The organism is Cupriavidus sp. GW823-FHT07B10, from assembly GCF_058794355.1.
On sequence record NZ_JBXAGS010000001.1, the window covers coordinates 329,204 to 439,409 of the forward strand.

Here is a 110,206-nt window from a genome sequence, read left to right on the forward strand (position 1 = left end):
CGATAGCCCGCGTGTTTCGGAACCGAACACGAACCAGTCCCCGGGGCGGAACGCCACCTCGCCGAACGGTGTCGAGCCGCGCGTGGTCAGCGCGAACATGCGCGCCGGGTCGGGCTGCTCGCTGGCCATCAGCGCGTCCCAGCTTTCATGCACGCGCATGGTGGCGTACTCGTGGTAATCCAGTCCCGCGCGGCGCATGCGCGCGTCTTCCAGCGGAAAACCCAGGGGTTTGACCAGATGCAGCTGCGCACCGGTGTTGGCGCACAGGCGGATCACATTGCCGGTATTGGGCGGGATTTCCGGTTCGACCAGGACGACGTTGAACATGATGCGGGGGATGGCGGGCGCACTGCGCCCTTCGTCAGAACGGTGCGCAGCTTACCGCGCGCACCGGCCACTGTCATCCAAAGCTACGGCGTGCGCAGCGCGACGATCACGCTGACGCGGGCCGCGCCATGCGCCTTGAGCACGCCGGCGGCCTCGTGCAGGGTGGCGCCGGAGGTCATCACATCGTCTACCAGCGCCACGTGCATGCCGTCCAGCCGCGCGGCGCGCGCCAGCCTGAAGGCGCCGCGCAGGTTCACCTGACGGGCGGCCAGGTCCAGCGCACGCTGGCTGCCGGTGTCGCGCTGGCGCTGCAGCAGCACCGGGTCGGCGCGCAGGCCCAGGTGGCGCGCCAGCGGCCGCGCGATTTCCCAGGCCTGGTTGAAGCCGCGCGCGGCCAGCCGCTGCGGCGACAGCGGGATCGGCGCCAGCAGGTCGGGCGCGGGCTGTCGGGCCCAGGCCCCCTGCAGTCCCGCGGCCAGCCTGGCCGCGAGCCAGCCCGCCAGCGGCAGGGCGTGGCCGAACTTGAGCGCCAGCACCAGCTGGTCCTGCGGCGAAGCGTAGTCGCCCAGCGTGTGGGCTTGGTCGTAGGCCGGGGGCGATGCCGCGCAGGCCGGGCAGTGGAAGTGGCGCCCCTGCGCCAGCGCGCAGGCGGGGCAGCGCCGCACCGGGCGCAGCAAGTCGGCGGCACAGGGCGCGCAGACCACCTGCCGCTGCACCGCGCCGCACAGCGCGCAGGCGCTTGGCAGCAGCAGTTCGCCGGCGCCGGCCAGCGCCTTGCCGGCGGCGCCGGCAGCCAGCGCGGCGCGCGCGTATACTTGCCGTCCGGCCGCGGCCCATCGGGCGCGGCGGCCGCATTCATCCGGCGCTCGGGCCTGATCCTGTATCTGTCCCCGCGCCGGTTCCTGGTTTTCTTGCTGCCCTGTCTGCCCGTGTCCCTGCATGCCGCTGATTCCCCCGATGCCTTCCTGCCGCCCGCGCGCCTGACCCGGCTCGCCTTCGACCGGCGCAGCCGGGGCTTCGGCCAGCTGGACTTCCTGCTGGGCGAGATCGGCCGCCGCATGCAGGAGCGCATGGAAGTGATCCGCCTGGCGCCGCAGCGCGCGCTGGATATCGGCTGCGGCCACGGCCAGGGCCTGGCCGGGCTGCGCGCGCGCTTCCCGGATGCGCAGATTGCCGGACTGGACATCTCCGGCGCGATGCTGGCCGAGGCCGGCCAGCGCGACCCGCAGCGCCGGCCCGGCTGGATCGGCCGCATGCTGGGCAAGCGGCCGCTCTTTGACCTGGTCCAGGGCGATCTTGCCACACTGCCTTTTGCGCCCGCGAGCTTCGACCTGCTGTGGTCCAACCTGGCGCTGCACTGGCATCCGGAGCCGCACCGCGTGTTCCCGGAGTGGCACCGCGTGGCGCGCGACGAAGGGCTGGTGCTGTTCTCGCTGTTCGGCCCGGACACCCTGAAGGAGCTGCGCGCGGCGTTTGCCGAAGTCGACCAGGCACCCCATACGTTGCGCTTTGTCGACATGCACGATATCGGCGACATGCTGGTGCACAGCGGCTGGTCCACCCCGGTGATGGACATGGAGACGCTGACCGTGACCTACGAGTCCCCCGCCACGCTGCTGCGCGAGGTGCAGGCCTTCGGCGGCCTGCGCGGGCCGGTCGGGTCGCTGCCGCAGGGCCTGCGCGGCCGCGCCTGGTACCAGGCGCTGGCGCAGGCGCTGGAGCGGCGGCGCAACGCCGACGGCGTGATCCCGCTGACCTTCGAGATCGTCTACGGCCACGCCTGGAAGCTGGCCCCGCGTGGCGGCCAGGCGCTCGACGACCAGGGCCGCGCGGTGGTGCCGCTGGACCAGATCGGCCGTGCAAGGCCGCGTCGGACAAGTTAAAACAGAGTTAACTTGCGCCGGTGCTGGATTGCCGCAAACATAGCGCCGGCGCGGCGGGCAGGGCGATGGCGGGGCCCTTCCCTATGCACAGAATCAAGCAGCGCGCAAGCCGTCCGGTCAAGGCGCGCCCTTGTCCGTGTATGGGAAGCGCCCTATAATGCGCCAGTTTGTCGCAGTGGTCCCCTGGCACAAGAACGTCCTGGTTTTGCACTTGCACTGTGCGGCCCGGACGCCATCGTCCCGGGTGTGCATCCGATGCAGAGTGGTTGGCGATGCAAGACTTGGGTATCGCATTCCAGACGGCAGGTGGTGACTCCGGCGGAAATCTCGACGGACCTCCCCCCGCGCCCCACGACTGGCTGATGAAGCGGAATTGCTCGCTGAGTCCACGCCAGGTCGGCTGGTTTTACCTCTCGATCCTCACGGTTTCGCTTGCCATCGCGTTGTTTTTTGCGTGGCAAGGGTCCTGGCTCGTACTGCCGTTTGCGAGCATCGAGCTGATCGGGCTGGGCATCGCACTGCTGGTGTATGCGCGCCATGCGACAGACTATGAGCGCGTCAGCATCACCGACGGCACGCTGGTCGTGGAGACAGCCAGCGCCGGACGGGTGACGCGTCAGGAATTCAATCCGCGCTGGGTGCGGATCGAACTGGGTGAATCGTTCCGCGCGCTGGTGACGCTGCGCTCGGGCGGGCGTGAGGTACAGGTGGGGTGTCACGTGGACCCGTACCGGCGACGCAAGTTCGCGCAGGAGCTCGCAGCGGCCTTGCGCCGCCTCTGAGAGGCGGCGGTGGCGGCGGCGGGGACAGATTTGAATCTGTAAATTGGGTAGATAACAAATGAAAATGTGGAAGAAGGCATCCGCAGTTTGTCTGGCCGGCGCGTCCCTGCTTGCCAGCCAGGCGGCGTCCGCGGTCAGCGACATGCCGGGCGGCCCCGCCGTGCGCCAGCTCAACCTGACCGAGCCGGTTACCAAGATCGCCGAACAGATTCACTGGCTGAACTGGATGATGTTGATCATGTGCACGGTGATCTTCGTCGCGGTATTCAGCGTGATGTTTTATTCCGTCTTCAAGCACCGCAAGGCCAAGGGTGCCAAGCCGGCTGCCTTCCACGAGAGCATCACGGTCGAAGTGATCTGGACCATCGTCCCGTTCATCATCGTGATTGCGATGGCCCTGCCGGCCACCAAGACCGTGGTGGCGATGAAGGACACCACCAACTCCGACATCACCATCAAGGCCACCGGCTACCAGTGGAAGTGGGGCTATGACTACCTGAAGGGCGAAGGCGAAGGCATCTCCTTCGTGTCGACCCTGACCACCCCGCGCGAGCAGATCAACAACGAGCAGCCCAAGTCGAATACCTACCTGATGGAGGTGGACAACGAGCTGGTCGTGCCGGTCAACAAGAAGATCCGCATCGTCACCACCGCCAACGACGTGATCCACGCCTGGATGATCCCGGCCTTCGGCGTCAAGCAGGATGCGATCCCCGGCTTCGTGCGCGACACCTGGTTCAAGGCCGAGAAGATCGGCGTGTACCGCGGCCAGTGCGCCGAGCTGTGCGGCAAGGAGCACGCCTTCATGCCGATCGTGGTGCGCGTGGTCTCGGACGCCGACTACACCAAGTGGGTCGACGGCAAGAAGAAGGAGCTGGCGGCCAAGGCCGACGATCCCAACAAGACCTGGACGCTGGACGAGTCGAAGGTGCGTGGCGAGAAGGTCTACGCCGCCAACTGCGCGGTCTGCCACCAGCCCAACGGCAAGGGCGGCGGCGCCTTCCCGGCGCTGGACGGCTCCAAGCTGGTCAATGGCCCCAAGGCCGGCCAGATGCACATCATGCTGGAAGGCAAGGCTGCCATGCCGTCGTGGAAGCAGCTCTCGGACACCGAGCTGGCCGCGGTCATGACCTATACGCGCAACGCCTGGAGCAACAAGACGGGTGAAGTGGTCCAGCCGAGCGACTTCGTGGGCGCCCGTGCGGGCAAGTTCCCCGAGGGCGGCGGCGCGGCAGGCGGCGCAGCGCCGAAGGCCGAAGCCAAGCCGGCCGACAAGGCTGACAAGCAGGCCAGCCTCGCGGGCAACCGCGTCGCGGGCTGACCCGCTGAAGACAGAACAGGATTAGAGGAGCATTTGCGATGAGTACTGCTACCCCGGACGCGCTCGCCCATCCGCACGATCATGCGCATGACGACCACGCGCACGACCACCCGCATGGCTGGCGCCGCTGGCTGTTCGCGACCAACCACAAGGACATCGGTACGCTGTACCTGCTGTTCTCGTTCATCATGCTGCTGTCGGGCGGCTTGCTGGCACTGCTGATCCGCCTGGAGCTGTTCGAGCCGGGCCTGCAGTTCTTCCGCCCCGAGCTGTTCAACCAGTTCACCACCATGCACGGTCTGGTGATGGTGTTCGGCGCGATCATGCCGGCCTTCGTCGGCTTCGCCAACTGGATGATCCCGCTGCAGATCGGCGCGTCCGACATGGCGTTCGCGCGCATGAACAACTTCAGCTTCTGGCTGATGCCGCCGGCCGCGCTGCTGCTGGCCGGCTCGTTCCTGGTCCCGGGCGGCGCCACCGCCGCCGGCTGGACCCTGTACGCGCCGCTGTCGGTGCAGATGGGCCCGGGCATGGACATGGCCATCTTCGCGATGCACATCATGGGTGCGTCGTCGATCATGGGCTCGATCAACATCATCGTGACCATCCTCAACATGCGCGCCCCGGGCATGACGCTGATGAAGATGCCGATGTTCTGCTGGACCTGGCTGATCACCGCCTACCTGCTGATCGCCGTGATGCCCGTGCTGGCCGGCGCCATCACCATGGTGCTGACCGACCGCCATTTCGGCACGAGCTTCTTCTCGGCCGCCGGTGGTGGTGACCCGGTGATGTACCAGCACATCTTCTGGTTCTTCGGCCACCCCGAGGTGTACATCATGATCCTGCCGGCGTTCGGGATCGTCTCGCAGGTGGTGCCGGCGTTTGCCCGCAAGCGCCTGTTCGGCTACAGCTCGATGGTGTACGCCACCGCCTCGATCGCCATCCTGTCGTTCATCGTGTGGGCCCACCACATGTTCACGACCGGCATGCCGGTGACCGGCCAGCTGTTCTTCATGTACGCGACCATGCTGATCGCGGTGCCCACCGCCGTGAAGATCTTCAACTGGATCGCCACCATGTGGCGCGGCTCGATGACCTTCGAGACCCCGATGCTGTTCTCGATCGGCTTCATCTTCGTGTTCACCATCGGCGGCTTCACCGGCCTGATGCCGGCCGTGGCCCCGATCGACATCCAGCTGCAGGACACCTACTTCATTGTGGCGCACTTCCACTATGTGCTGGTGGCCGGCTCGCTGTTCGCGCTGTTCGCGGGCTTCTACTACTGGGGTCCGAAGTGGAGCGGTTTCATGTACAACGAAACCCGCGGCCAGATCCACTTCTGGGGGTCGATCATCTTCTTCAACGTGACCTTCTTCCCGATGCACTTCCTGGGCCTGGCCGGCATGCCGCGTCGCTATGCCGACTACCCGACCCAGTTCGCTGACTTCAATGCGATCGCGTCGATCGGTGCGCTGGGCTTCGGCCTGATGCAGGTGTACTTCTTCTTCTTCGTGGTGCTGCCGTCGTACCGCGGTGGCGAGAAGGCCGCCGACAAGCCCTGGGATGGCGCAGAGGGCCTGGAGTGGACCGTGCCGTCGCCGGCGCCGTTCCACACCTTTGAAGTTCCCCCGCAGGTCCGCTAAGGCGCGGCCAGCGTAATCAGGCAGCGGGAGGCGGCAGCGTCGCCTCCCGCGCCGGCAAGCAACAGAAGCAGCTATGCAGTCTCCAGACAAAAGCCCATCACGCCCGGACCAGAAGGCCGCCAACCGGCGCCTTGGCCTGATCCTGCTGTCGATCGTGGTGGTTTTCTTTCTGGGGTTCTTCGCCAAGATGATGTTTCTTGGCTGAGGCGGCAGGGTAGCGAGATGAGCATCGACCAGCAGGCTGGCAGGGAAGCGGACAAGCGGTTCAACCGCGGCATGATGCTGCGCCTGGTCGTGATCGTGGCCGTGATGTTCGGCTTCGGCTATGCGCTGGTGCCGCTGTACAAGAAGATCTGCGAGATCACCGGCATCAACGTGATCACCACGCGCGAGCTGCACGGCGCGGTGAAGAACACGCAGGTCGACAAGAGCCGCACCATCACGGTGGAGTTCGACTCCAACGCGCGCGGGCCCTTCGCCTTCCGGCCGGTGAAGAACAGCATGGAAGTGCATCCGGGCGAGATGGCGACGATCGTCTACGAGGTGGCCAACGGACAGCCGCGCGATATTTCGGCGCAGGCCATCCCGAGCTACGCGCCCAAGCAGGCGACCCAGTATTTCATGAAGCTGGAGTGCTTCTGCTTCAAGCAGCAGACGCTCAAGGCGAAAGAGGCGCGCGAGATGCCGGTGGTGTTCGTGATCGATCCCGCGCTGCCCAAGGATGTGAAGAATATTACGCTGTCGTACACCTTCTTCGAGGTGGGTGCGCCGGTGGCGCAGGCGCCCGAGGGCCAGCTGGCGCCGCAGCCGGCAACGGCCGGCAAGGGCATCTGAGGCGGCCGCGGTGCATGCCGGGGCGGAGGAGGACGGGCAATGGATGAGATGAAGGACGCGGTCAAGCGCAAGATGTCGTTCGGGCAGACCATGCGCGCGGTGCTGTGGTCGTTCATCGGCCTGCGCAAAGGCGCCGAGCACGAGCGCGACATGGCCCGGCTGAACCCGGTGCATGTGGTGATCGCCGGAGTGATCGCGGCGGCCATCTTCATCGCGGTGCTGGTGCTCATCGTGCGCACCGTGGTGGGGCAGGCAGCGGGATAGCAGGGCAGGAAGGGTAGACAACAAAAGCAGTCGCAGAACAAAGCAACCGCGGCGGCGGGGCTGGCCCGGAGGAGGGGACGGCCCGCAGTGCCAAAGCGCGGATCACGAATACTGAATCAAAGACTCTGAGCTGGAGATAAAAGAATGAGTGCGAATCGCGCAAACGCTCCGTACTACTTCGTACCGGGCCCGTCGCGCCACCCGATCACGGCAAGCTTCGGCCTGCTGATGACGGGCGCGGGTGCCGCCGGTTGGGTAAACGGGCAGCCCTGGGCGCCGTACCTGTGCGGCCTCGGCCTGCTGTGGTTCCTGTTCGTGCTCAAGAGCTGGTTTGGCGACGCCATCAGCGAGTCCGAAGGCGGCATGTACGGCAAGAACATCGACCTGTCGTTCCGCTGGTCGATGGGCTGGTTCATCTTCTCGGAGGTGATGTTCTTCGCGGCCTTCTTCGGCGCGCTGTTCTATGCCCGCACCATCGCCATGCCGTGGCTGGGCGACCTGAACAACAAGATCCTGTGGCCCGACTTTGCCGCGGTATGGCCCAACACCGGCCCGGCCGGCGTGGTGGAAAGCTTCCAGACCATGGGTCCGTGGCCAATCCCGACCATCAACACCGCGCTGCTGCTGATGTCCGGCCTGACGCTGACCTGGGCGCACCACGCGCTGCTGGCCGGCAAGCGCAGCCAGCTGATTCAGGGCCTGTCGCTGACCATCCTGCTGGGCGCGGTCTTCATGTGCTTCCAGGTGTACGAGTACATGCACGCCTACTCGGAACTGAACCTGAAGCTGACCTCGGGCATCTACGGCTCGACCTTCTTCCTGCTGACCGGCTTCCACGGCTTCCACGTGACCATGGGCGCGATCATGCTGGCCGTGGTGCTGGTCCGCGTGCTGAAGGGCCACTTCACGCCTGACCACCACTTTGCATTCGAAGGCGCCGCCTGGTACTGGCACTTCGTTGACGTGGTGTGGCTGTTCCTCTACGTCGTGGTGTACTGGCTGTAAATCCGGCTGCCGTACCCGCCGGCGCGCCCCCCGGGGGCCGCCGGCGCCAACGCAAAAGAGAAACGCCGCAGGAGGTTGTCCAGCCTGCGGCGTTTGTCTTTTGCGGGCCTGGTGCCCGCGTCCTGGCGTTCAGGGTGCCATGCGGATGCCCGTGCTGTGGATCCAGCCCATCCAGTTCGAGAACAGGATGAACAGGAACAGCGCCATCGAGAACCCGACGCGCAGCATCAGCGAGCGCATCATGTTGGGCGTCGTGCCGCGGTCGCGCATCATGAAGAACAGGGCGGAGGCCAGGCTGGCGATGATCAGGATGAAGGCAACGATGATGACAAAGCGCATGGCGGGGCAGGTCGGGGCCAGGAGCGACGGAAAGACCCATTATCGCACCAGCCCGTTGCCGCTGGCCGCTGCACTGGTGATGATCGCCGTGACCTGCGCGCTGGGCAACTGGCAGCTCAACCGCGCGCACGACAAGGAGGCGCGCGCGGCGCGGCTGCAGGCGCTGTCGGCGCAGCCGCCGGTGGTGCTGGGCACGGCCCCGCTGCCGCAAGTTGTGACCGACCGCACGGTCCGCGTGACCGGGCGCTTTGACACGGCCCGCACCGTCTTGCTGGATAATCGCCCCCACGGCAATGGCAGCAGCCCCGGGGATAGCCGCGCCGGCTTCCTGGTGCTGACGCCGCTGCGGATTTCAGCCGCCTCGCCGGCGCCCGCAGGTGCCGCCGGCGCCATGCAGGCGGTGCTGGTGCTGCGCGGCTGGCTGCCGCGCGATGCCCAGGACCGCACCCGGATTGCGCCGTTCCCCACGCCCGAGGGCGAGGTAACGATCGAAGGCACGGCACTGGCGGCCGTGCCGCGGGTCTATAGCCTGGGCCAGGACGCCGCCGGCAGCAAGATCCGCCAGAACCTGGACCTCGCTGCCTATGCGGCTGAAACCGGCCTGGCGCTGCACCCGCTGGTGCTGGAGCAGCGCAGCGACAGCGGCGATGGCCTGGCGCGCGACTGGGCCCCGGCCGACCTGGGCGCGGACCGGCACTACGGCTATGCCTTCCAGTGGTTCGGGCTGGCCGCGCTGACGGTGGTGCTGGTGGTCGTGCTGGGCTGGCGCCGCGCGCGCCGGGTGGCAGCACCGTAACTCGAATGAACCGGGCGCATGCGCTCGCCGAAGACAAAGGACAGACGTACTCCATGGCACAGCAAGACTCCGCCCCGGCCGCCGCGGCCTCGCCGCCGGATACCCGCATCGATGCGCGCACGCGCCGTGGCCGCCTGCAGATGCTGATGCTGTTGCTGGTGTGCGCGTCGCCGGTGATCGCCTCTTACTTCACCTATTACGTCATCAAGCCGCGTGGCGGCGCCACCAACTACGGCGCGCTGGTCGACCCGCAGCGGCCGATGCCGCCGGTGCGCGTCACCGATGAGCAGGGCCGGGCCGTGCCGCTGGAGCAGTTCCGCGGCAAGTGGCTGCTGGTGACCACCGACCCGTCCGCCTGCGACGAGGCCTGCGCGAAGAAGCTCTTCACCATCCGCCAGATCCGCGCCGGGCAGGGCCAGGACCGCGAACGCATCGTGCCGGTGTGGCTGGTGACCGACGACGGCAAGATCGACGAGCGCCTGAACGCCGCCTACAACGAGCCCTACGCGGGTGTGCGCTTCCTGCGCATCGACCGCCAGGCCGCGCAGCAGTGGCTGCCGGCCGAACCCGGCAAGCGCGCCGAGGACACCCTGTTCCTGGTCGACCCGCTGGGCAACCTGATGATGCGTTTCCCGCAGGATCCGGACCCCAAGAAGATGAGCGGCGACCTGAAGAAGCTGCTCAAGGTCTCGCGCATCGGCTAAAGGGGACGGCATGCTGCTGCAACTGGCCATCATCGGCATCCTGATCGCGCTGTTCCCGCTGTCCTACGTGCTGGTGAAGGGGGACCGCAACAAATACCGCAAGCTCGCCTGGATCACGGCGTTCCTGACGCTGGACCTGATCATGTTCGGCAGCTTCACGCGCCTGACCGACTCCGGCCTGGGCTGCCCCGACTGGCCCGGCTGCTACGGGCACTCCAACCCGCACGCCGCGATGGAGCCGATCCGCGCGGCCGAGACCGCGCTGCCCAGCGGCCCGGTGACGCTGGCCAAGGCGTGGATCGAGATGATCCACCGCTACTTCGCCATGGCGGTCGGGGTGCTGATCATCACGCTGATGGTGCTGGCGTGGGTCAAGCGGCGCGAGCTGAAGCAGTCGCCGTGGTTCGCCACCGGGGTGCTGCTGCTGGTGTGCGTGCAGGGTGCGTTCGGCGCTTTCACCGTGACCCTGAAGCTGCAGCCGATCATTGTGGTCACGCACCTGATGCTGGGCATGGCTCTGCTGGCCGTGCTGATCCAGCTGGGCTCGCGCAACGATCCGCCGCACCCGGTCGCGGCGCGGGCCGCGCGGCTGCGCTGGCCGGTGCGCATCGGCCTGCTGCTGCTGGTGATCCAGATCTTCCTGGGGGGCTGGGTCAGCACCAACTACGCGGTGCTGGCCTGCACCGACTTCCCGCTGTGCAATGGCCAGCTGGTGCCCGAGATGGATTTCCGCCACGGCTTCACCCTGTGGCGCCAGCTGGGCATGACCGCCGATGGCGACTACATCCCGCACGCGGCGCTGGTGGCGATCCACTGGGTGCACCGCGGCTTTGCCTTTGTCGTGCTGGGCTACCTGGCGTGGCTTGGCCTGCGCGCGCGCAGGCTTGAAGGGCTCGCGCGCGCGGCCGGCTGGCTGCTGGCCACGCTGGTGCTGCAACTGGCCACCGGGATGTCCAATATCGTGTTCGACTGGCCGCTGGTGGCCGCGGTTGCGCACAACGGCGGCGCGGCGCTGCTCCTGCTGCTGCTGGTCCGCCTCCACTACAATACAGGGCTCGCAGGGCTCACCATGCGGGCCGCCGGCGCCCCCGCTGCCGTGCCGAACGCCGCCCGCGCCACATGAAAGACAAGACCCCTTCCGTGGTTACCGCTACCCACCCCCATTCGCTGGGCAAGTTGAGCCGGATACGGCACCTTGCCCGACAATATGCCGCCCTGACCAAGCCGCGCGTGACGCAGCTGGCCGTGTTCTGCGCCATCATCGGCATGTTCCTCGCCACGCCCGGCATGGTGCCGTGGCGCGTGCTGATCGGCGGCGCCGCCGGCATCTGGCTGCTGGCCGGTGCGGCCTTTGCCATCAATTGCCTGGTCGAGCAGAAGATCGATGCGCTGATGCGCCGCACCGCGTGGCGCCCGTCGGCCACCGGCGAGATCACCACGCCGCAGACCCTGGTGTTCTCCGCCGTACTGGGCGGCGCCGGCATGTGGCTGCTGCACGTCTACGCCAACGACCTGACGATGTGGCTGACCTTTGCCACCTTCCTCGGCTACGCGGTGGTCTACACCATCCTGCTCAAGCCGGCCACGCCGCAGAACATAGTGATCGGCGGGCTCTCGGGGGCGATGCCGCCGGCGCTGGGCTGGGCCGCGGTGGCGGGCGAGGTACCTGCCGAGGCCTGGTTCCTGGTGCTGATCATCTTCACCTGGACCCCGCCGCACTTCTGGGCCCTGGCGCTGTACCGCCGCGCCGACTACGCCAAGTCCGGCCTGCCGATGCTGCCGGTCACGCACGGCGAGCGCTACACGCTGCTGCATATCCTGCTGTACACGCTGATCATGATCGCCGCGACGCTGCTGCCCTTTGTCTACGGCATGAGCGGCTATATCTACCTGGCGGCCGCGCTGGCGCTGGGCGCGGGTTTCCTGGCCTACGCCTGGAAGATGTACCGTAACTATTCGGACGAGCTGGCGCAGCGCACCTTCCGCTTCTCGATCCTGTACCTGTCGCTGCTGTTCGCCGCGCTGCTGGTCGACCACTACTTCAAGTTCGTGCCGCAGGTCTGACCTGTGGCCGACCGGCTGCGGCATCTTGTCGCGGCCGGCGCAGCGTGGCGGCACGATCGGCGATACTGCGTGATGTCGCCGCCCTCCGGTGCCGCTGTTTCCTCCCACCCCTGACCGGTTTCCGCCGCATGCCCCGCCTAAGCCCCGCCTCCGGCCTGTTCGCCGCCTTCCGCCGCTTTTCCCTGCTGGCCGCGCTTGCGCTGGCCGTGGCTGCCTGCGGGCAGCAGAAGGCCTCGTTCCGCAATGTCGACATCACCGGCGCGGCGGACTTCGGCAAGGACTTCTCGCTGACCGACCATCACGGCAAGGTGCGCACCATCGCCGACTTCAAGGGCAAGGCGGTGGTGATGTTCTTCGGCTACACCCACTGCCCGGACGTGTGCCCGACGACGATGGCCGAACTGAAGGCGGTGATGGAGAAACTGGGCCCGGATGCCGACCGCGTGCAGGTGCTGTTCGTCACGGTCGACCCGGAACGCGACACGCAGGCGCTGCTGGCGCAGTACGTGCCGGCCTTCGATGCGCGCTTCCTGGGGCTGCGCCCGGCCGACGAAGCCGCACTGCAGAAGTTGACCAAGGACTTCAAGGTGTTCTACGCCAAGGTGCCGGGCAGCTCCCCGAACAACTACACGGTGGACCACTCCGCGGGCAGCTATGTGTTCGACCCGGACGGCAAGCTGCGGCTGTTCATCCGCCACGGCCAGGGTCCGGATCCGATCGCGCACGACCTGAAACAGCTGCTGTCGTGACGTGAAAGGGTGGGAAGGGGTGCGGCATAAGGTCGCACTCACCCTCTCGCGGGCAACAAAAAGGCCGGTCCAGTGGACCGGCCTTTTGCATGGCTGGGGGTGCGGATCAGGCGAACGCCTGCAGCGCCCCCTTCATCTTCTTCATGGCCGCGGCCTCGATCTGGCGGATGCGCTCGGCCGAGACGCCGAACTCGTCAGCCAGCTCATGCAGCGTGGAGCCGCCCGAGCCATCGTCTTCGACGTGCAGCCAGCGTGCCTCGATGATGCGGCGGCTGCGTTCGTCCAGCTTGCCCAGCGCTTCTTCCAGGCCCTCGACCTGCATGCGGTCGTGGCGCTTGGCTTCCAGCACGCGGGTGGGCTCGTTGTGGTTGTCCGCCAGGTAGGCGATGGGGGCGAATTCCTCTTCGCCGTCGTCGATCTGGCCTTCCAGCGCCAAGTCGCCGCCCGACAGGCGGGTTTCCATCTCCATCACTTCTTCGGGCTTGACGTTCAGCTCGCGCGCCACGGCCTCGACCTGCTCCGGCGTGAACGTGTGCGCGCCCTGCTTGTGGCTGCGCAGGTTGAAGAACAGCTTGCGCTGGGCCTTGGTGGTGGCCACCTTGACCATGCGCCAGTTCTTCAGCACGTATTCGTGGATCTCGGCCTTGATCCAGTGCATCGCGTACGACACCAGGCGCACGCCCTGGTCGGGGTCGAAGCGCTTGACCGCCTTCATCAGGCCGATATTGCCTTCCTGGATCAGGTCGGCGTGGGGCAGGCCGTAGCCCAGGTACTGGCGGGCGATCGACACCACCAGGCGCAGGTGGGACATCACCATCTGGCGGGCAGCGTCAACGGAATCGTGGTCGCGGAGCTCGCGCGCCAGGCGCTGCTCTTCCTCCGCGGTCAACAGCGGAATCCGGTGGACAGCCTGGATATAGCTGTCGAGGTTGCCAACGGTGGCCGGGAAGGTCAGCGCGAAGCTGCCCGTGCTCCGGGGTGCCGTCGGCAGACGGTTATTCAGGGTTTGGTCGGCAGACAAGACTGCGTTCACTCAATGGCTCCTTTCGCATCCGGCGGTTCGGTTGCCGGGGTGCCGCGCCTGTTGGGGCGGTGGCACTGCAACACATATTAGCACTCAGGCCGGGTGAGTGCTAATTGGAGCCCCGATGGTCGTGATAGTTCCTCTCGATTGCTCTTGCTGCTGGCATAGCTACCTATCAATTCGAGCGGCGGGAACGATACCCACGGTTCGGCGCACTGGATGTTAGAGCGGTGCCGGGCACGGGGGTTCTGCCCGCTGCTGCAATGATTTGTTGCAGCAGCGGCTACACTCGACCAAGCTGCGGCGCGCTGGCATCCTTGCAAGCCTCTCTCATTCCACCGGAGGAGTTATGTCTGCTATCGAACACTTGCTCAAGCCGCATGTGCGCGACCTGGGCGATTTTACCGTGCGCCGGCTGTTGCCCGCCGCCGCCACCCAGACCGTTGGTCCGTTTATCTTCTTCGACCATATGGGGCCGGTGCAACTGCCGCCGGGCGGCGGAGCCGACGTGCGCCCGCATCCACATATCGGACTGGCCACGGTCACTTATCTGTTCGAGGGCGAGATCATCCACCGAGACAGCCTGGGCAGCGACCAGGCGATCCGCCCGGGCGATGTCAACTGGATGACCGCCGGGCACGGCATCGTGCACTCGGAGCGCTCGCCCGAGCATGTGCGCCCCGCCGGGGCCCGCCTGCACGGCATCCAGACCTGGGTGGCACTGCCGCAGGAGCATGAGGGTGCCGAGCCGTCATTTTTCCACCATCCCGCCGCCACGCTGCCACGGATCGAGCGGCCGGGTGTGCGCATGGTGGTGATTGCGGGCGATGCCTTTGGCCAGGTCTCTCCGGTCAAGGTCTTCAGCCGCACCCTGTACGTGGCGATCGAGCTGGATGCGGGCGCGAGCGTGGAGATCCCGGCCGATCATGCCGAGCGGGGCATCTATCCGGTGGACGGGGCGGTGGCGCTCGACGGCGAGCCGCTGCCGGCCGAGCATATGGTGGTGCTCACGCCGGGCCAGCCCGCAACGCTGACGGCCACGACGCCGTCGCGCGTAATGCTGCTGGGCGGCGACCCGACCGACGGGCACCGCTTCATCTACTGGAATTTCGTTGCCAGCAGCAAGGTGGCGATCGAGGCCGCCGCCCAGCGCTGGGAGGACGATCAGTTCCCGCACGTGCCGGGCGAGACCGAGCGCATCCCGCTGCCCCCGCGCAAGCCCTGACAGCGGTCCCGGGGCTGGCTCAGACCGGGCTGGCCCAGGTCACGCGAGTGCCTTGCCGCAGGCATTCGCGGATGGCCTCGACCTGGATCGCGATCGGTGCCGGCACCGGCGCCGCGCCGTCCAGCACGCGCCGGATCCAGGCCACGGTCTGGCCGGCGTCGCTGCCGGGCGGCAGTTCAGGCACTTCGGCCAGCGAACCAACAGCCGGATCGACCAGCGTCTGCTGGTGCCCCTCGTGCAGCCAGTCGATGCGGCTGGTGCGGCGCGCATCGGCCACCACTTCGCCCTCGGTGCCGCGTGCCAGCAGCACGTTGGCGGGTTCATGCGAGAAGTAGTCGGTCAGCGTCTCGCGGTATTCGGGGTGGGTGTAGCTGTACAGGCGCAACCCTTCCGCGGGCGAATGCTCGCCCACCGGCTGCAGCATCTTGGCCACCGTATGCGCCGAATTGCGCAGGCCGATCACGGTGCGCCGCTCCAGCAGCTGCGACAGCCCGGGCGACAGCACATCCACCGGCAGCACCGCCAGCGGCCCGAGGTCGCTGCTCTCGCGCAGCCGTGCCGAGGCGTCGCCGGTAGTCGCGCACAAGGGCACGCCCAGCGCCTCGAACAGCGCCATGCTGGTCACGCGGCCATTGAACAGGCGCGTGCCGTGCACCAGCACGGGGACATCTTCGCGCGCCAGCAGCAGCGCCAGCAGCGGCACCAGGTTGGGTTGCTTGCGCGCACCGTTGTAGCTGGGGATCACCACCACCTGCCGGTCAGGCGGCGCCGGCAGCGGCTGGCAGTGCGCATGGGCGGCTTCCAGCATGCCGGCCAGCTCGTGCGGGGCCTCGCCCTTGATGCGGTAGGCCATCAGGATGGCGCCGAGCTCCAGGTCCGAGACGCGCCCGGCCAGCATGGCGTCGAACAGGGCCTGCGCGTCTTCGCGCGGCAGCGCCCGCGCGCCGTTGACGCCGCGGCCGATCTCCTTGATATAGCGGGCAGCAGGGAAGGACGTGGCTGGCGTGGTCATGGCGGCGTGGGGGTAGTCTGTTCTGGGTTCATGATAGCGGAGCCAGGCCGCCGCGCCCATCGCCGCCTGTGCCACATAGGGCCGCCCACCGGCACGCGGCCGGCGGGCACTACGCGGCTTCCTGCAGCGCCGGGTTGCGCTGCTTGCGGTAGAGGAAGTCCAGCACCGCGGTGCGGCAGGCGTGGTAGGCCTTGTCGTCGGCCAGCGCGACGCGGTCGCGCGGACGCGGAAGCTCCACCTTCAGGATCTCGCCGATGGTCGCGGCCGGACCGTTGGTCATCATGATGATGCGGTCGGCCAGCAGCACGGCCTCGTCGACGTCGTGGGTCACCATCACCACGGTGCTGCGGGTGCGCGCCACGATCTTGATCAGCTCGTCCTGCAGGTGCGCGCGCGTGAGCGCATCGAGCGCGCCGAAGGGCTCGTCCATCAGCAGCACCTTGGGCGCCATCGCCAGCGCGCGGGCAATGCCCACGCGCTGCTTCATGCCGCCGGAGATCTCATGCGGATACTTGTTCTCGGCGTGCGTCAGGCCCACCAGCGCCAGCGTGTCGTGCGTGCGCGCCTTGAGCTGCGGCTTGCTCTCGCTGGCGGCGAAGACGCGCTCCACGCCCAGGTAGACGTTCTCGAAGCACGTCAGCCACGGCAGCAGCGAATGGTTCTGGAACACCACCGCGCGCTCCGGCCCCGGCCCGGCGATCTCGCGCCCGGCGCAGATCAGCGCGCCGGTGGTGGGCGTGGCCAGTCCCGCGACCAGGTTCAGCAGCGTGGACTTGCCGCAGCCTGAATGGCCGATCAGCGTGATGAACTCGCCCTCGGCGATATGCAGGTTGATATCGCGCAGGGCGACGAACGGGCCCTTGCGGGTCTTGAAGGTCTGGCCGACGTTTTCGATGCTGACGAACTTGTCCATGGCGATTCTCCCCGCGTGTCAGTTGGTGCCGTAGCTGAAGCGCCGGGCCAGCGCCAGCAGCGCATGCTCCAGCAGCAGCCCGATGATGCCGATCACGAAGATCGCGATCACGATGTGCTCGACCTTCAGGTTGTTCCATTCGTCCCACAGCCAGAAGCCGATGCCGGTGCCGCCGGTCAGCATCTCGGCCGCGACGATCACCAGCCACGCGGTGCCGATCGACAGCCGCACGCCGGTCAGCATGTAGGGCAGCACCGCGGGGAACAGCACCCGCGTGAACACCTTCCATTCCGACAGGTCCAGCACGCGCGCCACGTTCAGGTAGTCCTGCGGCACGCGCGTGACGCCGACCGCGGTGTTGATCACCATCGGCCAGATCGAGCAGATGAAGATCGCCCAGATCGCGGCCGGGTTGGCGGCCTTGAACAGCAGCAGGCCGATCGGCAGCCACGCCAGCGGCGAGACCGGGCGCAGCAGGCTGATCACCGGCGCGGTCATCGCGTTCAGGAAGGCGAAGCGCCCGATCAGGAAGCCGGCCGGGATGCCGACCAGCGCGGCCAGGCCGAAGCCCGCCGCGACGCGCGCCAGCGATGCCAGCACGTTCCAGCCGATGCCCTGGTCATTGGGCCCGTTGCGGTAGAACGGGTCGGCAAACAGCGGCACCGCGGCGTTCCATGTGGCCTGCGGCGTGGGAATGGCCGGGATCATCGTGGCGATGCCGTGCCAGGCCAGCACGAACAGGGCAAAGCCCAGTACCGGCGGCACGGCCTTGAGCACCAGCGCGGCGACCGCCTCGCGGCGTTGCGCGCGCCGTGCCTGCGCGGCGATTTCCTGCTCGCGCCGGCGCGCCCGCTCCTTGGTGTCGGGGTCGGCGCTGGCGGCTACGGTTGCACCATCGGGCGTGGGGTGGGCTATGGCATTCACGTCTGGCTCCTTTCGTCAGGGGCACTGCGGATCAGTGGGGGAAGGCTTGCGTCAGGCCTTGATCTTGAAACCGTCGGCGTAGGCCTTGGGGTCCTTGCCGTCCCAGACCACGCCGTCGATCAGCTTGGCGCTGCGCATGTCGCTCTTGGGCAGCGGCACCTGCGCGGCGGCGGCGGCCTGCTTGTAGACGTCGATGCGGTTGACCTGCCGGGCCACGGCGAGATAGTCCGGATGTTCCTTCAGCAAGCCCCAGCGCTTGTGCTGGGTCAGGAACCACATGCCGTCGGACAGGTACGGGTAGTTGGCGGCGCCGTCCTGGTAGAACTTCATCGCGTCTGGGTCGTCCCAGGTCTTGCCCAGGCCGTTGGTGTAGCGGCCCAGCATGCGGTCCAGGATGATGTCCATGTCGGTGTTGACGTAGGACTTGGCGGCAATGGTCTCGGCGGTCTTGCGGCGGTTGGAGGCCGACGCATCGATGAACTTCGATGCCTCCAGCACTGCGGCCACCATCGCGCGCGCGGTGTTGGGGTATTTCTGCACGAACTCCGCGGTGGTGCCCAGGGTCTTCTCGGGGTGGCCTTTCCAGATGGCCTGCGTGGTCTCGGCGGTGAAGCCGATCTTGTCGGCGATGGCGCGCGCGCCCCAGGGCTCGCCCACGCAGAAGCCGTCCATATTGCCCACGCGCATATTGGCCACCATCTGCGGCGGCGGCACCGTGATGGCCTTGGCGTCCTGCATCGGGTTGATGCCGTTGGCCGCCAGCCAGTAGTACAGCCACATTGCGTGCGTGCCGGTGGGGAAGGTCTGGGCGAAGGTGTAGTCGCGCTTCTCCTTCATCATCAGCGCCTTCAGGCTGGCGCCGTCCTTGACGCCTTTCTCGGCGAGCTTGGACGACAGCGTGATGGCCTGGCCGTTGTGGTTCAGGTTCATCAGCACGGCCATGTCCTTCTTCGGGCCGCCGATGCCCAGCTGCACGCCGTAGATCAGTCCGTACAGCACGTGCGCCGCGTCCAGCTCGCCGTTGACCAGCTTGTCGCGCACGCCGGCCCATGAGGCTTCCTTGGTCGGCGTGATCTTGATGCCGTATTTCTTGTCCAGCCCGAGCGTCGCGGCCATCACCACCGAGGCGCAGTCGGTCAGCGGGATAAAGCCGATGCGCACGTCGGTCTTCTCGGGCGCGTCCGAGCCCGCTGCCCACGCACCGGCGCGCACCAGCGGATCGACCAGCGTCATCACGCTGGCGCCGGCGATGGTGGCAAGCGCGCGGCGGCGGCCGCTGCTGGCCGGCACGGCGTCGGCAGCCGCGTCGGGAACGTGGACGGCTGCGTGCAGCGGCTTGGCAATCCTGAGGCGAGAGGGCATTGCATGGCTCCAAGAAAAAAGGCGTCCCCTCCGCGACCGGCTTCGCCAGAAGCCCGGTGCGGCGCAGGGACGCCGTTGTCCGTGGCGTGACGCAGCCCGCGTTGGCCGTGTCCGCCGAAATTGTTGGTCGGCCGCCGTTGGCCGATACCTGCATAACGCAAGGCGTGTGCCAGCCTGTGCAGTGCAGCATTCGAGGGCGGATTTGTGACGGATCGGGGGGAAATGATCGGATGTGGTGCGCGCGCGCTGGCCGCCGCCACATTCGGGGGAGCAGGGGAGGGAGGTGACGCAGTGCGGCAGCGCCAGGAGCGTGCATTGCACCAGTCGCGTGCGGCGGCGCACCACGGCTGGCAGGCGGGAGCGGCTCAGCCCATCACGTCGATCACGCGCTGGGCCGCGTCCACCAGCTTCAGGCCGCGCTCCATCGCCATGCTGCGCAGGCGCTTGTAGGCCTCGTCCTCGCTGAGGCCGCGCGCCTGCATCAGCAGTCCCTTGGCGCGCTCGACCACCTTGCGCTCGGCCAGCTTGAGCCGGGTGGCATCGAGCTCGGCGCGCAGCTGCTGATCCAGTTCGAAGCGTGTGTAGGCCACGTCGAGCACGGTCTTGACGCGCTCGGCGCGCAGGCCGTCGACGATATAGGCGGTGATCCCCGCCGTCAGCGCTGCCTTGATGCGCTGGCTGTCGTCGTTGTCGGTGAACAGCACGATCGGGCGCGGCGCATGCTGGGTCGAGACGCAGACATGCTCGATGGTGTCGCGCGCGGCGGATTCAGACGCGATGATCAGCATGTCGGGCTGGGTGGCCGTGATCACATCCGGCAGGCGCAGGTCGGCATCGACGATCTGGATCTCGGTAAAGCCGGCGCTGACCAGCCCGCCGCGGATGGTCTCGACGTTCAGCGGGTCGGCGTCATGCGGGTCGCGCACGAGCAGGATCCGCAACACCCGGCCGCCGGCAGTGGGCGGGGCAGGTGCGGCAGCGGTGGGCGATGGGGGCGGGTGGCGTCGTGTCATGGCTAGGCTCTGTTGCAGTGCGCCATGCAAGATTCGCGCCGGGTAAGTATCCGGCACCTGCGCCAGTTCGGTGCGCTGGCGCTGCGAGGATGCCTGGATTCATTGTATGCGGTCGTACGCAGAGCCAACTCTCGCGGTGTATCCTGTTGCCCTGCTGCGCCGGGCGCGTCTGCTGGCGACGCCGCGCATGGCTGCTTCCTGCAACCCTGCCCACCCGCGCCGCAGCACCGATCAGAACAATCTGGAGAGATGCATGACCGAATTCGTGTTCGCTCCGGCCGCGCCCGTTGGCGTGCCGGTGCGCGGCAGCAATGCTAGTTTCCCGGTACGGCGCGTGTACTGCGTCGGCCGCAACTATGCTGCCCACGCCCGTGAAATGGGCTCGGCCCCCGACCGCGAGCCGCCGTTCTTCTTCTGCAAGCCGTCCGACGCGGTCAGCTACGTCGCCGACGGCACCGAAGGCGCCTTCCCGTACCCGCCGGGCACCAGCAACTGCCACTATGAAGTGGAGCTGGTGGTGGCGATCGGCAAGGGCGGCCGCGACATCCCGGTCGACCAGGCAGCCGGCCACGTGTTCGGCTACGCCGTGGGCCTGGACATGACCCGCCGCGACCTGCAGAACGAATCGAAGAAGACCGGCCGCCCCTGGGAGACCGGCAAGGCCTTCGACCAGTCCGCGCCGATCGGCCCGATCGTGCCGGTCTCGGCCATCGGCCATCCGCAGAAGGGCGCAGTGACGCTGGCGGTCAACGGCGTGGAGAAGCAGCGCGGCGACCTGTCCGACCTGATCTGGTCGGTGCCGGAGATGGTGTCGTACCTGTCGAAGCTGTTCGAGCTGCAGCCGGGCGACCTGATCTTCAGCGGCACGCCCGAAGGCGTGGGCCCGGTGGTCAAGGGCGATGTCATGCAGTGCCACGTCGGCGGCGTGGGCGATCTCACCATCAAGGTAGTCTGATCCGATGCTAAAGCTTTACAGCTATTTCCGCAGTTCGGCCTCATTCCGCGTGCGCATTGCGCTGGAACTCAAGGGGCTGGCCTATGACTATGTGCCGGTGCACCTGCTGAAAGAAGGCGGCCAGCAGCTCAAGCCGGAATTCCGCGCCGTGAATCCCGACGGACTGGTGCCGGCGCTCGCCGACGGCGAGCACGTGCTGCAGCAATCGCTGGCCATCGTCGAATACCTGGACGAGGTCCATCCCGAGCCGAAGCTGCTGCCCGGCACGGCGCTGGACCGCGCCTATGTGCGCGGACTGGCCCAGGAGATCGCGTGCGAGATCCACCCGCTGAACAACCTGCGCGTGCTGAAGTACCTGAAGCACACCGTGGGCGTGACCGACGAGGTCAAGGACGCGTGGTACCACCACTGGATCGAGCTGGGCTTTGCGTCGCTGCAGGCCAACCTGGAGCGCGGCGGCAAGGCCGGGCGCTTCTGCTTTGGCGATACGCCCACGCTGGCCGATATCTGCCTGGTGCCGCAGGTATTCAACGCGCAGCGCTTCAATATCGACCTGGCCCGCTACCCGGCGATCGCCAGGATCTATGAAACCTGCATGGAGCTGCCTGCTTTCCAGAAGGCGGAGCCGAAGGCGCAGCCTGACGCGGAATAAGCGTTCGCAACCGGGCCTTACCCCAGCAGCGCTTCGGCGAACTCATCCGCCTTGAACGGCTGCAGGTCCTCCACCTTCTCGCCCACGCCAATGAAATAAACCGGCACAGGGCGCTGGCGCGCGATAGCCGCCAGGATGCCGCCCTTGGCGGTGCCGTCGAGCTTGGTCACGATCAGGCCGGTCAGGCCCAGCGCGTCGTCGAAGGCGCGGGTTTGCTGCAGGGCGTTCTGGCCGGTGTTGGCGTCGATCACCAGCAGCACCTCGTGCGGCGCGCTCGGCATGGCCTTGCTGATCACGCGCTTGACCTTCTTGAGCTCTTCCATCAGGTGCAGCTGCGTCGGCAGGCGGCCGGCGGTGTCGGCCATGACGATGTCGATGCCGCGCGCCTTGGCCGCATTGACGGCGTCGAAGATCACCGCCGCCGGGTCGCCGCTTTCCTGCGCCACCACGGTGACGTTGTTGCGTTCGCCCCAGATCGTCAGTTGCTCGCGCGCGGCGGCGCGGAAGGTATCGCCGGCGGCCAGCAGCACCTTCTGGTCATAGCGCTGGAAGTGCTTGCACAGCTTGCCGATGCTGGTGGTCTTGCCGGCGCCGTTGACGCCCGCGATCATCATCACCAGCGGCTGCTCGCGGCCCAGCGCCATGGTTTTTTCCAGCGGGCGCAGCAGCTGCGTCAGCAGCTCGCGCAGCGCCGCCTTGACGCCTTCGGCGGTCTCGATGCGCTCGGCCTTGACGCGCTTGCGCAACTCGCCCAGCAGGTACTCGGTGGCTTCCACGCCGGCATCTGCCATCAGCAGCGCGGTTTCCAGTTCTTCGAACAGGGCCTCGTCGACCTTGACGCCGACGAACAGCGTGCCGATGTTGCGGCTGGTCTTGGACAGCCCGGTACGCAGCCGATGCATCCAGCCCAGCTTCGCTTCAGCGGTCTGGGCGGGCGGCGGGACCAGCTCGAGCGCTTCGGCCGGTGCGGGCGCCGGCAGGGGGATCGGGGCCGCCACGGGCGCTGGGGCAGGGGGTGGCACTTGCGCCGGGACCGGTGCCGGTGCGGGCGCAGGGACTGGCGCAGGCGTGGGGGCCGGTGCCGGTACGGGGGCGGGGACCTCGACCGGAGCGGGGGCCGGGGCTGGCGCCTCGGCGGGCGCGGGCTCGGCCTTGCGCTTCTTCCAGAAACTAAACATTGGGGAATGGAGTCAATACCGGGGCCGATACCCTGGCGGCAGCCAAATGCCAGCAGGCAACCGGTTATAAATCAATGGGTTACGCAGGCATCGCGATGGCTGGGGAGAAAGCGTTGTGGTCCCGGCCGGCGATTGCGTATAGTTCGCTACATGGCAGATTCATGCGCGCAGTCTTGCGCACGTGAGTCGATCGGCAAAATTCTAGCAGACGGGGTCGCATGAACCATTGCGCTGTCCTGGCCGCTGCGGGCGCACAAGGCACCAAAGCCTGCGTCGCAACGCGCTTCCAACGCCTTTCACCTTCCTCCAAACCGCTTCCCGCCCGCGCCGCGCGTCTCGCGCGGCGAGTCATTCCCACGCTGCTGCTGGCCTTGCTGCCGTGGTCGATGCCGGCAGGGGCGCAGGGCGTGGTGGCTTCGCCGATGCCCGGCACGCAGACCGCCCCGGCCGGCGCGACCGCGCATGGCACGACCGAATACCGCCTGTCCAACGGGCTGCGGCTGATCGTCAAGGAAGACCACCGCGCGCCCACGGTGGCGCACCAGATCTGGTACCGCGTGGGCGGCATCGACGAGGTCAGCGGCACCACCGGCGTGGCGCACATGCTCGAGCACATGATGTTCAAGGGCACGCCCAAGGTCGGCGTGGGCGAGTTCTCCAAGCAGGTGGCTGCGCTGGGCGGGCGTGAGAACGCCATGACCAACCGCGACTTCACCATGTACTACCAGCAGATCGGCAAGCAGTACCTGCCGAGGATGATGGAGCTGGAGGCCGACCGCATGGCCAACCTCGTCATCACCAAGGACGAGTTCGAACGCGAGATGAAGGTGGTGATGGAAGAACGCCGCCTGCGCACCGATGACTCCGCGCGCGGCACCGTCTATGAGCAGTTGCTGGCCACGGTCTACACCGCCGCCGCGTACCGCCACCCGGTGATCGGCTGGATGGACGACCTGGTCAATATGCGCGTGGACGACGTCAAGGAGTGGTACCGCCACTGGTACGTGCCCAACAACGCCATGGTGATTGTCACCGGCGACGTCAAGGCCGAGGAAGTGCGCGCCCTGGCCGAGCGCTATTACGGCAAGCTCAAGCCGCGTACGCTGCCGCTGCGCAAGGACCAGGAAGAGCCGGCGCAAAAGGGCATCAAGCGCATCTGGGTCAAGGCGCCGGCCGAGAACCAGTACATGGTGATGGCCTACAAGGTGCCGCGCCTGCGCGATATCGAGAAGGACGTCGACCCCTACGCGCTGGAGGTGCTGGCGGCCGTGCTCAACGGCTACGACAACGCACGACTGACGCGCGAACTGGTGCGCGAGCAGCGCCTGGCCGACGACGTCAACGTCGGCTATGACAGCATCAACCGCGGCGAGTCGCTGTTCGTGCTCGACGGCACGCCCGCCACAGGCCACAACACCGACGAGATCGAGCGCGCGCTGCGCGCCGAGGTCCAGCGCATCGCCAAGGAGGGCGTGTCGCCGGAGGAGCTCAAGCGCGTCAAGGCGCAGGTGGTGGCCGGCCAGATCTACAAGCGTGATTCGGTGTTCGGGCAGGGCATGGAAATCGGCGTGTCCGAGATCTCGGATATCTCCTGGCGCCAGATCGACCGCATGCTCGACAAGATCAAGGCCGTCACGCCGGCGCAGGTGCAGGCCGTCGCCGCGAAGTATTTCAACGACGACAACCTGACCGTGGCCACGCTGGTGCCGCAGCCGATCGATCCGAACAAGCCCAAGTCCCAGGCCCCGTCGGGCCTGCGCCACTGAGGAAAGGCGATGACTCAGTCCGTCACCACCCCGCAGCGTGCGCTGCGCAAACTGGCCGGCGCCGCATTGGGCGCCGTGGTCCTGCTGGCTGCGCAACTGGCGCAGGCCGCGATCCCGATCGAGCACTGGACCGCGTCCACCGGCGCCAAGGTGTTCTTCGTGCACAGCCCGTCGATCCCGATGCTCGATGTCAATATCGACTTCGACGCCGGCAGCCGCTATGACCCGCCGGGCAAGGCCGGGCTGGCCACGCTGACCGCCGCGCTGCTGGACAAGGGCGCCGCCGCGCTGGAGGGCCAGCCGGCGCGCGATGAAGCGAAGATCGCCGATGGCTTTGCCGATACCGGTGCGGCCTTTGGCGGTGCTGCCGGCGGCGACCGCGGCGGCATCGGGCTGCGCACGCTGACCGCGCAGCCGGAGCTGGACCAGTCGGTCGCGCTGGCCGCGCAACTGATCAAGGCGCCGACCTACCCGGACGCTGTGGTCGGGCGCGAGAAGCAGCGCCTGATCACCGCCATCCGCGAAGCCGACGCCAAGCCCGGCGTGATCGCCGACAAGGCGCTGGCCAAGGCCATGTACCCTGACCACCCCTATGGCGTGGCCGCGACCCCGGACAGCGTGGCGTCGATCACGCGCGACGACATCGTCAGGTTCTGGCGCGACAACTACGGCGCGAAGCGCGCGGTGGTGACGCTGATCGGCGCGGTCGACCGCAAGCAGGCCGAAGCCATTGCCGAGCAGCTCACGCGCGGGCTGCCGCCCGGCAGCGCGGCGCCGGCCATGCCGCAGGTGCGCCTGAACATCGCCCCGAGCGAGCAGCGCATGCCGCATCCGGCACAGCAGTCCAGCGTGGCCATCGGCCAGCCGGCCATTGCCCGCGGCGACCCCGATTACTTCGCGCTGCTGGTGGGCAACTACGTGCTGGGCGGCGGCGGTTTCAGCTCGCGCCTGACTGACGAGGTGCGCGAGAAGCGCGGCCTGACCTACGGCGTGGACAGCTACTTCGCGCCGTCCAAGCAGCCGGGTCCGTTCGGCATCAGCCTGCAGACCAAGAAGGCGCAGACCGACGAAGCGCTGGCGCTGGTGCGCCAGGTGCTGACGCGCTTTGTCGCCGAGGGCCCGACCGAGAAAGAGCTGCGCGCGGCCAAGGACAACCTCATCAACGGTTTCCCGCTGCGCATCGACAACAACCGCAAGCTGCTGACCAACGTCGCCAATATCGGCTGGTACGGGCTGCCGCTGGATTACCTGGACACCTGGACCGCACAGATTGGCAAGGTCACGCGCGAGCAGGTCAGGGCCGCCTTCCAGCGCCATGTGCGTCCGGACAATATGGCGACGGTGATCGTCGGCGGCCCGGTCGCGGCGCCTGCGACTGCCGCCAGGCAGTGATGCCGGCGCCGCTTGGGCCCGTCATGAGCGCCGGGGCTCCGGTGCGTGCGGCGAACCGGCCCGCAGGCTCTACAATCACGGGATGAATTCGCGTTCCCGATTGCCGTCGCCCGCCACCGGCGGGCGACCCGCCTCTCCTGCCGCTGCCAGCGGCGGGCGTTCCCCCGTTTCCGCGGCGCCACGCCAGGCACCGCGCCAGGAGCCGTCCCAGGTCCGCATCATCGGCGGCCGCTGGAAGCGCACCTTGCTGCCCGTTCCCGATGCTCAGGGCCTGCGCCCCACGCCCGACCGCGTGCGCGAGACGCTCTTCAACTGGCTCGGCCAGGACCTGTCCGGGCTGGAATGCCTGGACCTGTTCGCCGGCTCCGGCGCGCTCGGCTTCGAGGCCGCCTCGCGCGGCGCCGCCGCGGTCACGCTGGTCGAGTCCAATGCGCGCGTGGCCAAGCAGCTGCGCGACAACCAGTACCGGCTCGACGCGGCTCAGGTGCGCGTGATGCAGGGCGATGCCTTTGCCATTGCCGCGCAACTGCCCGATGCCAGCTTCGACGTGGTCTTCCTGGATCCGCCCTTCGCCGAGGACTGGATCGGGCCGGCGCTGGAGCACGCGGCGAGGCTGTCGCGGCCCGGCGGCGCAGTCTATGTCGAGACCGACCATGCGCTGACCGGTGCCGACGCGCCGGTGCCGGCGTCGCTTGAAATCGTGCGCCACGCGCGCGCCGGCGCGGTGCATTTCCACCTGCTGCAGCATCGCGTGCCGGGCAACGGCGCTGCCTGATGCACCAGTCTGGGGCGATGGTCCGGGTAGGCCTGTTCTGCAATGAGGAAGGTCCCCTTCCTCAATGGGAAACGGCTTCATAGCTGCGCTGCGGCAAAACGGTGCGCCGGGCGGCTTCCAAGTGGCGCATTTGGGGTTACACTACGCCGCTGTTACAACGCTCGCGACGCAGCACCCACGCCGGTCCGGCCGGCGCAAGAGGCGGCCCAAGGCCGGCAGCGGGCAGATCAAGGAGGAAGTATGGTCATCGCGGTCTATCCCGGCACGTTCGATCCAATGACCCGGGGACACGAGGATCTGGTCCGCCGTGCGTCGAACATCTTCGACGAACTGGTGGTCGGCGTGGCGCACAGCCCCAACAAGCGCCCGTTCTTTTCGCTCGAAGAGCGCATCGGCATTGCCCGTGAAGTGCTCGGGCATTATCCCAATGTGCGCGTCGAAGGCTTTTCCGGCCTGCTCAAGGACTTTGTGCGCAACAACAATGCGCGCGTGATCGTGCGCGGCCTGCGCGCGGTGTCCGACTTCGAGTACGAATTCCAGATGGCAGGCATGAACCGCTACCTGCTGCCCGACGTGGAAACCATGTTCCTGACGCCGTCGGACCAGTACCAGTTCATCTCCGGCACCTTCGTGCGCGAGATCGCGGTGCTGGGCGGCGATGTCAGCAAGTTCGTGTTCCCGTCGGTGGAACGCTGGCTGCAAGAGAAAATCGGCAAACCGGAATAAAATAGCAGACTCAGATACGTCGAGTCGCGGCCAGTCGGGCGCGGGCGTGTCCGCAGGAAGGAAACACCATGGCGCTGATGATCACTGACGACTGCATCAACTGCGACGTTTGTGAACCCGAGTGCCCGAACGAAGCCATTTCGATGGGGCCCGAGATCTATGAAATCGACCCCAACAAGTGCACCGAGTGTGTCGGGCACTTCGACGAGCCGCAATGCCAGCAGGTCTGCCCGGTCGCCTGTATCCCCAAGGATCCGAACCGCGTCGAAACGCATGAGGTCCTGATGCAGCGCTACCGGCTGCTGACGGCCGCCAAGCACGCGGCCTGACCCGCAGCTTCAGCAAGGCAAAAAAAGCCCCCGGCACCGCAAGGTGACGGGGGTTTAACTTTTCCCCAGTTACTGCTGGTACTACCTTCTATGAGCAGTTGTTTGTCAAGCCCTTCCCACGACCGTGATTAAACCTTTCTACGTGTAGCTATAGTCTGAAGCCGTTTGTGCGCGCGTCAGACGTGACGTCCGACCACCTTCTATCCGCCGGCGCTTGGCCGGCCTCATCCTGCATGCGCATTACGCCGGAATCATCAACCAGGAACATGCCCCATCTACATGAATCGGTTGCATCAGCAACCCAGGGAGTACACGGGCATGCTCACCTCAGACCATTTGTGCTTGCGTAGTTGCCCTGACCGACCGTTACCTCCTTCCTGCAAGCTTCTTGGAGCCTATGCCGACTTGAGCCGTGCGCCTTCGGGAATCTCACCGTCTTTCAGATAGCGCCACAGAGCAATGGCCAGTCGCCGTGCGACGGCAACGATCGCGATGCGCCGAGCCCGCCGGTTTGGTCCCGTGCTCTGGGTGCGCTCGTTGAACCAGCGTGTGAGTGCGCTGTCCGGCTGGTGGCGCAGCCAGCACCACGCCATTTCGACCAATAACGCGCGTACTCGTCGGTTGCCCTGTTTGCTGATTCCCTGGTCGACCTGGCTCTCGCCGCTGTCGTAGGGCTGGGCCACGAGCCCCGTACAGGCACCCACCTGGCGCCGGTTGCTGAACTCCCTCCAGAAGAGTTCGAGCGCGAGGCGCGACGCGCCCACTTCGCCAATTCCTTTCAGGCGCGCCAGGTCATCGCGGCGCTGGCGTGCGGGTGCGGGCAGACTGGCCTGCCGCGTTTTCTCCAGCGCCGCGAGTTGCTGCTGCACCAGCGCCAGCCGTTCGCACTCGCGCAGCAGCCGCTCGCGCATTTCGGGCGGCAACGGCGCGCCGTCGTGACACTTCACCTCGTCACGGGCGAGCCGGAGGGGGAAGTGCCTGTGATCCACCTCATCCCAGCACCCGAGCGTGGTCAGCAATTTGCGCATGCGGTCGAGGTGCTGCAGCAGTTCCTTCTGCAGTTGCCCTCGATCGCGCATCAGGTGCCGCGACGCTTCGTCCTGCGGCGGTGGCACGTGGACCACGTGCATCCGGTCGCGCTCGCCGCGTAGCCATGCGCGCAGGTTGATTACGAGCTTGATGACATCGAGCCGGTCGGTCTTCGCGCGCCGCTTGTGGCGTTCGACCGGAATGCTTGCCGGATCGATGACGTAGCACTCGATGCCGCGCGCCTGAAGCGCGCGACAGATCCAGAATCCGTCTTGCCCGGCCTCGTAGCTTACGACGACGCGCAGACCTGCTGGTAGCGACCACTTATCTTTGTGTTGCTCGATCAGGTCCAACACCGCCTGCAGACGCGCTGAGGCTTGCGGCTGCGCGACCGTATGCACCGCAGGCTGCTCGCGGTGCCCGTCGTGCAACGCGACCTTCCACTTCGCGCCCGCTAGTTCGAGCGAGACTGCCAATACTCGCTCCTCGGTACCCGAGAATGTCTGATCTGTACGACGCATGATGACCTCTCCTGTGAGTCAAGCACGACACGCTGATTCTAAGTCTCAGCATCGGCTTGTCGAGGGCCCTGCTCATAGGATCTACTGCACTGCGCGGTCACGCACCGATCGGCTTGCCGTCGCCACGGCGCACCACGATGGTGGACGAGCGCGGCGGCTTGGCCGCGTCCGGCCACGCGCCGGTGGGGTGCTGGATGTTGATGAAGCAGGTGGTCAGGTCCGGCGTGTAGGCGATGCCGGTGATCTCGCAGCCGGTCGGGCCGACCAGGAAGCGCTTGGACTGACCCGTCGGCGAGATGTAGTACATGCTGTTGTTGCCGAACGTGCTGGTGTAGGTGGCGCTGGTGCTGGAGTCGGTCTGCACCCACAGCCGGCCCTGCGGGTCGACGCGCAGGCCGTCGGGGCTCGAGAACGTGTCGCCGTTGATGTTGCCCTTCAGGTTGTCGGTGGCCAGCGACGGGTCGCCGGCCTGTAGCAGGATGCTCCACGTGAACGTGGTCGCCAGCGGCGAATTACCGGCTTCGTTCCACTTGACGATATGGCCGTGCAGGTTGTTCTTGCGCGGGTTGGCGGCGTCGGTCTGCTGGCGGCCGCTGTTGTTGGTCAGCGTGCAGTACAGGGTCTTGTCAGGTGCGGCCGTGATCCACTCGGGGCGGTCCATCAGCGTGCCACCGGCCACGCGCGCGGCCGACTTGGTGTTGATCAGCACGTCGGCCTGGCTGGCGAAGTCGACCGTGGTCGGCGCCGGCGAGACGGCCGACTGGGTCCAGTTGCCCGGATCCGAAGCGCCCACGGTCAGGCCGTTCTTGCCCTGCGTCAGCTCGATCCACTGGCCGCTGCCGTCGGCGTTGAACCTGGCCACGTAGAGCGTGCCGCTGTCCAGCAGGTTGGCATTGGCGGCGCGGTTGTTCGGATCGAAGGCCTTGCTCGGGATAAATTTGTAGATGCAGCCCGGCGTGCCGTCGTCGCCCATATAGAAGGCGACGTTGTTGCTGGCGTCGGTCAGGAAGGCGACGTTCTCATGGTCGAAGCGGCCCATCGCGGTGCGCTTGGCCGGCGAGCCCAGCGTGCCGTACGGATCGACTTCCACCACCCAGCCGTAGCCGTTCTCAGCCTGGGTCGGGTCGATGTAGTTGTCCGTGCTCTCTTCGCAGGTCAGGTAGGTGCCCCACGGGGTATGGCCGCTCGAGCAGTTGTTGAGCATGCCGACTACGGTCGATCCCACCACCGAAGCAGCCGGGCCGCCCACGCGGTACAGCGTGTTGCCGGTGTAGCGCTTGTTGTAGATCGAGTCGCGCTTGACCTGCCACTTGCCGCTGGCTGCCAGTTCCACTTCGATCACCGAGATGCCGACCGCTGACAGCGCGATGCGCTTCTGCTCGGGACTGGCCGTGGCGGCGTCATAGGTGCCGCCCGCGAACAGGATCTTGTAGTCCGGCAGCTCGTGGTTGATGGCGAGCAGGCCGCCCTTCTGCGGATCGACACCCGGCAGCGCGAAGTAGTGCATGCCGTCGTGGTTGCCGCCGGCCTGGCGCTCGGTTTCGGCCGAGGACTGGAACGCGCCGGCATAGCCGGTGGCACCGGCTTCGACCGGGTCGCCGGCGGAGAACAGCACGTCGACGCTGTAGCCATTGGGCACGACCACGGCATCCGCGGTCGACTTGGCGACCGGCTCGAAGGTGACGTCGTAGCTCGGGGCGGCCGCGGCGGGCGCTGGGGCCGGAGCAGGTGCGGGGGCCGGTGCCGGTGCGGGATCGTCATCGCCGCCACAGGCGGCCAGCAGGCCGCTGCCGAACGCCGAGGCCAGCGACAGGCCCAGGCCGCCGCGCAGCACCCGGCGGCGGGCCGGGTTGGCGGCTACGATGTCTTCGAGCATCTGGCCGGGCACGTCAGCGTCGGGCTTGGCAGCGCGACTGGCGGCCCGCGCTTGATCGGTCAGGTACGACATGGGCTTTCCTCCTGTGGGTTGTCATGCGCATCGGCCACCATGCGATACCGACGCGATTGGAAACCACGGAATGTATGTGCCGCCCATGGCACTTTGATGACATATTGTCTGCAACAGCAGTCTTGGGCCGCCAAACCACGACGGGCCGCAGATGCGGCCCGTTTTCATACTCTTGTCGCAGGAATATGCGTATTTGTCAGCGCGTGGTATGCAGTTGCGCCATGGCGCATTCGGCATCGCCGCGTGCCAGCAGGCCGAGCGGCTCGATGCAGCGGTCGATGGCGGCATCGATGGCTTCCTGCTCCTCGCGCCGCGGCGGCTTGAGCACGAAGTTGACGACGTCCTCGCGGCCCGCGCCGGCGCCGCCGGGCGCGTTGCGCGGATGGCCCACGCCCAGGCGCAGGCGCCAGTAGTCCTGCGTGGACAGGTGGGCCGAGATGTCCTTGAGCCCGTTGTGGCCGCCCGCGCCGCCGCCGCGCTTGAGCTTGGCCGCGCCCGCCGGCAGGTCCATCTCGTCGTGCGCGACCACGATCTCGTCGGGAAGGACCTTGTAGAAGCGCGCGAGCGACACCACGGCCAGGCCGGAGCGGTTCATGAAGGTCGACGGCTTGAGCAGCCAGATGTCCTGGTCCCACAGCCGCGCACGCGCGGCCAGGCCGTGGAAGCGGCCTTCCACGCGCATCGTGGCGCCGCCCATGCGGGCCAGCTGGTCCACCAGCCAGAAGCCGGCGTTGTGTCGGGTGGCCTCGTACTCCGCACCGGGATTGCCGAGGCCGACGATGAGCTTGATCATGCGTTTGACTGGGTCGTTGGCGCGCAAGGCTGCGCCACAAGCGCCAAGGATACCGAAAAACCGGCAGACGGCTGCCGGGCGAAAAAAAACCGCCGCAAGAAGCGGCGGTTTCTTCGTGGCGCGGCCGGCAGGCCGCGACCGCTGCTGCAGCTTAGGCAGCCGGCGTTTCGCCAGCGGCTTCGCCGCCTTCGGCAGCTTCCGACACGGCACCAGCCGGTTGCGAGATGCTGGCGACGGCCGGGTTGTCGTCACCGTGGGTGATCACGGTCACGCCCTTCGGCAGCTTGATGTCCGACAGGTGGACGGTCTGGTTCAGCTCGACGGCGGCCAGGTCCACTTCGATGAACTCGGGCAGGTCGGCCGGCAGGCACGAAACTTCCAGGTCGTTCAGGATGTGGTTGACGATGCCGTGGCCCAGCTTCACGCCAGGAGCGGTTTCCTGGTTCATGAAGTGCAGCGGCACCTTGACGTGGATCTTGTCGTTGGCCGACACGCGCTGGAAATCGACGTGCAGCACCAGCGGCTTGAACGGGTGCATCTGGAATGCGCGCAGCAGGGCCTGTTCCGACTTGCCAGCGACTTCCAGTTCCAGGATCGACGAGTGGAACGCTTCCTTCTTCAGGGCGTGCCACAGCGCGTTGTGATCCAGTTCGATCATCTTCGGCTCGGCGGCGCCGCCGTAGATGATGCCGGGGGTCTTGCCCGAATTGCGCAGGCGGCGGCTCGCACCCGTTCCCTGTACGCTACGCTCGAAAGCGACAACTTTCATGATGACTCCAAAAGTAAGAAGGCCGTCCGCGACCAGACAGCCTCGTTGCGGCGCAAACAGAAAATGATGCGCCGATCAAGTCACGTTGATCGCCGAAAAACGGCGATCAACGCAGTAAAGCCTTAAATTCTATCAGGAACCCGCAAACAGCGACATGATCGAGTCGCCCTTGACGATGCGGGTGAAGGTCTCGGCCAGCAGCGGGGCGGTCGAGAGCTGGCGGATCTTGGTGCACTTGGCGGCTTCTTCGGACAACGGGATGGTGTCGCACACCACCACTTCGTCCAGCGCCGAGTCCGCGATGCGGGCGGCCGCGCCACCCGACAGCACCGGGTGCGTGCAGTAGGCGAAGACCTTCAGCGCGCCGCGCTCCTTCAGCACCTGGGCGGCCTTGCACAGCGTGCCGCCGGTGTCGATCATGTCATCCATGATGACGCAGTTGCGGCCGTCGACTTCACCGATGATGTTCATCACCTCGGCCACGTTGGCCTTGGGACGACGCTTGTCGATGATCGCCAGGTCGCAGTTCAGTTCCTTGGCCAGTGCGCGGGCACGGACCACGCCGCCGACGTCCGGCGACACCACCAGCAGGTCGCCGTAGTTCTTCTCGCGCAGGTCGCCCAGCAGTACCGGCGAAGCGTAGATGTTGTCGACGGGAATATCGAAGAAGCCCTGGATCTGGTCAGCGTGCAGGTCCATCGTCAGCACGCGCTCGACACCGGCGACTTCCAGCATGTTGGCCACGACCTTGGCCGAGATCGCGACGCGCGCCGAACGCGGGCGGCGGTCCTGGCGCGCATAGCCGAAGTAGGGCATGGCGGCGGTGATGCTACGTGCCGAGGCGCGCTTGAGCGCGTCGACCATCACCATCAGCTCCATCAGGTTGTCGTTGGTCGGCGCGCAGGTGGACTGCAGCACGATGACGTGCTTGCCGCGAACGTTTTCCTGGATATCAACTTGAACTTCGCCGTCGGAGAAACGGCCAACCAACGCCTTGCCCAGGGGAATGCCGAGGTGCTGTACGACAGCCTCCGCGAGTTTGGGGTTGGCGTTGCCGGTAAATACCATCAAGCCTTCGCTGCTCATTCGGGGCACCTGTCTTGCTGCTGGGGGAGCTTGGTGTCACCGGCAAAGCCGGTGACTGATACAGAGAGTCCGTAAGGACACTATAGGAATGTAATGGCAGGGGAAGAAGGATTCGAACCTTCGAATGCCGGAATCAAAATCCGGTGCCTTGACCAACTTGGCGACTCCCCTACACAACCGGGCCGTTCTTCGTGGTACCAGACTGCCGTACCGCGCCGAACGAAAACTTGCTACGCGAGCGCTGCGAGCGGATGACGTGCCAGACTGCGCACACACCTGCCGTCCCATTCGGGAGGCAACCTTTCCAAAACCTGCTGCGCTGTTGTTGCGTCGGGAAAACGCGCAAACACGCAGGCTCCGGAACCGGTCATCCTGGCATGCTGATTGTGTTGCTTCAGCCATGCCAGGGCTCGGGCGACTTCGCCGAACTTCGCTGTTGCTATCGGTTCCAGGTCGTTGCGACCGAAATCGAATTTGTTTGTGCGAGCAGCGAAGACCGCAATTATGGAGAGCGGCGTATCCCTTGTCAAGCACTCGTCCGAAAAAATTTCAGCGGTGGGGACATGCTGTTTCGGGTGGATGACCACGAACCAGCTCTCGGGCAGCTCGACTGGCGTCAGGTCCTCGCCGATGCCCTGTGCAAAGGCGTTCTGGCCCAACACGAATACTGGCACGTCGGCGCCCAGCGCCAGCCCGATGCGCATCAGTTCGGCACGCGCAAGGCCCAGTCCCCACAGGTGATTCAGCGCCAGCAGCGTGGTGGCGGCATCGGACGAGCCGCCACCGATGCCGCCGCCCATCGGCAGCACCTTGTCGATGGCTATGTCGGCCCCGAACGTGGCACCGGTGGCCGCCTGTAACGCGCGCGCGGCGCGCACCACCAGGTCGGTCTCGGCCGGCACGCCGGGCACGTCGGTGACGCGTGCGACCACGCCGTCGTCGCGCCGGCGGAAATGCAGCGTGTCGCACCAGTCGACCAGCTGGAACACGGTCTGCAGCGTGTGGTAGCCGTCGGCGCGGCGGCCGGTCACGTGCAGGAACAGGTTGAGCTTGGCCGGCGCGGGGCAGTCGCGCAGTTCGGGCGGGGGCAGGGGCTGGCTGCGATGCATGGCGTGGTTCACGGCGTCCGGGGATCGATCACGAGGCGCACCGACAGCGGATTGCTGCCGGCGTCGCGCGCCAGGTCGATGCGGCGCGGCACCTGGGCGGCTGCGTCCTGCCAGGCGACGTAGCGCACGGTCCAGCCGTTCTGCGCCAGCGTGGCCAGCCGGCCCTGCTCGTCGCGCGTGGTGCGCGCGGGCGCGCCCTGCGTGGCGCGGCCGTGCAGCCAGTCGCGCATGCCGGCCACTGGCAGCGCAAAGCCGAGCGCTTCCTCCATCAGGGTGTCGACCTCTGGCGCGTTGCGCGGCGGCTGGTTGGGCAGGTCGAGCGTGGCGCCGGACGGTGTGGCGGTGACCACGGCCAGGGTCTGGCCGAGCGGGGACACCAGGTCCAGCCGCACGTTGCGGCCCTGCTCTTCCCAGCGGAAGCTTCCCTGCACGCCTTCGTCGCGCCCGTAGCGCACGTAGTTGGCGGAGAAGCGGCCGGTGTATTGCTGGCTGGCGGCGGCCTGGTCGCCATCAAAGCTGCGCGACGGTGCCACGCTGGCACACGCCTGCAGCAGCAGCGGGGCGCCAAGGCAGAAGAGCGCCAGGCGTCGGGATCGGTTCATGGGCTTGGTCGTGAGAACGGCGGCGCGGCGGCGTCCGCCGGCTGACGGAAATCCGGCGCCGCGGACCCGGGCTGCGGGTCGCGGCGGGCGGGGTTACTTGGACACTTGCACGTTGACCTTGTAGCGGCGCAGCGTGTCGACCAGGGTCTCGTTCTCGGGGTCGATGCGGACGGCCTCGGTCCAGGTCTTGCGCGCTTCGTCATGCTCGCCGAGCTGCCACAGCACCTCGCCCAGGTGCGCGCCGATCTCGGCCTCGGGCGCCTTGGAATAGGCATTGCGCAGCAGGTCGGCCGCCGGGCGCAGGTCGCCCATGCGGAATTTGACCCAGGCCAGGCTGTCCATGATGTACGGATCGTCCGGCCCCAGCTCGGAGGCGCGCTCCAGCAGCTTGAGCGCCTCGGGCAGCCGCTCGTTGCGGTCCGCCAGCGAGTAGCCCAGCGCGTTGTAGCCCTGCTTCTGCTGCGGCTGCAGCGCAATCACCTTGCGCAGGCCCTTCTCCATGCTGTCGTAACGCTTCTGGCGCTCGTCGAGCATGGCCAGCTCGTAGATCCAGTCGGCGTTGTCGGGCTCGGCCGTAATGCGGTCGTTGAGCAGCTTGCGGGCGCGGTCATAGGCTTTGCTTTCCATCAGCGTGGCCACCTCGGCCTGGCGGATGGCGGTCATGCGCTGCGCGCGCTGGCCAGGATCGGAGATGTCCTCGGCGTCGGTGAGCATCTCGCCGAAGAGCGCCTGGGCGTCGTCGAGCTTGCCCATGCGCGCCAGCAGCTGTGCGCGCTTGGCGGTCGCCGCGGGCGCCAGCCGGATGTCCTCGATGCGGTCCAGCCACCGGATGGCGCCGGCGTAGTCCTTGCGCTCCTCGGCGATCTGCGCCAGGTACTGGTAGGCAATGTCGGGGTTGGCGGTGGGCTGCTTCTCTACCAGCTGCAGGTATTCCTTCAGGTACTGCTCGGCCTCGCCGTAGCTCTTGGCCTGCAGGCTGGTCAGGCCCAATGCCAGCGGCACGCGCGGGTCGCCCGGGGCTACCTTGCGCAGGGTCTCGAACTCCTGCCGGGCCGACTGCATGTCGTTGCGCAGCAGATACAGCCGCGCCAGCGTGATATGGCCGTTGACCGAATCGGGCGACTTGTCGAGGAAGCGCTTCAGGATCGCGACGGCTTCGTCGGGCTGCTTCTCGGCGCGCAGCTCGGCCGCCATCAGCGCGGCCGCTTCATAGCCCGGGCGCAGCCGCAATGCCTGGTCGAGCGCGGCGAGCGCGCCCGGCTCGTCGCCGGCGACTTCCCTGGCGCGCGCCAGTGCCAGCTGCGTTTCCGGCAGCTTGGCGTCATTCTTGGTCAGGTCCTGCAGCAGTGTGGCCGCGCCGGCCGCATCGCTGGTGCGCGACAGCTGCTGCTGCAGCTGCAGGATGGCCTCGCCTCGCTGGCTGGCCGGCACCGCCGCCAGCTGTTGCTGCAGCAGGGGCCGGGCATCGTCCCAGCGGCCGTTGAGCACCAGCAGCGTCGACAGCACCTGCGCTGCCGCGGGCGAAGTCGGAGAAATCTCCTTCCACAGGCGCGCGGAGTCCAGTGCCTGCTGCGGGATGCGCGCATTGAAGGCGATCTCGGTGGCGCGCTGCGCGAAGCGCGGGTCGCGGGTCTGCCGGGCCAGTTCCATGTAGGTCCGGTAGGCCGGGCCGACCAGGCCGCGCTGCATGGAAATCTCCGCGGCCAGCACCATATAGACGATGTCGTCGGTCAGCTCCAGCGACGGCAGCGCGCTGCGTGCGGACCTGGCGGCGGCGGGGCGCTCGCTTTCGGCCGCGGCCAGCTGCAGTGCCGATGGCAATGGCATGGCGCCCGCAGGCGGCGCGGCGTGGCTGGCGCCGGCGGCCAGGGCCAGCAATGCCGAGGCGGCCAGCGCACGCGCATGGCGGCGGGGCGCCTGGAAAAACCGGGCCAGGGCGCCAGCCGTGCGCGCTGTGCGGGAAACGGCGCCCGGAAAAGCGATCGGGAGGCCGCCCGCGGTGGCTTGCAATGTGGAGTCCGGCATCAGGTCCGGCATGAGGTCCGACATGTAGTGATTGCTCCGGCGCGCGCTGGCGAGGGATGAGAGAAAGCGCATTGATAAAGGGCATTGTAGCCTGCCGCTACAATGCGCTGCTTGGCGCCGCAGGCCGGTGCCCGCAGGCGCCGCTGGAGTTTTGAGCGGTAACCAACGGAGAGGTTCGATGCCAGAATTGCCCGAGGTCGAGGTGACCCGGCGCGGCTTGCTGCCGCATGTAGTGGGACGGCGCATCGCCGCGGTCACGGTGCGCCACCGCGGCCTGCGCTGGCCGGTCGATCCGCAACTGGAAATGCGGCTGGCCCAGCGCGTGGTGCGCCGGATCGAGCGCCGCGGCAAATACCTGCTGCTGGAATGCGTGAGCGAGGCGGCGGGCGAGCCGGCCGGCTGGCTGCTAGTCCACCTGGGCATGACCGGGACGCTGCGGGTGCTGCCCGAGGCGCCGCCGCCTGGCGCGCACGACCACCTTGACCTGGTGCTGGCCCCCGGGCCCGGCGCCGCGCTGGGCACCAAACCGGGAACCATCGTGTTGCGTTTCCGCGATCCGCGCCGCTTCGGCGCCATCCTGTGGAGCACGCTGCCCGAGGCTGAACTGCCGTCGCACCCGCTGCTGCGCACGCTCGGCATCGAGCCCTTCGATCCTGCCTTCGACGGCGCCTGGCTGCACCGCCACACGCGCGGGCGCAGCGCCGCCATCAAGACCGTGCTGCTGGCCGGCGGCATCGTGGTCGGCGTGGGCAATATCTATGCGTCCGAAAGCCTGTTCCGCGCCGGCATCCGTCCGACCACCCCGGCCGGGCGCCTGAGCCGCGCGCGCTGCGACCGCCTGGCGCAGGCGGTGCGCGAGACCCTGGCACAGGCAATCGAGCGCGGGGGCAGCACGCTGCGCGACTTTGTCGGCAGCGACGGCGCCAGCGGCTATTTCCAGCTGGATTGCCTGGTCTACGACCGCGCCGGCCAGCCATGCCGGGTCTGCGCCACGCCGGTGCGCCAGATCGTGCAGGGCCAGCGCTCGACCTTCTACTGCCCGAACTGCCAGCACTGAGCCTTGGCGGCCACCCCGGGCAGGCGCCGTGTGGCGCACAATGCGCGCCGCCGGCGATTGTCGATGGGTCGGCGCAACACTCCTTGTGCAAGCCATTACTGAGGGGCGTGAATTCCACAAAACCGTCGTGGAAACCTGTATCGTGTGCGCAGTCATAAAAAGTTACAAAATGGCCCGCCGCCTGCAGGTAGACCGTGGTCGGGCCGGCATTGTGCGAACACGGGCGCAGCGCGAAAGCGGCGTGCCCCGAGGTAAAACCAAGTCAGCCGAACAGCTCCATGACAACGCTCGCCCACCAATTCGAACAATACGGCGCCTGGAGAACCGGGGTCCTCCAGTCACTGGCCGAATTCCAGTCCTGGCTGCAGCAGCACGACCTGTACGACGCCCAGGCCGATGACCGCGTGCAGCGCATCCAGAGCGTGCTGCGCAGCGACCGGCTCAAGGTCGCGTTCATTGCCGAGTTCTCGCGCGGCAAGAGCGAGCTGATCAACGCCATCTTCTTTGCCGACTACGGGCGCCGCATCCTGCCGTCGTCGGCGGGGCGCACCACGATGTGCCCGACCGAGCTGCGCTACGACGAGGCCGAGCCGCCGTGCATCCGGCTGCTGCCGATCGAGACACGCCTGCAGGAGGCCTCTACCGCCGACTTCCTGGAGGCCGGCACCTCGGCTTCGCACTGGCATTCGGTGCCGCTGGACCCGTCTTCGCCCGAGGGCATGCTGGCTGCGTTCCAGCACGTGGTGCAGACCGTGCGCGTGCCGCCGGCGCAGGCCGAGGCGCTGGGCCTGTACCACGAGAACGATCCCGATGCCGCCTACGCGGTCGATGCCGAGGGCATGGTCGAGATCTCGCGCTGGCGCCACGCCGTCATCAATTTCCCGCATCCGCTACTGCGCCAGGGCCTGGTGATCCTTGACACGCCGGGCCTGAATGCGATCGGCACCGAGCCCGAGCTGACGCTGCGGCTGATCCCCGATGCCCATGTGGTGGTGTTCGTGCTGGCCGCCGATGCGGGCGTCACCAAGAGCGACCTGGAGCTGTGGCGCAGCCATGTCGGCGCCGGCCACCGGCGCGGCTGCCTGGCGGTGCTCAACAAGATCGACGGGCTGTGGGATCCGCTGCGCGAGCCGGGCGAGATCGCGCAGGAGATCGCGCGGCAGGTGTCCACCACCGCGCAGGTGCTGGGCATCGAACAGTCGCGCGTCTATCCGGTATCGGCGCAGAAGGGCCTGGTGGCCAAGGTCACGCACGACGACGAGCTGCTGGCGCGCAGCGGCCTGCCCGAGTTCGAGCACGTGCTGTCCGACCAGCTGATCCCGCGCCGGCGCGAGATCGTCTCGGACCAGGCGCACCGGCTGGTGCAGGACATGGCGCGCGCCGCGCAGCAGCTGCTGCAGAGCCGCCGCCGCGATATCGTCGAGCAGCTGTTCGAGCTGCGCGGCCTGCGCGGCAAGAACCACGCGATGGTCAAGCACATGCTGATGCGGGTGCAGGGCGAGAAGGAAGAGTTCGAGCAGAGCATCAGCAAGTTCCAGGCGCTGCGCCTGGTCTTCGGCCGCCACAGCGCCGACATCATCAAGAGCCTGCAACTGCGCGACGTGCGCCTCACCATGCGCAGCGCGCGCGAGCAGATGAAAGAGCGCTTCTTCTCGCGCGGACTGCGCGAAGACATGGACGCGCTGTTTGCGCAGCTGACCAGGCTGGTGACCGATGCCGACAACAAGATCGGCCAGCTGCACCAGCTGATCGAAAGCATGTACCGGCGCTTCAACGCCGAGCACGGCTTCACGCTGCCCGCGCCGATGCAGTTCACTGCCGAGCGCTACGTGGCCGAGCTTGAGGAAACACTGCGCCTGGTGCATGCGCACTTCGGCACGGTCAGCATGCTGACGCGCTCGCGCCCGCAGCTGGTCCAGAGCGCCTTCAGCACCATGGCCAGCCGCGTGCTGGAGAACTTCCGCGACCTGAACCGCGATATCGAGGTCTGGCTCAAGTCGGTAATGACGCCGCTGGAAGCGCAGGTGCGCGAGCACCAGAAGCAGCTGCGCCGGCGCGTCGATTCGATCGAGCGCATCCACGAGGCCACCGACACGCTGGAAAGCCGCATTGCCGAACTCGAGGAAGTGCTCAACGGCCTGGACGAGCGCAGCGGCCGTATCGAGGGCTACGCGCAGCGGCTGCTGCGGCCGACGGCTGCAGCCGACAGCGCGAGCCTTGCGGTGGCCTGATCCTGAAGCCGGTATATCATGTGGCGCCGCACTTAGCGGCGCCTTTTCCTTTGGTGCGCCGCGCGCCCCGCGCTTCAGAACGTTTCACCCAGATGCCCCGCAAACCAGCCCCTCGCGCTGTTCCCGCCATCCCCGACGATATCTGCGTGCCGCCCGACTTCGGCGCCAGCGTGGTCGACTGGCAGCGCCAGCATGGCCGGCACGACCTGCCGTGGCAGAACACGCGCGACCCGTACCGCATCTGGCTGTCGGAGATCATGCTGCAGCAGACCCAGGTGAGCGCGGTGATCGACTACTTCCAGCGCTTTGTCTCGCAGCTGCCCACGGTGCAGGCGCTGGCGGCGGCGCCTGCCGACCAGGTCATGGCGCTATGGGCGGGGCTGGGCTATTACTCGCGCGCACGCAACCTGCACCGCTGCGCTATGCAGGTGGTGAGCGAGCATGGTGGCCGTTTCCCGACCGATCCCGCGGTGCTGGCCACATTGCCCGGCATCGGCCGCTCCACCGCCGCGGCAATCGCCGCGTTCAGCGCCGGCGTGCGTTCTCCAATCCTGGATGGCAACGTCAAGCGCGTGTTCGCGCGCTGCTTCGGCATCCACGGCCATCCGGGCGAGCGCGTGGTGGAAACGCGCATGTGGCAGCTGGCCGAGCTGGCCTTGCCGGCCGCAGGCCCGCGCCAGGCCGAGGACATGATCGCCTATACGCAAGGGCTGATGGACCTGGGCGCCACGGTGTGCTCGCGCGGCAAGCCGGCCTGCCTGGCCGATGCCGGTGCGTGCCCGCTGTCGGCCGACTGTGTGGCGCGCCGCGACGGGCTCACCGGCGTGCTGCCCACGCCCAAGCCGCGCGCGGCCATCCCCGAGCGCAGCACGGTAATGCTGCTGGTGCGGCGCCAGCGCGAAGTGCTGCTGCGCCTGCGCCCCGGCAGCGGCATCTGGGGCGGCTTGTGGAGCCTGCCGGAGATGCCGGTCGACAGCGTGCCCTTCGACACGGAAGCCGCCGAGGCGGCGGCGCTCGACTATGCCCGCGCCTTCGGCAAGCCCGCGCGCGCCGCACTGACCGGCGAGCTGACCCATGTGTTCACGCACTTCCGCCTGCTGATCCGTGCCATCCGGGTCGATGTGAGCGCGGACGGCGCAAGCCTGATGGCGCAGGACGGCGCCGCGGAAGCCGCGCAGCGCTGGATCTCGCTTGACGATCTCGATGCGGTGGGTACGCCCGCGCCGGTGCGCAGGCTGCTGGAGGACCAGGCCCGCGGCGGGCTGTTCTGAGCGCCTAGAGCATGTGGTTCTGGCGCATGTAGCGGTGCACGATCTCGATGCGCATGCCGGCATCGGGCAACGCCATCAGCATCTGCTTGGCCTTGAGCGGCACCGGCAGCAACTCGCACAGCCGGTTGGCGACCCAGCTCGGGTCGTCCCACAGGTAGGGCTCGTCGAATGGCAGGCGGTCGGGTTGCTCGGCATGGAGCCGCGTGACAATGCGCCGCAGCGCATCCAGGCATTCGCCCAGCAGCTCCAGCTTGCAGTCGATGATGTCGGGAGGAAGCACCTCGGCGCGCGCAACCAGCAGGCCGTCGTCGCGGGTGTCATGGCTGACGATATGGAAGCGCTCGCGGCCGCGCGCACGGATCAAGAGCACGCCCAGCTGTTCCATGTTGCAGTCGACGATCTCCGCCAGGCAGCCGATCAGTTCCGGCACGGTGGGCTGGTCCGGCCGGGCCACTTCCTCGCCGCTTTCGATCAGGCAAACGCCGAAGGGAGTGTTGTCGCGCAGGCAGTTGCGCACCATGTCGACATAGCGCGCCTCGAACACGCGCAATGGCAGCCGTCCACCGGGAAACAGCACGGTGTGCAACGGGAACAGCGGCAGGTTGTCGAGCGTCCGCGGCGGATCTTCTGATGCCGTGGGACGGTAGAGGTCGGTCGAGGACATGCAGTGCCAGCTTGGGTATCGCGCAGCAATGGGCCAGCCGGCCAACGCGGCGCGCAGATGCCAATGATGCCAGTGGGCAGTCCCGCCTGCGTCAGCCCGCCGGTGCGAGCTCTCGGTGTCTCACCAGCACATTACCATGCGCCCGGAAGTAGTTGGCAAGCCTTTCCGCAATATAGACCGAGCGATGCTGGCCGCCGGTGCAGCCGATCGCCACGGTCAGGTAGCTGCGGTTGTCGGCAATGAAACTCGGCAGCCACTTTTCCACGTAGGCGCGGATATCCTCGGCCATCGCCAGCACCATTGGCTGGGCCTGCAGAAAGTCGATCACCGGCGTGTCGCGCCCCGTCAGCGGGCGCAAGGCCAGGTCGTAATAGGGGTTGGGCAGCGAGCGCACGTCGAACACCATGTCCGCATCGCTGGGCACGCCGTGCTTGAAGCCGAACGACTCGAATAGCAGCGTCAGCCGCTGGCTGTCGTCGCGGATCAGCTCCTTGATCCAGCTGCGCAGCGTATTGGTGCGCACATTGCTGGTGTCGATGCGGTGCGCGGCCTCGGCCAGCGGGCTCAGCAGCGCACGCTCCATCTCGATCGCTTCCATCAGCGCGGTGTCGTTGAAGGCGGGTTCACCGCCCGGGCCCGGCACGCCGTCGGTACGGACCGAGAGCGGGTGGCGGCGGCGCGTCTCGGAGTAGCGCTGCACCAGTGCGTCGGTGCTGGCGGTCAGGAACACCACCTCGACCTGGTGCTCAGCGGCCAGCGCGCGCACGGTGTCGGGCAACTGGTCGAGCGACTCGCGGCTGCGGATGTCAGTGGCGACGCCCAGGTGCGTATAGCCCTGGCTGTCGAGATAGCGGGTCAGTTCCGGGATGAACTGAGCCGGCAGGTTGTCCACGCAGTAGTAGCCTGCGTCTTCGAGCACGTTCAGTGCGACGGACTTGCCGGAACCGGATATGCCGGTGATGAGGATGATGCGCATAGCAACTGAAGCATAGCATCACGTGATGAAGGCGTCATGACACCACGCGCAAAAGCAAACATGGCGAACCTCGCGGTTCGCCATGCTTTTGTCGTCAGCTTGCGGCGCTGGTTGCGGCTCAGGCTGCCTTGGACAGGCATTCCTTCATGTAGGCCTTGTATTCGTCGCCCTTCTTGCCCTTGCCCGACTTGCTGCAGGAGGCCATTTTCTCCTGCTGGGTCTTGGACGCGCCCTTGGACAGGCATTCCTTCATGAACGCCTTGCGTTCGTCGCCCTTCTTGCCGGCGGCTTGCGTATTGCAGGCCTTCATCTTGTCCTGCTGGGCGTTGGCTGCGGGCTTGTCCGGGGTAGCCGGGGTGGCGGGCGTGGCAGGCATGGCCGGCGTTGCCGGTGCGGTGGCCGCCGGCTTGGCTGGCGTCGCGGGGGTTGCCGGCGTGGCGGTGGTCTGTGCAAAAGCGCTGGCGGCGATCATCGGGGTGACCAGCGCGCACATCGCGATCAATTTCTTCATGCTTGCTCTCCTGGGTGTGGAAAACTTCATGGCCGCGCGCCATTGCCGGCGTTGCAGCTTCCGTAACGGGCGCGATGCCCATTACAGCACAAAACGGAGCATGCCTGAAGAACGTTGACGTTCTGCGTCAACGCCGTTGTAAGCAAATGAAAACGCCGGCGCTCAGAGCAAGCGGCCCTGGCCGCGCGATACTGCATCGGCCTGCATCGCGGCGCGCTGCCGGTCCATGAAGTCGCGCAGCGTATCGATGCCGCGCAGGCGCAGGATGGTGTTGCGCACCGCGGCCTCGACCAGCACGGCCAGGTTGCGCCCGGCCGCCACCTGGATCTTGACCATGTGGATCGGCAGGCCCAGCACGTCGAGGTATTGCGAATCGAGCGGCAGCCGCTCGAACTCGCCGTCATTGCGACGCACCAACTGCACCACCAGCTTGATCTTCATCTTCCGGCGCACCGCGGTCTCACCGAAGATGGTCTTGATGTCGAGCAGGCCCAGACCGCGTACTTCAAGCAGGTTCTGCAGCAGCGGCGGGCAGCGGCCTTCAATGAAATCCGGCCCCAGGCGCACGAAGTCCACGGCATCATCGGCCACCAGCCCGTGGCCGCGCGAGATCAGTTCCAGGCCCAGTTCGCTCTTGCCCAGGCCCGATTCGCCCATGATCAGCACGCCCATGCCCAGGATGTCGAGGAATACCCCGTGCATGGTCACGCGCGGCGCGGAGATACGCGACAGGTACAGGCGCAGGTGGTCGATCACCGCGGCCGACGACACCGGCGTGGTGAACAGCGGCGTGGACGAGCGCGTGCAGCGCAGTTCCAGGTCGGGCGGCGGCTCCATGCCGTCGGCGATCACCAGGAAGGGCGGCTCCAGCAGGATCAGCTCGCCCATCTGGCGCTTGCGGGTCTCGTCGTCCAACCGCTGGTAATAAGTGATCTCGGGCTTGCCGAGCACCTGGATGCGGTTGGGGTGGATCAGGTTCAGGTGGCCCACCAGGTCGGCGGCGGAGGTGGCTTCGCGGGCGAACTCCACATCGAAGGCGCGATCCGCACCTTCCAGGCCGGCCACCCACGAGAGTTTGATGTCGGCTGCGTTGTCGTCGAAGATGGACTGGGAGGTGACGCCGGTGAGTTCCATGCGGTATGACTGGTGGGGCGGTTTGCGAAGCGCCTTGGCGCCTGCCCGGTCTGGTGCCGGCCCGCTTGAGGGATCAGGGGATCAGGGATGCCATGCGATCAGCAACTGATGGACGGCATCGGGCGTGGGCAGCGTGGCCAGCCCTTCACGCATGTCGCGGTCGGAAAGCAGTTGCGCGATTTCGGACAGGATTTCCAGGTGCTGCTGCGTAGCCTGTTCGGGCACCAGCAGGAAGATCAGCAGCGATACCGGCTTGCCATCGGGCGATTCGAACGGAATTGGTTCGGCCAGGCGCATGAACGCGGCCAGCGGCTGCTTCAGGCCCTTGATGCGGCCGTGCGGGATTGCCACGCCGGCGCCCAGGCCGGTGGATCCAAGCGACTCGCGCGCGAACAGGTTGTCCGTCACGATGGCGCGCGCCACACCATGGTTGTTCTCGAAGAGGAGCCCGGCCTGCTCGAACACACGCTTCTTGCTGGTGACGCTGACGTCGAGGGTGATGTTGCCGGGTGGCAGCAATTTGGCCAAACGATTCATGGGCGATGCGCAGGATTTCAGTTAGCGGGCGGACCGTTCCGCCGGGCAGTGGGCTGGCTCCGGCCTGCCGTTGGCCTGGCCGGAGGCGTCCGGCCCATTATAGAGCAGCGACTACTCCCGCATTGTGCAGCGCAACGGGGCAAGCCGGTGCAGAAAGATACATGGTGATGCAATGGTGCCTCCGCGGCGGGGAGCCGGTGCACCGGTGCGGGGCACGGCCAGGATTCCCTCTCTTTGTATGGCGCAGCATACACCTTGGCGCAGCGCTTGCGAACACCCTTGCTCATTCGGGTGAAAAGCATCGGCTCCGGCGCCACAGCCGGGCCGCGCCGCCAGTGCGGGCGCGGCATGCCGGCGGCAACCGGGAACGCGAGGGCGCAAAAAAGCCGCGCTTCTTGGCGCGGCTTGCCTGTTCAATCCTGATTCAGCAGCCCGCTGCGGGGCTGCCGGGCACGGTCATTGCTGCATTTGCGCTGCGGCCATCTGGTACTTGACCGCTTCGCGGTCGTGGCCTTGCACGCGATCCTTGTAGCGGATCACCTGACGGTCCAGCTTGTCGACGAGTGCGTCGATCGCTGCATACAGGTCTTCGTGATGCGCTTCGACAAAGATGTCCTTGCCCTTGAGATGTAGATTGATTTCCGCGTACTGACGCCGGTCCTTTTCCTTATGGTTGTCGACAGAGAGCAGCACACTAACGCCAATGACTTGATCGAAATGCCTGACGATTCGCTCCAGCTTCGTTTCCACGTACTCACGCAGAGGGGGCGTGATGTCCAGGTGGTGTCCACTGATCTTGAAGTTCATAGCGCTTCTCCTTCTGAAAGAGCCTCACCAGGCAGGCGGTGGGCTCGGCTACAAAGACTTGCGGAGATTGACTGCGGGGATCTTCAGGGCTTCGCGATACTTGGCAACGGTGCGGCGTGCGACAACGAAGCCTTGTTCGCCCAGCAGTTCGGCAATGCGACTGTCGGAAAGGGGATTCCTCGGGTCTTCGGCTCCTATCAGTTGCTTGATCAAGGCGCGGATGGCCGTTGACGAAGCCGCGCCACCGGTTTCGGTGGACACGTGGCTGCCGAAGAAGTACTTCAGTTCGAAAGTACCCATCGGCGTTGCCATATATTTATTGGTCGTCACCCGGGAGATGGTTGACTCGTGTAAACCCAGTGTATCGGCAATCTCCCGCAAAACCAAGGGGCGCATGGCGATTTCGCCGTGGCTGAAAAAGTTCTTTTGACGCTCGACAATGGCCTGCGAGACACGCAGGATTGTGTCGAACCTCTGCTGGATGTTCTTGATCAGCCAGCGCGCCTCCTGCAGCTTCTGCTGCAGCCCGGCGGTGCCGGACTCACCCTTTGCGCCACGCAGGATTTGCGCATACATGTCATTGATGCGCAGCCTCGGCATCACATCCGGATTGAGCTGCGCGATCCAGCCGCCGCCACCCTTGCGCACGAACACGTCCGGCACCACGAAGTCCGCCTCCGGGCGGCTGTATGCATGGCCGGGGTAGGGCGCCAGCGAGCGGATCAGTTCGTGTGCGGACTTCAGCGCCGCTTCATCCACCTGCAGCGCCTTCTTCAGCCGCGTGTAGTCGCGTACTGCGAGCAACTCCAGGTGGTTGGTCACGATGTTCAGGGCCAGTTCGCGCTGCGGGTGCGTCAGGCGCCGCAACTGCAGGGCCAGGCACTCGGCGGCGTTGCGCGCGCCCACGCCGGGCGGGTCGAAGCTCTGCAGCAGCGTGAGGATGGCGTGGACCTCCTCGATCTCGAACTCGAGTTCTTCCGGCAACTCCGTGCAGATCTCCTCAAGCGATGCGCTCAGGTAGCCATCGTCGTCGAGCGATTCGATCAGGAAGATGGCCAGGCCCTTGTCGCGCGCCGAGATCTTCAGCGGCGTGAGCTGTTCCATCAGGTACTCGCGCAGCGTTGGCTCGGCTTCGCGCAGCTGCATCGGCGTTTTTTCGTCCTCGTCGCCCTGGGGGCGGCGGGCAAAGTCGTCCAGGCTCCAGTCGCTGCTGCCATAGTCGTCGCCGTTGCCGCTGTCGCCATAGCTGTCGTCGTCAGCCGCGCCGTCGGCGCGGGCCTCGCCATTGCCCTGCGGCTCTGCCGGCGCGGGCGCCGGTGCGCTCTGCAGGTTGACCGAGCCGTCGGCCGCCACGCGCAGCGGGCTTTCGATCCAGTCGTTCTCGCGTTCGAGCAGAGGGTTTTCCGTCAGTGCCTGTTCGACCTCTTGCTGCAGTTCCAGCGTGGAAAGCTGCAGCAGCCGGATCGACTGCTGCAGTTGCGGGGTCAGGGCCAGATGCTGGGAAAGGCGGAGCTGTAGCGACGGTTTCATGCGACCTATTCTATGCGCATCTTTCCGTTGTTGGAACGGAAATTGCTATCGCTTATGCGGTCTGATCGCTGCTGGCTGTGGCAGGCCCACGTGCGCCCGCGAATAGGCCTGCCGCTCCATGGCAGGCCGCTGCATCACATGCGGAAGTTCTCGCCCAGGTAGACGCGCCGCACTGCGTCATTGGCGATGATTTCCTCGGGCTGGCCCGCGGCCAGCACCGTGCCTTCGCTGATGATGTAGGCGTGGTCGCAGATGCCGAGCGTCTCGCGCACGTTGTGGTCGGTGATCAGCACGCCGATATTGCGTGCCTTGAGGAAGCTGACGATGCGCTGGATCTCGCCCACGGCGATCGGGTCCACGCCGGCGAAGGGTTCGTCCAGCAGGATGAAGCGCGGCGACGACGCCAGCGCGCGCGCGATTTCCACGCGGCGGCGCTCGCCGCCCGACAGCGACAGCGCCGGGTTGTTGCGCAGGTGCGCGATCTGCAGGTCGTCGAGCAGCGAATCCAGGCGGCGCTCGATCTCGGCCTTGGGCAGGGGCTTGCCGTTGCTCACCTGCAGCTCCAGCACCGCGCGGATGTTCTCTTCGACGTTGAGCTTGCGGAATACCGAGGCTTCCTGCGGCAGGTACGACAGCCCCATGCGCGCGCGCTCGTGGATCGGCAGGCCGCTGATGTGGTCGCCGTCGAGCACGATATCCCCTTCGTCCAGCGCCACCAGGCCCACGATCATGTAGAAGGAGGTGGTCTTGCCCGCGCCGTTGGGCCCGAGCAGGCCGACCACCTCGCCGCTCTTCACGTCGAGCGAGACGTCCTTGACCACCGTGCGCGAGCCATAGCGTTTCTTCAGGTGGCGCACGACCAGCGTGCTGCCGCCGGCAAGGACGGTGGAGGCTTCGACGGAAGGCTTGTCGGCGATGGTTGCGGTATCGGTCATTGGCACAGTCTGGCGTTCAGGCGTTTCTGGCGCCGGCCGCATGCGATGCACGCAGCCGGCGCCAGGCGTCAGGGTTTGTTGGCAGGCGCGGGCGCCGGCTTCAGGTCCAGCGGCGAGCCGCCGCTGCCCGTGGCGCCGGCCTTCTGGTCCTGGCGCGGCGACAGCACCGCGCGCACGCGGCCGGACGGATTGGCGGCCGCGGCATCGCCGCTACCGCCGCCGGCAGCCGTGTAGAACTCCTTGCGGCTGTCGTAGGTCAGCACCGCGCCGCGGATCTCGTCGACCTGCTTGGCGCCCTGCAGGCGCGCCATGCGGGCATTGCCGATCAGCTTGGAGTACTCCTGCTTGCCGTCGTACTCGATGCGGTCGCCCCAGCCGTCGATGTATTCGTCGACGCCTTCGCGCTTCTGCCGGATGTAGGCCTGCTTGCCCGGCTTGGCGGTGGCCACCGCGAACTGGTAGCCCTCGGGATCGGTGCGCAGTTCGGCGGCGTCGGACTTCAGGATCATGGTGCCCTTGGTCAGCACCACATTGCCGGTCAGCGTATAGATCTGCTTGACGTCGTCATAGCTGGCGTTGTCCGCCTCCAGCACCATCGGCTTGTCGCGGTCCGCGCGCTCGGCCAGGGCGGGCTGGGCCAGCAGGCCGAAGGCCATGGCCAGGGCGAGCAGGGCCGGGGCGGTGCGTCGACGGGACGATGTCGTCAGGGAAGCAGTCATGTTGGCAGGGTTGCTTGAGGGCGTCTGGGTACGTTGGTGCGGGTTGGTGCGGCCCCCGGGCCGGGGCTCAGGACCCCGGCGCGCGGCCAGGGGTCGGCCCGGTGATGATGGTGCCGCGTACATTGCCGAGCAATTGTACTTCGCGCGTGACGTTGTTGAAGATCAGGCCGTTGGCGGTCATCACCGACGGGCCGCGCGTCAGCTTGACCGGCTTGTCGGTCTTGACGATGTCGTCATTGACCAGCAGCTGGAAATAACTGGATGCGGCGGTCAGCTGCGGGTCCTTGGACACGTCCACGCCCTGCTGGCGCATGACGAAGCCGTTGCCGTACAGGTCGATCACCGAACCCTCGGCGTTCATGCGGCCCATATCGGCGCGGGCGGTGACCGGCGGGCGGTCCGGCTCATACGCGCGCATGGCGGGCCGGGTCACCTCGTAGGTCTGGTCATCCTCGAAATGGACCATGCGCTCGCCGGTAAAGCGGATTTTGGTGCTGCCGTCCGGCGCCAGCTCAGTGGCCGAGAAGCGGTCCATGAAGTAGTCGGGCTCATGCTTCTTGGCGCTTTGCGCGGCCGGGTCTTCCTTGGGGGAGTTGATCTGGACCAGCCAGAACGTGCTGCCCGCCACGAAGGCCATCAGCAGCAGCGGCAGCAGCCGCATGACGATGCCGCTGAGGGAGGCGAGGAGTGCCTGCATGGTGTCCTTGGCGTTGTGCCGGTTGTGCCGGGCCCGCGCCCGCTCAGATGACCTTGGCGCGGGTCAGGTCGTGGATATGCAGCGCGCCGGTCAGGCGGCCGTCGTCATCCACCACCAGCAGCTGGTTGATGCGGTTGGCCTCCATCACCTGCACCGCTTCGACGGCGAGCTGGTTCTCGTTGACCACGTGCGGGTTGCGGTGCATGACGTCGCCGATGGGAACGGTCTTCCAGTCGCGCGGGGTTTCCAGAAGGCGGCGCAGGTCGCCGTCGGTGAAGACGCCGATGGCGTGTCCGTCCGGGTCCACCACGGCGGTCATGGCCATGCCCTTGCGGGTGATTTCCATCAGCGCCTGGGCCAGCGGGGTGTTTTCACGCACCTCGGGCACGGCGTTGCCGGTGCGCATCACGTCGCGCACATGGGTCAGCAGCTTGCGCCCGAGCGCGCCGCCGGGGTGCGAGCGCGCGAAGTCTTCCTCGCCAAAGCCGCGCGCATCGAGAACCGCCACTGCCAGCGCATCGCCCAGCGCCAGCGCCGCGGTGGTGCTGGCCGTCGGCGCCAGGTTCAGCGGGCAGGCTTCTTTCTCGACCGCCGCGTCCAGGTGGACGTCGGCCAGCTTGGCCAGGTTGGAGTCGGGGTTGCCGGTGACCGAGATCAGCCGCGCGCCGATGCGCTTGACGATCGGGATGATCGACAGCAGCTCGCCGGTCTCGCCCGAATTGGAGAAGGCGATCAGCACGTCGTCGCGCGTGACCATGCCCAGGTCGCCGTGGCTGGCTTCGGCCGGGTGCACGAAGAACGCCGGCGTGCCGGTAGAGGCCAGCGTGGCCGCGACCTTGCGCCCGATATGGCCGGACTTGCCGATGCCCGAGACGACCACGCGCCCGGTGCATTGCAGGATCAGCAGCACGGCACGGGCAAAGTCGCCGTTCAGGCGTCCGGAAAGTGCGGAAACCGCATCGGCTTCGGTCTGGAGAGTGTCGCGGGCGAGCCTGAGTGCTCGATCCGCATCGAAATTGGCTATCATGGCGACGAAGTATACCAACGAATGCGATGGCGCCTGGCCCGACCCATGGCGCACGTCGTGCTTGCCGTGCTCGCCGTATTTTGCCGGCAGGGTGCCCGTGCCGGGTCGGACGTGCGCCTGGCCGGTCACCCAGACCGCCTGATGCATTCTCCGCTGGAACTGACCCTGGTGCTGCTGGCCGCCGCCGTCTTCGGCGTGGTCGCATTCCGCATGCTGCAGCTGCCGCCGATGCTCGGCTACCTGGCCGTCGGCATCCTGATCGGCCCCCATGCGCTGGGGCTGGCCAGCGACACCGCGCAGACCAAGTACCTGGCCGAATTCGGCGTGGTCTTCCTGATGTTCTCGATCGGGCTGGAGTTCAACCTGACCAAGCTGCGCTCGATGAAGCGGCTGGTGTTCGGCCTGGGCGGCTCGCAGGTGGTGCTGTCGATGCTGGCGGTGGTGCCGGCCAGCTGGGCTTTCAACTGGCTGTTCCCGCTGTCCTGGCAGGCGTCGGTGGCGCTGGGCGGGGCGCTGGCGATGTCTTCCACCGCGATCGTCTCCAAGATGCTGTCCGAGCGCATGGAGCTTGAGAGCGAGCAGGGCCGCAATATCATCAGCATCCTGCTGTTCCAGGATCTGGCGGTGGTGCCGCTGCTGATCGTGATCCCGGCGCTGTCGCGCGATCCGGGCGACCTGATGGTGGCGCTGGGCCTGGCCACGGTCAAGATCGTGGTGGCCCTGGGCGTCATCTTCTTCCTGGGCCAGCGCCTGATGAGCCGCTGGTTCCACGTGGTGGCGGCGCGCCGCTCGCAGGAACTGTTCATGCTGAACCTGCTGCTGGTGACGCTGGGCATGGCGGCGCTGACCGAGCGGCTGGGCCTGTCGATGGCGCTGGGCGCCTTCATGGCGGGCATGCTGATCTCCGAGACGCCCTACCGCCACCAGGTGGAAGAGGACATCAAGCCGTTCCGCGACGTGCTGCTGGGACTGTTCTTCGTCACCATCGGCATGCTGCTCAATATCCGAGTGGTGCTCGACCACGTATGGCTGGTGCTGGCGCTGCTGGTGGTGCCGGTGCTGTTCAAGCTGGTGCTGATCGCGCTGCTGGCGCGGGTCTTCGGCTCGCGCCAGGGGGTGGCGATCCGCACCGGGCTGGGGCTGGCGCAGGCCGGCGAATTCGGTTTCGTGCTGCTGAACCAGATCGACGGCCTGAACCTGGTCGACCCGGTGCTGATCCAGGTGATCCTGGCATCGATGCTGCTGTCGATGCTGGCCGCGCCCTTCCTGATCCAGTACAGCGACGCCATCGTGCTGCGCTTTGCCGCCAACGAATGGCTGATGCAGTCGCTGAACATGACCCGCATCGCCGCGCAGAGCCTGCAGACCGAGAAGCACGCGATCATCTGCGGCTTCGGCCGCAGCGGGCAGAACCTGGCGCACATGCTCGAGCGCGAGGGCATCAACTACGTGGCGCTGGACCTGGACCCCGATCGCGTGCGCGAGGCCGCCGCGGCCGGCGATACCGTGGTCTACGGCGACGCGGGCCGGCGCGAGGCGCTGATCGCCGCCGGCATCCACCGTGCCGCCGCCCTGATCGTCACCTATGCCAACACCCCATCGGCGCTCAAGGTGCTGCACCACGTGCAGGAACTGGCGCCGGCGCTGCCGGTGATCGTGCGCACGGTGGACGATTCAGAGCTCGACACGCTGCAGAAGGCCGGCGCCACCGAAGTGGTGCCCGAGATCATCGAGGGCAGCCTGATGCTGGCCTCGCACGCGCTGGTGCTGTTGGGCGTGCCGATGCGGCATGTGCTGCGCGGCGTGCAGGAGGCGCGCGACGCGCGCTACAGCCTGCTGCGCGGCTATTTCCACGGCCGCGACGATGATGAGGACATGGTCGAGCGCGATTCGGTACGGCTGCATTCCGTGTCGCTCGGGCCGCAATCCACGGCGGTGGGGCGGCGTCTTGGCGTGCTGGGGCTGGAGCGGATCGGCGTGGAGGTGACCGCGGTGCGCCGGCGCGGCATCCGCGCCTTCGATCCGGAGCCCGAGACCGTGCTGGAGCCGGGCGATATCGTGGTGCTGCGCGGCCCGCCCGAGGCGCTGGAGGCTGCGGAAACGCGCATCCTGAACGGCTGAGCCGGGGCGTCGTGCGCGTCAGTGCGGACGCGCCTCGACCCAGGATTCCGGCAGGTTGTCGAGCACGGCGCGTGCGTCCAGCGAGCGGATCGGCACGCTGGCATCGGCCGGGATGCGGCCTTCGCCCTGCAGCATCAGGTAACGCAGGCAGCACACGCGCAGGAAGGACGAGAAATTGCCGGCCACCGCCTCGCTGCCGCGATGTTCGGTCAGTTCATCGTGCAGGCGCGTGATCAGCTGGTTGACGGTCATGTCGTCGCGCCGCGCCAGTTCTTCCAGCACCTCCCAGAACAGGCTCTCCAGCCGGATGCTGGTGGCCACGCCATGCAGGCGCAGCGAGCGCGACTGGCTTTGGTACGACGCCGGATTGGCGCGGATAAAGATTTCACACATGGATGCTCCCGTGCGGGCGGCGCAGCCTGCGGGCATGTGCACGGCTCGCGGATGGGGCGGGCCGTGCCTTCACGCGTGGGGGCGCCGCGTGCGGAAAGCTCTAATGTACGATCCGCGTGCCCAGCACGGCAAGGAACTGCGCCAGCCAGGCCGGATGCGCGGGCCAGGCCGGGGCCGTGACGAGGTTGCCGTCGGTATGGGCCTGGTCGACGGGAATATCGGCATAGGTGCCGCCGGCCAGCTTCACCTCGGGCGCACAGGCCGGGTAGGCGGAGCAGGTCTTGCCTTCGAGCACGCCTGCCGCGGCCAGCAGCTGGGCGCCGTGGCAGACCGCGGCGATCGGCTTGTCCGCCTGGGCGAAGTGGCGCACGATCTCCAGCACGCGCGCGTTCAGGCGCAGGTATTCCGGCGCGCGGCCGCCGGGGATGACCAGTGCGTCGTAACCGGCGGGGTCGATCTCGGCAAAGCTCGCGTTGAGGGTGAAGTTGTGGCCGCGCTTCTCGGTGTAGGTCTGGTCGCCCTCGAAGTCATGGATAGCGGTGGCGCAGGCGTCGCCCGCCTGCTTGTCCGGGCAGGCCGCATGCACGGTGTGGCCGACCATCTGCAGTGCCTGGAACGGCACCATGGTTTCGTAGTCTTCGGCGTAGTCGCCCACCAGCATCAGAATCTTCTTTGCCATCGCGCTCTCCTGTATGGTTACGGGTGTCCGGCGGGTGCCGGACGCGGCAGCCCGGCCCCTGGCCAGCCAAGCGGGCCGGCAGGGCCATTGTGCTGGCCGCCCCGATGGCGCGGGTGGTAACTGGTTACCGCGCCGGCGGCCATCCTGCCGCGACCCACTGCGACCCCTCTTTCTGATTGGCGCGCCACGCTGCGCGCCTACCGTTTCCAGACCCCTATGGCAGAGTCCATCATCCAGTCCCCCGAGCTCGGCGACGTCACCGGCTACCTGCGCGAGCGCATCCGTACGGTGCCGGACTGGCCCATGCCGGGCGTGATGTTCCGCGACATCACCCCGCTGCTGCAGAACCCCAAGACGCTGCGCGTGCTGATCGATGTCTTCGTGCACCGCTACATGGATGCGCAGCTCGACCTGGTGGCGGGCATCGACGCGCGCGGCTTTATCCTGGGCGCGATCGTCGCGTATGAGCTGAACCTGGGCTTCGTGCCGATCCGCAAGAAGGGCAAGCTGCCGTTCCAGACCGTGGCCGAGGAGTACGAGCTGGAATACGGCAGCGCCACCGTCGAGATCCATGCAGACGCCTGCAAGTCCGGCGACCGCGTGCTGCTGGTCGACGACCTGATCGCCACCGGCGGTACCATGATGGCCGGACGCAAGCTGCTGGAGCGCCTGGGCGCGACGGTGGTGGAGGGCGCCGCCATCGTCGACCTGCCCGAACTGGGCGGCTCGAAGCTGCTGCAGGACGGCGGGCTGCCGCTGTTCACCGTGTGCAAGTTCGAAGGGCACTGAGCCACGCTGACCGGCCCGCAAGATTTCCACGCAAGGAGACCCCATGCCTGACCTGTTGCTGTTCCTGCTGACTTCGATTGCCGTGACTGTGGCCCCGGGGCCCGACAACCTGCAGGTGCTGGCGCGCGGCATGGCGCAGGGCCGGCGCGCGGGGCTGGTCGCGGCACTGGGCTTTTCGGTCGGGTGCCTGTTCCACACCGTGATTGCGGCGGTGGGGCTGGCCGCGGTGCTGCGCTCGTCGCCGCTGGCGTTCCAGCTGATCAAGTATGCGGGCGCGGCCTACCTGATCTGGATCGGCATCCAGGCGCTGCGCGCAAAGGGCGGGCTGGCGCAGGGCGGTGATGTCGATGCGGTGCCGCTCGCGCGCGTGTTCCGCCAGAGCGTGCTCGGCAACATCATGAATCCCAAGGTGACGCTGTTCTTCCTGGTGTTCCTGCCGCAGTTCGTGCGCGCCGATGCCGCGCACCCGGGGCTGCAGTTCCTGCTGCTGGGCGTGGTCTTCATGCTGCAGACGGCGGTGGTGTTCTCGCTGTTCGGGCTGTGCGCGGGCTGGCTGGGCGCCTGGCTGCGCCGCCGCCCGGCCACCGGCCGCTGGCTGGACCGCGCCGCCGGGGCGATCTTCGTCGGGCTGGGGATCAAGGTCGCGCTGCCCTGAGCGGCGCCGCTGGCGCGCATCCGCGCGCCGGTGTTGCCCATTGCCCGCGCGCCGCGCCCATGCCGTTGCCGCTGTCGGGTGACGGGCGCATAATGCCTCATTGACAACTACACGATGACCGGGCCTAGCCTCCAGGGGTTTTGTCGGCACTGGTCACACAAAGGCGCACCATGGGCGTACTCCTTCACCTGCTATCAGGCGTTGCCCTGCTCGTCTGGGGCACCAACATCGTCAAGGTCGGCATCCTGCGCGTCTACGGCGCGAACCTGCGCCATGTCCTGTCGACCAGCGTCTCCAACCGCTTCACCGCCTTCCTTGCCGGGCTCGGCGTCACCGGGCTGGTCCAGAGCAGCAATGCCACCGCGGTCATCGTCAGCTCCTTCGTCGGCCAGGGCCTGATCGCCGTGGCACCGGCGCTGGCCATCATGCTCGGCGCCAACGTCGGCACCGCGCTGATGGTGCAGGTGTTCTCGCTGGACCTGTCCTGGCTGTCGCCGCTGCTGATCTTTGTCGGCGTGATCTGCCATCTGACCTGGAAGGGCAGCAGGGCCGGCCACGTCGGCCGCGTGCTGATCGGCCTGGGCCTGATCACGCTGGCGCTCGAGCTGATCTCCATCGCCACCCGTCCCGTGGTGCAGGCTGCCGGCGTCAAGGTCTTGTTCGCCTCGCTGACCGGCGACGCGGGGCTGGACATGCTGGTCGGCGCCTTCCTGACCATCCTGTGCTATTCCAGCCTGGCCGTGGTGCTGTTCTGCGGCGCGCTGGCCTCGGCCGGCGTGGTGTCGATCCACGTGGCGCTGGCGCTGGTGCTGGGGGCCAACCTGGGTTCGGGCATCTCGGCGCTGCTGACCACCTCGGGCAACAACCAGCCGGGCAAACGCGTGACGCTGGGCAACCTGCTGTCGCGCCTGCTGGGCTGTCTGGTGGCGCTGCCGCTGCTGGGCCAGGCCGAGGAGCTGCTGGCGCTGCTGGACCATGACCCGCAACGGCTGATCGTCAATTTCCATCTGCTGTTCAACGTCGCGCTGGCGGTGCTGCTGCTGGGCGCCACCGCGCCGCTGGCGCGGCTGTGCGAGAAGGTACTGCCCGGGCGCAACACCGGCGACAGCCAGGTCACGCCGCGCCACCTCGATACGGCCGCGCTGTCCACGCCCACGCTGGCGCTGGCCAACGCCGCGCGCGAAGTGCTGCGCATCGGCGACCGCGTCGAGCAGATGCTGGACAACATGCTGCGCGTGCTGCGCACCAACGACGCCAAGCTGGCCGACGCCACCTGCCGCATCGACAACGAGGTGGATGACCTCTACACCGCGATCAAGCTCTACCTGACGCGCATCAGCCTGGAAGCGCTGGACGAGCGCGACGGCCAGCGCTGGACCGAGATCATCTCGCTCACCATCAACCTGGAACACGCGGGCGACATCATCGAGCGCATCCTGCTCGATACCAAGGACAAGAAGATCGCCCACAACCTGATGTTCTCGGAGGCGGGAATGCAGGAAATCGCCGAGATGCACGCGCGCCTGGTCGCCAATCTGCGGCTGGGCCTGTCGGTGTTTCTCAACGGCGACCTCAAGAGCGCCCAGGCGCTGATGGCGGAAAAAGCGAACTTCCGCGAGCTGGAGCGCAAGTACGCGCGCACCCACCTGCAGCGCGTGGCGGTGCAGACCGCCGAGAGCATCGAGACCAGCTCATTGCACCTGGATGTGATCAGCGAGCTCAAACGGCTGAATTCGCTGTTCTGTGCGACGGCTTATCCGGTGCTGGAGCAGGCTGGGGTGCTCAACCGCAGCCGGATGAAGGAAGACGATGTGCCGGCGGTGCCGGCGGTGCAGGCAGCGCAGCACTGAGCGGCGACGCTAGAGCTTGTAGCCGAACTTCCGCAACAGCGCCTTGCGCTCGGCCACATCGGCATCGGTCTCGATCCCCAGCGGCGAGGCACCATCGATCACGCCCACCACGCCGCGTCCGGCATCGGTCTGGGCGATGATCACCTCGGTCGGGTTGGCCGTTGCGCAGAAGATGCGGCACACCTCCGGCACTGCCCGCACCGCGGCCAGCACGTTGACCGGAAAGAACCCGTCGCCGAGGAAGATCACGAAGGTATGCCCGGCGCCGATGGCGCGGGCGTTCTCGCAGGCCAGGTCGATCAGGTCTTCATCTGTGCCCGACCAACGCACCAGGCGCTTGCCCGAGGCCTCGCAGAACGCCAGCCCGAAGAGGATGCCCGGGACCGTGCCGACCAGCGCCTCGTGCAGGTCTTCCACGGTCTTGATGAAATGCGAATGGCCGAAGATGAAGTTGGTGGCTTCCGGCTTGGTGACCGGTACGACCGTCAGTTCCATGGCTGGCTCCAGAATGGCGGCGCGGCTTGCCGCCATCCGGTTCATGGTAGGGCGCGGGGTGGTGAATGCAAGCGGGCAGGGATCCTCGCATGGCACGCGTACCTGCTATACCGGATGGACTGGCCCGTCACCGGAGACGCCGATGCCGCTTGTTCGCCTCTTCCTCGCATGGCTTGCCATGGCGCCGTGCGTGGCCGCCGCCCAGGTCGTTCCGGCATCACAGGGCGAAATCGCCGTCAGTGAACTGAAGCGCCCCAATGTCGTCGTCGTGCTGCGGCATGCGAGTGCGCCGGGGGTCGGCGATCCGCCGGGCTTCAAGCTGGACGACTGTTCGACCCAGCGCAACCTGGACGCGAACGGCCGGCAGCAGGCGGCGAGGCTCGGTAGCAGCTGGAAGGCGGCGGGCTTCCGGCCGACGCGGGTCTACAGCAGCGCCTGGTGCCGCTGCCAGGACACCGCCCGCCTGATCGACCTGGGTCCGGTGCGGGTCCAGCCATTGCTCAATTCATTTTTTGGCGCGGATGCACAGCGCCGGGAAGCGCAGACCGCGCAGCTTTCGCGCTTTATCGACGGGCTCGATCCGCGCGGCGGGCCTTACCTGCTGGTCACGCACCAGGTGGTGATCACCGCGCTGAGCGGCCACGGCGCCGACAGCGGTGGCGGCGTCGCGATCGAACTGCAGCCGGGCGGAGCGCCGCGCCGCGCGCGGGTGCTGCCCAACGCCGGGCTGGACTGAAGGGGCAGGCCCGCCTCAGCAGCGGCAAGCTCACCTCATCTTGATACACCTCAACTTGTGCAATCGCTTGCGTAAGCGAGTCGCGACAATTCTTGCCGGGCCTGTATCCGAAAATTCCTAAGGCCTTACCGCTCCAGCAATGGCTTCAGATACTTGCCCGTAAAGCTCGCCTTGCTCCTGGCCACATCCTCCGGCGTGCCGCGCGCGATCACCTGGCCGCCACCGGCGCCGCCTTCCGGCCCCATGTCGATCAGCCAGTCCGCGGTCTTGATGACATCGAGGTTGTGTTCGATGATGACCACGGTATTGCCCTGGTCGCGCAGCTTGTGGATGACCTTGAGCAGCAGCTCGATATCGTGGAAGTGCAGCCCGGTGGTGGGCTCGTCCAGGATATAGAGCGTGCGCCCGGTGTCGCGCTTGGACAGCTCCAGCGACAGCTTGACGCGCTGCGCCTCGCCGCCCGACAGCGTGGTCGCCGACTGGCCCAGCCGGATATAGCCCAGGCCCACGTCCAGCAGCGTCTGCAGCTTGCGCCGCACCACCGGCACCGCGCTGAAGAACTCGTGCGCCTGCTCGACGGTCAGGTCCAGCACCTCGGAGATGTTCTTGCCCTTGTACAGGACTTCCAGCGTCTCGCGGTTGTAGCGCTTGCCGTGGCAGACATCGCACGGCACATAGACGTCGGGCAGGAAGTGCATCTCGACCTTGAGCACGCCGTCGCCCTGGCACGATTCGCAGCGCCCGCCCTTGACGTTGAACGAGAAGCGGCCCGGGTCGTAGCCGCGCTCCTTGGCCGACGGCACGCCGGCGAACAGTTCGCGGATGGGCGTGAACAGGCCCGTATAGGTGGCCGGATTGGAACGCGGCGTGCGCCCGATCGGGCTCTGGTCGACGTTGATGACCTTGTCGAAATGCTCGAGCCCCTCGATGCGGTCGTGCGGCGCCGGCTCCGGCGTCGAGCCATACAGATGGCGCGCCACCGCATGGTAGAGCGTGTCGTTGATCAGCGTCGACTTGCCCGAGCCGGACACGCCGGTGATGCAGGTCAGCAGGCCCACCGGCACTTCGGCGGTGACGTTGCGCAGGTTGTTGCCGCTGGCGTTGACGATGCGCAGCAGGCGCGCATCGTCGGGCGCGGCGCGCTCCTTCGGCACCTCGATGCGGCGCTGGCCGGACAGGTACTGGCCGGTCAGCGATGCCGGCGACTCCTCGATCTGCCGCGGCGTGCCCTCGGCCACGATCATGCCGCCGTGCACGCCGGCGCCCGGGCCGATGTCGACCACGTAATCGCAGGCGCGGATCATGTCCTCGTCGTGCTCGACCACCAGCACCGAGTTGCCGATGTCGCGCAGGTGCTTGAGCGTGCCGATCAGACGGTCGTTGTCGCGCTGGTGCAGGCCGATCGAGGGCTCGTCCAGCACATACATCACGCCGGTCAGGCCCGAGCCGATCTGCGACGCCAGCCGGATGCGCTGGGCCTCGCCGCCCGACAGCGTATCGGCGCTGCGCTCCAGTGACAGGTAGTCCAGCCCGACGTTGTTCAGGAAGTTCAGCCGCGCCGAGATCTCCTTGATGATCTTGTCGCCGATCTCGCGTTTGGCGCCGTGCATGTCCAGCGTCAGGAAGTAGGTCAGCGCGTCGCGCAGCGGCCAGCCGTTGATCTCGAAGATCGCGCGTGCCTGCTCGCCCTCGCCCAGCTTGACGTGGCGCGCCTCGGTGCGCAGGCGGGTGCCTTGGCAGGCGGGGCAGGGCTGGTTGTTCTGGTACTTGGCCAGTTCCTCGCGCACGGCGACCGAATCGGTTTCGCGGTAGCGGCGCTCCAGGTTGGGGATGATCCCTTCGAACACATGCTCGCGCACGGTGGTGCGGCCGCGTTCGTTGATATAGGTGAACGGGATTTCCTGCTCGCCCGAGCCGTGCAGCACCGACTGCTGCACGTTTTCCGGCAGCTCCTCGAACGGGGTCTCGGTGTCGAAGTCGTAGTACGCTGCCAGGCCTTGCAGCATCTGGAAGTAGAACTGGTTGCGGCGGTCCCAGCCCTTGATCGCGCCCGAGGCCAGCGACAGGTTGGGGAAGGCCACCACGCGCTTGGGATCGAAGAAGGTGATCTGGCCCAGCCCGTCGCAGCTAGGGCAGGCGCCCATCGGGTTGTTGAACGAGAACAGCCGCGGCTCCAGCTCCTGCAGCGAGTACGAGCAGATCGGGCAGGCAAACTTGGAGCTGAACATATGCTCCTTGCCGCTGTCGAGTTCCAGCGCAAGCGCGCGGCCATCGGCCAGGCGCAACGCGGTCTCGAACGATTCGGCCAGGCGCTGCTTGATGTCGGCGCGCACCTTGACGCGGTCCACCACCACTTCAATGGTGTGCTTCTCGGTCTTCTTCAGTTTCGGCAGCGCATCGACCTCATAGACCTTGGCCTCGGCCTCGTGCGCGGTGCCGCCGCCCGAGCGGATGCGAAAGCGCACGAAGCCCTGCGCCTGCATGCTGTCGAACAGGTCCGAGTGCTCGCCCTTGCGGTCGGCCACCACTGGCGCCAGGATCATCAGCTTGGTGTCCTCGGGCAGGGCCAGCGCGGCGTCCACCATCTGCGACACGCTCTGCGCTTGCAGCGGCAGGTTGTGGTCGGGGCAGTAGGGCGTGCCGGCGCGGGCGTACAGCAGGCGCAGGTAGTCGTGGATCTCGGTGACGGTGCCGACCGTCGAACGCGGGTTGTGGCTGGTAGCCTTCTGCTCGATCGAGATCGCCGGCGACAGGCCTTCGATCAGGTCCACGTCCGGCTTTTCCATCAGCTGCAGGAACTGGCGGGCATAGGCGGACAGAGACTCCACGTAGCGGCGCTGGCCCTCGGCATAGAGCGTGTCGAAGGCAAGCGAGGACTTGCCCGAGCCCGACAGGCCGGTGATCACGATCAGCCGGTTGCGCGGCAGGTCGAGATTGATGTTCTTCAGGTTGTGGGTACGCGCCCCACGGATCTTGATTTCTTCCATATGCCGAAAAGTCGTCGCCAGACAGGCCGCCCTGCCGGGGTTGGCAAGGCTGTCTGAAGGAATCGCAAAACCCAGAAACAAGTACCGTATTTGGCACTTCCGACCGCTGGCGACGGCCGGAATGCGCGCCCGGGCACACGCCCGGGGGCCAGCTGGCATGGCCAGGTGACCCGGGAAGCGCGAAGGAGCAAACCTGTTAATATACCCAACTTCGGTTTCCGGGGTGGCCCGCGCCATGCAGGCGCCCGGCGAAGCCGCCGCCGGCCCCGGGTTCCGGGCGGCAACTTCCCCCCGCGATCCCGATCGAAACTGCCGTTGCGATGCACCGGCAGCCAGCCTGACAGATTCCACGATCCCACGATCGCAATGCCGTCGATCCAGTCTTCTTCCCCGGGTGCGGGTGCCGCTGACGCATCCCAGGCCCCCGCCCGCGAACGCATGACCCGCGCCGAGTTGCGCGCCGCCGTGTCGCTGGCCAGCATCTTCGCGCTGCGCATGCTGGGCCTGTTCCTGATCCTGCCCGTCTTTGCCGAATACGCGCACAGCCTGCCCGACGGGCACGACGCCCAGCGCGTGGGCCTGGCCATGGGCATCTATGGCCTGATGCAGGCATTCCTGCACATCCCGCTGGGCTGGCTGTCCGACCGCATCGGGCGCAAGCCGGTGATGGTGGCCGGGCTGCTGCTGTTCATCGCCGGCGGGCTGGTGGCCGCCTTTTCCGACACGCTAAGCGGCATCATCGCCGGCCGCGCGCTGCAGGGCACGGGCGCGATCTCCGCGGCCATCACTGCCTGCATCGCCGACCTGACGCGCGAACGGCATCGCACCAAGGCGATGGCGATGGTGGGCGGCAGCATCGGCCTGACCTTCGCGCTGTCGCTGGTGATTGCCTCGCCGCTGCTGCACAGCATCGGCATGTCCGGCATCTTCGGGCTGATGTCGGTGCTGGGGCTGGTGGCCATCGGCGTGACGCTGTTCCTGGTGCCGACCCCGCCGCCGCCGCATCCGGTGCGCCTGCCGTTCCGCAAGGTGCTGCTCAACGCCGACCTGGCGCGCCTGAACGTCGGCGTGCTGGCGCTGCACGCTTCCCAGGTGGCCATGTTCATGGTGGTGCCCGCCATGCTGGCCGATGCCGGCATGCCGCTGGACCAGCACTGGAAGGTCTACCTGCCGGTGGTGCTGGTGTCCTTCGTGCTGATGCTGGGCCCGATGATGGCGGCCGAGCGCTACGGCCGCGTGCGCCCGGTGCTGCTGGGCGCGGTCGCGCTGATGACCGCGGTGCAGTTGCTGTTTGCCGCCGTGCACGGGCTGTGGGCCATCGTCGGCGTGCTGCTGCTCTTCTTTGTCGCGTTCAACGTGCTGGAGGCGATGCAGCCTTCGCTGGTGTCGCGCTACGCCGCTGCCGCGCGCGGCGCGGCGCTGGGCGTCTACAACACCACGCAGGCGCTGGGCCTGTTCCTGGGCGGCGCGGCCGGTGGCTGGCTGCTCAAGCACGAGGGGCGCAGCGCCGTGTTCGTCGGTTGCGCGGTGGTGCTGTTGCTCTGGCTTATAATCGCCTGGAGCATGAAGGCGCCGCCGGCGCGCGGGCAGGAAGCTGCACCGGCAACGCCGGCCTGATCCGCATCACATCGTAAAGAATCCGGCCTGGAAAAGGCCTAGCATGATCGCGCCACCTGACGTCTGGCCGGGGGCGCGATGTTCGTTTACGTCGCCGCAGTATCGCGTCACACTACATCCGCTTTACCGTCATCGTATTGCCACGCTTTTCAACACGGCGCGTGGCTTTTGGAGAACATTTCATGGCATCGGTCAACAAAGTCATTCTCGTCGGCAACCTCGGCGCAGACCCGGAAACCCGCTACCTGCCCAGCGGCGACGCCGTGACCAATATCCGCCTGGCGACCACCGATCGCTACAAGGACAAGCAGAGCGGCGAGATGAAGGAGGCCACCGAATGGCACCGCGTCTCGTTCTTCGGCAAGATCGCCGAAATCGCCGGCCAGTACCTGCGCAAGGGATCGTCGGTCTATATCGAAGGCCGCATCCGCACCCGCAAGTGGCAGGACCAGTCGGGCCAGGACAAGTACTCCACTGAAATCGTTGCCGACCAGATGCAGATGCTGGGCTCGCGCCAGGGTGGTGGCGGCGGTGGCGGTGACGAAGGCGGCTACGGTGGCGGCGCAGGCGGCGGTGGTGGCTACAGCCGCGAAGCGTCGGGCGGCGGCTACGGCGGTGGCCGCGGCGGCCAGGGCGGCGGCCAGGGCGGCGGCCAGAGCGGTGGCGCTGCGCGCCGGCCGCAGCAGCCCGCCTCGAATGGTTTCGAGGATATGGACGACGATATCCCGTTCTGAGCACGGACTCGCTTCAAGCATCACCCCCGAAAGCCCGCATAAGCGGGCTTTTTTTGTGTCCGCATTTTCCGCGCAAACCGCATTTCCTCATGCGCACACATTCGTATGCGGATGTGCGGCCACACCCTATATTTTGCATTCTTAATTTGTATGCAAACGGAGGGTGGTGCGTGAAGGTGGGGAACACAAGGCGCAGTCACGCCATGGCGCTTGCCGGCGTGCTGGCGGGGGCGAGCTGCGGCGTTACGCAGCAGGCGCAGGCGCAATCAGTATCGACTTCCATATCGGTCTACGGCCTGATCGACACCATGGTCCGCTACTCGGACAACAACCGCGGGGACGAGCGCCTGGCTGAACTGAGCGAGGGCTACTTCAGCGGTTCGCGCTGGGGCGTGCGCGGCAATGAGGCGCTGGGTGCGGGATGGTCGGCGCTGTTCAACCTGGAAAGCGGCTTCGACCTGGCCTCGGGTACTTCGCTGCAAGGCACCGCGGCGTCGAACTACGGACAGGTTGGCACGCAGGGTACAGGCCGGCTGTTCGGCCGGCAGTCTTACCTGGGGATCGAGCACCAGGCGTGGGGGAAGCTGACATTCGGACGCCAGTTCACCACGGCCTATGACGCGACCTTCCGCTTCCAGCCCTATGGCCATCCCAATCTCGATGCGGTGGCCATTCTTAACGGCTATACCGGTCCGCGGCAAGACAACATGGTGAAGTACGCGGGCAGGTGGGGCGCGTTCTCGGCGGCGGCGCACTATACCTTCGGCGAAGTGCCGGGCGATGCGGCGGCCAGCAGCAGCCGGGGGCTGGCGCTGGCCTGGACCACGGCACGGATCGACATTGGTGCCCTGTTCCAGAGCACCAATGCGCTGGCCACCGAAGAGAAGCGCACGATCTGGGGCATCGGCGGCAGCAGCCAGCTGGGGCGCGTCAAGCTGGCGCTCGGCTACCTGGACAACCGCTACCACCTGAGCCCGACCCGCAACCATGTGCTGACCGGCGGCGCCACGGTGCAGGCAATGCCCGCGCTGGCGGTGTCGCTGGCGGCCGGCTATGACCGGCAGAGCGCCGCCAGCGGCCACCGGCTGATGCTGACCAGCGTGGCGGAGTACAGCTTGTCCAGACGCACCAGCGTCTATGCGGAAGCCGATTTCAACCGCATCAGCGGCAGCTATGCGCTGCCCGCCTTCATGGGCGTGCGTGGCAACAAGTTCGGCGGCGGCGTCGGCCTGCGCCATCGCCTGTAAAGCCGGAGGGCCACCGTGATTTCGAGAAGACAGTTCCTTGCCGCGGCGCTGGCCGCGCCGGCATTGCCGGGGATGCCGGCGCGCGCGGACAGCGGTGCCGCGGCATGGCCACGCCATCCGGTGCGGCTGGTGGTGACTTTCCCGCCGGGCGGGTCCAGCGACATCGTGGCGCGGCTGCTGGCACCGGTGCTGCAGGAAAAGCTGGGGCAGCCATTCGTGGCCGACAACCGGCCGGGGGCGGGATCGACGATTGGCGCGGCTGCGGTCGCCGCGGCGCCCAATGACGGCTACACGCTGCTGATGTCGAACTCGGCGGCGCTGAGCATCTCGCCGTTCCTGCTCAGGCGGCCCGCCTACGACCCGGTACGCAGCTTCACGCACGTGCATTACATCGGCGCGGTGCCGACCGTCTTTGCCGTGCATCCGTCGGTGCCGGCGCGCAACCTCGCGGAGCTGGCGGCGTGGATCCGCGCGCAGCGCGAGCCGGTGCCGTTCGGCAGCGGCGGGGCGGCGTCGGTGGCGCATATCGTCGGCGAGCTGTTTGGCCAGCAGGCGGGGTTGCGGCTGACCCATGTGCCATACAAGGGCGCGGGTCCGATGCGCGCCGACCTGCTCGGCGGACAGATCCCGTTTGCGGTGGATGCCCTGCCGCAGAACCTGCCGTTGCTGCAGTCCGGCGCCTTGCGCCTGCTGGCGGTGACCTCGGCGCAACGCGTGCCGCAGGCGCCCCAGCTGCCCACCGTGGCGCAAGCCGGCTATCCCGGCCTGGTGGCCGAAAACTTCGTCGGCGTCTCCGCGCCGGCCAACCTGCCTGAGGACATCGTGCAACGCTTGCATCAACAACTGCAGGTCATCCTGCAACAACCGGCCCTGCGCGGCCGCCTGGAAGCCCAGGGCTTTGTGCTGGCCGAGCGCCGGCCCGATGAGTTTGCCGCCTACGTACGCCAGCAGGCGCAGGCCTGGGGTCCTGTGGTCGTGGCAACCGGGGCGACGCTGTCATGAGCGCGCGCATCCAGGTAGTGCTGTTCGGGCCCGAAGGACGCGGCAGCTTCAATGAAGCCGGGCATGCCGGCGCCATGCGCGCACGCAATGCCGGCCACGACGTGGCGGTGACGTGGATTGCCGATCCGGATCCGCAGGCGCGCGCAGCAGCGCTGCTGGCGCTGTGCCAGACCGGCCCGGACCTGATCGTTGCGCATGGCGGACAGGGGGACTATCCCGTTTCTGTTGCCGCGGCTCGCCATCCCGCCCGGCGCTTCGTGGTCACGCAGGGCAGCGTGCTGTGCGCCAACACCGCGAGCTATGAGGTGCTGCAGGAACAGTCCGCCTTCCTTGCCGGCGTGCTGGCGGCGACGGATTCGCGCACCGGCGTGGTCGCCCATCTGTCGGGCGAAAAGGTGCGCCCCGGGCTGAAGGGGCGCGCGGCGTTTCTCCATGGCGTGCGCAGCGTAGTGCCTGGCCTGCCGGCACTCACGACCTTCTGCGGCAACCAGCACGATCCGGCGTTGGCCGGCGACGCGGTTGCCGCGCAGGTCCGCGCCGGCGCAGATATCGTCTTTGCGATGATCGACGGCGGCCGCGACGGTGCCATCGCCGCCTGCCGCGCCGCGGGCATCCGCCAGATCGGCAACGTGGTCGACTGGACCAGCAGGCATCCCGATGTCGTCCTGGCTTCCGCGGTGGCCGACAGCGGCTTGTGCGTCGAGCAGGCGATCGGGGATTTCGAACGGGACCAAATTGCGTGGGGAACCACCCGCAGCTTCGGGCTGGAAGCGCCGGCGGCCGTCCGCCTTGCCCTGGGCCGCGATGTCAGCCAGGCCGCGCGCGCGGCGCTCGACCACTGGAGCCAGCGGTTGCTCGATGGCGGCGTGTCCGTGGCGCAGAGCTATGACGGGCCGGAGTTTGCGGTGGTGGGCACGCCCACGGTTGCTTAGCCGCGCCGGACGGGAGGCACGGCAGCATCATGCCAGCACCGGCAAGCCGGCCTCCCGTTCCCACTCCACGCAATTCCTGCCCTTGTTCTTGGCCGCATACAGCACGTTATCCGCGCGCATCAGCAGGGCTTCCAGGTCTTCGCCGGGCCGCAGCGTGGCCACGCCAAAGCTGGCGGTCACCGTGTGCATGCCCGGCAGGACGTCCATTTCCGTGCTCTCCAGCGTCTGGCGCAAGCGTTCGGCCAGGTGCAAGGCTGCATCGGGCGGGGTATCGGGCAACAGCACGACGAACTCCTCGCCGCCCAGGCGCGCGGCGATATCGCGCCGCCGGATGCCGGCGGCGATGATCCGGCCGATTTGCGCCAGCACCGCGTCGCCGGCGCTGTGGCCGTAATTGTCGTTGATGCACTTGAAGAAATCGAGATCGCACAGCAGCACGCTCAGCGGCTTGCCCTGAGGTGGCGGGATTTCCCGCGCGGCCAGCGCCTCCAGGCTGCGGCGCGTGTGCAGCTGCGTCAGCGGATCGGTGTCGCGTTCATGCCGCAGGCCGTCGATCACGTCCAGCGTGGTCGCCGCCAGCAGCGCCAGCGCCAGCGTGAGCAGCAGCAATGCCATGGTGACCTGCAGCCACAGCCAGTAGGCCGAGCGGGTGAGGGCGGCAGCGTCCTGTCCGATGACCGGAGCAATGGTCAGCACCGTGCGCGGCAGGAAATGGAGGGCAAACAGCAGGAAGACCCAGAACAGCACCTGGTCCGCGGTGCTGCCTGTGCGCAGGCGGGCCAGCGGCGCGATGCCCAGCAGCAGGATCAGCGCGATGCCGACATTCAGGATGTAGATGCGGGCGACCAGCTGGGGTTGCATGAAATCAAACCAGGCAAGCGCAGCAAACAGGGCCAGCGGCAGCGACACCAGCGCGCAGGTATCGACGCGCGCGCCGATGCGCGCCAGCATGCCACGCAGCATCAGCACGGCGCTGCCCAGGTAGAGCGCACCGGTGACGGTGGCGTTGCCGCCGCCGTTGCGCGGCTGCCAGATGATCTGCAAGGTGATGGCAACCGCGTACAGCAAATAGCAGGCACCTAGCTCCAGCAGGTAGTGCCGCGTGCGCTCATGGTTCCAGGCCAGCAGGAAGCAGAGCGAAAGCAGGATGGCCATGGCGGGATTGACCAGGGCCAGGAATTGACCAGTATCGTGCAACACGGAGAGTCCCCAGTTTTTATGGTTCTCTGGCAGGGACGGGTGCCCGCGTGCGAAGCGCCGTGAACAGGGCGTAAGCCAGGGAACATCGAGGGCGGTACGCGCCCGCGGCGCGGGTCGCGGGGTCGCGGGGCCGCGGCCCGCTGACAGCTGAGTGGTGGCCGCCCGTAACAAATTGTTTCTGTCAGGACCCATTCTAGTCACGGGTGGCGTCGGCGGCTCCCCCCCAATGGGTGCCAACCGGCAAACAATTGTGAACAATCTGTCAGGGCGCGAATGCCCCGTCGGTCAAATCGAGCGCCAGCGCATGGACGGCGGATGCCGCAGTTGTCCGCATTTGTGACTAATCTGGTAGATGCTGTCCGGATCCTCCGGCAGTTCGGTTTTCCCGTACGCAAGGAGATCACGATGAAGACCAAGAAAGCGATGCCGGCACTGTTGCTGGCGGCAAGCGTGCTGGCGGCGCCGTTTGCGATGGCGCAGGGTGGTGCCAAGTCCAAGCCGATGGCAGATCCCATGGCCGCCTCCGCGCCGGCGGCGCAGAACTCGCCTTATATGCAGGTGCAGCAGTGGAAGAAGGGTGACCGGCTGCCCACCGAGTTCAGGGACCGCCAGTATGTGATCGACGACTACAAGCAATACAACCTGCCCGCGCCGCGCAAGGGCACGCGCTGGGTCGGGATTGGCGCGGAATATTACCTGGTGGCGCCCAACGGTGTGGTCCAGCAGGTTGGATCGGGGTCCTGACCCGGCCTGCTGCGGCGACGACCGCGGGAAAAATAAACAAAGCCGCCGCGCCTGGGCGCGTGGCGGCTCTTCTTTGCGATCGGTCTCAGATACCCAGGATCTTTTTCGCTTCGAGCAGCGATTTCATCGATTCGTCATGCTTGCCGGCCTTGTGATAGGCCTCGCCGTCGGCGCGCAGCTTGGCAACCTTGGCGGAATTTTCCGGCGACAGCGCCGGCTTGGTCGACAGTTTGGCGTCGATGGCCTTCATCTCGTTGGGGCAGTTATGGGCCAGCGCCAGGCCGGGGGCGCTGGCCAGCAGCAGTGCCGTAAGGACTAGGACAGATTTGCGCACGATGGCCTCCGCGAGGACGCTGTTGGGATTTCCAGCATAGTCCATCGCCGCGCCATGCTGCGCCTGGCCGTTTGCCGGTGCCGCGCATATTCCCCCACGAAGGGGTAAATGGCGATTATTCGTTTCTCCTTTGAACAGCCCGGAGCCACGCTATCCCATCCGCAACTCAACCGTTCGGGCGAGATATTGCCGGTATTTTTTGGCCGCACCGGCGCGCACGGATGCGGTCGTGTGGTGCTTGAATTCGCCCGCTCTGAATCGGGCCAGGTGCCCGCCGTGTTACCGCCAGGCGCGGCAATCCGGGTATTTTCATAATTATTATCCCGAGTCATCCGGGATTTCAAACGGGCGTTGACGCTATTAGGACGGGGCAGTTTTTCGCCGCTCCGGAAACGCGCTTCATTAATGAAACAGCCCGTGCAAATGCACGATTTATCGGAATCACCGCGATCTCTAGATTGAACTCACCCGGCACAGATCCGGGCATGCCATTCATGAGAAACCGGGGGGCTTCCATCGTGCAACGCATTGACCTGAAACTCGCGGCGATCCCGCTCGCCTGCCTCGCTATCCTGCTCGCAGGATGCGGTGGCGGTGGCGGCGATTCCGCGCCAGCCAGCGCCGCGCCATCCGCCAGCGCGGCCGGCCCGGCCGGCGCGAACGGCAAGACCATCCTGTCCGGCGCCAATGCGCCCGCGGCGGACGTTGGCACGGACGGCGACTTCTACCTCAATGCCTTGACCTCGACGCTCTACGGACCCAAGGCTGACGGGGCCTGGCCTGCCGGCGTGTCGCTGGTCGGCCCGCAAGGCGTGGCCGGGGCGCCCGGCGCCGTGCTGCTGCACGGCGCGGCAGATCCCACCGCTGCCGATGGCAGCAAAGGCAGCTTCTACCTCAATACGGCCACCAATACGCTGTTCGGCCCGAAGACGGCCGAGGGCTGGCCGGCCGGGGTCTCCGTGGTTGGCCTGACTGGTCCGGTCGGGGCGCAAGGTCCGCAGGGCGAGAAGGGCGAGAAGGGCGACACCGGTGAAACTGGCGCCACCGGCCCCCAGGGCCAGCAAGGAGAGACAGGCGCCGGCGCGACGATCTATACCGCCAACTTTGCTGTGTACGACTCGCCGGATGGCAATGGCACCTATGTCATGACCGGCACCGCGCTGGACCGGCAAAGCAACGATCCGAATTTCGGCGCTGTGATGCCGGTGGGCTGCAGCGGCGGCCTGACCCTGAACGCGAGCCTGGCGGGCCCGGTGCCCGATGACGAGGTCAAGTACACCCTGGCGGCATACCGTGTCGCCAGCGGCGCGGCGCTGGAAACGATCTCCCCGCTTGCCATCACCGATGCGTCCGCCTGTTCGCTCGGCGCCACCGTGCGGACCTGCTCGGCGCCGGCCACGACGGCGGTGGCGGCCAACGACATTGTCCAGGTGCAGGTCAGTGGCAACCGCAACTTCAAATGGGGCGGCGGGCTGTACGTCAACCTCTCCTGCAAGAGCAGCAGCTGATCCATGCGGCGGCCACCCGGCCGCCACCGACCCTCTGCCAGGGCTACGAGCACGGCCGCGCGCCCGCCGCGCCCGCTCCCTGGTTTTCCTGCACGCCTTCCAGTGTTATTTTGGAGGGCGGCTTTTTTTTCCGCGCTGTTCCCGATCGTCCCGGACACCGACCAGGCCTGCCGCTGCGCATGGAAACCTCCGCCGAACACTATTCGCTGGCCCTGCTGTGCGCCGCCGTCCTGACCGTGACCGTGGTCGGCATCCACTACGAGGCACTGCGGCTGCTGTCAGCGATACACCCCCGGCGCTGGAGCGGGCGCATGAACATCGGCGTGCTGATCGTCTGCATCATCGTGGTCCATTGCCTGGAAGCGCTGGTGTTCGCGCTGGGTTTCTGGTTCGCCGACGGGGTGCTGGGCCTGGGCGGACTGACCGCGATGGGCGTTTCCAGCGTGTCCGGCGTCCACACGCAGCCAGGCGCGCTGGTCTACGCCTACTTTGCGCTGGAGACCTTCACCACGCAGAGCCTGGGCGACATCGTCCCGGTGGGCGCCAGCCGCCTGATCGCCAGCATCGAGCCGCTGGTCGGCCTGATCCTAATCGGCTGGTCCACCTCGTTCACCTATGTCATGATGCGCCGCGACTGGGAGCTCGAGCGGGACGAAGGAGGCGGGCGTCGCGCGCCCTAGCGGAATCTCCGCGCCACAGCTTGCTGTTGGCCGTATTGTCCTGTGGCCCAACCACGGGCCGCTCCCGCCGCCGGTCCGGCAACCGATACGGCTGCTGCCGCCGATGCGCCCGACATGACCATCTGGGACGGTCCGCCCGGACCCGGCGAGCACGCGCTGACCGTGCATGTCTGGACCCCGGTCGGGTCCGCCCGCGGCGAAGCGCGCCGCCAGCCGCTGGTCGACCGCTATATCGCCGCGGTGGACCGCGACGGCGTGATCTCCACCGGCCATGCCGCGCTGGAATCGCCCGAGGGCATCTATATCAGCCTGTACCCGGCCGAGGAGATCGACCGCTCGCCCGACGAATTCACCCGCATCCTGCGCGCCACCCGCGAAAACGACGTGGGCGGCAAGTTCCAGCCGGATTACCAGACCGAATCGCGCGCCTGGTGCCCGTCGACCGTGGGCATCCGCAACTATGACCCCGGGCGCCTGGGCCGCTTCTGGAACGCCTACCGCCAGAACACCATCTACAACCTGACCCACCGCAACTGTTCCAGCACCGTCTCGCACGCGCTGGAAGCGGCGCTGGAAGGCGCGTCGGCCCGGGTCTGGCGCGAGGCCAGGGGCTGGCGGCCGCTCTGGCGCCTGCTGACCAAGCCGGAGTTGTGGGTGGCGGCGCAGATCGGCAAGCGCGCCAAGACCATGGCCTGGACGCCCGGCCTGACGCTGGACTACGCGCGCGCGCTCAGCATGCTGGCCGATCCGCGGCCGTCCGGCTGGGCCAGCATGACCCGGCTGGCGCTGGGGCAGATGCGGCGCCGGCGCCAGGACTGGCGCGAGGCGGCGCGTACCCAGGCAGGCGCAGGTGGCATCGACGCCGCAAATGCCGGAAATGCCGGTAGTGTCAGACAGGCCGCGAACGATTAAGCTGGCAGCCTTTGCATAAATTCATCGAGCCACAGGAGAGAAGTCATGCCGAGCCAGCGAACCCTGACCCGCATTGCCGCCATCGCCGCCCTGGCGATGGCCTGCAGCGCGCATGCGCAGAGGCCGGACGGGGACAGCGCTGCCGCCGCCGCCATCAACGAAGCGGTGCAGCAGGGCACCACGCCCTACCGTCCCGACCCGGCCGCGACGCCGGGCAGCATCCAGTCGGACGAATGCCGCGCCCTGGCCGCGCAGATCGCCGAAGCACCCAAGCGCGAATACCGTGCCACCCAGCCGGCCATCGAGACCGCGCAGGGCCGCATGATTCCGGAACTGGAGCGTGACCGGCCGAAGAGGTCGCTGCAGCAGGCGTACCGGGAGAAGTGCACGCAGTAGTGATGAGTGACTGGGGGCCACCCTCACTCGCGCCCCGCCACCACATACGCCCCGGTCCGGTGGAGCTCGCCCTCGGCTTGTTCCAGCGCGCGGATCGCGCCCTTGCCCTTGCGCGCCAGCAGTTGCTCGACCAGGGCCTCGACCACGGCCACGCCGGCGGTGACTGACGGGAAGAACGACGGGCTTTCCACCGAGAACAGCAACGTGCAGTCCGCCGCCAGCGCGATCGGCGCGACCGTGCTGTCGGTCAGCGCGATCACCTTGCAGCCGCACTCGCGCGCGGCGGCGGCGACGCGGATGCTTTCCTGCGAGTAGGGGGCGAAGCTGACCACCAGCACCGCATCCTTGGGCGCCAGGCCGCGCAGCTCCATCTCCAGCGTGCCGGCATCGGCGCGGATCAGGTGCACCGTGCCGCGGAACAGCCGGTAGACATAGTGGAAGGTGAACGCGATCGGAAAGCACGAGCGGAAACCCGCCACATGCACGCACGCCGCATGCGACAGCAGTTCCGCCGCTTGCTGCAGCGTCTTCTCGTTGTTGGCGGCGATCATGTCCAGGTTGTGGTGCTGCGCGTCCAGCATCTCGCCCAGCATGCGGCTGGAGCTGCTTTCACGCACCACCTTGCGCGCGCGGCGCGCGTACGGCTGGCTGCCGCCGCGCAGCGCATCGACGAACAGTTCACGCAGCCCCTGCCAGCCCTCGAAGCCGAGATGCTGCGACAGCCGCACCAGGGTGGCAGGCTGCACCCCGGCACTGGCCGCGATCTTGCGCATCGACAGCACCGGCACGTCCTGCGGATGGTCGAGCAGGTAGCGCGCGCCGCCCTGGAACTGCGTGCTGAGCGTGGGGAAGTTGCTGCGCAGCAGCGCCAGCAGGGCGTCCAGGTCCTGCGGCGGCGCTTGCGGCGATGGGGTAGGGCTGTCGGGCGGCATGGGCATTCCGGATTCGGTGTTTGTAACGATTGTTGCACAGGTGCGCCCGCGCGCGCATCGGGCCGGTCGAACAGGGCGGGTCAGGGTTCCCCCTCACTGACGGTTAACGTCTGCATATGCCTTGGCTGTATGTCCTGAGCAGGTCTCGTAACACCACTGTCTGTTCGCTACAACGCCGGTCGGCCGGCATCATATTTTCCTTACCCGCTTAGCAGATCGTGACTTACACTCCGCGCCATAACCTCCGGAATTGGTCATCCGGAACATAATTGGTATCGGAGCGCGGCATGGGACATAGAAGCCCGGCAGTGCGACACGGCGGGAGGGTCAACCCGTCGTTTCGGGTCATTGGGGAAGTTGGGGCAACCGGCAATCCGTGCCGGGGCTGGCGCCTGCGCGGCGCCAGGGCAGCGCATGGCTTCACGCTGATCGAGGTGATGATCACCGTGGCGGTCATTGCCATTCTTGCCGCCGTCGCCATTCCAAATTACAGCCGTCACGTCGTGCGCTCGCACCGGGCCGCGATCGAGTCCTTCATGCTGGAGGTCGCGAGCGCCCAGGAGCGCTACCTGGTCGACAACCGCGCCTATGCCGCCAATCTGGGCGCGCTGGGCATGTCGGTGCCGGCCGCGCAGGCAACGCGCTACGACGTCGCCGTGACGCCGAACGCGGCGCTGCCGCCCGGCTACAGCATCGTGGCCACGCCCAAGGGCAGCCAGCTCGCCGGCGACGCCGACTGCGGCTCGCTGACGCTGACCAGTGCCGGCGCGAAATCGGCGTCTGGTTCAGGCACCGACTGCTGGAACTGACCATGCGGCGCGCCACGTTCCCGCCGTCTTCGCCCGGCCGGCCCACCCGCCGCGGCTTCACCCTGGTCGAACTGCTGTGCGCCATGTCGGTGCTGGCGATCCTCGCGGTCGCGGCGGCGCCGTCGTTCTCTTCACTGATCGCCAACCAGCGCGTGCGCGGCGCCTCACATGACCTGACCTCGGCACTGCTGCTGGCGCGCAGCGAGGCAGTCAAGCGCAATGCCACGGTCACGCTGGCAGCCACCGGCGCCGCATGGACTGCCGGTTGGGCAGTCACCGCAGGCGCCGAGACGGTGCGCAGCTTCGGGCCCTACGGCGGCCTGACCATCACGCCCAGCGCTGCCGGGGCCCTTGCGCTTGGCAACGACGGCCGCCTCACGGGCGCGGCCATGACTTTCGAAGTGGCGCCCAACGGCGATACGGCAGCGGCGTCGCGCGTCTGCGTGCAGGTCAGCGAGACAGGCCGCGTCGCTTCCGACACGGGAGCCTGCTCATGAAGCAAAGAATTCCGCGGCTGCGGCCGAGCATGCCTGTCCGCCGCACGCAGCGCGGCTTCCTGCTGATCGAGGTGCTGGTGGCGGCGGTGATCCTGCTGGTCGCGCTGCTCGGCACCGCCGGGCTGGTGGCGCGCTCGGGCCAGACCGAGATGGAGTCCTACCAGCGCGTGCAGGCGCTGGCGCTGCTGCAGGACATGGTTGCGCGCCTCAACGCCAACCGCCAGGTGGCATCGTGCTATGCCAACGGCGCGACCGGCATGCAGCTGGGCAGCGCGGCGGCGCCGCCGGCGGCGTGCACGCAGGGCACCGCCGCGCAGAAGGCTACCGCCGATGCAGACCTGCAGGCCTGGAACACCGCGCTGCTGGGTAGTGCCGAGATGCGCCTGGGGGCCAGCGCCGCTGATGCCGCCCAGGCCGTCGGCGCCATGATCGGCGCGCGCGGCTGCATCGAGACCGTCGACGCCGTCAACAATATCTACCGCATCACCGTGGCCTGGCAGGGCCTGGCCACCACCGGCGCGCCCGCGCTGGGCTGCGGCAAGGGCCAGTACGGCAACGATGCCTATCGCCGCGCGGTCAGCACGCAGATCCGCATCGGCACCCTGGGAACCGTGTCATGAGCCCCCTGCGCCTGTCCGCGCGCCGCCTGCGCCACCAGCGCGGCATCTCGCTGGTCGAACTGATGATCGGCATCACCATAGGCCTGGTGTTGCTGACCGCGCTGGCGAGCCTGTACCTTGCCAACAGCCTGTCGCGCACCGAATTCACCAAGTCTGCCGAGCAGGTCGAGAACGGCCGCTACGCGCTGGAGCAGATACGGCGCGAAGTGGAGCTGGCGGGGTTCTTCGGCGTCGGCAACATTGCACGCAGCACCAAGGCCGCGGATCCGGCGCTGTGCGCGACGGATGCAGCCGCCCTTGGCTTCTCGCCTGCTGCCGAAACCGTGCCGGTGGCGCTGACCGGCTATGCGCCGGGCGTGGCGGCACCATGCCTGCCGGACCTGGCGCCGACTTCCGAGGTGCTGGTGATTCGGCGCGTGTCGACCACGGCGGTTGCCGCCCCGGCACCGGGCGTGCCCTACCTGCAGGTATCGGCCTGTTCGCAGGACACGCAGACCTTTGTCTTCGATGCCAGCGGCGCGGCGGCCTTCGGGCTGCGCACCAAGGCCTGCGATCCGGCCCAGCCGGCTGAACTGCGCCGCGCCATGGTGCGCATCTTCTACCTGGCCGGCTGCGACCGCTGCAGCAACGGCGGCGACGGCATCCCCACGCTGAAGATGGCCGAACTGGTCAACGGTGCGTTCCAGTCGCGCTCGGTCGCGCAGGGGGTGCAAGACATGCATGTGCTGTACGGTGTCGACCAGGACAGCAACGGCTCGGCCGACTGCTACGTGTCCGATCCCCGCGCGAACAACAGCGCCGTCTGCACCGCCGTTCCCGGCTATGACTGGGGCGTGGTGCTCAACAACCTGGCCAATGTCACCACGGTGCGCGTGCACCTGCTGGCGCGCACGCTGAAGCCCTCGGGCGGGCATTCAGACAACCGCACCTATGACCTCGGCCGCGCGGCGGCCGCAGGCCCGTTCAATGACGGCTACAAGCGCCACGTCTACGCCCAGGTGGCGCGGCTGGTCAATGTGGCCGGGCTGCGCGAGCAATAACGCCATACCGATTCAACACAGCGAAGAGCGAGCAATGATGAAGTCAACGGGCAGGCCGCTGCGCCGCAGGCAATCCGGGGTCACGCTGGTGGTGACGCTGGTGTTCATGGTGCTGTTCCTGCTGGTCGCCGTGGCCATGGTCAATTCGGGGCTGGTCAACGTCAAGGTGGCGGGCAACCAGCAGCACAGCGCCGAAGCACGCGACGTGGCGCAGCAGGCGATCGAGCAGGTGATCAGCGACGACTTCACCAAGGCGCCGGTTGCGGTGGATGTGCCGGTGGACGTGACGGGTGACGGCAAGGCGGATTACATCGCGCAGGTGGCGGCACCGACCTGCGTGACCAGCAAGCCAGTGGCCAAGGTGATCGATCCGGAAAAGCACCCGGAGGATGCCGAATGCACGCTGGGCAGCAGCACCGGCAATGGCAACCTGGTCATGGGCGCAAGCGGTGTCAGTGCGATCAGTTCGCTTTGCAACGATACGCAGTGGGATGTAGCAGCCACCGTCAATGACGTCAATACAACCGGCGCCGTCGCGACGGTGCACCAGGGCGTAGCGGTGCGCACGCTGTATGGCTCCACTTGCCCCTGAAGTCTCGGGCCAGATCCGGATCTTGAAAGGAAGAACCAGCATGTCCATGCCCGCTCGCCGGCTTCGCGCTTCCGCTGCCTGTGCCACAGCCCTGCTCGGGCTGGCTGCCGCGCCCGCGGCGATAGCCGAAGACATCGACCTGTTCACCGGCCTGCAGGCCAACTCCGGGTCGCGTCCCAACGTGCTGCTGATACTCGACAACGCATCGGCGTGGAATGCCAATGCCCAGGTCGATTGCGAAATGCAGAACGTGGTGAGCGCCAACAACGATAACAGCAACGTCGGCGCAGAGCAGTGCGCACTGTACAAGGCGGTGTCGGACCTGATCAATGATGACAAGACGAACGGCAAGATCAACCTTGGCGTGATGATGTTCGGACAGGGCACCAATACGGGTGGCCAGTTCCGCTTCCCGAAGGTGACGCCGCCCACCGCGCCGTCCGGGCTGGTGCTGATGGAGAAAGGTGCGGGCGGACAGGACATGCTCGACTACATCAAGACCATCGACCGTACCAAGGACAGTGCCAACAACTCGCAGGTCGGCGGCGCCATGCAGGAGGCATGGGCCTTCTTCTCCGGCAAGACGGGATTGTCCGGCACCACATACAAGTCGCCGATCACCAACCCGTGCCAGAAGAACTTCATCATCTACATTGCCAACGCGCTCAACAACGGCAAGCCGCAGGACTCCGGCCAGGATGCCTACAACAAGCTCAAGGAGGCGGGCGCCACCACCGCGCAGCTCACTCCGATCCCGCTGCCCAGGGGCAACAACATCGACAACTGGGGCGATGAGTGGGCGCGCTTCCTGAACGACCTGGACCTGAACGCCGCCAACAACGCGGGCTCGACCACGGCGACGCGCCAGAACATCATTACCTACACCATCGGCGTCACTGACGGCAGCCAGCAAAGCCAGGACTACCTGCAGTTCGTCACCAGCATGGCCCAGAAGGGCGGGGGCGGCAACTTTACAGTCCGGGCCGGAGATGACGACGCGCTTTCGAAGGCGCTGAAGGACATCTTCAACGAGATGCAGGCGGTCAACAACGTATTTGCCTCGGTCAGCCTGCCGGTCAGCGTGAACGGGCAGGGTTCGTACCTGAACCAGGTCTATATCGGCATGTTCCGCCCGGACGGTAAGGCCCGTCCGCGCTGGGTGGGCAACCTCAAACAGTACAAGCTGGGCTATGACGGCAACGGCAATCTGGTGATGCTCGACGCCGGGGTGCAAGGCGCGATCGACCAGCCCCCGAAGAATGCGGTTAGCAACGCGGGGACCGGGTTTATATCGCCCAATGCCCGCAGCTACTGGACCGAGGATCCGCCGAAGGCGGTGGGCAGCTCCAGTATCGTGACGGACTGGCCCTCGGACGGGTTCTGGAAGAATGCCTCGTCGCTGCTGCGCAATGCCAAGGATTCACCCGACGGCGAGGTCGTCGAGAAGGGCGGCGCAGGAGAAATGCTGCGCGCAGACTACCTGACCAGTCAGGCCGGGCGCCGGCTGCTGACCTGCGCCGACGCGAAATGCAGCAAGGGGACCGCGCTGGCGAATTTCGATTCCGCCAACAAGGCCCTCACCGAGGGCAACGGTCCGTCGCTGCTGAAGACCACTGCCGCGGATGTGGCCAATATGATCAGCTGGGTGCGCGGCAAGGACGTCTTCGCCACGCTGACCGGCACCGACCCCAAGAAAGAGGCGGAGCCCGGCCCCGGCGGCAACGTCACGGTGCGCGGCTCGATCCACGGCGACGTGCTGCATTCGCGCCCGGTGGTGGTCGACTACGGCGGCACCACTGGCGTAGTGGTTTTCTACGGTGCCAATGACGGTGTGTTCCATGCCGTCAACGGTAACCGCACTGCAGCCATTTCCACCACCGCGGGCACGGTGCGCGCGGGCGGTGAACTGTGGGGCTTCATCGCTCCCGAGTTCTACGGCAAGCTGGCGCGGATCTATAGCAACGCTCCCGAGGTGCGGCTGACGGGCAGCCCCCAGGACACCGCCGAGGTCCAGTTTGTTCCACGCGACTATTTCTTCGACGGCACCACGACGGTCTACCAGGACCTGAGCACCCCGGCCACGCCCCAGGTAAAGATCTACCTGACAGCACGGCGCGGCGGTCGCCTGATTTATGCATTGGACGTCAAGGATCCGGCAAAGCCGGAGTACCTTTGGAGCAAGACCAACGCCGACATCCCTGAACTGGGGCAGACCTGGTCGCAGCCGCGGGTGATGCGCGTGCGCGGCTACCCGACGCCTGTGCTGATCATGGGTGCGGGCTACGACCCCGATGGCGAGGATACCGACCCAGCGCTCAATGGCATCGCCACGGCGACGAACAAGCAAGGCCGCGGCGTGATCGTGCTCGACGCCGGGACGGGCGACGTGGTCTGGGCAGCCCTGGCCAATTGCGCTGGCATCAGCACGGGCACCTGCGTCACCATCAACAGCCGCGCGATTCCTTCCGACGTTGCCGTGGTGGACCGCAATGGTGATGGCTATGCCGAAAAGGCTTATGTCGGCGACGTCGGCGGCAATGTCTGGCGTATCGACTTCGGATCGACGGATGCGGATACTCCGTCGACGTGGACGGTCGGCAAGCTCGCGCAATTGGGCGGCGCAGTGGACACCAACGAGGCGCGCAAGTTTCTCTATCCGCCCGATGTCGTCGCGACCGGCAAGTACGACGCGGTGATGATCGCCTCGGGCGACCGCGAAAAGCCGCTGTACTCGCTGAGCCAGACCCCTGGCGCGGCGCAGAACGTGCAGAACCGCTTCTTCATGGTCAAAGACCCGAACGTCGATGGGAGGCTGCCTTCGACCTGGACGGCGGTCAAGGCGGCCGATCTTGTCGATGCGACCAACGTGGCCTACCGCGATTCGGCGGTGGCTAGCGGCTTCTACTTGTCGCTGGAATTCGGCGAGAAGGCGGTCAATGCGCCGCTGACCGTGGCGGGCTACACGTACTTCGGCACCAACACGCCTTCCAAGGTCGAGCCCGGAGCCTGCTACCCCGACCTGGGCGTTGCGCGGGGCTACGCGGTGTCATTCCTGAGCGGGCTTGGCATGAACAACGGGCCGCGGTTTGTCAGGTTCGACAACGGCGGGCTGCCGCCGTCGCCCGTGTTCGGCATGGTGTCGGTCACGCAGACCGACGGATCGACCCGGCTGGTCCCGGTGCTGATCGGGGGCGGCAAGGCTGGTGCCTCGGGCGGCGACGACAAGTCATCGCTGGGCGGCCAGGAGGTGAAGCCCGCCAGCACCGGCAAGCGCAAGCGCACCTACTGGCACACGCAGAGCGACAAGACCTAGCCAGCCGCCATCACCGCGGTGCTGCCGCCACAGCGCCGCCTTCCTCCTCCCACCACCCACCCCCCAACGCCTGCAGCAGCGCGGCCGAATCCGCCAGCCGGTCGGCGCGCGCCTGCGCCAGTTCCAGCGACGCCTGGCGCGACTGCCGTTCGGCATCCAGCACCGTCAGCTGGCTGACGCCGCCGAGCTGGTACTGCTCCGACACCACCGCCAGCGTATCGCGCGCCTGCCGCGCGCTGTCGGCGCGTTCGCGCAGCGCGGCGGCATCGGTTTCGAGTGCGCGCAGCGAATCGGCCACGTTCTGCAGGCCCTGCAGCACGGCTTGGCGATACGCGGCCAGCGACTGCTCATAAGCCGCCTCCGCCGCGCGTTTGCGTGCCTGCAGCTCGCCGCCGCGGAATACAGGCTGCACCAGCCCCGCGGCCAGGCTCCATACGTTCAGGCTGCTGAACAGGTCGCGCGCCGCGGTGGCCTGCGTGCCGCCGCTGGCGCTCAGCGTGATCTGCGGATAGAGGTTGGCGGTGGCCACGCCGATATTGGCCGAGGCCTGGTGCAGCAGGGCCTCGGCCGCGCGGATGTCGGGACGGCGGCGTGCCAGCGTGGCCGGCAGGCTGACCGGCAGCGTGTCGGGCAGGTGCAGGTCGTCGAGGCGGAATTCGGGCAGCGTGGCCGAGGCCGGGGTCTGGCCCGTGTACACCGCGAGCTGGTGCCGCGTGGCATCGAGCTGGCGCTGCAGGGCCGGCACCAGGGCCTGGGCTTGCGCAAGCTCCGCGCGCTGGCGCTGCACGTCGACGCGCGCGACGCCGCCCGAGCGCAGGCGTTCCTCGGTGATGCCAAGCTGGCGCTGCTGGGCCGCCGCCACGGCGGCGGTATCGGCCAGTTGCGCGCGCAGGCCGGCTTCGCGGATGGCCGCGGTGGCCACGTTGGCGGCCAGCGCCAGGCGCGCGGCTTCCAGTTCATAGCGCTGGTAGTCCACCGCTGCCTGCAGTCCTTCCAGTTCGCGCCGCTGGCCGCCGAACAGGTCGAGCACGTACGACACCTGCACCGTGGCGCCGTAAAGCGTGAACGGGCCCGGGCTGGGGATCGCGGTGATGCCCAGGGACTGGAAGTCGACCTGCTGGCGCGTGGTGTTCAGTTTTGCGTCGACGGCGGGCCAGCGCGTCGCGCCGGTGCGCGCGGCCAGGTTCTCCTGCGCCTCGCGCAGCCGGGCGCGCGCCTGCGCCAGCGTCGGGCTGGCATCCAGCGCGCTGCGGATGGTGGCGTCCAGCGCCGGGCTGCGGAACAGCGTCCACCACTGCGCGGGCACGTCAGCGCCGGCGGCCAGGGTTTGCGCGTGGGATTGCCCGGCGGCGTCGGCGCTGTCGGCCGCGACGGTTGCCACCGGCTGCGGTCCCGGCACGTAGCCGGCGTCATCGGGCGGCGCGGGCGCACGGAAGTCGGGGCCGACGGCGCAGCCGCACAACAGTGCCGCGGCGGCAAACAGAGGCGTGAGTCGTTGCATGGCCAACCCCTTCAGTCCAGCGTGCGGCGGTAGAAGCGCACCGCAATTGCCATCACCACCACGATGAACAGCGCCATCGGCCACACATTGGGCCATAGCTCGACCCAGCCGTTGCCCTTGAGCAGGATGCCGCGCACCATGCGGTGGAAATACGTCATCGGCAGGATGTTGCCGATGGCCTGCGCCCAGCCCGGCATGCCGGCGAACGGGAACATGAAGCCGGACAGCAGGATGTTGGGCAGGAAGTAGAAGAACGTCAGCTGCATCGCCTGCAGCTGGTTCTGCGCCAGCGACGACAGCGTGATGCCCACCGTCAGGTTGGCCGCGATAAACAGCAGCGCCGCCAGGTACACCGCCAGCACCGAGCCGACGAACGGCACGCTGAAGATCCAGCGCGCGGCCAGCAGCACGATGGTCGCCTGGATCAGGCCGATGAAGATATAGGGCACGATCTTGCCGGTCATCACCTCGAGCGGCCGCACCGGCGTGGCCAGCAGGTTCTCCATGGTGCCGCGCTCGCGTTCGCGCGTCATGGCCAGGCCGGTCATCATCACCATGGTCATCGTCAGGATCACGCCCATCAGGCCGGGAATGATGTTGTATTGCGTGATGCCTTCCGGGTTGTAGAGCCGCTGCACCTGCACGTCGAAGGGCGGCTTGCCGCCGGCCAGCGGCGCCAGCGATCCCTTCAGGTCATGCGTGGCCACGCGGTAGGGCAGCTGCGGTAGCGCGGCGATGGCCTGGCCGGTGGCGGAGGGATCGGTGGCATCGGCCTCGACCAGCAGCGCGGGCCGTTCGCCGCGCAGCAGACGGCGCGTGAAGTCGGGCGGGATGGTCAGCACGAACTGCACCTCGCCCTTCATCAGCGCCTCGCGCCCGGCCTGTTCGTCCGGCAGCGTGCCGACCAGCTTGAAATACGTCGATTGCTCCATGCTGGCGATGAAGGAACGCGTGAATTCGCTCTGGTCGGCGGCAATCACCGCGGTCGGCAGGTGGCGCGGATCGGTGTTGATGGCAAAGCCGAACAGCAGCAGCTGCATGATCGGCAGCCCGATGATCATGGCGAAGGTGACGCGGTCGCGCCGCAGCTGCAGGAATTCCTTGAGCACGATGCTCCACCAGCGTTGCAACGAGAAGCGCTGTTGCGCGGCCGGGTTGCGGGCGGCGGCTGTCATGACGCCTCCCTGGCCTTGCGGGCCGCCATATTGTCTTCGGCCCCGCTCATCATGTGGATGAACACGTCTTCCAGGCTGGTCTGGGTCTGCTCGACGCGCCGGCCCGGTCCGGCCAGCCGCGCAAGCGTATCGGCCAGCGCCTGCGCATCGCGCCCGGTCACATGCAGCGCGGTGCCGAAGGCCACGGTCTGCTCCACGCCCGGCGCACCCTGCAGCTGCTCGGACAGCGCGGCGAGGTCGTCGCCTTCCACGCTCCAGGTCGACAGCTTCTGGCAGGCCACCACTTCATCGGCGGTGCCCTGCGCCAGCAGCTTGCCGTAGGCGATATAGGCCAGCTTGTGACAGCGCTCGGCCTCGTCCATGTAGTGCGTGCTGACCAGCACCGAGATGCCGCGCGCGGCCAGCTGGTGCAGCTGCTCCCAGAAGTCGCGCCGGGCCTTGGGGTCCACGCCCGCGGTGGGTTCGTCGAGCAGCAGCAGCTCGGGCTCGTGCAGCAGGCACGCCGCCAGCGCCAGCCGCTGCTTCCAGCCGCCAGACAGCGCGCCGGCCAGCTGCGCCGAGCGCGTGGCCAGGCCCAGGTCTTCCAGCGCGCGGTCGACCGCCTCGCGCCGGTTCGGCATGCCGTAAACGCGCGCGACGAAGTCCAGGTTCTCGCGGATCGACAGGTCGTCCCAGTAAGAGAACTTCTGCGTCATGTAGCCGACGCGGCGCTTGATCTCGTCGGACTCGCTGCGGATGTCGTAGCCCAGGCAGGTGCCCTCGCCGGAATCGGGCGTCAGCAGCCCGCACATCATGCGGATCGAGGTGGTCTTGCCGCTGCCGTTGGGGCCGAGGAAGCCGAAGATCTCGCCGCGCGCGACCTGCATGCTGAGGTCGTTGACCACGTGCTTGTCGCCGAAGTGCTTGTTCAGGCCGCGCACGTCGATGGCGAGTGCGGCCGCGCCGCCGTTCTCTCTGGTGTTCATTGCCGCACCACCTCGACGGGCTGGCCCGGCCGCAGCTTGGGCGCATCGGCCGCCGCCGGGCGCGCTTCGACCAGGAACACCAGCTTGCGCCGCGTCTCGTTGCTGTAGATCACCGGCGGCGTGTATTCGGCCTCGTTGGCTACGTAGCTGATGGTGGCCGCCACCGGCGCGGCGCAGCCGTCGCAGCGCACCTGCACCGCCTGGCCGTTGCGCAGCGCGCCCACCACCGTCTCCGGCACATAGAAGCGCACCTTGACGTTGCCCGGTGGCAGCATGCGCACCACGGGGCTGCCCGCCGGCACCCACTCGCCGAGGCGGTAGGGCGTGTCGTAGACCAGCCCCGCCTGGGTCGTGGCCACGGTCTTGCGCGACAGCTTCCACTCGGCCTGCGCCAGCGCCGCGCGCGCGGCCGCCACCTGCGCGGCCTGCGCGGCTTGCTGCGCATCCCGGCCCGGCAGCCGGGCCACGTCGATATCGCGCTGCAGTTCGCGCACGCGGGCGGCGTCGCTGCTGGCCTGTGCGCGCGATTCGTCCAGCTGCGCCTGCGCGATGCCGCCGATCTCATACTGGCGCTGGTCGCGCCGCAAGGCCGCGGCACTGCGCTGCGCCTGGGCCTGTGCCTGCGCCAGCTGGGCGCGGCTGACCTCGACTTCGACCGGGCGCTTGCCGGTCTTCATGTCTTGCAGCTGTGCCTCGGCTGCGCGCAGCTGGTCTTCGGCCTGCTGGCGCGCGGCGCGCTCGTCGTCGGATTCGAGTGCAAACAGCGCGGTGCCCTGGCCGACCTGCTGGCCGCGCTGCACCGACAGCGTGTCGAGGCGCCCGGCGAACGGCGAGGCCACGCTGACGAATTCGCCTTCGACATAGCCTTGCCAGGTGTCGGCGCGTTCACGGCTGCAAGCGGCGAGCAGCAGCACCGCCGCCAGCGTGGCAAGCGCCGCTGCCGGCAGTTGCGGGCGGGTGGGGTGGGCGTGCTTCATGATGACTCCGGAGAAAGCCTGGACTTGCCGGCATCGGGCGCCGGTGCCAGCCCGTGCGTCAGCAGCGCGGATACGTGGCGCACCAGGGTGTCGGTATCGACCGCTTCGCCGCCGGGCAGCCGGCGCCAGATATGGGTGGTGGCCAGCGGCAGCAGCGTCAGGCCGATCAGCGACGGCATCACCAGCGCCGGCTCCAGTCCGCTGTTGAGCTGCCCGCGCGCGATCGCGGCCGCCAGCGGCGCGCTCAGTGCGCCGGCGCGCTGCAGCGCGAAGCGGTCCAGCACGCGCTCGCGCAGGGCGCCTTCGGCGCTGGCGACTTCGCGGATCCACAGCCCGGGGAACCAGGGCGTGGCGGCCGCGGTGCGGATCAGCTGGCCGGCGATGCCGATCAGCATGGCCATCGGCTCGGCATCGCCGGCGGCAGCGAAGACGCCGGCCACCAGCGGCTGCAGCTTTTCCTCGACCACGGCGTCCAGCAGCAATTCGCGGTCGCTGAAGTAGTAATGGACCAGCGCCGGCGTCACGCCGGCCTGGGTGGCAATCGCCTTGACCGGGGTGCCGGCCACGCCCTGGCGCGAGAACAGCTCGGTGGCCGCATCGAGGATGCGTTCGCGCTGGCCGGGCTGGCCGGCCGCAGGGCGACCGGGGCTGCGGCGGGCGGAGGGTTTCGGTTTGGCGGGCGGGCGCGGCATGGGCGCATGGATGCAAGCGGTCTTCAGTGAATATTAATTTTTGCGTTAATTAATTCAAGCGCGGTTACAACGTCGGCTTTCCGGCACCCCGTGGCAGGTAGACATGTCATGGACGCTTGGCTATGCTGCGGGCGCCGAAGCGCGCTGTCTCCGGCACATCCCCTTGCCGATCGCCTCTGCCGATGCCGTTCCCGCCACTTGCCAGCGCTCCCGTTCGTGGGGCGCTCCGTTTTCGTCGTGTGATGGCCGCGCTGGCCTGTTGTGCGTGGCTGCCAGCAATGGCGCAGCAGGCAGAGCTGGTGCAAGGCCCGGCTGAAGCGGAAAGCCCATTTGCCTTCCACGGCCAGAGCACCTACATCTGGCAGCGCAAGCCATCATTCGGCGCCGCATACTCCGGCCCCAACAGCCTGGGTACCGAACGGGCCAAGAGCTACTCGTTCAGTGCGACGCTGGATCTGGGACTGAAGCTGTGGCCAGGCGCGGAGTTCCACTTCAATCCGGAAGCCACGCAAGGCGTGCCGTTTTCCGGCCTGCACGGCCTGGGCGGCTTGTCCAACGGAGAACTGGGCAAGGCCGCCAGCACCAACCCGGTGTTCTACGGGGCGCGCGCGTTCGTGCGGCAGACCTGGGGCCTGGGCGGCGGCAGCGAAGCGCTGGAAGCGGATTTCAACCAGTTTGGGCGCACCGTCGATCAGCAGCGCGTGGTGCTGACAGCGGGCAACTTCAGCGTGCTGGATGTCTTCGACCAGAACGAGTTCGGCTCGGACCCGCGCACGCAATTCATGAACTGGTCGTTCATGACGCATGGCGCCTTCGACTATCCGGCCGATGCACGCGGCTATAGCTGGGGCCTGTCGCTGGAATACATCGGCGACGGCTGGTCGGCGCGCATCGGGCGCTTCCTGCAGCCGCTGGAATCCAACGGGCTGCGGCTCGACACCCGCATGTTCGAGCACTACGGCGACATCATCGAAGTGGAGAAGCGCTACCAGCTGGCTGGCCGGCCCGGCACCGCGCGGCTGCTGTGGTTCCGCAACAAGGCGCGCATGGGCGCGTTCAGCGATGCCATCGGCTTCGGCATGGCCAACAACACCACCCCGGACGTCGCCGACGTGCGCCGCGAGCACGCCAAGAGCGGCGTGGGCGTGACACTGCTGCAGCAGGTCACCGATTCACTGGGGATGTTCGCGCGCGCCAGCCTGTCCGACGACAAGACCGAGACCTACGCCTTCACGGAAATCGGCCGCCAGGTGTCGGCGGGCGGCGTGCTGAAGGGCGATGCGTGGGGACGTGCGCGCGATGCGCTGGGCGTGGCGGTGGCGATCAACATGCTGGGCCCAGACCACCGCAACTACCTGGCCGCGGGCGGGCAGGGCGCGTTCCTGGGCGACGGTGCGCTGCGCTACGGGCCCGAGCAGATCCTGGAGATCTACTACAGCTTCCAGCCGGTGAAGTACCTGAGCATCAGCCCGGACTTCCAGTACGTGCGCAACCCCGGCTACAACCGCGACCGCGGGCCGGCGAAGTTCTACGGGGTGCGCCTGCACGGGGAGTTCTGATCCTCCCCGCCTGCCTCATTGCCGCGCGTTGCGCTTGTTATCCGGCCACGCCGTATTGAAGTTGGTGCGGAACGGGTTGATATCGAGCCCGCCGCGGCGCGTGTAGCGCGCATACACCGCCAGCTTGACCGGCTTGCACTCGCGCATCACGTCCATGAAGATCCGCTCCACGCACTGCTCGTGGAACTCGTTGTGGTTGCGGAACGAGATCAGGTACTTGAGCAACCCTTCCTGGTTGATCGGCGCACCCACGTAGCGGATCTGCACGCTGCCCCAGTCCGGCTGGCCGGTGACCAGGCAGTTGGACTTCAGCAAATGCGACACCAGCGTTTCCTCCACCGGCGATTCTTGCTGGTCGGCAGAGAGCAGCTCGGGCGCGGGCTCATAGCGGTCCACCTCGATGTCGAGCCGGTCCAGCAGCAGGCCATCGAGCTCGCCCATCTTCTGCTTGCCCAGGTCCGCTTCAGTCACCAGCCGCACCTGCACGGTGCCGCCGGTGGCTTCGGACAGGTCGTGGTGCAGCAGCTGCTGCAGCGCCTCGGGTGAAGCAATCCTGGTCTGGTTGAACGAGTTCAGGTACAGCTTGAACGACTTGGACTCGATGATATTGGGCGTGTCCGACGGGATGATGAAGCTGGCCAGCGCCACCTGCGGCTTGCCCTTCAGGTTCAGCCACGACAGCTCGTACGCATTCCAGATATCGACGCCGAAGAATGGCACCGGCTTGCCTTCGGGCAGGCCGATCTCGGTGCGCTTGGGCTGGCGCGGGATCGGGAACAGCAGCGAGGCGTCGTATTCGGTCTTGTAGGCCGAGGGCTTGCCCAGCGGCGAATGTTCAGGGAGGCTCATGGGGCGCTCAGCAGGTGTCAGGACAGGAACAGCTTGTACACCGGGTTGTCGGTCTCGTCCCAGTGTACGTAACCCAGCGTCGAAAGGAAGGCGCGGAAGGCGCGCTTCTCGTTCTTCGGCACCTGGATGCCGACGAGGATGTTGGAGGTGTCCGCGCCCTGGTTGCGGTAGTGGAACAGGCTGATATTCCAGTTCGGGCTCATGCTGGACAGGAACCGCATCAGCGCGCCCGGCCGCTCGGGGAACTCGAAGCGGTACAGCAGCTCGTCATGCGCCAGCGCCGAGCGCCCGCCCACCATGTAGCGGATATGCTGCTTGGCCAGCTCGTCGTTGGACAGGTCCAGCGTGTCGAAGCCGTGCTTGCGGAAGCTGGCCGCGATCTTGTCATTCTCGGCGCGGCTGGCGATCTGCACGCCAACGAAGATATGCGCCATGCTGGTATCCGCGATGCGGTAGTTGAACTCGGTCACGCTGCGCGTGCCCACCAGCTCGCAGAAGCGCTTGAAACTGCCGCGCTCTTCCGGGATGGTCACGGCGAACACGGCTTCGCGCGCCTCGCCCACCTCGGCGCGCTCGGCGACAAAGCGCAGGCGGTCGAAGTTCATGTTGGCGCCGCAGGCGATCGCCACCAGGTGCTGGCCCTTGAGCTTCTCGCGCTCGGCATAGGCCTTCAGGCCTGCCACGGCCAGCGCGCCGGCCGGCTCCAGGATGCTGCGGGTGTCCTGGAACACGTCCTTCAGGCCCGCGCAGATGGCGTCGGTATCCACCAGGATGATGTCGTCGACCAGCTCGCGCGTGATGCGGAAGGTCTCCTTGCCGACCAGCTTGACCGCAGTGCCGTCCGAGAACAGCCCCACTTCCTTCAGCTCGACGCGCTTGCCGGCGTCGACCGAGCGCTTCATCGCGTCAGAGTCCACCGTCTGCACGCCGATCACCTTGATCTCGGGGCGCACCGCCTTGATGTACGAGGCGATGCCAGAGATCAGCCCGCCGCCGCCGATGGCGACGAACACGGCATGGATCGGGCCCGGGTGCTGGCGCAGGATCTCCATGGCGATGGTGCCCTGGCCGGCGATGACCTCGGGATCGTCGAACGGATGGATGAAGGTCAGCTTGTGCTTCTTCTCCAGCTCCGCGGCGTGGTTGTAGGCGTCGCTGTAGGACTCGCCGTGCAGCACGATTTCCACCCACTGGCCGCCGCGTTCGCGCACGGCGTCGATCTTCACCTGCGGCGTGGTGACCGGCATGGCGATGATGGCCTTGCACTGCAGGCGCGCCGCGGACAGCGCCACGCCCTGCGCGTGGTTGCCGGCCGAGGCGGCGATCACGCCGCGCCTGAGCTCTTCCGGCGTCAGCGAGGCCATCTTGTTGTATGCGCCGCGCAGCTTGAAGGAGAAGACCGGCTGGGTGTCCTCGCGCTTGAACCAGACCGAATTGCCGGTGCGCGCCGACAATTGGTGCGCGTAGGTCAGTTCGGTCTCCTGCGCCACGTCGTAGACCTTGGCGGTCAGGATCTTCTTCAGGTAATCGGGTCGGGCGGCGGACGTGCGGGTCATGGTCTCGGGGCGGGCCGTGGGGCGGCGCAAAAAAAGGCGGAAATTCTGGCGGAAACCGTCAATGATAAAGGATGGCGGCGACTTCCACCCGGCCCGGGCGACGCTCCCGCCGCCCGCGACGGGCGGCCCGGGCCGCGCGGAGGTCACTCTTCGTGTGGATGACGATGCACTCATGCGGGCAAGGCGAGCCAGGGCGCAGCGGGGGCCGCAGACGCTTGGCCCTGGACTTGCGTCGAGGCCAGGTTGCGTGCGCGCCATGTAGGACGGCGTCCGGTGGACGCCGGTCAAAACGACGTGTTACGGTGTAACGCGATGCCACAACTACCGCTAATCGAATCCAATACCGCCCTGTTTCTCGACTTCGACGGCACCCTGGCCGACCTGGCCCCGCGCCCGGAACTGGTGCAGGTCGAACCCGAACTGGTCGGCACGCTGCACACGCTGTTCGAGCGTCTGGACGGCGCGCTGGCCGTCATCTCCGGGCGGCCGATCTCTGAACTCGACCACTTCCTGCAGCCGCTGCGGCTGCCGGCGGCCGGCGTGCATGGTGCTGAATTCCGCACCGACGGCGGCATGGTGTCCAAGACTTCCGCCGCCCCCGGCCTGGAACTGCTGATCCCCCACCTGGAAGCGCTGGTGCGCGCCTATCCCGCGCTGCGGCTGGAGCGCAAGTCCGTCGCCGTCGCCATCCACTACCGCCAGGCGCCTGAACTTGCCGGCGTGGTCGATGCCGCGGTCACCGAGGTGCTGCGCCATGCCGTCGGACTGGAAGCGCTGCCCGGCAAGATGGTGGTCGAGATCAAGCCGGCCGGCGTCGACAAGGGCGACGCCATTGCCGCATTCATGAAATCCGCGCCGTTCGCCGAGCGCATGCCGCTTTTTGCCGGCGACGACCTGACCGACGAGCCGGGCTTTGCCGCCGTGCGCAAGCTCGGCGGGCTGGGCGTGCTGGTGGGCCAGCGCGAGACCGTGGCCAGCGTCACCGTGCCCGGGCCGGCCGCGCTGCGCAGCTGGCTGCACCGATCGGCCCGCGCGCTGGAAGGCGCCGGCGGCCACCCGCGCGCCGTGCCGAATGAGGCCGAGCCAGGCCCGGCCCGGCGCACAACGACATCCTGAGGGAGGTATCGCTGTGACCAATCCGAGCAGCCCGAGCGAACCGGGCCAGCCGCCGACCGAAGGCGTGCACAAGACCGTGGACGGCGGCAGCCGCTTTGCCAATCCGTCGTTGTCGCTTGGCATGATCGGCAACTGCGCCATCTCTGCGCTGGTGGACTGCCGCGCGCGCATTGTCTGGTCGTGCCTGCCGCGCTTCGATGGCGACCCGGTGTTCAACGCCCTGCTGGACCCGAGCGAGAACGCCGGCCATTTCTCGATCGAGATCGAGGACTTCCAGTCGTCGCGGCAATGGTACGAGCCCAATACCGCGGTGCTGCGCACGCGGCTGACGGACATCCACGGCAACTGCCTGGAGATCACCGACTTTGCGCCGCGCTTCTTCCGGCTGGGGCGCTATTTCCGCCCGACCACGCTGGTCCGGCGCATCCGCCCGGTGCGCGGCGCGCCGCGCGTGCGCGTGGTGGTGGCGCCGCGCTTCGAATGGGGCCGCAAGGCGCCGCAGACGACGCGCGGCAGCAGCCATGTGCGCTATATCGGCGACGACATGACCCTGCGCATGACCACCGACGCGCCGATGGCGTACGTGCTGTCGCATACGCCGTTCCTGGTCACGCGCGGGTACAACTTCATCCTCGGCCCGGACGAGACCCTCGCGCACGGCGTGGAAGAAACCGCGCGCGACTTCGAGCAGGAGACCACCGCCTACTGGCGCCTGTGGAGCCGCCGCCTGGCGGTGCCGCGCGAATGGCAGGACGCGGTGATCCGCGCGGCTATCACGCTGAAGATGTCGCTGTTCGAAGAGACCGGCGCCATCGTCGCGGCGATGACCACCAGCATCCCCGAGGCGCCGGGCAGCGGCCGCAACTGGGACTACCGCTTCTGCTGGCTGCGAGACGCCTTCTTCGTGGTGCGCGCGCTCAACAGCCTGTCCGAGGTCGGCACCATGGAGGATTACCTGCGCTGGCTGTCCAACGTGGTGATGCAGTCGCAGGACGGACATATCCAGCCGCTGTACGGCATCGGCCTTGAGCGCGAGCTGCCTGAAAGCATGCTCGACCATCTGCCGGGCTACCGCGGCATGGGCCCGGTGCGCGTGGGCAACCAGGCGCAGGAGCACTTCCAGCACGATGTCTACGGCAACGTGGTGCTGGGCGCGGCCCAGGCCTTCCATGATCACCGGCTGCTGCACCGCGGCGGCCCCGCTGAATTCCGCCGGCTGGAAGAGGTCGGCGAACAGGCAGTGAAAGTGTTCGGCACGCCCGATGCCGGCATGTGGGAGCTGCGCACGCGGGCGCGCGTGCATACGTCGTCGGCGCTGATGAGCTGGGCCGCCTGCGACCGCCTGGCCAAGGTTGCCGACAAGCTCCAGCTGCAGGCGCGTGCCGCCTACTGGCACGACCATGCCGAGCGCATGAAGGAGCGCATTCTGGCCGAATCCTGGAGCGAGGAGCGCCAGGCCTTCGCCGAGAGCTTCGGCGGGCGCGAGCTGGATGCCAGCGTGCTGCTGATGGCCGAAGTCAATTTCATCGAGCCGCGCGATCCGCGCTTCATCGCCACCGTCAAGGCGCTGGAGGCATCGCTGTGCGACGGACCCTATATGCGCCGCTACGAGGCGCCCGACGATTTCGGCAAGCCCGAGACCGCGTTCAACATCTGCACGTTCTGGCGCATCGATGCCCTTGCGCGCATCGGCCGGCGCGAGGAAGCGCGCGAGATTTTCGAGTCGATGCTGGCCTCGCGCAATCCGCTGGGGCTGCTGTCCGAGGATACCCATCCGGTGACCGGCGAGATGTGGGGCAATTTTCCGCAGACGTATTCGATGGTCGGGCTGATCAATGGCGCGATGCGGCTGTCGGCGCCGTGGGACACGGTGATCTGAACCGCCTGCGCGCACGGCAACCAGAACAGAGGACTCCAAGAACAACATATGCCAAGACTTGTAGCGGTATCCAACCGGGTCGCCGATCCCCGCAACGTGGCGGCGGGCGGCCTCGCCGTGGCGCTATCCGAAGCCCTGCGCCAGACCGGCGGCATGTGGTTCGGGTGGAGCGGCAAGGCGCTGGAAACCGCCCAGGGCGGCACGCCCGGTGAAGGCGACCTGCATCTGCAGCAGGCCGGCAACGTGACGCTGGCCACCGTCGACCTGAGCCGCGAGGACCACGACGCCTATTACCTGGGCTACAGCAACGGCGTGCTGTGGCCGGTATTCCACTACCGGCTGGACCTTGCGGACTTCGACTCCAATTTCCTGAACGGATACCGGCGCGTGAACCAGCTGTTCGCGCGCAAGCTGGCGCCGCTGCTGCAGCCCGACGACATCATCTGGATCCATGACTACCACCTGATCCCGCTGGCGTCAGAGTTGCGCGCGATTGGCTGCGGGCAGAAGATCGGCTTCTTCCTGCATGTACCGCTGCCGCCGCCGCTGATCCTGGCCGCCATCCCGCAGCACGAGTGGCTGATGCGCGCACTGTTTGCCTACGACCTGCTCGGCTTCCAGAGCCATGCGGATGTCGAGCACTTCTCGCGCTATGTGCAGGCCGAAGCGCAGGCCGAGCCGATGGGCGAGCACCGCTACCGCGCCTTCCACCGCACGGTGCGGGCGCAGGCCTTCCCGATCGGCATCGACGTCGACGAGTTCATGGAGCTGGGCCGCGGCGCGGACGCGCAGGAAACCTACGAGATGATGTGCGCGCAGTACGCGCGCCGCCGGCTGCTGCTTGGCATCGACCGGCTCGACTATTCCAAGGGCCTGCCGCAGCGGCTCAAGGCGTTCTACCGGCTGCTGGCCGAGTACCCAGAGAACCGCTCGAGCGCAACGCTGGTGCAGATCGCCGCGCCCTCGCGCGAGTCGGTCGATGCCTACGTCGACCTGCGCCGCGAGATGGAACAGCTGAGCGGCTCCATCAATGGCGAGTTCGGTGAGCTGGACTGGATGCCGGTGCGCTATATCCACCGCACCACCGCGCGCAAGCGGCTGCCCGGCCTGTGCCGCGCCAGCCGCGTGGCGCTGGTGACGCCGCTGCGCGACGGCATGAACCTGGTGGCCAAGGAGTTCATCGCCGCGCAGGACCCCGAGGACCCGGGGGTGCTGGTGCTGTCGCGCTTTGCCGGCGCCGCCGAGCAACTGCGCGAGGCGCTGCTGGTCAATCCGTACGACACGCGCGCCACCGCGCAGGCGATCCAGCAGGCGCTGCACATGCCGCTGGCCGAGCGCCAGCAGCGGCATCAGAAATTGCTGGAGCGCATCCGCGCGCAGGATGTGCACTGGTGGAGCAGCGAGTTCCTGCGCGCACTGACTGAGACCGAAGGGGCCTGAGGCGCGGGCTGTTCTTCCGGTCGGGGAGCATGACCATGAGCGAAGACCTGGCAGCGCAATCGTGCACGCCTTGCCGTGGCGGCGTGCCGCCGCTGACGCCGGCTGAAGCCGAGATGCTATTGCAGCAGGCGCCGGGATGGGAGCTGGTCGATAGCGCGACGCGGATCGAACGGCGTTTCACCTTCGGCAATTTCGCGCAGGCGCTGGCGTTCGTGAACGGCGTCGGGCAACTGGCCGAGACGCAGGGGCATCATCCCGAGATCAGCTTTGGCTGGGGGCATGCCACGGTGTCGTGGCGGACCAAGAAGATCAAGGGCTTGCACCGGAATGATTTCATCATGGCGGTGAAGACGAGCGAGCTGGCGGAGGGGATCGGGTGAGGTTGGTGGGGGTCACTTCAGATCCCCGGGCGTATCAATATCCCGAAACGCCCCTTCATCCTCGGTCAGGATCCGCGTCACAGGCTTGTCCTTCAGCAACGCCCGCGCGCCCTCATCGCCATCCAGCTTCAGCAATTCCTCGCGCCAGGCTGCGCCAAAACCCACCGGATGCCCACGTTGCCCGTTGCGCCAAGGGGCGGCGATGGTGTCCGGCGCGGTGATCGTCAATGCCACCGCCCGGATCAGTTCCATCGGCAGCCAGGGCATGTCCGCCAGCGCCACCACCCAGCCGCGCGCTTCGGGCGTGGCGGCCACGGCAGCACGCAGGGCAGCGCCCATGCCGGCTTCGGCGTCGGGCGACTCGAGCACGCGGCAGCCGCCGCGGCGCAGTTCCTCCGCCAGTGCCGGGTTGCCCGGACGAATGACGGCGATCGATTCCGGCAGCGCCGCGGCCAGCGTGCGGGCGCTGCGCCAGGCCACGGAGCGGCCGCCGGGCAGCACCTCCAGCAGCTTGTTGCGTTTGCCGGCGGCGTCGAAGCGGTGGCCGTAGCCTGCGGCCAGCAGGATGCCGGTGGGCAGGTCGGTGCGGAGCAGGGGAGCGTTGGGGGCGGCAGTCATGGCGGCACTTGCGAGGTCGTCAGGTGGGATCGGGCGCGACGTCGCAGCTGCTGCCGGTGCCGGCAGCCATCTCGCGTGCGGCCTTGGCGCCTTCCACCTGCAGGATGTCGGGCAGCGATACGTGGTTCCTGGCCGCGATCACCTCGGCCAGGATCGAGATGGCGATCTCGGGCGGCGTGCGGCTGCCGATGTAGATGCCCACGGGGCCATGCAGCCGCGCCAGCTGCAGCTCGGTCAGGTCGAATTCCTTGAGCCGTTCGCGGCGCGCCTGGTTGTTGCGGCGCGAACCCAGCGCGCCCACGTAGAAGGCGCGGGTGCGCAGCGCTTCCATCAGCGCCAGGTCGTCCAGCTTGGGGTCGTGCGTGAGCGCGATCACGGCGCAGCGCTCGTCCAGCTTCATGTCGGTGACGGTGTCGTCGGGCATGGTGCGCACCATGGTCACGCCGGGGATGTCCCAGGTCTCGGTGTATTCCTCGCGCGGGTCGCACACGGTGACCTGGAAGCCCAGGCCCACGGCGATCTGGCACAGGTACTTGGACAGCTGCCCGGCGCCGATCACCAGCATGCGGTAGCGCGGGCCGTGGATGGTCAGCAGGGTCTTGCCGTCGAACACCAGGCCGTCGGTGGCGTTGGCCGGGCCCAGCGTGGCGGTGCCGGTGGCCATGTCGAGCGTGCGCGCGACCAGGCGGCCGTTCTCAACGGCATCGAGCAGCTCGGCGATGCCGCTGGCCGGGGTCAGCGGTTCGGTCACCAGCTCGATGGTGCCGCCGCACGGCAGCCCGAAGCGGTGGGCTTCCTCGGCGCTGATGCCGTACTTGATCGCTTCCGGGTGGTCGGCGGTGATGCCCTGCCGGCGCACGCGGTCGATGATGTCGTCCTCGATGCAGCCGCCCGAGACCGAGCCCACCACCAGGCCGTCGTCGCGCACGGCCAGCATCGCGCCTTCGGGCCGGGGCGACGAGCCCCAGGTCCGCACTACCGTGACCAGCAGCACGCGATGGCCTTGCTGCTGCCACTGCACGCTGTTCTTCAGGACTTCGAGATCCACGCTGTCCATGATCGTTTCCGCTTCGGTTCCTCTGTTGGTTCATTGTCGCCGGCGGCCGCGGCGGGGGCGCTCTCGGCCGCTGGCGTTTCGTCGGTGGCGTCAGGGGTGACGGCCTCGGTGAAGCGCGCAAAGAAGGTGTCTGCCATCTTGCGCGCCGCGGCGTCCACCAGCCGCGAGCCGATCTGTGCGATCTTGCCCCCCACGTGGGCGTTGACGGTGTAGGTCAGCACGGTCTCGTCACCGTCTGCTTCCAGCCGGACCTGGGCGCTGCCCTTGCCGAATCCCGCCGCGCCACCCTGGCCATCGAAACGGATGGTGTAGCTGTCGGGGGCCTGGATGTCTTCCAGTGCCATGCGGCCCTTGAAGCGCGCCTTGACCGGGCCCACCGCGGCCGTCAGGGCCAGCTGGTACGCGTTGTCGCCGTCGGGCTCGATACTCTCACATCCCGGGATGCAGTGCTTGAGCAGCTCGGTGTCGTTGAGCGCTTCCCATGCCACCTGCTGCGGGACCGGCAGGCGCTGGCTCTGGTTCATTTCCATGGCGGGGCTTCCTTGTTGTGCCTGGCGAGGGCAGGGGTGGCGGCCCGGGGCGGGCCGCCATGGTCGGACAGCAGCGTCTCGAGCGCCAGCAGGCTGTCCAGGTTATGGGCCGGGCGCAGTGCGTCCACGTGCGGCAGGATGGCTTGCACGCCACGCGCCTGCGGGGTGAAGCCGGGGTAGCGCAGCAGCGGGTTGAGCCAGACGATGCGGTGCGCAAAGCGGCGCAGCCGTGCCATTTCGTCGCCGAGCAGGTCGATATGCTCGTGGTCCAGGCCGTCGGTGACCAGCAGTACGGTGGCGCGCCCGGACAGCGTGCGCCGCGCCCAATGGCGGTTGAAGCTGGCCAGCGCCGCGCCGATGCGGGTGCCGCCGGCCCAGTCGCGCACCTGGCCGGTGATCAGCGCGACGGCCTCGTCGGGGTCGCGTTCGCGCAGCGAGCGCGTGATGTTGGTCAGCCGCGTGCCGAACAGGAATACCGACAGCCGCTCGCGCGACTGCATCAGCGCATGGCAGAAGTACAGCACCGCGCGCGAGTACTGGCTCATCGAGCCGGAGATGTCGAGCAGCAGCACCACCGGCGGCTTGCGCTCGGCGTGCTTGCGGAATTTCCAGCGCAGCCACTCGCCATGCTGGCGCACCGCCAGGCGCGCGCTGGCGCGCAGGTCGGCATGGGTGCCACAAGTGGCGGCGCGCAGGCGGCGGGTGCGCTGCAAGGCCAGGTGGGCGCGGCGCGTGCGCACCAGGTGCTGCAGCGCGCGCCATTCCTGCGCGGTCAGGGTTTCAAAGTCGCGCTGCGCCAGGCGTTCCTGGTCGGAGAAGGTCAGCGGCACGTGGATGCGCTCGGCTTCGGCCTGTGCCGGACGTGACTGCGCTTCGGGCTGGCGCGCGGCCAGGGCATCGGCCAGCCGGTTGCTGCGTTTCGGTGGCGGCGCGCCGCTGTCGACGCGCGGCAGCAGCAGCGCGCGCAGCTTGCCTTCCCAGTCGGGATCGCGCCAGAACAGGTCGAAGGCGGCATCGAACAGCGGGCGCTGGTCGGGGCCGGACAGCACCAGCGCCGCCAGCGCGGCGCGTACCTCGTCGCGCTGGCCGATATCGATATGGCGCAGCGCCTCCAAGGCATCGACAGCATGGGCCGGCGATAGCGCGAAGCCGCCGTCGCGCAACAGCCGCATGAAGTGCGTGACGTTGCGCGCCAGCACCGGCAGGGCCGGTGCGGCGGGCCGTGCGGCGGCGTGCAGCGTGGCCATCTTCAGCCTCCCGGCGTGGCACCCGCCAGCAGCTCGGCCACGGTGGGGCCGTCCACGCGCGCCAGGTCGTCCTGGTACTTGAGCAGCACGCCCAGCGTGTCGCGCACGGACTGCGGATCGAGCTCGGTCGCGCCCAGCGCGGACAGCGCGCGGCACCAGTCGATGGCCTCGGCGATGCCCGGCGCCTTGAACAGGTCGATGCCGCGCAGCCGGTGGATAAAGTCGATGGCCTGGGCCTGCAGCGCCGCGGCGGCCTCGGGCGCGCGCGCGGCCACGATCTGCAGTTCGCGGTCGCGCTCGGGGTATCCCATCCACTGGTACAGGCAGCGGCGCTTGAGGGCGTCGTGGACTTCGCGGGTGCGGTTGGAGGTGATCACGATCAGCGGCGGGCGCTCGGCGCGGATCACGCCGATCTCGGGGATCGACACCTGGAATTCGGACAGCACCTCCAGCAGGAACGCTTCGAAGGGCTCGTCGGCGCGGTCGATCTCATCGATCAGCAGCACGCGCGGCACGTCGGGCGCGGCGGGGTCGGGCAGCAGGGATTCCAGCAGCGGGCGCTTGAGCAGGTAGTCATCGTGGTACAGCGACTGCGCCTCGGGCCGCTCGCCGCGCGCCTCGGCCAGGCGCAGCGCCATGATCTGGCGCGGGTAGTCCCATTCGTACAGCGCGCTGGCGGCGTCCAGCCCTTCATAGCATTGCAGCCGCAGCAGCCGCGTGCCGAGCACGCCCGCCATCGCTTGCGCCATGGCGGTCTTGCCGACGCCGGGCTCGCCTTCCAGGAACAGCGGCCGCTGCATGCGCAGGGCGAGATAGAGCACCGTGGCGGTCTCGCGGTCGGCGAAGTATTGCTGGCGTTCCAGCTGGGCGATGGTGTCGTCGATGGAGGTGGGAAGCATGAGCAATCTTGTGTGCCAACGCCACAAAAGCGCCGGCGGTTTGCTCCCCTCTCCCGCCGTGCGGGAGAGGGGAGACAACAAGCGGCGGCGAAGCGCTACCCCTTCGCCGCCGCCTCCACTGCCCTTGCCGCCAGCACCGGGATCAGATGCGCCCGGTACTCCGCCGACGCATGCAGGTCGGCATTCAGCGTCGACGCATCGACCTTCACCCCACGCGCCGCCTGCGCGGTGAAGGCGGCCGACAGCGCCTGCTCCAGCGGCTGGCAGCGGAACACGCTGTCGGCCGCGCCTGTCACCGCCACGCGCACCGTGTTGCCGGTGCGCGCCACCATCACGCCCACCAGCGCGAAGCGCGAGGCCGGGTTGCGGAACTTGGCGTAGGCCGCCTGCTCCGGGATCGGGAAGCGCACCGCGGTGATCAGCTCGTCCGGTTCCAGCGCGGTCTCATAGAGGCCCTTGAAGAAGTCGTCGGCGGCGATGGTGCGGCGGTCGGTGACCACGGTCGCCCCGAGCCCCAGCACACCCGCGGGATAGTCGGCAGCGGGATCGTCATTGGCGAGCGCGCCGCCGATGGTGCCCATGGCGCGCACCTGGCGGTCGCCGATGCCGCCGGCCAGTGCCGCCAGCGCCGGGATGCGCCGGCGCACCTCGGCATGCTCGGCCACATCGGCATGGCGCGCGGCGCCGCCGACCACGATCTCATTGCCTTCGACGCGGATCTCGGCCATGCCGGGAATACGCGCCACGTCCACCAGCACGGAGGGCGCGGCCAGCCGCAGTTTCATCGCGGCCAGCAGGCTCTGGCCGCCGCCGAGGAACTTGGCGTCGGGATCGGCCCTGAGCGTGGCCACGGCTGCCTTGGCATCCGCGGCGCGTTCAAAATTGAATGCGTACATGTCGGTTTCCTTTGCGGTGTGCGTGGGTCACGGCCGGGCGGCCTGGATGGCCTGCCAGACCCGGTGCGGCGTGGCGGGCATCTGGATGTCCTTCACGCCCAGCGGGCTGAGCGCATCCACCAGCGCGTTGATGAACGCCGGCGGCGAGCCGATCGCGCCGGCCTCGCCGCAGCCCTTCACGCCCAGCGGGTTGTGGGTGCAGGGCGTGCCGGTGGCGGTCTCGACGGTGAAGTCGGGCAGGTCGCCGGCGCGCGGCATGGCGTAGTCCATGTACGAGCCGGTCAGCAACTGGCCGCTGTCGTTGTCGTAGACGCACTGCTCCAGCATGGCCTGGCCCAGCCCCTGGCCGATGCCGCCATGGACCTGGCCTTCGACGATCATCGGGTTGATGATGTTGCCGAAGTCGTCCACCGCGGTGAACTTGACCACCTGCGACTCGCCGGTATCGGGATCGACTTCCACCTCGCACACATAGGCGCCGGACGGGTAGGTGAAGTTGGTCGGGTCGTAGAACGCGTTTTCGTTCAGGCCCGGCTCCAGCTTGTCGAGCGGATAGTTGTGCGGCACGTAGGCGGAGAGCGCGACTTCGCCGAAGGTCTTGGTGCGGTCGGTGCCGGCCACGCGGAACACGCCGTTGCTGAACTCGATGTCGGTGTCGGCGGCTTCCAGCAGGTGCGCGGCGATCTTCTTGGCCTTGGCCTCGATCTTGTCGAGCGCCTTGACGATGGCCGAGCCGCCCACCGCCAGCGAGCGCGAGCCATAGGTGCCCATGCCGAACGGCACCCGGCCGGTGTCGCCGTGCACGATCTCGACCTGGTCCAGCTGCAGCCCGAGCCGGTCGGCGACCACCTGCGCGAAGGTGGTCTCGTGCCCCTGGCCATGGCTGTGCGAGCCGGTGAACACGGTCACGGTGCCGGTCGGGTGCACGCGGATCTCGCCCACCTCGAACAGCCCCGCGCGCGCGCCCAGCGCGCCGGCGATATTCGACGGCGCCAGCCCGCAGGCCTCGATATAGCAGGAATAGCCCAGGCCGCGCAGCTTGCCGCGCTGCTTCGCTTCGTCGCGCCGGGCCGGGAAGCCCTTGACGTCGGCCAGCTCCTGCGCGCGCGCGAGGCACGGCTCGTAGTCGCCGGTGTCGTAGGTCAGGCCCACCGGCGTGGCGTACGGGAACTGGCGGATGAAATTCTTGCGGCGCAGCTCGGCCGGGTCGATCTTCATCTCGTGCGCGGCGGTTTCTACCAGGCGCTCGACCACATAGGTGGCCTCGGGCCGGCCGGCGCCGCGATAGGCATCCACCGGCGCGGTGTTGGTGAACACGGCCTGCACCTCGGCGTAGATCGCGGGCGTGGCGTACTGGCCCGCCAGCAGCGTTGCATACAGGATGGTGGGCACGCTGCTGGCGAAGGTCGACAGGTAGGCGCCCATATTGGCGGTGGTATGCACCCGCATCGCCAGGAACTTGCCGTCGGCGTCGAGCGCCAGCTCGGCCCTGGTCACGTGGTCGCGGCCGTGGGCATCGGTCAGGAAGGACTCGGAGCGGTCCGCGGTCCACTTGACCGGGCGCCCGATCTTCTTCGAGGCCCAGGTCAGCGCCACGTCTTCCGGGTACAGGAAGATCTTGGAGCCGAAGCCGCCGCCCACGTCCGGTGCGATGATGCGCAGGCGCGATTCGGGTAGCCCCAGCACGAACGCGCCCATCAGCAGGCGTTCGACGTGCGGGTTCTGGTTGGCCACGTAGACGGTGTAGCTGTCGTCCTGGCGCGTGTAGCTGGCATTGACCGCGCGCGGCTCGATCGCGTTGGGGATCAGCCGGTTGTTGACGATGTCCAGCGTGGTCACGTGCGCGGCCTTGGCAAAGGCGGCGTCGGTGGCGGCCTTGTCGCCGTGGCCCCAGGTGTAGCAGGTGTTGGCCGGCACGTCGTCATGCACCAGGGTGGACGCCTTGGCGGCATCCGCGGCGCTGACCACGGCGGGCAGCTCTTCATAGTCGACGTCGATCTTCTCTGCCGCGTCACGCGCCTGCTGCAGGGTCTCGGCGATGACCAGCGCGACCTGGTCGCCGACGTGGCGCACCTTGTCGTGGGCAATCACCGGGTGCGGCGGCTCCTTCATCGGCGAGCCGTCGATGCTGTGGATCAGCCAGCCGCAGGGCAGGCCGCCGACCTTGTCGGCCGCCAGCTCGTCGCCGGTCAGCACGGCGATCACGCCGGGCGCGGCCAGGGCCTCGGTCTTGTCGATCGAGCGGATGCGCGCATGCGCGTGCGGCGAGCGCAGGAAGTACGCGTAGCTTTGCTGCGGCAGCACGATGTCGTCGGTGTACTGGCCGTTGCCGGTCAGGAAGCGATAGTCTTCCTTGCGCTTGACCGGCGCGCCTACCAGGCGCTGGCTTTCGGGTGCGTTCATGGCCGGTCCCCCTTATTCAGCGCTGGCGGCGGTGCCCTGCATGGCCGCCTGGCCCTGCTGCACTGCGCGCACGATGTTGTGGTAGCCCGTGCAGCGGCACAGGTTGCCTTCCAGGTGGGCGCGGATGGTGGCGGCGTCGGCGCCCGGATGTTCCTGCACCAGCGCGGTGGCGCTCATCACCATGCCCGGCGTGCAGAAGCCGCATTGCAGGCCGTGGCATTCGCGGAAGGCTTCCTGCATCGGGTGCAGCGTGCCGGGAGCGGCGAGGCCCTCAATGGTGGTCACGGCGGCGCCGTCGGCCTGGACCGCGAGGATATTGCACGACTTGACCGCCCGGCCATCCAGGTGGACCGTGCAGGCGCCGCACTGCGCGGTGTCGCAGCCGACGTGGGTGCCGGTCAGGCGCAATTGTTCGCGCAGGAACTGGACCAGGAGGGTGTTGGGTTCTACCTGCGCGTCAACGGACTTGCCGTTGACCGTCAGGCGGATCGGAATCGCCATGCTTGTCTCCATGTGGGGTGGACGCGCATGACCAATTGCCCGAAATCCCGAAAGAACTGCGTGGGACTGGCCACGACGCGGTACTGCCGCTTAAGACGGCTATAGGACGGCTAATTCGTGATATTGGTGCTGCCGCTACAACTGCTGTAGGTGCGCCAGCGCACGCGGCGAGCGGCTTCAATGCTGGCGCGAATGCTGCGGCCGGCGAACGATTGGCCACAACAGGCTCTAACAGTTAATCACAAATCCAGCACAGGTGCCATGTGGTTTGCCCGCTCCCCATTCGCGGGGCGGGGTCCTGGCAGGGCCGCTGCTAGAATGGCCCGGCCCCCTTGCTCACCCTGACATGGAAGCCTTCTTCGACTGGCTGTTCGAAACCATTGCCCTGCCCAAGGTGGGCCTGCCCGCGATCTTTGTGGTCAGCCTGATCTCGGCCACGCTGCTGCCGCTGGGCTCGGAGCCGGCGGTGTTCGGCTACGTCAAGCTCAACCCGCAGATGTTCTGGCCGGCGATCGTGGTGGCCACTGCCGGCAACACCGTGGGCGGCGCCATCGACTGGTGGCTGGGCTATGCCGCCAAGCTGGCGCTGGTGCGCTACCACAAGCGGCGCCGGGCGCGCGAGCACGACCGTGAGCACCTGGAGCATCGCGAGCACGCGCGCAAACCGCCCAAGCCCAAGCTCGACGCGCGCTACTTCCGGTGGATGCGCCGGCTTGGGCCGCCTACGTTGCTGTTCTCGTGGCTGCCCGGCATTGGTGATCCTTTGTGCACTTTAGCCGGCTGGCTGCGCCTCTCCTTCTGGCCCAGCCTGGCCTGGATGGCGGTCGGCAAGTTCATCCGCTATCTGTTCATGACCGTCAGCCTGCTTTGGATCCCGGACAGTTTTTGGCAGAACATTGCGCAAACGTTCAAGGCCTGGTTCTGATCCGGTGCGTTGCCGGCACCACCGTGGGGCGCCATTGCCAGGCCAGAAAGCTGCCTAATCCCTTGTTCCGACAAGGATTCCTCTATGTTGCGGTGCGGCGAAAGCAGGGGTTGAAGTACAATCGCCCTTTAATGAACGATTCGCGCACAGTCCCCGTGCGCAGCAGGAAGCGGTCCCCCAATGAACGCCCCACTCGTGCTCGACGCCAAGCTCGCCGCGCAGGACGCCCCGCCGCGCCTGCGTGAAATCCCTTATAACTACACGTCCTTCTCGGACCGCGAGATTGTCATCCGCCTGCTGGGCGAGGAAGCCTGGCGCATCCTGGACGAGCTGCGCAGCGAGCGCCGCACCGGCCGCTCGGCCCGCATGCTGTACGAGGTGCTGGGCGATATCTGGGTGGTCCGCCGCAATCCCTACCTGCAGGACGACCTGCTGGAAAATCCCAAGCGCCGCCAGATGCTGGTCAGCGCGCTGCACCACCGCCTGAACGAGATCGAGAAGCGCCGCGCCGCCGACCGTGCCGAGCACGCCGAGCCCGCCGCCGAGGACCGTTCGCACCGCGTGGAGCAGCTGGTCGCCTTCGCCAAGCAGGCGATCGAGGACTTCAAGAACGAATTCGCCGCGGCCTACGACCTGCGCAAGCGCGCGCAGCGCGTGCTGGGCAAGGTCACGCAGAAGGACAACATCAAGTTCGATGGCCTGTCGCGCGTGTCGCACGTGACCGACGCCACCGACTGGCGCGTGGAATACCCGTTCGTGGTGCTGACGCCCGATACCGAGGAAGAGATCGCCGGGCTGGTCAAGGGCTGCTTCGAACTGGGCCTGACCATCATTCCGCGCGGGGGCGGCACCGGCTATACCGGCGGCGCCGTGCCGCTGACGCCGATGAGCGCGGTGATCAATACCGAGAAGCTGGAGCAGCTCGGGCCGGTGGAGCAAACCGACCTGCCGGGCGTGTCGCACAAGGTCGCGACCATCTTCTCCGGCGCCGGCGTGGTGACGCGCCGCGTGGCCGACGCTGCCGACAAGGCAGGCCTGGTGTTCGCGGTCGACCCGACCTCGATCGATGCCTCTTGCATCGGCGGCAACGTGGCCATGAACGCGGGCGGCAAGAAGGCCGTGCTGTGGGGCACCGCGCTGGACAACCTGGCCTGGTGGCGCATGGTGGATCCGGAAGGCAACTGGCTGGAGATCACCCGGCTGGACCACAACCTGGGCAAGATCCACGACGTGCCGGTGGCCACCTTCGAACTGAAATGGTCGGACGGCAACCGCGCCCCGGGCGAGAAGGTGCTGCGCACCGAGACGCTGGCCATCGAGGGCCGCAAGTTCCGCAAGGAAGGCCTGGGCAAGGACGTCACCGACAAGTTCCTGGCCGGCCTGCCCGGCGTGCAGAAGGAAGGCTGCGACGGCATCATCACCAGCGCGCGCTGGATCCTGCACCGCATGCCGAAATTCATCCGCACGGTCTGCCTGGAGTTCTTCGGCCAGGCGCGCGACGCGATCCCCAGCATCGTCGAGATCAAGGACTTCCTCGACGCCGAGACCAAGAAGCCCGGCGGCGCCATCCTGGCCGGCCTGGAGCACCTGGACGAGCGCTACCTGCGCGCGGTCGGCTACGCCACCAAGAGCAAGCGCAACGCCTTCCCGAAGATGGTGCTGATCGGCGATATCGTCGGCGACGATGAAGACGCCGTGGCGCGCGCCACCTCGGAAGTGATCCGCATGGCCAACGGCAAGAGCGGCGAAGGCTTTATCGCCGTCAGCCCCGAGGCGCGCAAGAAGTTCTGGCTGGACCGTTCGCGTACCGCCGCCATCGCCAAGCACACCAACGCCTTCAAGATCAACGAAGACGTGGTGATCCCGCTGAACCGGATGGGCGAGTACACCGACGGCATCGAGCGCATCAATATCGAGCTGTCGATCAAGAGCAAGCTCAAGCTGGTCGACACGCTCGAAGCGTTCTTCGCGCGCGGCAACCTGCCGCTGGGCCGCAGCGACGACGCCAACGAGATCCCCAGCGCCGAGCTGCTGGAAGACCGCGTGCAGCACGCGCTGACGCTGCTGCGCGAGATCCGCGCGCGCTGGTGTTACCTGCAGGACCACATGGACGTGCCGCTGACGCAGGCCAAGGCCTCGCTGATCGGGCACGGGCTGGGACTGCTGGGGCAGGAGTTCGATGCGCGCCTGCAGCATCAGCCTGATGCCACCGTGTTCCACCTGCTGCAGGACCGCACCATCCGCGTGTCCTGGAAGGCGGAGATCCGCGCCGAATTGCGCAAGATCTTCAACGGCGGCGAGTTCAAGCCGATCCTGGACGAAGCCCAGAAGATCCACAAGCAGGTGCTGCGCGGCCGCGTCTTCGTGGCGCTGCACATGCACGCCGGCGACGGCAACGTGCACACCAATATCCCGGTCAACTCCGACGACTACGACATGCTGCAGGACGCGCATCGCGCGGTGGCCCGTATCATGGACCTGGCGCGGTCGCTCGACGGCGTGATCTCGGGCGAGCACGGCATCGGCATCACCAAGCTGGAATTCCTGACCGAGGAAGAGATCGGCGACTTCCGCGCCTACAAGCTGAAGGTCGATCCGCAAGGGCGCTTCAACAAGGGCAAGCTGCTGCCCGGCGCCGACCTGCGCAATGCCTACACGCCGTCGTTCGGCCTGATGGGGCATGAGTCGATCATCATGCAGCAGAGCGATATCGGCGCGATTGCCGAGAGCGTCAAGGACTGCCTGCGCTGCGGCAAGTGCAAGCCGGTGTGCGCCACGCACGTGCCGCGCGCCAACCTGCTGTACAGCCCGCGCAACAAGATCCTGGCGACCTCGCTGCTGGTCGAGGCCTTCCTGTACGAAGAGCAGACCCGCCGCGGCATCTCGGTCAAGCACTGGGACGAATTCTCGGACGTGGCCGACCACTGCACCGTGTGCCACAAGTGCGTGACGCCGTGCCCGGTCAAGATCGACTTCGGCGACGTGTCGATGAACATGCGCAACCTGCTGCGCAAGATGGGGCAGAAGAAGTTCAACCCCGGCACCGCGGCGTCGATGTTCTTCCTCAACGCCACCAACCCCGAGACCATCAACCTGACCCGCAAGGTCATGATCGACTGGGGCTACAAGGCGCAGCGCCTCGGCAATGACGTGCTGAAGAAATTCGCCAAGAAGCAGACCGCGCATCCGCCCGCGACCGTGGGCAAGGCGCCGGTGCGCGAGCAGGTGATCCACTTCATCAACAAGAAGATGCCGGGCAACCTGCCCAAGAAGACCGCGCGCGCGCTGCTCGACATCGAGGACAACGAGATCGTGCCGATCATCCGCGACCCGAAGGCGACCACGCCGGAAACGGAAGCGGTGTTCTACTTCCCCGGCTGCGGCTCGGAGCGGCTGTTCTCGCAGGTGGGCCTGGCCACGCAGGCGATGCTGTGGCACGTGGGCGTGCAGACCGTGCTGCCGCCGGGCTACCTGTGCTGCGGCTATCCGCAGCGCGGCAACGGCCAGTACGACAAGGCCGAGAAGATCGTCACCGACAACCGCGTGCTGTTCCACCGCGTCGCCAACACGCTGAACTACCTCGACATCAAGACCGTGGTGGTCAGCTGCGGCACCTGCTACGACCAGCTCGCCGGCTATGAATTCGACAAGATCTTCCCGGGCTGCCGCATCATCGACATCCATGAATACCTGCTCGAGAAGGGCGTGAAGCTGGAAGGCGTGACCGGTACCCGCTACATGTACCACGATCCCTGCCACACCCCGATCAAGACCATGGACCCGACCAAGCTGGTCAATGACCTGATGGGCGGCAACACCGGCCTGGGCAAGATCGAGAAGAACGAGCGCTGCTGCGGCGAGTCGGGCACGCTGGCGGTGACGCGTCCGGATATCTCGACGCAGGTCCGCTTCCGCAAGGAAGAGGAAATGACCAAGGGCGCCGACAAGCTGCGCGCCGACGGCTTCACCGGCGACGTCAAGATCCTGACCAGCTGCCCGTCGTGCCTGCAGGGGCTGTCGCGCTACAAGGAAGATGCCACGGTGCAGGCGGATTACATCGTGATCGAGATGGCGAAGCATCTGCTTGGGGAAAACTGGATGCCGGAGTACGTCGCGAAGGCGAACGCCGGCGGTATCGAGCGGGTGCTGGTTTAAATCTCGACGATGGCACGCGTACCCAACTGCCCCTTGTGCGAGACCGACGGCGGCGAACTGGTCTGGATGGGCGACCGCGCCCGGCTGATCCTGGTCGAGCATGACCGTTTCCCGGGCTTCTGCCGCATCGTCTGGAACGATCACGTGGCCGAGCTGAGCGACCTGGAGGATGCCGACCAGGCCTGGCTGATGCGGCTGGTCGCACGTGTCGAACGGGTGGTGCGCGAGGTCATGGCGCCGGACAAGGTCAACCTGGCGGCCTTTGGCAACATGGTGCCGCACCTGCACTGGCATATCATCCCGCGCTACCGCTGGGACACCCATTTCCCCGAGGCAATCTGGGCCGCGCCGCAGCGCGCGGCGGATGCCGTGCGCGTGCAGGAGCTGGCCAGCCGGTTGCCGGCGCTGCGTACGGCGCTTTCGCTGCTCGAAGCCGGCGACGCCTGAGGGGCGCGCGGAACCCACGCCTGGCCGTGACCGTCTGAATGCTGTTGCCGCCGTGGCCTGCCGCCACGGTATCCAGAACAACAAGCCCGGCCGGCATCCGCTGACGGGCCAAGCACTGCCGCTATGTCCTCCACTCCGACCTCAGTCACCGTACCGGGCCCTGCCGTCCCTGCCAGGGCCCTCAAGATCCAGAGCCGGCTGCGCATGGCTGCCACGTGGGCGCTGATCAAGCCTTACTGGAAATCCGAGGACCGCCTCGCCGGGCTTGGCCTGCTGGCGCTGGTGGTGGTGCTCAACCTCGGCATCGTCTATATCAACGTGCTGCTCAACGAGTGGAACCGCGTGTTCTACAACGCGCTGGAGCAGCGCGACTACGCCTCGTTCAAGGTGCTGCTGCTGCGCTTCTCGTGGATCGCGGCGTTCTTCATCGTGGCGGCGATCTCGCGCCAGTACTACACCATGATGCTGCAGATGCGCTGGCGTACCTGGATGACCGGCCGCTTCATGGGCCACTGGCTCGGGCACCAGGCCTATTACCGCATCGAGCAGACCCACACCACCGATAACCCCGACCAGCGTATCGCCGACGATTTGCGCCTGTTCACGGACGGCGCGCTGTCGTTGTCGCTCGGGCTGCTCAACTCGGTGGTGACGCTGCTGTCCTTCGTCGGCATCCTGTGGACGGTA

General features: G+C 67.4%; 105 protein-coding genes, 1 tRNA gene and 1 pseudogene (2 of these 107 cut by a window edge). 55 read left to right on the forward strand and 52 right to left on the reverse strand.

From position 1 onward, the window contains the following. Both trmL and AC1Q6V_RS01650 read right to left on the reverse strand, forming a co-directional pair. Positions 1 to 327, reverse strand: the 5' portion of a protein-coding gene (gene trmL / locus AC1Q6V_RS01645) for a tRNA (uridine(34)/cytosine(34)/5-carboxymethylaminomethyluridine(34)-2'-O)-methyltransferase TrmL (RefSeq protein WP_011614463.1). Its footprint begins 144 nt before the window's first position; 327 of the gene's 471 nt are visible here — the first part of the coding sequence; the start codon lies at positions 325 to 327; the stop codon falls past the left edge of the window. 83 nt (positions 328 to 410) lie between these two features. Then, positions 411 to 1,268, reverse strand: a complete 858-nt coding sequence (locus tag AC1Q6V_RS01650) for a ComF family protein (RefSeq protein ID WP_439671224.1) — start codon at positions 1,266 to 1,268, stop codon at positions 411 to 413. Between AC1Q6V_RS01650 and AC1Q6V_RS01655 the strand changes: the two genes are divergently transcribed. From AC1Q6V_RS01655 to AC1Q6V_RS01690, 8 genes are all read left to right on the forward strand, one after another. Next, entirely contained in the window at positions 1,257 to 2,210 is a 954-nt protein-coding gene (locus tag AC1Q6V_RS01655; RefSeq protein ID WP_176844247.1) for a methyltransferase domain-containing protein, read from the forward strand. The genes AC1Q6V_RS01650 and AC1Q6V_RS01655 overlap by 12 nt on opposite strands. 272 nt (positions 2,211 to 2,482) lie before the next feature. Continuing rightward, positions 2,483 to 2,992, forward strand: coding sequence for a DUF2244 domain-containing protein (locus AC1Q6V_RS01660; RefSeq protein WP_011614466.1), 510 nt, complete (start codon positions 2,483 to 2,485; stop codon positions 2,990 to 2,992). Positions 2,993 to 3,050: 58 nt separating this feature from the next. Continuing rightward, positions 3,051 to 4,313 (forward strand): cytochrome c oxidase subunit II, encoded by a 1,263-nt coding sequence (gene coxB, locus AC1Q6V_RS01665; RefSeq protein ID WP_011614467.1) that lies wholly within the window; start codon positions 3,051 to 3,053, stop codon positions 4,311 to 4,313. Between the two features lie 38 nt (positions 4,314 to 4,351). Beyond that, positions 4,352 to 5,959 carry a cytochrome c oxidase subunit I gene (gene ctaD, locus AC1Q6V_RS01670; protein WP_010814820.1) on the forward strand — a complete coding sequence of 536 codons (1,608 nt, stop codon included), beginning with the start codon at positions 4,352 to 4,354 and terminating at the stop codon, positions 5,957 to 5,959. Between the two features lie 73 nt (positions 5,960 to 6,032). Continuing rightward, complete coding sequence (locus tag AC1Q6V_RS01675; RefSeq protein WP_010814819.1) at positions 6,033 to 6,164, forward strand: cytochrome oxidase small assembly protein; 132 nt, start codon at positions 6,033 to 6,035, stop codon at positions 6,162 to 6,164. A gap of 17 nt (positions 6,165 to 6,181) precedes the next feature. Then, positions 6,182 to 6,793 carry a cytochrome c oxidase assembly protein gene (locus AC1Q6V_RS01680; protein WP_010814818.1) on the forward strand — a complete coding sequence of 204 codons (612 nt, stop codon included), beginning with the start codon at positions 6,182 to 6,184 and terminating at the stop codon, positions 6,791 to 6,793. Between the two features lie 39 nt (positions 6,794 to 6,832). After that, positions 6,833 to 7,057, forward strand: a complete 225-nt coding sequence (locus AC1Q6V_RS01685; protein WP_010814817.1) for a DUF2970 domain-containing protein — start codon at positions 6,833 to 6,835, stop codon at positions 7,055 to 7,057. Between the two features lie 144 nt (positions 7,058 to 7,201). Then, entirely contained in the window at positions 7,202 to 8,062 is an 861-nt protein-coding gene (locus AC1Q6V_RS01690) for a cytochrome c oxidase subunit 3 (RefSeq protein WP_010814816.1), read from the forward strand. A 129-nt stretch (positions 8,063 to 8,191) separates the two neighbouring features. Here the strand turns inward: AC1Q6V_RS01690 and AC1Q6V_RS01695 are convergent, their stop codons facing one another. After that, a complete protein-coding gene (locus tag AC1Q6V_RS01695) occupies positions 8,192 to 8,401 on the reverse strand; it encodes a twin transmembrane helix small protein (protein WP_010814815.1) in 210 nt (69 codons plus the stop codon). Here AC1Q6V_RS01695 and AC1Q6V_RS01700 point away from each other — a divergent pair. The 5 genes from AC1Q6V_RS01700 to AC1Q6V_RS01720 all read left to right on the forward strand — a co-directional run bounded on the left by AC1Q6V_RS01700 (position 8,400) and on the right by AC1Q6V_RS01720 (position 12,714). Beyond that, positions 8,400 to 9,197, forward strand: coding sequence for an SURF1 family protein (locus tag AC1Q6V_RS01700; RefSeq protein WP_051398455.1), 798 nt, complete (start codon positions 8,400 to 8,402; stop codon positions 9,195 to 9,197). The genes AC1Q6V_RS01695 and AC1Q6V_RS01700 overlap by 2 nt on opposite strands. Before the next feature lie 53 nt (positions 9,198 to 9,250). After that, complete coding sequence (locus AC1Q6V_RS01705) at positions 9,251 to 9,901, forward strand: SCO family protein (RefSeq protein ID WP_010814813.1); 651 nt, start codon at positions 9,251 to 9,253, stop codon at positions 9,899 to 9,901. Positions 9,902 to 9,911: 10 nt separating this feature from the next. Continuing rightward, positions 9,912 to 11,024, forward strand: coding sequence for a COX15/CtaA family protein (locus AC1Q6V_RS01710; RefSeq protein WP_010814812.1), 1,113 nt, complete (start codon positions 9,912 to 9,914; stop codon positions 11,022 to 11,024). After that, positions 11,021 to 11,965, forward strand: a complete 945-nt coding sequence (cyoE, locus tag AC1Q6V_RS01715; protein ID WP_037025354.1) for a heme o synthase — start codon at positions 11,021 to 11,023, stop codon at positions 11,963 to 11,965. Before AC1Q6V_RS01710 ends, cyoE begins: the two co-directional genes overlap by 4 nt. Positions 11,966 to 12,093: 128 nt before the next feature. Beyond that, the gene (locus tag AC1Q6V_RS01720) at positions 12,094 to 12,714 is read left to right on the forward strand and encodes an SCO family protein (protein ID WP_010814810.1); all 621 of its coding nucleotides are present in this window, start codon (positions 12,094 to 12,096) and stop codon (positions 12,712 to 12,714) included. Between the two features lie 106 nt (positions 12,715 to 12,820). On the opposite strand, the gene rpoH is transcribed toward AC1Q6V_RS01720, so the two are convergent. Continuing rightward, positions 12,821 to 13,747 carry an RNA polymerase sigma factor RpoH gene (gene rpoH / locus AC1Q6V_RS01725; RefSeq protein WP_011614472.1) on the reverse strand — a complete coding sequence of 309 codons (927 nt, stop codon included), beginning with the start codon at positions 13,745 to 13,747 and terminating at the stop codon, positions 12,821 to 12,823. Between the two features lie 340 nt (positions 13,748 to 14,087). Between rpoH and AC1Q6V_RS01730 the strand changes: the two genes are divergently transcribed. Beyond that, complete coding sequence (locus AC1Q6V_RS01730) at positions 14,088 to 14,963, forward strand: pirin family protein (protein ID WP_010814808.1); 876 nt, start codon at positions 14,088 to 14,090, stop codon at positions 14,961 to 14,963. A gap of 19 nt (positions 14,964 to 14,982) precedes the next feature. On the opposite strand, the gene ybiB is transcribed toward AC1Q6V_RS01730, so the two are convergent. The 5 genes from ybiB to AC1Q6V_RS01755 all read right to left on the reverse strand — a co-directional run bounded on the left by ybiB (position 14,983) and on the right by AC1Q6V_RS01755 (position 20,187). Next, positions 14,983 to 15,975 carry a DNA-binding protein YbiB gene (gene ybiB / locus AC1Q6V_RS01735; RefSeq protein ID WP_010814807.1) on the reverse strand — a complete coding sequence of 331 codons (993 nt, stop codon included), beginning with the start codon at positions 15,973 to 15,975 and terminating at the stop codon, positions 14,983 to 14,985. A gap of 109 nt (positions 15,976 to 16,084) precedes the next feature. Further along, a complete protein-coding gene (locus AC1Q6V_RS01740) occupies positions 16,085 to 16,888 on the reverse strand; it encodes an ABC transporter ATP-binding protein (protein WP_010814806.1) in 804 nt (267 codons plus the stop codon). Positions 16,889 to 16,906: 18 nt separating this feature from the next. Next, positions 16,907 to 17,812, reverse strand: coding sequence for a nitrate ABC transporter permease (ntrB, locus tag AC1Q6V_RS01745; RefSeq protein WP_010814805.1), 906 nt, complete (start codon positions 17,810 to 17,812; stop codon positions 16,907 to 16,909). Positions 17,813 to 17,863: 51 nt separating this feature from the next. Next, the gene (locus AC1Q6V_RS01750; RefSeq protein ID WP_010814804.1) at positions 17,864 to 19,174 is read right to left on the reverse strand and encodes a CmpA/NrtA family ABC transporter substrate-binding protein; all 1,311 of its coding nucleotides are present in this window, start codon (positions 19,172 to 19,174) and stop codon (positions 17,864 to 17,866) included. A 365-nt stretch (positions 19,175 to 19,539) separates the two neighbouring features. Then, positions 19,540 to 20,187, reverse strand: coding sequence for an ANTAR domain-containing response regulator (locus AC1Q6V_RS01755; protein WP_037025353.1), 648 nt, complete (start codon positions 20,185 to 20,187; stop codon positions 19,540 to 19,542). A gap of 253 nt (positions 20,188 to 20,440) precedes the next feature. Between AC1Q6V_RS01755 and AC1Q6V_RS01760 the strand changes: the two genes are divergently transcribed. Next, on the forward strand, positions 20,441 to 21,142 hold the full coding sequence (locus AC1Q6V_RS01760) for a fumarylacetoacetate hydrolase family protein (protein WP_454749202.1): 702 nt from the start codon (positions 20,441 to 20,443) through the stop codon (positions 21,140 to 21,142). A 4-nt stretch (positions 21,143 to 21,146) separates the two neighbouring features. Beyond that, positions 21,147 to 21,794, forward strand: a complete 648-nt coding sequence (gene maiA, locus AC1Q6V_RS01765; protein WP_454749203.1) for a maleylacetoacetate isomerase — start codon at positions 21,147 to 21,149, stop codon at positions 21,792 to 21,794. Between the two features lie 17 nt (positions 21,795 to 21,811). Here maiA and ftsY read toward each other — a convergent pair whose 3' ends face one another. Continuing rightward, complete coding sequence (gene ftsY / locus AC1Q6V_RS01770) at positions 21,812 to 22,972, reverse strand: signal recognition particle-docking protein FtsY (protein ID WP_011614476.1); 1,161 nt, start codon at positions 22,970 to 22,972, stop codon at positions 21,812 to 21,814. A gap of 218 nt (positions 22,973 to 23,190) precedes the next feature. Between ftsY and AC1Q6V_RS01775 the strand changes: the two genes are divergently transcribed. The 5 genes from AC1Q6V_RS01775 (at position 23,191) to AC1Q6V_RS01795 (ending at position 27,960) form a co-directional block, all read left to right on the forward strand. Then, positions 23,191 to 24,738 carry a M16 family metallopeptidase gene (locus AC1Q6V_RS01775; RefSeq protein ID WP_010814799.1) on the forward strand — a complete coding sequence of 516 codons (1,548 nt, stop codon included), beginning with the start codon at positions 23,191 to 23,193 and terminating at the stop codon, positions 24,736 to 24,738. A gap of 9 nt (positions 24,739 to 24,747) precedes the next feature. Continuing rightward, positions 24,748 to 26,130 (forward strand): M16 family metallopeptidase, encoded by a 1,383-nt coding sequence (locus AC1Q6V_RS01780; protein WP_454749204.1) that lies wholly within the window; start codon positions 24,748 to 24,750, stop codon positions 26,128 to 26,130. Between the two features lie 82 nt (positions 26,131 to 26,212). Next, positions 26,213 to 26,905 (forward strand): 16S rRNA (guanine(966)-N(2))-methyltransferase RsmD, encoded by a 693-nt coding sequence (gene rsmD, locus AC1Q6V_RS01785; protein WP_084187366.1) that lies wholly within the window; start codon positions 26,213 to 26,215, stop codon positions 26,903 to 26,905. A 240-nt stretch (positions 26,906 to 27,145) separates the two neighbouring features. After that, entirely contained in the window at positions 27,146 to 27,631 is a 486-nt protein-coding gene (gene coaD, locus AC1Q6V_RS01790; RefSeq protein WP_010814369.1) for a pantetheine-phosphate adenylyltransferase, read from the forward strand. A 68-nt stretch (positions 27,632 to 27,699) separates the two neighbouring features. After that, a complete protein-coding gene (locus tag AC1Q6V_RS01795) occupies positions 27,700 to 27,960 on the forward strand; it encodes a YfhL family 4Fe-4S dicluster ferredoxin (RefSeq protein ID WP_010814370.1) in 261 nt (86 codons plus the stop codon). A 395-nt stretch (positions 27,961 to 28,355) separates the two neighbouring features. Here AC1Q6V_RS01795 and AC1Q6V_RS01800 read toward each other — a convergent pair whose 3' ends face one another. From AC1Q6V_RS01800 to AC1Q6V_RS01840, 9 genes are all read right to left on the reverse strand, one after another. Then, entirely contained in the window at positions 28,356 to 29,510 is a 1,155-nt protein-coding gene (locus AC1Q6V_RS01800) for an IS110 family RNA-guided transposase (RefSeq protein ID WP_454749205.1), read from the reverse strand. Between the two features lie 97 nt (positions 29,511 to 29,607). Beyond that, positions 29,608 to 31,458 carry a PhoX family protein gene (locus AC1Q6V_RS01805; RefSeq protein ID WP_011614478.1) on the reverse strand — a complete coding sequence of 617 codons (1,851 nt, stop codon included), beginning with the start codon at positions 31,456 to 31,458 and terminating at the stop codon, positions 29,608 to 29,610. Positions 31,459 to 31,654: 196 nt separating this feature from the next. Further along, a complete protein-coding gene (gene pth / locus AC1Q6V_RS01810; protein ID WP_454749206.1) occupies positions 31,655 to 32,251 on the reverse strand; it encodes an aminoacyl-tRNA hydrolase in 597 nt (198 codons plus the stop codon). Positions 32,252 to 32,402: 151 nt separating this feature from the next. Then, positions 32,403 to 33,020, reverse strand: coding sequence for a 50S ribosomal protein L25/general stress protein Ctc (locus AC1Q6V_RS01815; protein WP_010814373.1), 618 nt, complete (start codon positions 33,018 to 33,020; stop codon positions 32,403 to 32,405). Between the two features lie 132 nt (positions 33,021 to 33,152). After that, on the reverse strand, positions 33,153 to 34,106 hold the full coding sequence (locus AC1Q6V_RS01820; RefSeq protein WP_010814374.1) for a ribose-phosphate pyrophosphokinase: 954 nt from the start codon (positions 34,104 to 34,106) through the stop codon (positions 33,153 to 33,155). 94 nt (positions 34,107 to 34,200) lie between these two features. Continuing rightward, positions 34,201 to 34,277, reverse strand: a tRNA-Gln gene (locus AC1Q6V_RS01825). 59 nt (positions 34,278 to 34,336) lie between these two features. Further along, positions 34,337 to 35,215, reverse strand: a complete 879-nt coding sequence (gene ispE / locus AC1Q6V_RS01830; RefSeq protein WP_010814375.1) for a 4-(cytidine 5'-diphospho)-2-C-methyl-D-erythritol kinase — start codon at positions 35,213 to 35,215, stop codon at positions 34,337 to 34,339. An 8-nt stretch (positions 35,216 to 35,223) separates the two neighbouring features. After that, a complete protein-coding gene (gene lolB / locus AC1Q6V_RS01835) occupies positions 35,224 to 35,817 on the reverse strand; it encodes a lipoprotein insertase outer membrane protein LolB (RefSeq protein ID WP_010814376.1) in 594 nt (197 codons plus the stop codon). A 93-nt stretch (positions 35,818 to 35,910) separates the two neighbouring features. Next, positions 35,911 to 37,866, reverse strand: coding sequence for a tetratricopeptide repeat protein (locus tag AC1Q6V_RS01840; protein ID WP_454749207.1), 1,956 nt, complete (start codon positions 37,864 to 37,866; stop codon positions 35,911 to 35,913). A 154-nt stretch (positions 37,867 to 38,020) separates the two neighbouring features. On the opposite strand from AC1Q6V_RS01840, the gene mutM reads away from it, so the two are divergent. From mutM to mutY, 3 genes are all read left to right on the forward strand, one after another. After that, entirely contained in the window at positions 38,021 to 38,899 is an 879-nt protein-coding gene (gene mutM, locus AC1Q6V_RS01845; RefSeq protein WP_010814378.1) for a bifunctional DNA-formamidopyrimidine glycosylase/DNA-(apurinic or apyrimidinic site) lyase, read from the forward strand. A 278-nt stretch (positions 38,900 to 39,177) separates the two neighbouring features. Next, positions 39,178 to 41,130, forward strand: coding sequence for a dynamin family protein (locus tag AC1Q6V_RS01850; RefSeq protein ID WP_011614482.1), 1,953 nt, complete (start codon positions 39,178 to 39,180; stop codon positions 41,128 to 41,130). 92 nt (positions 41,131 to 41,222) lie between these two features. After that, positions 41,223 to 42,401: an A/G-specific adenine glycosylase gene (gene mutY, locus AC1Q6V_RS01855; protein WP_011614483.1), complete on the forward strand. Its 1,179-nt coding sequence runs from the start codon at positions 41,223 to 41,225 to the stop codon at positions 42,399 to 42,401. 4 nt (positions 42,402 to 42,405) lie between these two features. Here the strand turns inward: mutY and AC1Q6V_RS01860 are convergent, their stop codons facing one another. The 11 genes from AC1Q6V_RS01860 to AC1Q6V_RS01910 all read right to left on the reverse strand — a co-directional run bounded on the left by AC1Q6V_RS01860 (position 42,406) and on the right by AC1Q6V_RS01910 (position 51,938). Next, on the reverse strand, positions 42,406 to 43,065 hold the full coding sequence (locus AC1Q6V_RS01860; RefSeq protein ID WP_010814381.1) for an LON peptidase substrate-binding domain-containing protein: 660 nt from the start codon (positions 43,063 to 43,065) through the stop codon (positions 42,406 to 42,408). A 91-nt stretch (positions 43,066 to 43,156) separates the two neighbouring features. Continuing rightward, positions 43,157 to 44,041 (reverse strand): RNase adapter RapZ, encoded by an 885-nt coding sequence (rapZ, locus tag AC1Q6V_RS01865; protein WP_010814382.1) that lies wholly within the window; start codon positions 44,039 to 44,041, stop codon positions 43,157 to 43,159. A gap of 118 nt (positions 44,042 to 44,159) precedes the next feature. Next, entirely contained in the window at positions 44,160 to 44,552 is a 393-nt protein-coding gene (locus tag AC1Q6V_RS01870) for a PsiF family protein (RefSeq protein ID WP_010814383.1), read from the reverse strand. 162 nt (positions 44,553 to 44,714) lie between these two features. Beyond that, entirely contained in the window at positions 44,715 to 45,686 is a 972-nt protein-coding gene (hprK, locus tag AC1Q6V_RS01875) for an HPr(Ser) kinase/phosphatase (RefSeq protein WP_010814384.1), read from the reverse strand. Between the two features lie 81 nt (positions 45,687 to 45,767). Next, positions 45,768 to 46,223, reverse strand: a complete 456-nt coding sequence (ptsN, locus tag AC1Q6V_RS01880; RefSeq protein ID WP_010814385.1) for a PTS IIA-like nitrogen regulatory protein PtsN — start codon at positions 46,221 to 46,223, stop codon at positions 45,768 to 45,770. A 456-nt stretch (positions 46,224 to 46,679) separates the two neighbouring features. Further along, positions 46,680 to 47,030, reverse strand: a complete 351-nt coding sequence (hpf, locus tag AC1Q6V_RS01885) for a ribosome hibernation-promoting factor, HPF/YfiA family (protein ID WP_010814386.1) — start codon at positions 47,028 to 47,030, stop codon at positions 46,680 to 46,682. A gap of 48 nt (positions 47,031 to 47,078) precedes the next feature. Further along, the gene (locus AC1Q6V_RS01890; protein WP_058697913.1) at positions 47,079 to 48,560 is read right to left on the reverse strand and encodes an RNA polymerase factor sigma-54; all 1,482 of its coding nucleotides are present in this window, start codon (positions 48,558 to 48,560) and stop codon (positions 47,079 to 47,081) included. A gap of 134 nt (positions 48,561 to 48,694) precedes the next feature. Next, positions 48,695 to 49,495, reverse strand: coding sequence for an LPS export ABC transporter ATP-binding protein (gene lptB / locus AC1Q6V_RS01895; RefSeq protein ID WP_010814388.1), 801 nt, complete (start codon positions 49,493 to 49,495; stop codon positions 48,695 to 48,697). Between the two features lie 68 nt (positions 49,496 to 49,563). Next, complete coding sequence (gene lptA / locus AC1Q6V_RS01900) at positions 49,564 to 50,214, reverse strand: lipopolysaccharide transport periplasmic protein LptA (RefSeq protein WP_011614488.1); 651 nt, start codon at positions 50,212 to 50,214, stop codon at positions 49,564 to 49,566. Between the two features lie 67 nt (positions 50,215 to 50,281). Further along, on the reverse strand, positions 50,282 to 50,911 hold the full coding sequence (gene lptC / locus AC1Q6V_RS01905; protein WP_010814390.1) for an LPS export ABC transporter periplasmic protein LptC: 630 nt from the start codon (positions 50,909 to 50,911) through the stop codon (positions 50,282 to 50,284). Positions 50,912 to 50,954: 43 nt separating this feature from the next. Then, positions 50,955 to 51,938 (reverse strand): KpsF/GutQ family sugar-phosphate isomerase, encoded by a 984-nt coding sequence (locus tag AC1Q6V_RS01910; protein ID WP_010814391.1) that lies wholly within the window; start codon positions 51,936 to 51,938, stop codon positions 50,955 to 50,957. Positions 51,939 to 52,079: 141 nt separating this feature from the next. Between AC1Q6V_RS01910 and AC1Q6V_RS01915 the strand changes: the two genes are divergently transcribed. Further along, complete coding sequence (locus AC1Q6V_RS01915; protein ID WP_010814392.1) at positions 52,080 to 54,059, forward strand: monovalent cation:proton antiporter family protein; 1,980 nt, start codon at positions 52,080 to 52,082, stop codon at positions 54,057 to 54,059. Between the two features lie 18 nt (positions 54,060 to 54,077). Here the strand turns inward: AC1Q6V_RS01915 and AC1Q6V_RS01920 are convergent, their stop codons facing one another. Both AC1Q6V_RS01920 and AC1Q6V_RS01925 read right to left on the reverse strand, forming a co-directional pair. Continuing rightward, positions 54,078 to 54,452 (reverse strand): ribbon-helix-helix domain-containing protein, encoded by a 375-nt coding sequence (locus tag AC1Q6V_RS01920; protein WP_010814393.1) that lies wholly within the window; start codon positions 54,450 to 54,452, stop codon positions 54,078 to 54,080. Positions 54,453 to 54,552: 100 nt separating this feature from the next. Continuing rightward, a complete protein-coding gene (locus AC1Q6V_RS01925) occupies positions 54,553 to 55,131 on the reverse strand; it encodes a DJ-1/PfpI family protein (protein ID WP_010814394.1) in 579 nt (192 codons plus the stop codon). A gap of 216 nt (positions 55,132 to 55,347) precedes the next feature. Between AC1Q6V_RS01925 and AC1Q6V_RS01930 the strand changes: the two genes are divergently transcribed. From AC1Q6V_RS01930 to AC1Q6V_RS01940, 3 genes are all read left to right on the forward strand, one after another. After that, positions 55,348 to 55,920 carry an adenine phosphoribosyltransferase gene (locus AC1Q6V_RS01930; protein ID WP_454749208.1) on the forward strand — a complete coding sequence of 191 codons (573 nt, stop codon included), beginning with the start codon at positions 55,348 to 55,350 and terminating at the stop codon, positions 55,918 to 55,920. A gap of 43 nt (positions 55,921 to 55,963) precedes the next feature. Beyond that, the gene (locus AC1Q6V_RS01935) at positions 55,964 to 56,575 is read left to right on the forward strand and encodes a LysE family translocator (RefSeq protein WP_010814396.1); all 612 of its coding nucleotides are present in this window, start codon (positions 55,964 to 55,966) and stop codon (positions 56,573 to 56,575) included. A gap of 170 nt (positions 56,576 to 56,745) precedes the next feature. Further along, positions 56,746 to 58,425 carry a Na/Pi cotransporter family protein gene (locus tag AC1Q6V_RS01940; protein WP_010814397.1) on the forward strand — a complete coding sequence of 560 codons (1,680 nt, stop codon included), beginning with the start codon at positions 56,746 to 56,748 and terminating at the stop codon, positions 58,423 to 58,425. 9 nt (positions 58,426 to 58,434) lie between these two features. On the opposite strand, the gene AC1Q6V_RS01945 is transcribed toward AC1Q6V_RS01940, so the two are convergent. Further along, complete coding sequence (locus AC1Q6V_RS01945) at positions 58,435 to 58,920, reverse strand: adenosine-specific kinase (protein ID WP_010814398.1); 486 nt, start codon at positions 58,918 to 58,920, stop codon at positions 58,435 to 58,437. Between the two features lie 142 nt (positions 58,921 to 59,062). On the opposite strand from AC1Q6V_RS01945, the gene AC1Q6V_RS01950 reads away from it, so the two are divergent. Continuing rightward, positions 59,063 to 59,656: a histidine phosphatase family protein gene (locus AC1Q6V_RS01950; RefSeq protein WP_454749209.1), complete on the forward strand. Its 594-nt coding sequence runs from the start codon at positions 59,063 to 59,065 to the stop codon at positions 59,654 to 59,656. A gap of 125 nt (positions 59,657 to 59,781) precedes the next feature. Here the strand turns inward: AC1Q6V_RS01950 and uvrA are convergent, their stop codons facing one another. After that, positions 59,782 to 62,643, reverse strand: coding sequence for an excinuclease ABC subunit UvrA (gene uvrA / locus AC1Q6V_RS01955; protein WP_439668513.1), 2,862 nt, complete (start codon positions 62,641 to 62,643; stop codon positions 59,782 to 59,784). Between the two features lie 366 nt (positions 62,644 to 63,009). Here uvrA and AC1Q6V_RS01960 point away from each other — a divergent pair, with 366 nt between their 5' ends. From AC1Q6V_RS01960 to AC1Q6V_RS01980, 5 genes are all read left to right on the forward strand, one after another. Then, a complete protein-coding gene (locus AC1Q6V_RS01960; RefSeq protein WP_037025351.1) occupies positions 63,010 to 64,260 on the forward strand; it encodes an MFS transporter in 1,251 nt (416 codons plus the stop codon). A 182-nt stretch (positions 64,261 to 64,442) separates the two neighbouring features. Beyond that, a complete protein-coding gene (locus AC1Q6V_RS01965; RefSeq protein WP_439668514.1) occupies positions 64,443 to 64,994 on the forward strand; it encodes a single-stranded DNA-binding protein in 552 nt (183 codons plus the stop codon). Between the two features lie 203 nt (positions 64,995 to 65,197). Next, positions 65,198 to 66,241: a porin gene (locus AC1Q6V_RS01970; protein ID WP_454749210.1), complete on the forward strand. Its 1,044-nt coding sequence runs from the start codon at positions 65,198 to 65,200 to the stop codon at positions 66,239 to 66,241. Positions 66,242 to 66,256: 15 nt separating this feature from the next. Beyond that, entirely contained in the window at positions 66,257 to 67,243 is a 987-nt protein-coding gene (locus AC1Q6V_RS01975) for a Bug family tripartite tricarboxylate transporter substrate binding protein (protein ID WP_439671236.1), read from the forward strand. Continuing rightward, a complete protein-coding gene (locus tag AC1Q6V_RS01980) occupies positions 67,240 to 68,175 on the forward strand; it encodes a BMP family lipoprotein (protein WP_454749211.1) in 936 nt (311 codons plus the stop codon). The genes AC1Q6V_RS01975 and AC1Q6V_RS01980 overlap by 4 nt, the downstream gene beginning before the upstream one ends. Positions 68,176 to 68,202: 27 nt before the next feature. Here the strand turns inward: AC1Q6V_RS01980 and AC1Q6V_RS01985 are convergent, their stop codons facing one another. Continuing rightward, positions 68,203 to 69,375: a GGDEF domain-containing protein gene (locus AC1Q6V_RS01985; RefSeq protein WP_454749212.1), complete on the reverse strand. Its 1,173-nt coding sequence runs from the start codon at positions 69,373 to 69,375 to the stop codon at positions 68,203 to 68,205. A gap of 405 nt (positions 69,376 to 69,780) precedes the next feature. Between AC1Q6V_RS01985 and AC1Q6V_RS01990 the strand changes: the two genes are divergently transcribed. Beyond that, positions 69,781 to 70,119, forward strand: coding sequence for an RcnB family protein (locus AC1Q6V_RS01990; RefSeq protein WP_011614497.1), 339 nt, complete (start codon positions 69,781 to 69,783; stop codon positions 70,117 to 70,119). A gap of 85 nt (positions 70,120 to 70,204) precedes the next feature. Here the strand turns inward: AC1Q6V_RS01990 and AC1Q6V_RS01995 are convergent, their stop codons facing one another. After that, positions 70,205 to 70,453, reverse strand: a complete 249-nt coding sequence (locus AC1Q6V_RS01995; RefSeq protein WP_492294495.1) for a PA2433 domain-containing protein — start codon at positions 70,451 to 70,453, stop codon at positions 70,205 to 70,207. A gap of 108 nt (positions 70,454 to 70,561) precedes the next feature. On the opposite strand from AC1Q6V_RS01995, the gene AC1Q6V_RS02000 reads away from it, so the two are divergent. The 5 genes and pseudogenes from AC1Q6V_RS02000 (at position 70,562) to AC1Q6V_RS02020 (ending at position 73,949) form a co-directional block, all read left to right on the forward strand. Continuing rightward, positions 70,562 to 70,768, forward strand: coding sequence for a hypothetical protein (locus AC1Q6V_RS02000; RefSeq protein WP_454749213.1), 207 nt, complete (start codon positions 70,562 to 70,564; stop codon positions 70,766 to 70,768). A gap of 203 nt (positions 70,769 to 70,971) precedes the next feature. After that, complete coding sequence (locus tag AC1Q6V_RS02005) at positions 70,972 to 71,961, forward strand: collagen-like protein (protein WP_454749214.1); 990 nt, start codon at positions 70,972 to 70,974, stop codon at positions 71,959 to 71,961. A 179-nt stretch (positions 71,962 to 72,140) separates the two neighbouring features. Continuing rightward, on the forward strand, positions 72,141 to 72,641 hold the full coding sequence (locus AC1Q6V_RS02010) for a two pore domain potassium channel family protein (protein ID WP_439668524.1): 501 nt from the start codon (positions 72,141 to 72,143) through the stop codon (positions 72,639 to 72,641). 60 nt (positions 72,642 to 72,701) lie between these two features. After that, a pseudogene (locus tag AC1Q6V_RS02015) lies at positions 72,702 to 73,553 on the forward strand (DUF308 domain-containing protein); the annotation flags it as partial. Between the two features lie 45 nt (positions 73,554 to 73,598). After that, positions 73,599 to 73,949, forward strand: a complete 351-nt coding sequence (locus tag AC1Q6V_RS02020) for a hypothetical protein (RefSeq protein ID WP_010814412.1) — start codon at positions 73,599 to 73,601, stop codon at positions 73,947 to 73,949. A gap of 23 nt (positions 73,950 to 73,972) precedes the next feature. Here AC1Q6V_RS02020 and AC1Q6V_RS02025 read toward each other — a convergent pair whose 3' ends face one another. After that, on the reverse strand, positions 73,973 to 74,881 hold the full coding sequence (locus AC1Q6V_RS02025; protein WP_454749215.1) for a MurR/RpiR family transcriptional regulator: 909 nt from the start codon (positions 74,879 to 74,881) through the stop codon (positions 73,973 to 73,975). Between the two features lie 287 nt (positions 74,882 to 75,168). Between AC1Q6V_RS02025 and AC1Q6V_RS02030 the strand changes: the two genes are divergently transcribed. Genes AC1Q6V_RS02030 through AC1Q6V_RS02055 form a run of 6 tightly spaced genes read left to right on the forward strand, consistent with a single transcriptional unit; the run spans position 75,169 to position 81,752 of the window. Then, positions 75,169 to 75,690: a type IV pilin protein gene (locus tag AC1Q6V_RS02030; protein WP_011614503.1), complete on the forward strand. Its 522-nt coding sequence runs from the start codon at positions 75,169 to 75,171 to the stop codon at positions 75,688 to 75,690. A 2-nt stretch (positions 75,691 to 75,692) separates the two neighbouring features. Further along, positions 75,693 to 76,187: a GspH/FimT family pseudopilin gene (locus AC1Q6V_RS02035; protein WP_010814415.1), complete on the forward strand. Its 495-nt coding sequence runs from the start codon at positions 75,693 to 75,695 to the stop codon at positions 76,185 to 76,187. Continuing rightward, entirely contained in the window at positions 76,184 to 76,807 is a 624-nt protein-coding gene (locus AC1Q6V_RS02040) for a type IV pilus modification PilV family protein (RefSeq protein WP_010814416.1), read from the forward strand. The genes AC1Q6V_RS02035 and AC1Q6V_RS02040 overlap by 4 nt, the downstream gene beginning before the upstream one ends. After that, positions 76,804 to 77,847 carry a PilW family protein gene (locus tag AC1Q6V_RS02045; protein WP_454749216.1) on the forward strand — a complete coding sequence of 348 codons (1,044 nt, stop codon included), beginning with the start codon at positions 76,804 to 76,806 and terminating at the stop codon, positions 77,845 to 77,847. The genes AC1Q6V_RS02040 and AC1Q6V_RS02045 overlap by 4 nt, the downstream gene beginning before the upstream one ends. 34 nt (positions 77,848 to 77,881) lie before the next feature. Beyond that, positions 77,882 to 78,439, forward strand: coding sequence for a pilus assembly PilX N-terminal domain-containing protein (locus AC1Q6V_RS02050; RefSeq protein ID WP_010814418.1), 558 nt, complete (start codon positions 77,882 to 77,884; stop codon positions 78,437 to 78,439). A 40-nt stretch (positions 78,440 to 78,479) separates the two neighbouring features. Next, positions 78,480 to 81,752, forward strand: coding sequence for a pilus assembly protein (locus AC1Q6V_RS02055; protein WP_454749217.1), 3,273 nt, complete (start codon positions 78,480 to 78,482; stop codon positions 81,750 to 81,752). Between the two features lie 10 nt (positions 81,753 to 81,762). Here the strand turns inward: AC1Q6V_RS02055 and AC1Q6V_RS02060 are convergent, their stop codons facing one another. From AC1Q6V_RS02060 to AC1Q6V_RS02080, 5 genes are read right to left on the reverse strand one after another with little or no spacing between them, the layout of a single operon-like run. Continuing rightward, the gene (locus AC1Q6V_RS02060; protein WP_454749218.1) at positions 81,763 to 83,253 is read right to left on the reverse strand and encodes an efflux transporter outer membrane subunit; all 1,491 of its coding nucleotides are present in this window, start codon (positions 83,251 to 83,253) and stop codon (positions 81,763 to 81,765) included. Positions 83,254 to 83,264: 11 nt separating this feature from the next. Next, the gene (locus tag AC1Q6V_RS02065) at positions 83,265 to 84,428 is read right to left on the reverse strand and encodes an ABC transporter permease (RefSeq protein ID WP_439671242.1); all 1,164 of its coding nucleotides are present in this window, start codon (positions 84,426 to 84,428) and stop codon (positions 83,265 to 83,267) included. Continuing rightward, a complete protein-coding gene (locus AC1Q6V_RS02070) occupies positions 84,425 to 85,393 on the reverse strand; it encodes an ABC transporter ATP-binding protein (RefSeq protein WP_454749219.1) in 969 nt (322 codons plus the stop codon). Before AC1Q6V_RS02070 ends, AC1Q6V_RS02065 begins: the two co-directional genes overlap by 4 nt. Further along, positions 85,390 to 86,370, reverse strand: coding sequence for an HlyD family secretion protein (locus AC1Q6V_RS02075; protein WP_454749220.1), 981 nt, complete (start codon positions 86,368 to 86,370; stop codon positions 85,390 to 85,392). Before AC1Q6V_RS02075 ends, AC1Q6V_RS02070 begins: the two co-directional genes overlap by 4 nt. Then, entirely contained in the window at positions 86,367 to 87,062 is a 696-nt protein-coding gene (locus AC1Q6V_RS02080; protein WP_010814424.1) for a TetR/AcrR family transcriptional regulator, read from the reverse strand. Before AC1Q6V_RS02080 ends, AC1Q6V_RS02075 begins: the two co-directional genes overlap by 4 nt. Before the next feature lie 182 nt (positions 87,063 to 87,244). On the opposite strand from AC1Q6V_RS02080, the gene AC1Q6V_RS02085 reads away from it, so the two are divergent. Next, positions 87,245 to 88,621, forward strand: a complete 1,377-nt coding sequence (locus tag AC1Q6V_RS02085) for a carbohydrate porin (protein WP_454749221.1) — start codon at positions 87,245 to 87,247, stop codon at positions 88,619 to 88,621. 15 nt (positions 88,622 to 88,636) lie between these two features. On the opposite strand, the gene queF is transcribed toward AC1Q6V_RS02085, so the two are convergent. Both queF and ilvA read right to left on the reverse strand, forming a co-directional pair. Then, complete coding sequence (queF, locus tag AC1Q6V_RS02090) at positions 88,637 to 89,470, reverse strand: NADPH-dependent 7-cyano-7-deazaguanine reductase QueF (RefSeq protein WP_010814426.1); 834 nt, start codon at positions 89,468 to 89,470, stop codon at positions 88,637 to 88,639. 17 nt (positions 89,471 to 89,487) lie between these two features. Further along, positions 89,488 to 91,026 carry a threonine ammonia-lyase, biosynthetic gene (ilvA, locus tag AC1Q6V_RS02095; protein WP_010814427.1) on the reverse strand — a complete coding sequence of 513 codons (1,539 nt, stop codon included), beginning with the start codon at positions 91,024 to 91,026 and terminating at the stop codon, positions 89,488 to 89,490. A gap of 312 nt (positions 91,027 to 91,338) precedes the next feature. Here ilvA and otsB point away from each other — a divergent pair, with 312 nt between their 5' ends. The 4 genes from otsB to AC1Q6V_RS02115 are packed head-to-tail and all read left to right on the forward strand — an operon-like array spanning position 91,339 to position 95,841. Next, a complete protein-coding gene (gene otsB, locus AC1Q6V_RS02100; protein ID WP_454749222.1) occupies positions 91,339 to 92,142 on the forward strand; it encodes a trehalose-phosphatase in 804 nt (267 codons plus the stop codon). 13 nt (positions 92,143 to 92,155) lie between these two features. Next, entirely contained in the window at positions 92,156 to 94,021 is a 1,866-nt protein-coding gene (locus tag AC1Q6V_RS02105) for a glycoside hydrolase family 15 protein (protein ID WP_010814429.1), read from the forward strand. A gap of 48 nt (positions 94,022 to 94,069) precedes the next feature. Next, entirely contained in the window at positions 94,070 to 95,461 is a 1,392-nt protein-coding gene (gene otsA, locus AC1Q6V_RS02110) for an alpha,alpha-trehalose-phosphate synthase (UDP-forming) (RefSeq protein ID WP_010814430.1), read from the forward strand. A gap of 35 nt (positions 95,462 to 95,496) precedes the next feature. After that, entirely contained in the window at positions 95,497 to 95,841 is a 345-nt protein-coding gene (locus AC1Q6V_RS02115; RefSeq protein ID WP_010814431.1) for a 4a-hydroxytetrahydrobiopterin dehydratase, read from the forward strand. Between the two features lie 12 nt (positions 95,842 to 95,853). Here the strand turns inward: AC1Q6V_RS02115 and AC1Q6V_RS02120 are convergent, their stop codons facing one another. The 8 genes from AC1Q6V_RS02120 to AC1Q6V_RS02155 all read right to left on the reverse strand — a co-directional run bounded on the left by AC1Q6V_RS02120 (position 95,854) and on the right by AC1Q6V_RS02155 (position 103,992). Further along, entirely contained in the window at positions 95,854 to 96,459 is a 606-nt protein-coding gene (locus AC1Q6V_RS02120) for a nucleotidyltransferase family protein (protein WP_454749223.1), read from the reverse strand. 19 nt (positions 96,460 to 96,478) lie between these two features. Beyond that, positions 96,479 to 97,516, reverse strand: coding sequence for an XdhC family protein (locus AC1Q6V_RS02125; protein ID WP_010814433.1), 1,038 nt, complete (start codon positions 97,514 to 97,516; stop codon positions 96,479 to 96,481). After that, a complete protein-coding gene (locus AC1Q6V_RS02130; protein WP_011614514.1) occupies positions 97,489 to 98,046 on the reverse strand; it encodes an SRPBCC family protein in 558 nt (185 codons plus the stop codon). The genes AC1Q6V_RS02125 and AC1Q6V_RS02130 overlap by 28 nt, the downstream gene beginning before the upstream one ends. Next, positions 98,037 to 99,293, reverse strand: coding sequence for a vWA domain-containing protein (locus AC1Q6V_RS02135; protein ID WP_010814435.1), 1,257 nt, complete (start codon positions 99,291 to 99,293; stop codon positions 98,037 to 98,039). The genes AC1Q6V_RS02130 and AC1Q6V_RS02135 overlap by 10 nt, the downstream gene beginning before the upstream one ends. Positions 99,294 to 99,295: 2 nt before the next feature. Continuing rightward, a complete protein-coding gene (locus AC1Q6V_RS02140) occupies positions 99,296 to 100,192 on the reverse strand; it encodes an AAA family ATPase (RefSeq protein ID WP_010814436.1) in 897 nt (298 codons plus the stop codon). A gap of 95 nt (positions 100,193 to 100,287) precedes the next feature. Next, positions 100,288 to 101,088: an FAD binding domain-containing protein gene (locus tag AC1Q6V_RS02145; protein ID WP_010814437.1), complete on the reverse strand. Its 801-nt coding sequence runs from the start codon at positions 101,086 to 101,088 to the stop codon at positions 100,288 to 100,290. Between the two features lie 27 nt (positions 101,089 to 101,115). Beyond that, positions 101,116 to 103,491, reverse strand: coding sequence for a xanthine dehydrogenase family protein molybdopterin-binding subunit (locus AC1Q6V_RS02150; RefSeq protein WP_011614515.1), 2,376 nt, complete (start codon positions 103,489 to 103,491; stop codon positions 101,116 to 101,118). Between the two features lie 12 nt (positions 103,492 to 103,503). Beyond that, complete coding sequence (locus tag AC1Q6V_RS02155; RefSeq protein ID WP_013955528.1) at positions 103,504 to 103,992, reverse strand: (2Fe-2S)-binding protein; 489 nt, start codon at positions 103,990 to 103,992, stop codon at positions 103,504 to 103,506. Between the two features lie 346 nt (positions 103,993 to 104,338). Here AC1Q6V_RS02155 and AC1Q6V_RS02160 point away from each other — a divergent pair, with 346 nt between their 5' ends. From AC1Q6V_RS02160 to AC1Q6V_RS02175, 4 genes are all read left to right on the forward strand, one after another. Continuing rightward, on the forward strand, positions 104,339 to 104,917 hold the full coding sequence (locus AC1Q6V_RS02160; RefSeq protein ID WP_454749224.1) for a YqaA family protein: 579 nt from the start codon (positions 104,339 to 104,341) through the stop codon (positions 104,915 to 104,917). Positions 104,918 to 105,097: 180 nt separating this feature from the next. Further along, positions 105,098 to 109,072 (forward strand): DUF3683 domain-containing protein, encoded by a 3,975-nt coding sequence (locus AC1Q6V_RS02165; protein ID WP_454749225.1) that lies wholly within the window; start codon positions 105,098 to 105,100, stop codon positions 109,070 to 109,072. Between the two features lie 9 nt (positions 109,073 to 109,081). Continuing rightward, the gene (locus AC1Q6V_RS02170) at positions 109,082 to 109,519 is read left to right on the forward strand and encodes an HIT family protein (protein WP_011614519.1); all 438 of its coding nucleotides are present in this window, start codon (positions 109,082 to 109,084) and stop codon (positions 109,517 to 109,519) included. 123 nt (positions 109,520 to 109,642) lie between these two features. Further along, positions 109,643 to 110,206, forward strand: the 5' portion of a protein-coding gene (locus AC1Q6V_RS02175) for an ABC transporter ATP-binding protein/permease (protein ID WP_454749226.1). It continues 1,302 nt past the right edge of the window; 564 of the gene's 1,866 nt are visible here — the first part of the coding sequence; it begins with the start codon at positions 109,643 to 109,645; the stop codon falls past the right edge of the window.

Bases quoted from the DNA above. Each gene is read 5' to 3' on its own strand.
- AC1Q6V_RS01650 (WP_439671224.1), bottom strand. From the start codon at position 1,268: ATGCAGGGACACGGGCAGACAGGGCAGCAAGAAAACCAGGAACCGGCG.
- AC1Q6V_RS01660 (WP_011614466.1), top strand. From the start codon at position 2,483: ATGCAAGACTTGGGTATCGCATTCCAGACGGCAGGTGGTGACTCCGGC.
- coxB (WP_011614467.1), top strand. From the start codon at position 3,051: ATGAAAATGTGGAAGAAGGCATCCGCAGTTTGTCTGGCCGGCGCGTCC.
- ctaD (WP_010814820.1), top strand. From the start codon at position 4,352: ATGAGTACTGCTACCCCGGACGCGCTCGCCCATCCGCACGATCATGCG.
- AC1Q6V_RS01675 (WP_010814819.1), top strand. From the start codon at position 6,033: ATGCAGTCTCCAGACAAAAGCCCATCACGCCCGGACCAGAAGGCCGCC.
- AC1Q6V_RS01680 (WP_010814818.1), top strand. From the start codon at position 6,182: ATGAGCATCGACCAGCAGGCTGGCAGGGAAGCGGACAAGCGGTTCAAC.
- AC1Q6V_RS01685 (WP_010814817.1), top strand. From the start codon at position 6,833: ATGGATGAGATGAAGGACGCGGTCAAGCGCAAGATGTCGTTCGGGCAG.
- AC1Q6V_RS01690 (WP_010814816.1), top strand. From the start codon at position 7,202: ATGAGTGCGAATCGCGCAAACGCTCCGTACTACTTCGTACCGGGCCCG.
- AC1Q6V_RS01700 (WP_051398455.1), top strand. From the start codon at position 8,400: ATGGCGGGGCAGGTCGGGGCCAGGAGCGACGGAAAGACCCATTATCGC.
- AC1Q6V_RS01695 (WP_010814815.1), bottom strand. From the start codon at position 8,401: ATGCGCTTTGTCATCATCGTTGCCTTCATCCTGATCATCGCCAGCCTG.
- AC1Q6V_RS01705 (WP_010814813.1), top strand. From the start codon at position 9,251: ATGGCACAGCAAGACTCCGCCCCGGCCGCCGCGGCCTCGCCGCCGGAT.
- AC1Q6V_RS01710 (WP_010814812.1), top strand. From the start codon at position 9,912: ATGCTGCTGCAACTGGCCATCATCGGCATCCTGATCGCGCTGTTCCCG.
- cyoE (WP_037025354.1), top strand. From the start codon at position 11,021: ATGAAAGACAAGACCCCTTCCGTGGTTACCGCTACCCACCCCCATTCG.
- AC1Q6V_RS01720 (WP_010814810.1), top strand. From the start codon at position 12,094: ATGCCCCGCCTAAGCCCCGCCTCCGGCCTGTTCGCCGCCTTCCGCCGC.
- AC1Q6V_RS01730 (WP_010814808.1), top strand. From the start codon at position 14,088: ATGTCTGCTATCGAACACTTGCTCAAGCCGCATGTGCGCGACCTGGGC.
- ybiB (WP_010814807.1), bottom strand. From the start codon at position 15,975: ATGACCACGCCAGCCACGTCCTTCCCTGCTGCCCGCTATATCAAGGAG.
- AC1Q6V_RS01740 (WP_010814806.1), bottom strand. From the start codon at position 16,888: ATGGACAAGTTCGTCAGCATCGAAAACGTCGGCCAGACCTTCAAGACC.
- AC1Q6V_RS01750 (WP_010814804.1), bottom strand. From the start codon at position 19,174: ATGCCCTCTCGCCTCAGGATTGCCAAGCCGCTGCACGCAGCCGTCCAC.
- AC1Q6V_RS01755 (WP_037025353.1), bottom strand. From the start codon at position 20,187: ATGACACGACGCCACCCGCCCCCATCGCCCACCGCTGCCGCACCTGCC.
- AC1Q6V_RS01760 (WP_454749202.1), top strand. From the start codon at position 20,441: ATGACCGAATTCGTGTTCGCTCCGGCCGCGCCCGTTGGCGTGCCGGTG.
- maiA (WP_454749203.1), top strand. From the start codon at position 21,147: ATGCTAAAGCTTTACAGCTATTTCCGCAGTTCGGCCTCATTCCGCGTG.
- ftsY (WP_011614476.1), bottom strand. From the start codon at position 22,972: ATGTTTAGTTTCTGGAAGAAGCGCAAGGCCGAGCCCGCGCCCGCCGAG.
- AC1Q6V_RS01775 (WP_010814799.1), top strand. From the start codon at position 23,191: ATGAACCATTGCGCTGTCCTGGCCGCTGCGGGCGCACAAGGCACCAAA.
- AC1Q6V_RS01780 (WP_454749204.1), top strand. From the start codon at position 24,748: ATGACTCAGTCCGTCACCACCCCGCAGCGTGCGCTGCGCAAACTGGCC.
- rsmD (WP_084187366.1), top strand. From the start codon at position 26,213: ATGAATTCGCGTTCCCGATTGCCGTCGCCCGCCACCGGCGGGCGACCC.
- coaD (WP_010814369.1), top strand. From the start codon at position 27,146: ATGGTCATCGCGGTCTATCCCGGCACGTTCGATCCAATGACCCGGGGA.
- AC1Q6V_RS01795 (WP_010814370.1), top strand. From the start codon at position 27,700: ATGGCGCTGATGATCACTGACGACTGCATCAACTGCGACGTTTGTGAA.
- AC1Q6V_RS01800 (WP_454749205.1), bottom strand. From the start codon at position 29,510: ATGCGTCGTACAGATCAGACATTCTCGGGTACCGAGGAGCGAGTATTG.
- AC1Q6V_RS01805 (WP_011614478.1), bottom strand. From the start codon at position 31,458: ATGTCGTACCTGACCGATCAAGCGCGGGCCGCCAGTCGCGCTGCCAAG.
- pth (WP_454749206.1), bottom strand. From the start codon at position 32,251: ATGATCAAGCTCATCGTCGGCCTCGGCAATCCCGGTGCGGAGTACGAG.
- AC1Q6V_RS01815 (WP_010814373.1), bottom strand. From the start codon at position 33,020: ATGAAAGTTGTCGCTTTCGAGCGTAGCGTACAGGGAACGGGTGCGAGC.
- AC1Q6V_RS01820 (WP_010814374.1), bottom strand. From the start codon at position 34,106: ATGAGCAGCGAAGGCTTGATGGTATTTACCGGCAACGCCAACCCCAAA.
- ispE (WP_010814375.1), bottom strand. From the start codon at position 35,215: ATGCATCGCAGCCAGCCCCTGCCCCCGCCCGAACTGCGCGACTGCCCC.
- lolB (WP_010814376.1), bottom strand. From the start codon at position 35,817: ATGAACCGATCCCGACGCCTGGCGCTCTTCTGCCTTGGCGCCCCGCTG.
- AC1Q6V_RS01840 (WP_454749207.1), bottom strand. From the start codon at position 37,866: ATGTCGGACCTCATGCCGGACCTGATGCCGGACTCCACATTGCAAGCC.
- mutM (WP_010814378.1), top strand. From the start codon at position 38,021: ATGCCAGAATTGCCCGAGGTCGAGGTGACCCGGCGCGGCTTGCTGCCG.
- AC1Q6V_RS01850 (WP_011614482.1), top strand. From the start codon at position 39,178: ATGACAACGCTCGCCCACCAATTCGAACAATACGGCGCCTGGAGAACC.
- mutY (WP_011614483.1), top strand. From the start codon at position 41,223: ATGCCCCGCAAACCAGCCCCTCGCGCTGTTCCCGCCATCCCCGACGAT.
- AC1Q6V_RS01860 (WP_010814381.1), bottom strand. From the start codon at position 43,065: ATGTCCTCGACCGACCTCTACCGTCCCACGGCATCAGAAGATCCGCCG.
- rapZ (WP_010814382.1), bottom strand. From the start codon at position 44,041: ATGCGCATCATCCTCATCACCGGCATATCCGGTTCCGGCAAGTCCGTC.
- AC1Q6V_RS01870 (WP_010814383.1), bottom strand. From the start codon at position 44,552: ATGAAGAAATTGATCGCGATGTGCGCGCTGGTCACCCCGATGATCGCC.
- hprK (WP_010814384.1), bottom strand. From the start codon at position 45,686: ATGGAACTCACCGGCGTCACCTCCCAGTCCATCTTCGACGACAACGCA.
- ptsN (WP_010814385.1), bottom strand. From the start codon at position 46,223: ATGAATCGTTTGGCCAAATTGCTGCCACCCGGCAACATCACCCTCGAC.
- hpf (WP_010814386.1), bottom strand. From the start codon at position 47,030: ATGAACTTCAAGATCAGTGGACACCACCTGGACATCACGCCCCCTCTG.
- AC1Q6V_RS01890 (WP_058697913.1), bottom strand. From the start codon at position 48,560: ATGAAACCGTCGCTACAGCTCCGCCTTTCCCAGCATCTGGCCCTGACC.
- lptB (WP_010814388.1), bottom strand. From the start codon at position 49,495: ATGACCGATACCGCAACCATCGCCGACAAGCCTTCCGTCGAAGCCTCC.
- lptA (WP_011614488.1), bottom strand. From the start codon at position 50,214: ATGACTGCTTCCCTGACGACATCGTCCCGTCGACGCACCGCCCCGGCC.
- lptC (WP_010814390.1), bottom strand. From the start codon at position 50,911: ATGCAGGCACTCCTCGCCTCCCTCAGCGGCATCGTCATGCGGCTGCTG.
- AC1Q6V_RS01910 (WP_010814391.1), bottom strand. From the start codon at position 51,938: ATGATAGCCAATTTCGATGCGGATCGAGCACTCAGGCTCGCCCGCGAC.
- AC1Q6V_RS01915 (WP_010814392.1), top strand. From the start codon at position 52,080: ATGCATTCTCCGCTGGAACTGACCCTGGTGCTGCTGGCCGCCGCCGTC.
- AC1Q6V_RS01920 (WP_010814393.1), bottom strand. From the start codon at position 54,452: ATGTGTGAAATCTTTATCCGCGCCAATCCGGCGTCGTACCAAAGCCAG.
- AC1Q6V_RS01925 (WP_010814394.1), bottom strand. From the start codon at position 55,131: ATGGCAAAGAAGATTCTGATGCTGGTGGGCGACTACGCCGAAGACTAC.
- AC1Q6V_RS01930 (WP_454749208.1), top strand. From the start codon at position 55,348: ATGGCAGAGTCCATCATCCAGTCCCCCGAGCTCGGCGACGTCACCGGC.
- AC1Q6V_RS01935 (WP_010814396.1), top strand. From the start codon at position 55,964: ATGCCTGACCTGTTGCTGTTCCTGCTGACTTCGATTGCCGTGACTGTG.
- AC1Q6V_RS01940 (WP_010814397.1), top strand. From the start codon at position 56,746: ATGGGCGTACTCCTTCACCTGCTATCAGGCGTTGCCCTGCTCGTCTGG.
- AC1Q6V_RS01945 (WP_010814398.1), bottom strand. From the start codon at position 58,920: ATGGAACTGACGGTCGTACCGGTCACCAAGCCGGAAGCCACCAACTTC.
- AC1Q6V_RS01950 (WP_454749209.1), top strand. From the start codon at position 59,063: ATGCCGCTTGTTCGCCTCTTCCTCGCATGGCTTGCCATGGCGCCGTGC.
- uvrA (WP_439668513.1), bottom strand. From the start codon at position 62,643: ATGGAAGAAATCAAGATCCGTGGGGCGCGTACCCACAACCTGAAGAAC.
- AC1Q6V_RS01960 (WP_037025351.1), top strand. From the start codon at position 63,010: ATGCCGTCGATCCAGTCTTCTTCCCCGGGTGCGGGTGCCGCTGACGCA.
- AC1Q6V_RS01965 (WP_439668514.1), top strand. From the start codon at position 64,443: ATGGCATCGGTCAACAAAGTCATTCTCGTCGGCAACCTCGGCGCAGAC.
- AC1Q6V_RS01970 (WP_454749210.1), top strand. From the start codon at position 65,198: ATGGCGCTTGCCGGCGTGCTGGCGGGGGCGAGCTGCGGCGTTACGCAG.
- AC1Q6V_RS01980 (WP_454749211.1), top strand. From the start codon at position 67,240: ATGAGCGCGCGCATCCAGGTAGTGCTGTTCGGGCCCGAAGGACGCGGC.
- AC1Q6V_RS01990 (WP_011614497.1), top strand. From the start codon at position 69,781: ATGAAGACCAAGAAAGCGATGCCGGCACTGTTGCTGGCGGCAAGCGTG.
- AC1Q6V_RS02000 (WP_454749213.1), top strand. From the start codon at position 70,562: ATGGCGATTATTCGTTTCTCCTTTGAACAGCCCGGAGCCACGCTATCC.
- AC1Q6V_RS02010 (WP_439668524.1), top strand. From the start codon at position 72,141: ATGGAAACCTCCGCCGAACACTATTCGCTGGCCCTGCTGTGCGCCGCC.
- AC1Q6V_RS02020 (WP_010814412.1), top strand. From the start codon at position 73,599: ATGCCGAGCCAGCGAACCCTGACCCGCATTGCCGCCATCGCCGCCCTG.
- AC1Q6V_RS02025 (WP_454749215.1), bottom strand. From the start codon at position 74,881: ATGCCGCCCGACAGCCCTACCCCATCGCCGCAAGCGCCGCCGCAGGAC.
- AC1Q6V_RS02030 (WP_011614503.1), top strand. From the start codon at position 75,169: ATGGGACATAGAAGCCCGGCAGTGCGACACGGCGGGAGGGTCAACCCG.
- AC1Q6V_RS02035 (WP_010814415.1), top strand. From the start codon at position 75,693: ATGCGGCGCGCCACGTTCCCGCCGTCTTCGCCCGGCCGGCCCACCCGC.
- AC1Q6V_RS02040 (WP_010814416.1), top strand. From the start codon at position 76,184: ATGAAGCAAAGAATTCCGCGGCTGCGGCCGAGCATGCCTGTCCGCCGC.
- AC1Q6V_RS02045 (WP_454749216.1), top strand. From the start codon at position 76,804: ATGAGCCCCCTGCGCCTGTCCGCGCGCCGCCTGCGCCACCAGCGCGGC.
- AC1Q6V_RS02050 (WP_010814418.1), top strand. From the start codon at position 77,882: ATGATGAAGTCAACGGGCAGGCCGCTGCGCCGCAGGCAATCCGGGGTC.
- AC1Q6V_RS02055 (WP_454749217.1), top strand. From the start codon at position 78,480: ATGTCCATGCCCGCTCGCCGGCTTCGCGCTTCCGCTGCCTGTGCCACA.
- AC1Q6V_RS02060 (WP_454749218.1), bottom strand. From the start codon at position 83,253: ATGCAACGACTCACGCCTCTGTTTGCCGCCGCGGCACTGTTGTGCGGC.
- AC1Q6V_RS02065 (WP_439671242.1), bottom strand. From the start codon at position 84,428: ATGACAGCCGCCGCCCGCAACCCGGCCGCGCAACAGCGCTTCTCGTTG.
- AC1Q6V_RS02070 (WP_454749219.1), bottom strand. From the start codon at position 85,393: ATGAACACCAGAGAGAACGGCGGCGCGGCCGCACTCGCCATCGACGTG.
- AC1Q6V_RS02075 (WP_454749220.1), bottom strand. From the start codon at position 86,370: ATGAAGCACGCCCACCCCACCCGCCCGCAACTGCCGGCAGCGGCGCTT.
- AC1Q6V_RS02080 (WP_010814424.1), bottom strand. From the start codon at position 87,062: ATGCCGCGCCCGCCCGCCAAACCGAAACCCTCCGCCCGCCGCAGCCCC.
- AC1Q6V_RS02085 (WP_454749221.1), top strand. From the start codon at position 87,245: ATGCCGTTCCCGCCACTTGCCAGCGCTCCCGTTCGTGGGGCGCTCCGT.
- queF (WP_010814426.1), bottom strand. From the start codon at position 89,470: ATGAGCCTCCCTGAACATTCGCCGCTGGGCAAGCCCTCGGCCTACAAG.
- ilvA (WP_010814427.1), bottom strand. From the start codon at position 91,026: ATGACCCGCACGTCCGCCGCCCGACCCGATTACCTGAAGAAGATCCTG.
- otsB (WP_454749222.1), top strand. From the start codon at position 91,339: ATGCCACAACTACCGCTAATCGAATCCAATACCGCCCTGTTTCTCGAC.
- otsA (WP_010814430.1), top strand. From the start codon at position 94,070: ATGCCAAGACTTGTAGCGGTATCCAACCGGGTCGCCGATCCCCGCAAC.
- AC1Q6V_RS02115 (WP_010814431.1), top strand. From the start codon at position 95,497: ATGAGCGAAGACCTGGCAGCGCAATCGTGCACGCCTTGCCGTGGCGGC.
- AC1Q6V_RS02120 (WP_454749223.1), bottom strand. From the start codon at position 96,459: ATGACTGCCGCCCCCAACGCTCCCCTGCTCCGCACCGACCTGCCCACC.
- AC1Q6V_RS02125 (WP_010814433.1), bottom strand. From the start codon at position 97,516: ATGGACAGCGTGGATCTCGAAGTCCTGAAGAACAGCGTGCAGTGGCAG.
- AC1Q6V_RS02130 (WP_011614514.1), bottom strand. From the start codon at position 98,046: ATGGAAATGAACCAGAGCCAGCGCCTGCCGGTCCCGCAGCAGGTGGCA.
- AC1Q6V_RS02135 (WP_010814435.1), bottom strand. From the start codon at position 99,293: ATGGCCACGCTGCACGCCGCCGCACGGCCCGCCGCACCGGCCCTGCCG.
- AC1Q6V_RS02140 (WP_010814436.1), bottom strand. From the start codon at position 100,192: ATGCTTCCCACCTCCATCGACGACACCATCGCCCAGCTGGAACGCCAG.
- AC1Q6V_RS02145 (WP_010814437.1), bottom strand. From the start codon at position 101,088: ATGTACGCATTCAATTTTGAACGCGCCGCGGATGCCAAGGCAGCCGTG.
- AC1Q6V_RS02150 (WP_011614515.1), bottom strand. From the start codon at position 103,491: ATGAACGCACCCGAAAGCCAGCGCCTGGTAGGCGCGCCGGTCAAGCGC.
- AC1Q6V_RS02155 (WP_013955528.1), bottom strand. From the start codon at position 103,992: ATGGCGATTCCGATCCGCCTGACGGTCAACGGCAAGTCCGTTGACGCG.
- AC1Q6V_RS02160 (WP_454749224.1), top strand. From the start codon at position 104,339: ATGGAAGCCTTCTTCGACTGGCTGTTCGAAACCATTGCCCTGCCCAAG.
- AC1Q6V_RS02165 (WP_454749225.1), top strand. From the start codon at position 105,098: ATGAACGCCCCACTCGTGCTCGACGCCAAGCTCGCCGCGCAGGACGCC.
- AC1Q6V_RS02170 (WP_011614519.1), top strand. From the start codon at position 109,082: ATGGCACGCGTACCCAACTGCCCCTTGTGCGAGACCGACGGCGGCGAA.